The organism is Nostoc sp. 'Lobaria pulmonaria (5183) cyanobiont' (assembly GCF_002949795.1).
In the GTDB taxonomy this organism is placed as follows: Bacteria; Cyanobacteriota; Cyanobacteriia; order Cyanobacteriales; family Nostocaceae; genus Nostoc.
This window is the reverse complement of sequence record NZ_CP026692.1, coordinates 617,501-732,843: the sequence shown is the minus strand read 5'-3', so window position 1 is coordinate 732,843 and position 115,343 is coordinate 617,501. Positions and strand designations below refer to the sequence as shown.

Genomic DNA, 115,343 nt, shown 5'->3' with positions numbered 1-115,343 from the left:
GGCTTTGTTCCTACTCCACCAAGAGCAATGCGTGCAGCGCGAATGATGCCATTTTGAACATCTAATGCAGCCGCAACCGATGTCATTGCAAAGGCATAGGAAGCGCGATCGCGGACTTTTAGATAATGCGATCGCCTAGCAAGGTTTGAAGCAGGTAAATCAACGGCAACGATTAACTCTCCGTGTTGCAAAACTGTCTCTCTTTCTGGTGTATCACCTGGTACGAGATGAAAATCGACGAGCGGAATACTGCGCTCTCCCCTCGGCCCGCGTGTTTGCACAACTGCATCGAGTGCCACCATTGCCACCGCCATATCAGAGGGATGGGTGGCAATACAGCGATCGCTACCGCCAAGAATCGCATGGATGCGGTTATAGCCCTCAATTGCCGCACAACCTGAACCTGGAACGCGCTTATTACAAGGCATCGAAGTGTCGCGAAAGTAATAGCACCGGGTACGTTGCAGCAAATTCCCGCCCACACTTGCCATGTTTCGCAATTGCGGCGATGCTCCAGACAGCAACGCCTCCGACAGCACCGGGTAACGCTCCTGAATCATCGCATTATAAGCAACTTCACTATTGCGTGCCATTGCGCCAATTCGCACGCCGTTACCCTGCATTTCTATCTTGGTTAGGGGTAATGGGTTAATGTCAACTAATTCTCTTGGTGTCTGAACATTCAGCTTCATCAAATCGATTAGGCTAGTACCACCAGCAAGATACGACGCTTCGGCATCTGGAGACACCAATGCCACGGCATTTTCTGCTTGTCCCGCTTTTTTATAATTAAACGGCTGCATCTTTTTTTCCCCCTAAGACATCGCGGACAGCAGCCACGATATTTGGATAAGCACCGCAACGGCAGATATTGCCGCTCATCAGTTCACGAATGTCGGCATCGGACTTAGCGTGTCCCTCGTTCACCAAACCCACTGCCGAACAAATTTGTCCCGGTGTGCAGTAGCCGCACTGAAACGCATCGTGGGCAACAAACGCGGCTTGCATCGGGTGCAGATTGTTTCCTTGCTCCAGCCCTTCAATAGTTGTGATTTTTGCGTCGGTGTGCATAATAGCAAATGTCAAGCAGGAATTAATCCGTTGCCCATCAACCAGCACTGTACAAGCACCACACTGTCCGTGATCGCAACCTTTTTTAGTACCAATTAGTCCTATATATTCCCGAAGTGCATCAAGTAAGGTAACACGCGGTTCAATCTGCAAACTATGTGCTGTTCCGTTCACTTGCAGCCTCACCTTCATAATTTCAGATGTTGAAGTTGCTTGCATTGGAGTAGCTTTTTTGACTTGAGTTTGTGCTACACTTTTCTTTACAAAATTACCGAGCGTAGCCGCTACTGTGCTGACCACCATTAATTGACCCAACTTGCGACGTCTTAGGACAAACCTCATTTGTTGACTCCATTTTATTTTTGTTGAGTGATAATATTGAGTAATTCTTTTGACTTAAATTTCTAATAGAAAACCATACTTCCTTACAAGCATTTTCTTTAAAAAGACATTGTTAATAGAATACAATTTCATCTTGTTATCTCTCTCTCTCAGAAGGTTTATGCCATAAGTATCATCTATAATTATCAAAACAGAATTAAGGCGTCAGTCGTCAGAATAAAGCCATGAATTTGAGTTCGACTAGCAGATGAATAAACAGTGAAACACTACACTAAATATGCTTTATTTAGTCGTCTTAACTTCTTTACAAGAGGCTGCGCCAATGTGATGCAAATGCGAACGAGAGGAACAGTATGTAGACTCGCTACCGTTAAGTAAGTCGGGTGAAAGTAAGTTTCGCGCTGGCTGACATTTTGTGCAATGCTTTCTAAGCTGCAAAGTACAGTATAAAAGGAGAACAAGAATATTGTTCCCCTACGAAGGCTTTTTATTCTATGCCATTGAAAGCGGCTATAAGTTTTTAGCGATCGCCAAATTTAAAATAACTGCAAATCAGTTTTCATCTCGCCCGTGAACTTGAGCCGGTGGACTCGTTGCTTCAACAGCAGTGAATGTTTCTAGAATTTTATAGGTGTGGCTAGCTCCTTTTGGTACTATCCAAGAACTTCCAGGCTCTAATAAAATCATTTGCCCTTCAATATGTAATTCTGCACGGCCATTGATTACATAACCAACAGTTTCATATTCCCGTGCTGTTGGCTCTTTAGGTTCGTTCGGTTGTTCATTTTCCCACAGACGCATGGAAATACTTTTGCCAGATGCAAGATATTTTTGACCAAGTTGGCCTTTAGGGGAATTACTAGAGTCTACTTTACTAACGGTTTTATCAGACATATTTTTGCCTCTTTATAGTTTTAACTTTGGACATTGAGCATTGGCATTAGGAGAGAGGTGACAGGTGATAGAGAATAATCTGTAACCTCTAACTTATTCCCTTCTTCATTCCCACTCATCATTAAGGCTTGAGTACAACTTTGATGCACTTATCTTTCTTGTCCTTAAAAATTTCGTAGCCGTGGGGCGCTTGTTCTAGACGTAAACTGTGCGTGATGATAAATGTTGGATCGATATCACCGTTTTTGATGTGTTCTAGCAAAGGTCTTAAATACTTGTGGACGTGTGTTTGTCCCATTTTCAAGATTAGGCCCTTGTTCATCGCAGCACCCATCGGCACCTTATTTACAAAGCCACCATATACACCTGGAATTGATACGTGACCACCTTTGCGACAAGCCACAATTACTTGCCGTAATGCTCGTCGGACGTGATTTTAAGACGCGATAATTATCGCGTCTTAGTAACTTTTTAAAGCTTTTTCGACAATCTATTTAGTCAAAAACTGAGACTAAAAAGTTGTTAGAAGCTCAGATTCTATTTCTCAGTTATTTTTTAGGATAATTCTGGTAATAACCTTCTTTTTCTCCAGTCACTGGTTCAACTGTTTCTTCAACTTTATTTGTTGCAGACTTAATAAACTCTTTTGTCGCTTCAGGAGGTTTTTCATCCAAGTTTAACTTTTCGCGGATATTATCAACAGCGCTTTTGATTGGATTTTGGGAGTTTTGAGTATTTCCTATTTGGGTATCGTTTCTAATTTCACCTTGCCCATTTGGCACTCCTTGGTAATAAGTGCCCTCTGGAGTCGTAACATCAGCTATTGCTATGTTAGTGTAGCTAAAAGTCTGACCCAGTAAGAACATAAATCCTACGAGGAAAACTACAAGGATTTGGGAAATGCGAATATTTCGCAGCCATGAAATTACTCGATTCATAAAAACCTCAATTCCATTATGTTGGGTGTACAATTCAAAATGCTGAATGACTTTTCACCATTCAGATTGAAGAATAACTTTGATGGAGTTATCCTTTTTTTGTTGAAAAATGTGATCGGCTTCTATACTAGCAGCATCGATGCAAAAATCGGTGCTACAGCCACCAGTCATCTGTTTCAACGCTTCGCCAGGATTAACTTCTTCGTAGTTAATCACTTCTTTTTTGGCAAACTTTTACCCCATTTTCAGGTATTCGGGAAAGCGAGCGCTATCAATCAATCGCTTTTTCGGCACTAATTATGGGCTTGGGCAAAAACTACTTGCGTCCACTTGATTGACCTTCAGTGGTAGCAATTTCACCTGCTTCCATTAGCATCTTGAAGCGGTGCAATTCATCACCAATTTGCTGTTTTGGTTCTTCACCAAAAAGTTTAGCTACAGTAGCTCCCAATGCACCACCTGGTGGGTTATATTCCAAGACAATCTTTACTTCTGTGCCGCGATCGCCTAAAGCTTTTTTAAAGCGCACAAAACCAGAATTATCAACATCTGCACCTTCTACAGATGCCCAAGAAATAAATTCATTTTCTCGGTCTTCAAGAATTTCTGCATCCCATTCCACACTATTATCCAAGGGTGCATTGGCTATCCAATGAGAACGTTTTTCGTTATACACCCTTACAGATTTGAGATGCTTCATGAATGTGGGCAAATTCTCAAAGTTGTGCCAAAAACGATACAATTCTTCTGCCGATTTATTAATTGTTACCGTCTTTTCAATTTTGATGGGTTGGTTTATTCCTATTGCGTCCTGTGCTTGCTGGATTGTGCTTTGTTTAGTTGCACCTTGATAAATCAAACCACCACCAGCCAAAGCTGTTAGCGCTCCCCGCAAAGAACCTTGCTTTAAACCCATCAATACCATAGCACCGCCACCGATCAGAGATGCCCAACGCTCTACTTCACTAGCTTCACCTTGACTAGTAGTAGATTTATCGCCTGATGTCGAAGTCACTTTTTTATCTCTCCATTACATACAATAGATAACTCCAGATAACTCCATAAATTAAATATGCGTTATCCAGAATCCCTGTAGAGACGTAGCACTGTCACGTCTCTACACATTCTTTTTCACTAGATATCTTGTAAAATAACCAAGACGCAAATACTCACAATAAGCTACCCATAGGTTACTTCTGCGTCGTCGGAGTATGCACCTGTGCGATTGGTTACATTTGTATAGCTGCCCCTGTAGTCGGCTTAGGAGGCTGAACCTGAGTGGTTATCCGCGCCCGATACAACTCTACTAATTGCTGTTCGGATTTTGATAAATCCTGGTAAATTCCTTTGAAAATAGCAGTTGCTACTGGGTCGGTGAACATCGCAGACAAATTACCAATGTCGCCAATACCCGTTTGCACATCTCCCAACGCGGAACGTAACTGATATATGTCATCACTTCCTGTCAAGGCAGTTTTTAGCTTGGCATACTGATTGGCAATATTTGACCCTAAAGAGGGTTTCTCACCCAAATGCTGTAGATAGGTTTCCAGTTTTTCGATGTGACGTTGTTTATTAGCAATGATTTTTTGAAAAAGCGATTTAATTTCGCTATCTGATGCTTTTTCAAAGTACTTCTCAAATGCTTCGAGTGAATAACGTTCACCAGTAAGAGCAGTATTTAAACCTTTGCTAATATCACCCTTAGTTGAACCACCCCAAGCATCAGCTAGTTTCCACCATTCAGCAGTTGTGTCTTTTTCATTTGGCAATGCAGCATCTTTGCCACCATAGCCCAAATGGTTCAAAATAGCTGTGGTGAAAATTGCCAAGTCTCCAGGTTCGCGAGATGTAATCAAATTCCCGTCAACTACCAACGGCTCATCTAAATAACTTGCGCCGGCGTTAGTTATATCCTTGGCAATAGCACTAAACCCAGTGGTTTGTTTACCTTTAAGCAAGTCGCCTTCAATCAAAACTTGTGGTCCGTGACAAACGGCAGCGACTAATTTTCCTTGTTGGATAGCCTCTTGTACGAAACGTACTGTGTTGGGGTTGCGTCGCATTTTGTCGGGAGCCATACCACCGGGAATCACTACTGCATCAAATTCAGCTGCGATCGCTTCTGTTGTGGTACCATCAGCTTCTATACTAACTTTGCCGAGTTTACCCTTATATTTTTCATTCATTCGGGAACCAAGGACTACTACCTCCATTCCTGCTTGTTTGAATCCATTATATGGAACTGTAAATTCTGCATCCTCTACTGCTTGCTCAATGAGGATAGCAACTTTCTTCTTACCTGGGTGATTGTTATGTTCAGTCATAAAATGGTGTTACGTTTTTATTTCTCTAGTCTTTAACTAGTTACAACAATATTTATCAATGAAGACAGTTAAATGGGCAGACTTTCTACTGAATAAACAATTTTGAATTACTTATCCTCATTATCTACCTCCGTTACTCAGATAATTTTTGAGTATTCGATTGTTTAGCATTTAGGCAATTATAAATATGAATAATAAGTGAAAATGCTAAACTTAAAACTTGATGATTTACCTATTTTTGTCTAGCAAAAAACAGTTATGAGTTAGAAGTTCGCTAAGGAATAATTTCGGTTGAATAATTTCTATCTCATAACTTCAACTACAAGTTCCTTGACCATGAATTCATAGCTACAATCTTATGGCGCGATCGCTAGTTTAGCGTCGTTCTCAGGGGATAGATTATTTTATCAGCTATACACCTCTAGTTAGACAAATTGGTGACAAAAAAACGTTATTGTAAGAATGCAGAAAAGGGCTAGTATCATGGCAGAAAAAAATCATAATGACAAAAAGAAAAGTAATGATTTGCCACAAGAGATTACCGAATCCTACGGTACTGGGGTGAAAGACTTGCCGGGATACAATATTGGCGGACGCTCTATGCAGGACGAAAGGGACGAGTATACAGAAACTAGTCCGAAACTGACTGGTGGAGATGTCGATGCTTATTGGCAAGATGCAGATGCAGTTGGGGATGAAGCTGTTGGTGGTAGTACTTCCACTCCCGACCAAAATGTAACTGAAGATTTAGAAGCAGCAGTAGGGCTAGAAATGGCTGATTCTGAGTTTCTGCATACCAACGATATTTTAGAGGATCGTGATGGCGATCGCTGGGAGTTAGATCCAAAGTCTTCTGAAGACTATCAAGACCGATGAGAATAATTACCAATGACAAGAAGCAACCAAATTAGCCACTATCTCAACTAGTTCTTCTGGAGCGACCGGTTTAGATATATGAGTGTCAAAACCAGCTTCCAAGGCACGGATACGAGCCTCACTATCAGCAAAGGCTGTTAAAGCAATAGCCGGGACTCGTCCAGAATTATTTGGTTTAAGCGCACGGAATTTGGAGATGAAAGTGTAACCATCCTCCCCAGGCAACCCAATATCACTAATTAAAACATCAGGTTGTAATTCGGACAATACATTACGTGCATCTGCTGGTGATATCACTGCTATAACTGTTGCTCCATCCATTTCCAAGACAGTAGTGATAAAAAAGCGAGTATCATCATCATCCTCAACTACCAAAATATTTAAACCAGTAAGAGTTCCAGAAGTTTGCATAATAAATGACATTTTATTTATCCTTACTTGCTATATTCGTAATTCGTAATTAAGAGAGTACAGAGCAAGCACTGATTACAACTACAAATTACGTTAGCGAGTCCGCAAGCGTCATTATCAATTACGAATTATTATGACTTTTACACCCATTAGAGCTTCTTTTAGAGCAGATTTTAGATTTACAAAAGTAGATTGATATGCTCGGAGTGGTGATGAGATACCGAAGCAGGCTCTTTTAACAAGAAATGATTTAACACATTAATTTCAAACATATAGCTTGATGGTTACTACTGCTTCATCTATTTTCCTACTGGAAGACCACTTCGCACAAATGAAATTCAAGCATCGTTAGAAAGTCTTCATTTATCTCGATTTTCAGTATAATTCAGGAGTCAGGAATCAGAATTTAGAATGAATTCTGTACGACTGGCGCATGGCGTAGCGTAAAGCTTTCTGTACGAGAGGCTTGTCTGCGACACGCTACGCAAATGCCAACAGCATAGCAACTCTTAGAGCGAGTCTGCGATAGCGCAGTGGTAGCGATGCGTACTCTTACAGAGAACAAAGTTATGCTCTATAAGCAGATGATAATTTGGGAAACGGCTTACCAAGAATTGCTTAAACATCAGTGGGAAATTGATTCAGACTCAATCTTGGGCTAAAGCATACAAGCAAATAAATGTTTTGAATTTAGCAGCGACAAAGAAATATTGCTAGAAACGGTGTGTCACTGTAATTTTTAAAAGTGCTGGAATATATCAGTAATTGATTAGCGATCGCTGAACCAAGTTGTCGTAGGCTTCGCTACTCATTCACTCTAAAGTATGGAGGGGATTCAAAAAGGTAAAATTATAAAGAATCGTTACAACATAATCATGTCAGCTATCCAAACAACTGTGGTTCTTGCCATGACGGCCGACGGAAAAATTAGTGCCGTAGATCCGAAAGCGCCTCGTGAACCCAATGTAGTCGATCAAGCACACTTGGAGTATCAAGCTTCCCTTGCTGATTTAATCCTGGTAGGAGCAGGAACGATTCGGGCTGAGGGGGAAACCTTTACAATTCGCGATCCCGAACTGTTAGCAGCGCGTCAGGTTCGGGGTCAGTCTCCTCAGCCGATTACTTGTGTTGTTTCAGGTTCGCTTAACCTATCGCCGGACTTGCCTTTTTTGAGCCAGGAAGTTGAGCGATGGATATTTACCACACGGGCTGGTTTGCAGCGCAGTTCTGATACAACAACTTTGCAAAAACTGGCTGAATTAATTGATTTAGGAGATACAGACCTAAATTGGGATCGGGCCTACACCTTGATGGCAGAGCGGGGTATTCACAAAGTCGTTGCTTTGGGAGGTGGCTCTTTAACAGCTGCTCTAGTTCAGGCAGGGCGAATTGACGATTGGTGGTTGACCATTTGGCCGGTCATTTATGGAGGAAAACACGCCCCTAGCCCAGTGGAGGGAGAGGGTTTTCTTCCCAATGCTGCTCCTCATCTCCAACTCATAGAAACTCGTCAGGTTGGAAGTGATTTGTTTTTACATTACCGCCCAGTCAAGTGAAAATGCGCTGCCAGAATTCAGCACTACGATCCTTGATACAAAAAAGCAGGGGAGCAGGGAGCAGGAGAGCAGGGGTGCTTTCGCCCACAAATCCACTCAATTTGTACCTTTTTCTCTGTCCCTTACCTCCTGCCTGTCATCAACCAGGGGGCCAATCCAACTGCCGTCCTCCTAAAATATGCAAATGTAAATGATCGACTGTTTGACCGCCGTCATCACCAGCATTGATGACAACTCGATAACCATTTTTTAGTCCAGCTTCTTGGGCAACACGTTTAGCAGTTAATAAAAGATGCCCCAACAGAGCATGATCCTCAGATTCAGTGTCAGCTAGTGTAGCAATGGTTTTTTTGGGAATGATCAGGATGTGAACGGGCGCTTGGGGATGGATATCTTTAAATGCCAGGGCTAAATTATCCTCATAAACAATATCAGCGGGAATTTCCCGACTAATGATTTTGCTGAAAATCGTTTCTGTACTTTCACTCATGCCAATCTACCTACTAATCTGCTAGAGATTTTATATTAAGTCCGCCTAATTACTTATCATTGAAAAAATTTGATTGTGCGGGTATATCCCAATTTACTGTTCGGTTAGGTTTTTTCAGGTAAAAACTATGAAAAAACCTGCCAATCTTTTAAAAAGACTAGCAGGTATGGCTTATCATCAATCGGAGCGGCGGGATTCGAACCCACGACCTCCACTACCCCAAAGTGGCGCGCTACCAAGCTGCGCTACGCCCCGGTCAGAATTCCTATCATATAGCAAAACTGTAGGATAATCAAGAGGCTATTTTAAAAAACCTTAAGCATCCCACTAGCTTGCAGTAAATCTGGAACAGTAGAAGCATTCCATTTACCTTCTACACATCGCCCTGTATTCAATATGAAACGCAGACTGTAATCATGAGGATAGCCTTCCACTTCCATCCATAATAAATCGCTTTCGGCTTCACAAGTAATTTTTTCCTCTTCCATCAATTCAGTTGCGAGTTGCTTCATGGTGTCTGCTAGCTGTGCTAGTAGACGACAAAAATCATTTAACTCGGCTTCGGTTAACTCAATTGCCCAATCATCTGTTCCGACTAAACCTTTAAACTCAGGTGTGTCGGGGTTCCAGCCAATACGCCAACCCGATCCGGTTTTGACAACGCGTTCCATAGTTTAGTTTTTTAAACGCAGAGGTGTAACGCAGAGGGGCGCAAAGGAAAATTTATCATTTTAGTAGTTCGGCACCTCCTCGTTGCGGTGGCTGTGGGCTACTTGATGTAGTCGGACTAGGTGCGGTATTGGGGTTAGGGGCTAGGGTATTTTGGGAAGTAGGATTAAATATATTGACTAAGACTTGTACTAGGGCATCTCGTTGGCTGCGGGTGAGACTCTTGATGGCTTTGCGATCGCCTTCGATCGGATTTTCCCGTAGTGCATCATTTCCTGGATAGGTAGTATCATACATAATTTCATTTGCACCCAGGTAATCAGCTAAAGTCAGCTTCCAATCTAAGCGATAAATGGGGGCCCGCCCTTTGGTATAAATGTGATATCTAATTAGGCGATTTGCTAAGGTATTGTTTTCGGCAACTTTCCCATTTTCTTTGCTGATATACTTATTTTCTCGTGGGAAATCTGGCAATTGCTGATAAACTAGCTGCCAAACATCGCTAGGAGTGATTCTCTGGGCATAAACAGGTTGGATACTAAATAAATTTCTATGTATTGATTTATCCGCCCCTGAACCTAAAACAATTACACCCATTACCATTAAGGTAAGCAGTAGTAACGAGTGCTGAGTTCTGAGTTTTGATAAAATTGATTGAAACAAAAATTTTTTCTTTTTCATAGAACAATATTTTGGGCGTTGCTGAGTGAAAATATGAATTTGACTTATTCATCACTCAGCACTCAGCACTAAATCTTATAGTTCACCGATAATTTCTGGTTGAGTCAATTCATCGGACATTTCGATTATTGCCCTTAGCACTGGCTTCATCATCGCATCTTCGTTACTTTCAAAGTCTTCGTAACGCCGACGTTTAGCACGATTTGCCACCTGAACCGTAATGCGGTAACGATTTGAGGCTGCACTAATCAGCTCCTCAGCACGGTGCATAATCTGAGATTGAGTTGTCTCGAACTTAGAACGCTTTAGCATAATCAGTGGTTCTTGGGGTCATTCTCCAGTGTAACAGTACTAAATCAGTCTACTGCTGTCTGTTTAATCGCCAGCAACCTCTCTATTGATAGAGGTTAAGATATTTTAGTCACTTTATAAGTAACTTGTAGTATTAAATAACGCACCCTCATGGCTGACCTTGTGGAAACTGCGATCGCAGCGGGTAATTTCAATACCCTAATAAAGGCTGCTAAAGCTGTAAATTTCATCGAAACTTTGAAAAGCCCTGGTTCTTTCACGCTCTTTGCACCAACTGACGAAGCTTTTGCTAATCTGCCAGAGGGAACTTTAGACTCGCTACTACAAGATATCCCCAAGCTCCAGAAAATTGTGGCGTATCATATCGCTAGTGGGGATGTTAGGTCTGATGATTTGGTACAGATTAACGAGGCACAGACGCTTGAAGGTTCAATTGTCGCCATTGAATCTGCTAACGGTAAATTTAAGGTGAATAACGCCAATGTCCTGAAAACAGATATTTTAACAGACAATGGCGTGATCCATATCATTGATGCGGTGTTGATGCCTGCAATGGTGGCAGGAAAGTAATTTATGGGATGTGGGGCATGGGGCATTGCTTATTCTCTTTATCCCTTTCATCCCCCTTTTCTCCCACTCCCTACTCGCTACCCCCCACTCCCAGAATGCAGCCACTGCGTGCGGGAACAGTCAATGACAACTGTTGAGTTTCTCCTTTACTATTCCACTCAACTTCAGCATTACCATATAAAAGCTTGTTGGGTTGAGTACGCAAAGTAGCGATATCTGCATTCGCTGTTGCCGAACTTGTGCCAGCGTTGATGGTAATTATTAATTCCTCTGTCCCTAAAGTTCGCGCAAAGATATAAAGTTGTCCTTGAGCATGGAGAACCTGGTAATCACCTGTACGCAAGGCTGGGTAAGTGTGGCGGAGGGCAATTAATTGACGATGAGTATTGAAAATTTCTCGCTCCCACTTGGCTTCTAAAGGAAAGCCACGCCGTGAGTCGGGATCTATTGCACCAGGTAAACCAACTTCATCACCATAGTAGATGCTGGGGGCACCGGGAAAGGTAAGTAGTAGTAAAGTTGATAATTCTATGCTGGCTACATCACCGCCTGCAATGGTCATCAATCGGGCTGTATCGTGACTTGCTAACAAATTGAGTTGAGTTAGCTGAATTTCCCAAGGGTAAAGTTGCAGTACTTCCTGAATTTTGGTGGCATACTCAGCAGCAAATAAGGGTGGGTAGGGTTGATAATCGCGGCTTTGGACTTGTTCTAAGACTACGCGATCGCCTGCTGCAAAGGCAATTGTCGGCCCAGCAAATAGATAATTCATCACGCCGTCAAATTGCGTCCCATCTAGCCACTCACGTGAATCTCCCCACACTTCGCCCACAATGTAAGCTTCGGGATTGACTGCCTTAACGCGATCGCGAAATTCCTGCCAAAAACCAGGAGTTTTAATTTCAAATGGTACATCCAATCGCCAACCATCAATGCCGAATTTAATCCAATATTCGGCAATTTCCATAATGTATTCTCGCACTTCTGGATTGTCGTGGTTAAATTCTGGTAAGGCACGATTTCCCACCCAACCCCCGTAGTTAGCAGGGAATTCACCATTGTATGGTGCCAAGGGCCAGCCTTCTATTTTGAACCAATTTACCCAAGGCGAATGGGGGCCATTTTCTAAAACGTCGTGGAAAAAGAAAAAACCACGACTGGAATGGTTAAACACCCCATCCAGAACGACTTTGATATTTCGTTGATGGGCTGCATCGAGTAATTCCTTAAAAGCTTCGTTGCCCCCTAACATCGGGTCAACTTGATAATAATCGTGGGTATGATAACGATGATTGCTAGCGGATTGAAAAATGGGTGTGAAGTAAATCGCGTTAATCCCTAAATTCTGGATGTAGTCTAAATCCTCCATAATGCCCCATAAATCGCCGCCTTTATAGCCTTGGAGGGTTGGCATAGAGTCCCAATCTTCCCAACGGGCTTCCTGCAATAACCGTTTGCGCGGCTGTTTGCTTCTGGCAAAACGATCTGGGAAGATTTGGTAGAAAACAGCGTGCTTCACCCAGTCTGGTGTTTGAATTTGCATGAATAACTTTTTGTATGTTTAGAAGCGATCGTTGCAAATATTAGCTTCTTTATGGCTCTTACTTATGATAGAGAATCTGTCATTTCTCAGTATTCATTAGTGATTTAGCCTTTTTCATGCTGTTTTATACGCAAATGTTATCAGTCTTAACTATTTTGACTACAATTTGTTTTAGTTTTTAACAGGTCAACTAGATAGACTCGTCACTGATTGCATTCTGACTCTTGAATTCTTCTTTAAGAAATTTATCTATTACTTAATTATTCTTAATTTTATTTTCCTCACTTTGTCCGTAATGATTTAGGCAGACAATGGATTAGTTTAATAGCTGCATAAAAATTGCCTGTTATCTCAGATTTCGGGAATTCTTAGATGCAACCGATCAAAGATGTCTCCTGAACCACAGAAAATCACTATGATGAATACTTAATTCAAGAATATGAGTTATGAATTAGCAATTGTCTTAGGAATAACTTACCACTTTCTAAGCTTATTTGATGTTATCTAAGAAAAAATAGATAACTATAGTCGCATCAAATAATCAAGGCAAAAAAACTACATAGACTACATTAATGTGAGAGCGACTTATCCTACTAAAATCACTACTTTGTTGACAGCAAATAAATTGAATTTGAGGTAAAAATGAGGCACGAAAAACTTTCTCCCGGACTACTTTTGGCATTTCAAGACTATCAAAATGAAGGAGATAAAGCTTTAATTACACACAAGCGATCGCTTGGCATCATTGCCCACAAAAGCCCAGTCAAGCCTAGCAAGAGCGTCGTTTTTATCTACTGCGACCCTGATGCAGACTTAAGTTACCTATCACAATATAATATAGAAGTCAATCAAAACTCTGGAAGTGTGCGGACAGCTTTTTTACCGATAGAGAGTTTAGATGTCTTATCTGAAGAAGATGTGATTCACCGAATTAAGCCATCACGCAAACTTCATTTGAGGATGGATACTGCAATGGAAACAGTCAAACTGCCGGAGTTCCAAAACAAAACCGGATTGACTGGCAAAGGAGTAATCATCGGCATTATAGATAGTGGCATTGATCCGAAACACCCCGCTTTTGCTGGACGAATTTTACACATTTGGGATCAAACACTGCCAGGGCCAGGAGTGACGGAGGGCGGCTATGGGGCTGAATTTGCGGGAGCGCAACTGACAATTTCTCAGGATACTGGCGGTCATGGTACTCACGTTGCAGGAATTGCCGCCGGTGCCGATACTAACTATAGCGGTGTCGCACCAGAAGCGGAATTAGTCGTCGTCAGGTCAGATTTACAGGATGCCCACATTGCTGATGGTGTGCGTTACATTTTCCGAGTTGCTAGAGAGTTGGGACGCGCAGCCGTGGTAAATCTCAGCTTGGGTGGACACGCTGATGCCCATGATGGTAGTGATTCCCTATCTAAAGTCATCGACGCGGAAACTGGCCCAGGAAGAATAGTTTGCTGTGCTGCGGGTAACGAAGGAAACGCTAACATTCATGGACAAGCGACAATACCCAGTGGACGCACTCGTGGTATGCGCTTTAATGTTCCTTTGAATCAAATAGGCATAGTTTGGTTAAACGCTTGGTATTCCAAAGACAGTGAGTTGGAAGTGTCTGTGCGAAGTCCTAACGGTTTTGTCACCCCCTTTCAAAAAATAATTACTGATGGTAATGCTGCACAAGATTACCAGTTACCAGATGCACGGGTACAATTAGCGACACCAGGGCCAGATCAATCCAACGGCGACCATAATTTCTTTGTGCAAATCCGGGGTATTGACCCCTCGCCAGTTATGGGAGGTGTTTGGCAGTTGCGAGTCCGCAACGCTTCTTCAACTGACACATGTTTGAATGTATGGACACTAGATGATAGTTCATCAGTATTTTTCACAGGTAAAAGTGTGAAAGATGCGCTCAAAATTGGTTCGCCAGGAGCTGCCAGCAGTGCAATTACAGTTGCCGCCTATACTACTAAAGCCAAATACACAGATATTGATAACCAAGTGCGAGAAATGGGCTTAGAATTACATACTATTTCGGAATTCAGTAGTGAAGGGCCTCTACGCAATAATGCACACAAGCCTGATGTAGCAGCACCAGGAGCAATGATTGTTTCCACCCTTTCCGCCGATGCCAGTTTTGACCGCTCATCGATGATTAATTCCAAGTTTGTGGTAATGGCGGGTACGAGTATGGCGACACCTTTCGTCACTGGGTTAGTGGCACTACTGTTGCAGCGCGATCCTAAACTCGATCCGGCTGCTGTGAAAGACTTGCTACGTAAAAATAGTACAATTCCTAGAAAACCTGCAGGCACATTTGATGACAAATGGGGTTATGGAGTGATTAACGCTTTAAATCTGTAATTAGATTGAGAAAGATAGATTTATTTCTGCACAACGGTAGGGGATAAAAACCTATAACTTTGATAAATTTGGGTAGGCAGTAATTGCCTACCCTTTTTACCAAGGAATTGCTGATGAATTATCAGAAGTTAGATGCCGCTCTTGCTACAGCGCTGAATGATGTTCAAAATTCAGAAGAACCGAATTTGGGGGTTTTCATCCATACTCAACCAATCTTAGATTCTGCCGCAACTGCTGTTTTAGAAAGTTTAGGCGTTAGTGGTGTTACCAGTGACAAAGATATTTTCACAGCAACACTGTCCCTAAATGCTATTTCTCAGTTGTCAGAGCAATCTTGGGTAAAGTATTTGAAGCGATCGCAGCAATTGCGTTTGGTTAATAGGAGAATAAATATAGGGAAGTTGGGTGTTTAATGGGCATTGCCTAACCCTACACTGTGCAGATAATTTTTTGCAGTTACTGTGAATCAGGTTTTTGTTTTTCTGTAAACTTACACTTCACCTCAATTTGCAGATTACTTTCAGCTGAACCTTCGGTAATGTAAGGAATGCCTGCTTTACCACCCAACTTAATGCCAAATGTAAGTTTTACCTCTTCAATCTCAGCAGTATTAAAGTCTTTAAAAGCACTAAGAGCATAGATAGTATAAGAGCGAATCATTTGGCGAGCTTGTTGCATCCGAGCGATCGCATCTGTTCGCACATCCTTGTATTCTATGCCATCGTCGTCCTCTTCAATTTCCTCGGTTATTTCGGTGGCTGTGACGTTAATCTCAATCTGCTCAATCTCCCCGTCTGCTTGGAAAAATAGTTGCTGTACTTCTGACATGAGCTACCTCGATTAAGTTTTGTAACCTATCTGAATAAATTTCAGCTTACTTGCAGAAAAGTAACAGATGGTATTGTTTCTAGTAACACAGCCATTGATTGTGTCTGTCAAGATTATCCCGCATTTACCAACCCAAGGTGTGTTAAATGGCACGATATGCGCTTGTTATTGGCATCGCCGAGTATCTCAGCCCTTCATTACCACGTTTGTCGAAGACTACAAATGATGCTGAAGCGATCGCACAACTCCTAGAGCAATATGGTGATTTCCAGTCTGTGCAAAGACTACCACAGCGCTGGAATAAAGATAAAAACGGCTATGAAATGGGAGCGCAAAAAGTTACTGGCGCTCAACTTGGGCAAGATTTGAGAACTTTTTTACTAGAGCAAGCTACTAATAATGAAGCGTTGATTTATTTTAGCGGACATGGTTTTACCATTTCCGACAATTTGGGACAACAAAAGGGATATTTGGCAAGTTCCGATTGTCAAATTGAATTTAAGGATAACGAAAATGTTGAACAAAAATATGGTATTCCCCTGAATAGCCTTAACGACTTAATTCGAGATTCGCAATTGAGTAGTTTAGTGATGCTACTCGATTGCTGTCATAGCGGCTATTTCTTAGAAAGACAATTAATAGAAAGAACTCTTAACGCTTTCAGTTCGCAAAAGGATTATTACTTAATTACAGCTTGTCGGGGCTTTGAACGTGCTGGAGTAATTAAAACTGAAGAATACAGCATTTTCACAGGTGCAGTTGTTAAGGGATTGGCGGCTGAAAATGCAGGTAATAGTAGGCGAATTAGTGGCGATCGCTTGTTTGATTTTGTCAGCAACGAGCTTAAAGGTTCCGTACAGGAGCCGATTCGCATGGGTTGGGGACGTTCGATTACTTTAGTAACTTATCCCCAATTAGATATTCCCACAGGAGAAAAAATTGCTTTCAATCAGGAAAATCCTTATCGAGGACTTTATGCTTTTGAATCAGAGCAAGCGCAATATTTTTGTGGACGAGATGAAGCGGTTCGCACATTAATTTCACGTTTAGCAGAGAGTCGATTTTTGGCTGTAATTGGCTATTCAGGTAGTGGTAAATCTTCCTTAGTAAAAGCGGGTTTGTTACCGCAACTGAAAGGCGATCGCCTTCCTGGAAGCAGTGAATGGGCGATCGCATCTTTTACACCAGGAGAACATCCATTAGGTAAATTAGTTAACATTTTAGCTCGACAACTACAGCAAAATCAGCCACATCTATTATTTATCGATCAATTTGAAGAAATATTTACCCTGTGTCAAGACGATGAGGAACGCAAAGCTTTTATCCGCTTAATAGCACAGGAAGTAAAAAAGGCTGAGGTAGAAACGCGGATAATTTTGACAATTCGCGGTGATTTCTTAAATCGTTGTGCTGACTATCGAGAAATTATTACTCTCATTAATAATATTCCTCCCACATCATTCATCATCACACCGATGTCTTTTGCTGAGTTAGAAGAAGCGATAGAAAAACCAGCAAAATTACATGGCGTAATATTTGAGCGTGGTTTAGTTTCACAAATTTCCGCCGATGTAGTCAACCGTCCTGGTGTATTACCCATACTGCAATATGCGCTTAAAGAGTTGTGGCGAGTTTGCATTGAAGAACCTGATTCGCCAGAACCGCTTTTAACTCGCAAAGGCTATGAAGAAATTGGTGGAGTTAAAGGAGCTTTAGACAAACGAGCGACAATTTTGTATGAAAGTTTAACAACTATAGATCAAGCCTTTGCGCGTTGCTTGTTTATGGAATTGGTGCAGTTAGGTGAAGCTGGAGAAGTGACGCGGCGGCGTGCTAGCTGGGATAGATTAGAAGTAGTTGCAGATTCTTCACAACAACTGCAAAGGGTTGTAGGATTACTGGCAGGTTCTCAACAAAGGTTAATTATCACCGATCAAAATACTGTAGAAGTTGCTCATGAAGCACTTTTATCTGAGTGGAAATTATTAAATACTTGGATTACTGAAAATCTGGAGAATATTCGTCTGAGTCGTTCTTTAGAGGAAGATTGCCAAGAATGGGTACAAAGATTTAATAAATCGGATGATGCACTGTTGACTGGTGCAAACTTGGCTGTATTGTCTGAGTGGGTGAATAAGACTCAGCCAAGACTTACGCCATTAGAATCAGAATTTTTACATAAGAGTTTGGAAAGACGCGATCGCCAAAATCAGGCAGAATTAGAGCAAGCAAAAAAACTCCAACGAGAAGCAGAAGCCAAAGCCAAAGCTGAATCACAGAGAACTAGATTTGCGATCGCTTCTGCAATACTTGTAGCTGTATGTGGGGGATTAGGATCGTTTGCATGGCAACTTAGCACTAAGAATAGCCTGAAGGATAAGATCGCTTCTGGAGCATTAATTGCATCGCCTGAGCTCCTTTTGCAAACAGGGAATCAGCTTGATGCGATGATAGCAAGTGTACAAGTACTCAAGCAATTTCAAGATTTAGGTATAGACAATGCTGACGCACTTAATCGACTTAAATTAGTGATAGATAAAGTGCAAGAACACAATCGTTTAGAGGGACATACAGATTCTGTTACCAGTGTAAGTGTTAGTCCTACAGAAAACCTTATTGTTTCTGGAAGTAAAGATAAAACTGTGAAACTTTGGAGGTTTGATGGCACTCTGGTTAAAACTATGACACATGATGCTGCTGTCTATAGTGTAAATTTTAGTCCTGATGGTCAGTATATAGTCTCTGGTGGTGATGATAAAAAAGTTAAGCTCTGGAAGAAAGATGGTACTTTCCTTGATTCGGTTACAGAAGATCAAAATATCTATTTTGTCAATTTCAGTCCTGATAATAAAATAATTTCTACTACGGTAGATGGGACTGTAAAATTATGGAAATATAACTCATCCAAAATTATACAAAAGCCTTATAAAACTATACTAGAAAATGGCAAAAACAAAGTTTGGAGCGCAGAATTTAGTAATAATAATATTGGTGAAAATATTGTCACTGCTGCCGATGATGGAAACATTAGAATATTCACCAAAGATGGCACTCTTGTTGCTACTTTACCAGCACATATTGCAACAGCAACTTATGCAGCTTTTGGTCTGAATAACGATACTATCATTTCCTCTAGCTACGATGATACAGTTAAAATGTGGCAAGAAAAAAACAACAAACAATGGTCAGAGATAAAAAGAGTGAAGGCTAACAATCCCTACAAGGTTACATTTAGCCCAAACTATAAAATTATTGCTGCTACTAGTATTGATGGAAATATCCAACTATGGAAAGATGCTCAACTCACTCAACAATATTTTATAGGAAGACACCTAGATAAAATAAATGATTTGAGCTTTAGCAAAGATAGTAAATGGATTGTCACTGCTAGTCGTGACCAAACTCTAAGGATATGGAGCTTAGATTCCCAGCCTCAAGATACATCACAAGCAAACACTGCTAGTTTATTAAAAAAAGGCTGTAGTTGGCTATCGGAATATTTAAATAATAATGATAAGGCACACCAAAAATATGTTAATGTTCGTCAGATTTGTGAAATGCCAAAAACTAGAAAAATTTAATACGAGTAACATCCATAAATTCAGTGTATAATAATCATAATTATAAGGATCTCAAGTATGGAAAACTTAGAAGCTAATTCCGATAATTCCGAATCCACCCAGCCTCTAAATGAGGAGTCTGGAGGAAATGGAACCAATTCCGAACAACCAAGAGGAAAACATGAACCTGGCAACGTTGGAAACCCAGCCCCAGCCAAGGACAACCAAACTGAACCAATTCATGGACCTAATAAACCTATAAAAACTGAGTGACAACCATCCAACAGCAGATTAATAGTCGCCTGATGATCTAAGCTCGACTTTATCCAAAATTAAGAACTCGGTTTTCTTTATCCGGCAAAAACCTTGGCTTTTCGGCAAATACTTTTTCCACGTCACTGATTATCGATGAAGTTAAAAAAGTAAAACTACCCTACCACAGAGGTTTAAGCTTAGGCAATCACGTTGCGAAAAAAATGGATAAAGTCGAGCTAAGAGGATGTTTGAAAAGTTCTATTGTCGGTATCAAAAGTTTTAGAACCCTCTAAATCCCCCGATAAATTGGGGGACTTTGATTCCGGTTCCTCCTTTTTAAGGGAGGTTAGGGGGGATCTGAAAGTGCCTAAAGTCACAGGAAAACACTTTTCAAACAACCTCTAAGCAATTCTCAGTGCAGGACTTTGACGTTCGCATAAATGGCAATTATTTGATTAATTAGATTCTTCTCTTACAATTCTCTTTGGAGGGGATTTTATTGCTTAACTGATTTCAAGCGATCGCCTGAATCCATAACCATAACTAGCAAATGGGTTATTAGCAAATAGACCTCTTGCAAAAGTCAAAAAATTAAAAATGTCATTCTGAACGGAACGCAGTGGACAAAAGAATCTCACAACTCTGTTTAGCTCCGCTCAATATGACAATTTAAGCATTTATGCAAGAGGTCTAATCTCTTTGAAGTTATGTTTTTTTACCATAACCTGAAATTTAGTTATGTTCCTCAGTATGAGTGGAGTTTAGCGATCGCACCCCATTCCTCATACCAATTAATACAAATGTTCTATTAATCTCCTTATCAGCCGCACTATCCATCACCAACCGCATTCTGTAAAATTCATCCCTGAGAATATTTGCTCCCCCCTTACCTGTGGTGGCAGACAGTCCTAAACTGAATATGAGAGTTGAACAGGCAGTCGGGAGAAATTTTGTGAAAAAAGTATTATCAATCATTCTTGGTGGTGGCGCGGGTACTCGGCTTTACCCGCTAACAAAACTACGTGCTAAACCAGCAGTACCAGTAGCGGGGAAGTACCGCTTAATCGATATCCCTGTAAGTAACTGCATAAACTCCGAAATATTCAAAATCTATGTCCTGACACAATTCAACTCAGCTTCCCTGAATCGTCACATCGCCCGTACCTATAACTTTACTGGTTTCAATGAAGGGTTTGTAGAAGTGCTAGCCGCACAACAAACACCAGAAAACCCTAACTGGTTCCAAGGTACAGCAGATGCTGTACGTCAGTACTTGTGGTTAATGGAAGAATGGGATGTAGAAGAATATCTAATTCTCTCAGGCGATCACCTCTACCGCATGGATTATCGCCAGTTTATCCAGCGCCATAGGGAAACGGGAGCTGATATTACTCTCTCAGTCATCCCCATCGATGAGCGTCGCGCCTCAGATTTTGGCTTGATGAAAATTGACGATTCTGGTAGGGTAATCGATTTTAGCGAAAAACCCAAAGGTGAAGCGTTACTCCAAATGCAAGTTGATACAAGCGTACTGGGATTATCAAAAGAACAAGCCCAGCAACAGCCCTACATCGCTTCAATGGGGATTTATGTCTTTAAAAAAGAGGTTTTGTTCAAGTTGTTGAGAGAAGGTATAGAAAGGACTGATTTCGGCAAAGAAATTATTCCTGATGCCTCTAAAGATTACAACGTTCAAGCTTACCTTTTTGATGACTACTGGGAAGATATTGGAACAATCGAAGCATTTTACCATGCCAATTTAGCTCTAACTCAGCAGCCTCTGCCACCTTTTAGTTTCTACGATGAAGAAGCGCCAATTTATACCCGTGCCCGCTACTTACCTCCAAGTAAACTTTTAGATTGCCAGGTAACAGAATCAATTATCGGCGAAGGTTGTATTTTGAAAAATTGCCGCATTCAACATTCAGTGTTGGGAGTGCGATCGCGAATTGAATCTGGTTGTGTCATCGAAGAATCCCTACTTATGGGTGCAGATTATTATCAAGCTTTTGTAGAACGCCAATGTAACGTCGAAAAAGGTGACATCCCTGTAGGTATTGGTACTGACTCGATTATTCGCGGTGCGATCATTGATAAAAATGCCAGTATCGGTCACGATGTCAAAATTATCAATAAAGATAACGTGCAAGAAGCTGACCGCGAAAGTCAAGGTTTCTACATCCGTAGTGGCATCGTTGTCGTGCTAAAAAATGCTGTAATTCCTGATGGAACAATCATTTAGTCATTGGTCATTAGTCATTGGTCATTGGTCATTGGTTAATAGTTACAAGTAACAAAGGACAAAGGACAACGGATCAAAGGACTAATGACTAAACTCATCTTACTGATTGGTCTTCCAGGTAGCGGTAAGTCAACTTTGGCAAAACAATTACTGGCAGAATGCCCTCAAATGGCGCTAATTTCTACAGATGCCATTCGGGGGCAATTGTTCGGTTCCCAAGCCGTTCAAGGGCCGTGGCTACTGATTTGGCGCGAAATTGAGCGGCAATTTCAGCAAGCTATTTCCACAACTAATATAGCTATTTTTGATGCCACCAATGCCCAGCGTCGCCATCGTCGTGAAGTGATTACTTTCGCCCGTAACCAGGGCTTTAACCACATTAGGGGAATTTGGGTAGATACACCAGTTTGGCTGTGTTTGGCACGGAATAAAAAGCGATCGCGCCAAGTTCCTGAAGAAATTATTTTGCGGATGCACCGTCAACTCCGGGATGCTCCCCCAAGCCAGGAAGAAGGACTAGACAGCCTGAGCCGCTTATCAGAAAAATCGGAGTACGGGAATTGCTATCCCTTGGTGAGCGAGAACCACACTTGATTTTCTATATTTTTTGTTAATTTAAAATCAGATTCTTGATTCTTTTTGTTTGGCACTATACCAGGCAAATTAAACATCTCTCATCTTAAAAAAAAACATAACGGGAATTTCTATAGGAGGCTGGTAGATGGCTGCAACCGACTTCAAGGACTATTACGCTATTTTGGGAGTCAGTAAGACTGCCAGTTCAGAGGAAATTAAACAAGCCTTTCGTAAACTAGCCCGCAAATATCACCCTGATGTTAACCCAAACAACAAACAGGCAGAAGCACGCTTCAAAGAAGTTAGCGAAGCCTACGAAGTTATATCAGATCCAGATAAACGTAAAAAGTACGACCAATTCGGTCAATATTGGAAACAAGCTGGTGAAGGTTTCCCATCTGGCGGCGCTGGCCCCGATATGGGTAACTTTGACTTCAGTCAATACGGCAATTTTGATGAGTTCATTAATGAGTTGCTAGGACGCTTTGGTGGTGCTACCCCTCGTGGTGCTGGGCGGCCAAGTCACTCACGAAGTTACTCTTACCGCACTTCTCCAGGTACGTCAACTAATTTTAGCAGCAGCTTTAATGATTTTGGGTTTCAAGATGGAGGTGCGAGTACTAGCCAGGATAGTGAAGCTGCGATCGCTCTAACTTTTGCTGAAGCATTTAATGGTGTGAAAAAGCGCTTCAGTTTAGGTAATGAAACAATAGATGTCAACATCCCATCTGGGGCTAAAACTGGTACTCGCCTACGAGTGCGAGGCAAAGGTCAAATCAACCCCATGACTCAACAACGGGGGGATTTATACTTAAAAGTCGAACTTCAGCCGCACACGTTCTTCCAAATGGAAGGCGATAACTTGGTATGCGAAGTGCCAATCACACCAGATGAAGCTACTTTGGGAGCGTCTATTGATGTACCCACTCCCGATGGTTCAGTTAATGTCAAACTACCAGCAGGAGTCCGTTCTGGTCAATCTCTACGTTTACGTGGCAAAGGTTGGCCTCTCGCCAAAGGTGGACGCGGCGATCAGTTGGTGAAAGTGGCGATCGTTCCAGCAAAAGACCTCAGCCAACAAGAGCGGGAATATTATGAAAAAATCCGGGCTATACGAACTTATAACCCCCGTAGTCATTTGAACCAATTCAGGCTTTAACAAGCAAAAAGAGAATCCCCATAATTAAAATCTCGTCATTACCCACATTTTTGTAACAGTCAAAGTATTATGCTAAACCACATACTGTCTAGAACTTAAGTTCTGTGCTTGAGAGCTACTGTTCACTCAAGTGGACTTGAATCATGTTCGGGTGAGTGTTTAACCGAACCTGAAATGAATTGTTGTTTAGTCCATTTAAGAGAACTTGAACTATTAGCCTTGGAATTCTATTCCGAGGCGGAATAGCAACGAAGCTAAAGATAAAAAAGATGTGGGTAATGACAAATAAAAAGAATTAAGGGATTTTTGTGGCGATCGCTAAAACAAGTAAAATGTAGAGACGTGAAATTAAAGCCTCAACTTCGCTCAGTATTAAAGCCGAGCGAAGTCAAATTCTTAAGATTTGATTAGGGTCTGAATTCTTATTCAAATTTTAAGAGTTCCCAATTCCTAATCTCTAGTTCTCAGCACCAAATTCAATTTATGTCAATTGAATTGTTCTAACAATGTCTCAACACTAGCATTGTGAGCCAAAAAAGAAAATAAATGCCAGTAGCGCAGTTTTCCTTCTTTATCTAATACAAATTGTGCTGGCAAAGGCGCTCCCAATGCTTGTCCTACTTGATATGTACGAAAGACTCGACAACTAGGATCGCTCAATAGTGGCATTTTTAAGCCTAAATCCTTCACAACTATTTGACTCTGCCGTTCATCGGTACTAGTAATCATTAAAACTTCTATACCGCGATTTTTGAATTGCTCGTAGTTTTCATTCAAAGCTTTGATGTGAGGAAAACAAAAAGGGCAATATTGCTTTTCGGTAAAGATGCGAGTAAAGGCGAGTAATACTGGTTGTTTGCCTTTATAATCAGACAATTTTACCAAAGTTCCGTTGGTAATATCTGGCAGCTGAAAGTCTGGTGTTCCCACTCCCAATCTGAGTTGATTGCTAGCTGGAACTGGTAAAAAATTGCGGAAGAATCGCTCATTTAGTAAGCCACTAAAGTCAGTTGAAGTCAGCATATTTTTAACCTTGATTATTTAAATACAATTTTATAAAAAAACCACAGATATATGACGGAGGTTGACATTGTTTAATGCGTATCTCTGTTTATCTGTGGTTTTCATTGATTTCGCTTTCAACTCCAAAAGGCTGGATTAGAGTAGAGTTTTTTCGCTAGCAAAATTTAGACAGCAGAGAAGTAGACTTTAGACTTCACTGGGTCAGGATTCATTGTCTTGTCACCAGGTTGCCAACCAGCTGGGCAAACTTCGTCAGGGTGAGACTGAACATACTGAATTGCTTGTAATGTCCGCAGGGTTTCATCAACGCTACGACCAAAAGCTAGATTGTTAATGGTGGCGTGCTGTATGATACCATCTTTATCGATGATGAACAGACCACGCAAGGCAATGCCTGCTGCTGGGTCAAGAACGTTGTAAGCGGCGCTAATCTCTTTCTTGATGTCGGAGACTAGAGGATAATTCAGGTCGCCAACGCCACCAGACTTACGATCTGTTTGAATCCAAGCGAGGTGCGAGAATTCACTGTCAACGGAAGCCCCAAGGACTTCAGTATTGATTTTATTAAATTCTTCGTAGCGATCGCTAAATGCTGTAATTTCAGTAGGACAAACAAAGGTAAAGTCTAGTGGGTAGAAAAACAGGACGACATACTTACCGCGATAATCGGAAAGTTTGATTGTCTTAAATTCCTGATCTACCACAGCGGTTGCTGTGAAATCGGGAGCTTGTTGACCAACGCGGAGGCTTCCTTCGGTTCCGTAAGTAAGGGACATTAACCTAATTCTCCTTTATCGATTTAGTAGCGTTGGAATTTGGGTCAAGTAAAATTTACCCATCCACGCTCTCGCAGTTTAATTACAATCTGTTACGACTATATCATACTCATAACGATTTTGAGTAGCAAATGCCTGATTTAGATACAAGAGAATGGTTGCTTACCAATGGCTTGGGAAGTTTTGCTAGCGGTACAGTTTCTGATGTCCGCACACGCACATATCATGGTTGGCTATTTGCCGCGACAAACCCACCTTCTGGAAGGACTCTGCTGTTTTCGCACCTAGAAGCTAGCTTGGAAATATTAGGGAGCGTTGTGGCACTGGGGACAAATGTTTGGGGTAACGGTGAGATTGAGCCAACAGGTTACGAACAGCTACGCCGTTTTGATATTAACCCAGTTCCCAAATGGACTTGGGGTCAAAATAACTGGCAATTAACTAGACAATTGGTGATGCCCTATGGTTTGGTGGGGACTGGGGGCTGGGGATTGGGGATTGGGGACGAAGGGACGAAAGGACAAGGGGGCAAGGAGACAAGGGGGGATAAGCAATGGCCCAATGCCCAATTTTGCCATCAAATTTTAATCCAGTATCGCTACGAGGGAAGTGAAACAGCGATTTTACGGTTGCGACTGTTGATAGCAGAACGTGACTTTCACCACCAGCAGACTGCTAGTCAAGAATTAGAGTTTTCACAATTGCCAGGGCAACAGCAAGTCTGTCTACAAGCAATCAATTCTGGGCGCTTCGGCATACCTTGGCACTTGCGCTGGACACAAGGAAATTATCAACCAGATGCAGTTTGGTATTGGGATTATAGATTGTCTGAGGAAACAAAACGGGGGTTAGGCGACAAGGAAGACCTCCACAGTCCTGGTTACTTGATAGTCACACTTCAACCAGGAGATACGGTGACTTTAGAAGCACGAGTAGGTTTTCCCGACTCAGTGCCAGGTGTTCTTACCCTCAAAACCTTCGTAGAAGCTGTGGAGGCAGAGCAAGAAAGGCTCTCACAGATTTTTGGATGGAGAGAGGGAGCAGAGGGGCAGGGGAGCAGGGAAGCAGTGGAGCAGGGGAGAAGTTACAATAACTTTTTCCCCTCTGCCCCTCTGCCCCTTTGCACTTCTGCCTCTTATGCCCAATTCCCAATCTGGCAACAACTACTCAAAGCAAGCGATCAATTTATCGTCTATCGAGCCTCAATTGCAGGCCCCACGGTCATTGCTGGTTATCACTGGTTTAATGATTGGGGACGCGATACATTAATCGCTTTACCGGGGTTGGCACTAGTTCCACAGCGCTTTGATCTAGCAAAAGCAGTATTGCGAACTTTTGGGCATTATTGTCGCCACGGTTTGATTGCGAATGCATTTCCCGATCTCAATGGCGAACCAATTTATAACAGTATTGATGCGGCATTGTGGTGGATTGAAACTTTAGGACTTTATCTAGAAGCTACCCAAGACTGGGATTTTTTGGCAGAGCAATTCCCTGTAGTACAGCAAATCTATAAAGCATTTGTCGGTGGTACACATTTCAATATCCAGGTCGATGCTACCGATGGGCTAGTTAGTTGGGATGCTCGTGGTGTAGCTCTCACCTGGATGGATGTGGTAATTGGAGCACACCCGGTCACACCCCGTTATGGGAAGCCAGTGGAAATCAATGCGCTGTGGTATTCTGCTCTATGTTGGTTGAGTCAGTGGGCAGAGCGCTTGAGCCAAATGGAATACGGCTCACCAGTGCGTCTCACTAAGCAAGCACAGCGTTATGCTAACCAAGCACAACACGTGAAAACCTCACTGCAAAAATTCTGGAATCCTCAGCTAGGTTATCTGTACGATACTATTGAGCCGGACGATCGCCGGAATTTTCAAATTCGTCCGAATGCCGTTTTGGCGCTGTCGCTACACCATTGTGGGTTTTCTGAACAGCAAGGGTGTCAGATATTAGATTTGGCAACTACTAGCTTGCTCACACCTTATGGTCTTCGCAGTCTCGATCCAGGAGATCGCGAATATAAAGGGAAATATGAGGGCAATCAACAGCAACGCGATCGCGCTTATCACCAAGGCACTGTTTGGACTTGGCTAATTGGGCCATATATTCGGGCTTGGCAACGTTTTTATCCACAACAAGCGCTGCCTTTTGATTGGCAACCATTGCTAGATCATTTTTTATTTGACGCTTGTCTTGGTTCTATTTCTGAGATTTTTGATGGCGATTCACCTCACACACCCAGAGGAGCGATCGCTCAAGCTTGGTCAGTTGCCGAAGTAATCCGCCACATTAAATAGTTGTAGGGATATAGATAGTCTTGGATAATTATTCTTGATTAATATATATTCACAAATTAATGTTGCTAGTTGGAACCTACAAAACCCTTACTATACAAGCTTTTTATTAATTTATCTGATTATCCAAAAGTTACTATATATTTTCGATTATTTCACAAATTGAGGCCGCAAAACCAAAATATTTTATTTTCTTCTATGAGAAAATAAAATATGAAAAAAGTTTATCAACGAGATGTAGTATTCTTGATAATAGAAATGTATTTCAGGCTTAATTAGATGCTCTACAGGATGGATGATTGATAGCGCAATTACTACAATTATAAAGCTGATTTTACATTTGCTTCTTATAAAACACATCATATCTTAACGCTAAATAAGCCTAAAGAAGTATAGATATGAATTAAGAAATAAATTAATAAAATAAAGTCCAAAAAATCAAGTTCACGTAGGAATTAATTGTAAATAAAGTGACTCTACCTAATAACAAGACTAACCTTCAAGAAGAAACAGATTTAGGGACTTCCATTGCTCTGGCTACTACTACAGATAAATGGGAAGTATTGTCGTACAGTGCTCCAATCCTACCCATACATGCCGCTTTACTTCGTACTGGTAAGATATTCTTTTTCTGTGGCTCAGGTAACGACCCCAATCGGTTAAATACTCCCTATGACAGTGTGGTCTGGGATGTAAACAAGGGAACCTTTTCCCGTCAAGCGCCTCCATTGGATAGTAACAGTCAACCTATGGATCTTTTTTGCGCTGGTCATTCCTTCCGCCCTGATGGTCAGTTACTAGTTGCAGGTGGAACTTTGCGCTATGACCCATTTTATGGTTCACCCTATGCTCTGATGTTCGATCCCATTGCTGAGAAATGGGTCAAGATACTATCAATGAATAATGGTCGCTGGTATCCTACTGTGTTAACACTAGGCAGTGGTCGAATCTTAGCAGTGTCTGGGCTGGATAAAGATGGCAAGCTCAATAGACAACCAGAAATTTATTCTGCTTTCTTTCCAAATGGTTGGAACGCTTTTCCAACAACTAGTGGCTTCCCGTCATACCCACAGCTGTTTTTACTAAGTAGTGGAAAAGTTTTTTATTCAGGTGCTCAGATGGGTGGCAGTGGAGTCACACCAAGGATATTAACCCTGCCAGAGACATTTACACAATCCATTCCAGAAAAAGTGGTGACAGGGCTGCAAGACTCAGCTTTCGGCGATCAAGGTGCCAGTGTGCTTTTACCACCTGCACAAGATCAAAAGGTGATGATTCTCGGTGGGGGTAGTAATAAGACAGCAACAAAGAGGGTAAATATTGTCGATTTAAAAGCTAGTAATCCAACTTACGTAGCAGCAAAGCCTTTAAACTATGCCCGGATGCATCACAGCGCAGTTTTATTGCCCGATCGCACAGTGTTTGTTTGCAATGGTAGCAAAATGAATGAAGATACAAAACAATCAATGCTGCCAGCAGAAATCTACAATCCAGCTACAAATACTTGGACAGTAGTAGCTAAACAAAATGTTCCCCGCGTATATCACTCAGTAGCCTTGCTACTACCAGATGGTAGGGTCGTCACAGCTGGGGGGAACCCTCAACGGAGGGTCAATGAACTGCGATTAGAAATCTACACTCCTGCATATATGTCGCGATCGCGACCAGTTATTCAGAGCGCTCCTCAAACAGTGACCTACGGGCAGCAATTTACGATTCAGACACCCCAAGCTGCGAACATTAAATGGGTTAGTTTTATTAGACCAATGGCAACTACCCATTCTTGCGATACAGAACAAAGGTTAGTGGATGCACCCATTATTTCTAGAAATGCTACTTCTCTTAAGGTGACGGTAATAAACAATCGAAACATCGCACCTCCAGGTTGGTACATGCTTTTTATTAGTGACAACAATGGAACACCCTCAGTAGCAACCTGGATGCAAATATATTAGCCTTATCTGTTTATGTTCGCACTGCTACCTAATAAAAGTCATTAATTCTAGGAAGGAAAATATGAATTACAAGCTATCGCGTCGAAAGTTTGGACAGTTGGCACTTGGTGGAACTGTATTATCTGGACTTAGTTATCTCACCAAGAAAGCCTTGGCAGAAACACCAACTTTAAATATTGTGGGTATAGGTTCCAGCCCGATGGTTACTACTGACCAAACGGTTATTACAGAGGTAAACACCACTGAATTAGTAGAGAACACTGCCCCAAACAGTGTAAGCACAGATATGAAGCCTGTAGGACTAGTTTTGCAATCCTTAATTACAGGAAAGGCTCAGGTACTTACGGATAAAAGTACACCTCTATTAGAGCCTAATGAGATATTGAGTGGTTTTACCTCTTTAAGCGATGGCACACTTGTTGTAGCCATTACTCCTGTTGCGATTAGTCAAAGAGAGGCGACACCTACTCGCATTACATTTTTAGGTACGCCTGTAAAAACTTTGATAGTTTCAGGACTTAAACCAAATCAACAGCTTGGGAGCTTGTTAGGTACTAATGATGGGCGACTCATTGGTCTAGTAGGTAAGAAGAACGGTACACCACCGATCAGATTGGTAGATATTAACCTTCAAACAGGAGAGATAAGTTCTATTAGTAAGATTAAATTCCTGGACGATGAGCGGGTCAGCAATTTAGCTGAGTGCCCAGATGGAATACTTTATACCTCTATAATTGGTGCGTATGGTGATACAACTCTGGTGCAGCTAGATTCAAATCAAAAAAAGCCCATCAGATTAGGACAATTGAAAGTTAATGGTCAAGCATGGAATAATGGCTTACAAAGCTTAGTTTGCTCTGCAACAGGTCAACTCCTCGCCTTTGGAGCTATGAGATATGAGACACCTAATGCTGTGTATATTGTTGACAAGAACAGTGGAAATATGACTCGGCTACAAAACTTTGATACTACTCAGATTACGCGTGCTCGTGCTTAGAAGGAATTGAACTGATATCTCTAGCAAAAAAACTGCCTAGCCCTCATCTTTGCTTGAGGGCTTTTTATTGGCATTGATTGGTATAGCTTATCCCTAATTACCACTGCTTTATCTGCTTGCATTAGCCTGATAGGAGCCGGATTTTGTTGTCAGGCGAAAGTTACAGAAGGAACGTTTACTCTCGTTGAGGGAATGGCCACGAGTGTGCAATGCATTCGGTTTGCCAAGGAAGCTAACGATAGGCTTGATAAAACTTTGGCTGAAATGAAAGACGGAGATTAAACGAGTGCTGCTAAGTCGCTTTGCTTTGGGCAATTTAAGCCATCCAGTAGACTGGAGCGCAAAAAGAAAGGGCAGATAATGATTCTGCCCTTTAGACATTAAAACTTAATTTTTGATTTTAAAGTTTAGTAGCGCGATCTATTGTATCCACCGCCACCACTGCCGCGACGATCGCCACCACCAAAAGAACCACCTCTATCTTCCTTTGGTTTAGCCTTATTTACTTTGAGGTCGCGTCCCATCCATTCAGCTCCATCAAGAGCATCAATGGCAGCTGTTTCTTCAGCTTCTGTGCCCATCTCTACAAAGGCAAAGCCGCGTGGACGTCCTGTTTCACGGTCAGTAGGTAACTGAACCCGTTTTACAGTACCGTGTTCGGCAAACACAGAATTGAGGTCATCTTGTGTGACCTCGTAGGATAGATTACCTACATAAATCGACATGCATTATCTCCAAAATCATAGGTGTGTAGAGATTTAGATTTCGGAGGCAAGCTTGTTAAGACCAAAAGGGAAAAGCCTGTCAATACTAAAAACAAACAATGTAACCGAATTTTATTCTCACTTAATTACCTTAGCACATCATTCAGTTCTTACCCACTGTGAAAAAGGAAGTACTAAGATTCAGACAGGCTACGCGCAAGATTGGGGATTAGGTATTTGGTATTGGGAAGAATTTAATCCCTAGTCCCAGTTTCAGTCTTCAGTCTTCAGTCCCCTCATAATATTGATTAGCAGAAATTCCCCAAATAATTGCAAAATAAATGCAGTTCGTCATTGTTACTAATTGGAAATGCCGACTACACTTGCTGACGCACAAAATTTACTTTCTGACCTGATCGCCCGCTACTCTAAGCGTGTAGATTATCTGATGATTCGCCTTGAAGAAGCAGAAGGGACTGATATCTTGTTGCGTGGCGACAAGGTAGAAACCCTTAGTGAAGGTCTCTCCATTGGTGGACATATTCGCGCTTGTTATAAAGGCGGATGGGGGTTGAGCTGCTTTAACCAGCTGGCAACAATCAAAGATCGCATAGAAGAAGCGATCGCTGCTGCGCGGATGGTTGGTGATGAAGAAACTTTACTTGCACCTATTGACCCGGTGCAAGCAGTATGCATTCTACCCCTAAAAGGTACTGACCCCCGAAACATCCCACTCTCGCAAAAAAAACAATTGTGCGATCGCTATGCCCAATTGCTTAAAAGCGTCGATAGCCGAATTACCACTACCTCGGTGCGTTACGGTGACAGCGCCCAAAAAGTAATCATTGCTACTTCCGAAGGTACTTCGATCGAGCAATCTTGGGTGGATATGGAAATGCGCTTTGCCGCCACCGCCAGAAATGGCGAAACCGTACAAACTGGACGGGAAACTACTGGCTCTCGCAAAGCTTACGAAGATTTAACTAGTTTGGATGAACAGGTAAAAGGTGCAGCTCAAAGAGCGATCGCCGCTTTATCTCTACCACCGGTCAAAGGCAATACTTACACTGTAGTCATTGACCCAATTCTCACGGGTTTATTCGTCCATGAAGCCTTCGGACATCTTTCTGAGGCTGATATGGCTTACGAAAACCCCGATTTGCTGGAAGTTATGACCATCGGACGGCGGTTTGGCCCAGAAGAACTGCAAATTTTTGATGGTGCGGCTCCAGAGGGACATCGCGGTAGCTATTTTTATGACGATGAGGGCACACCTGCCACTACTACTCAACTAATTAAAGATGGAGTTTTAGTGGGACGTTTACATTCTCGTGAAACTGCTGGCAAATTGGAGGAAGCGCCTACGGGTAACGCCCGCTGTCTCAACTATCACTTTACTCCCATTGTGCGGATGACAAATACCTGGATTGAACGGGGTAAAACACCAGTCGCAGACTTATTCACCGATATTAAAGAAGGAGTTTATGCCCGTAATTGGTTGGGTGGGATGACGAATGGGGAAATGTTCACCTTTAGTGCTGGGGAAGCGTGGATGATTAGGAACGGCAAAATTGCTGAACCTGTCCGGGATGTGACGCTTTCAGGAAATGTATTCCAAACCTTAGCGGATATTGAGGCACTTGGTGATGATTTTTATTGGGATGAATCCGGCGGTTGTGGTAAAGGAGGGCAAAATGGCTTGTCAGTGGGTTGTGGTGGCCCTAGCCTCCGAATTCAAGATGTAGTGGTTGGTGGGGAAACATGAATTATCTGCTTCAGTCGTAAGAATCATAATCTGTAAAAGAATAGGAATTGGTTTTGCCATAACCTCTGCCAGACGAACACCAGAATTAAGTATAGCGATCGCTTTGCACTAATGCTTAACGTGAGTCTCCAATCGAGGCTCACGTTAATGCTTAAATTTTTAAGGTCAGCAACATCCCTCCCAAGTATGAAATTAACTCACAACTCTAGGTAGTAGCGCCAGAAATTAAGAATAGTTAGTCTAGACAAAGTTGATTCAATATCCACTCTAGTTTGATTCACTACACTAATCCTCCGTGGCGTGTGCCGGGGATTTACTAATTGTCTGGATAGTCCCAAATTATTCGTAATTGATAATGACGCTTGCGGACTCGCTACTGTTGCGCTAACGTAATTCTTAATTAAAGACTGTTTCAGACTCTTATTTAGACGCAAACTGAAACAAAGCCACGTATAGATAAAAGGTAATTACACTCAAAAATTACGAATTACGAATTACGAATTACGAATTAGTTCAAGTTCCTTAGCACAGTGACAGATATGAAAGCAGATCAACTCCTGAAAAACTATGCCGCAGGTGTCAGAGACTTTACTGGTGTCAACTTGAGCGAGGCCAACTTAAGAGAAGCCAATCTCAGTGGCATAATTTTAGATCGAGCAATTTTAGATGGAGCTAATCTGAGTCACGCTAATTTAACCGACGCCAGTTTGATTGAAGCAGACTTAAATGGAGCAGATTTGAGCAATGCGGAGCTCAGTAATAGCAACTTAAGCAAAGCTATTTTGGATGGAGCTATCTTGGATGGAGCTATCTTGGATGGAGCTAATTTGAGTCACGCTGATTTGACGGTTGCTAAATTGATTGAAACTAAATTGAGTGAGGCGGATTTGCAGGAAGCAAACTTGATAGCAGCAAATCTAGATGGAGCGGATTTAAGTGGTGCAGATTTAACTGTAGCGGACTTATCCCAGGCAAATCTCGCTCAAGCAGATTTGAATCAGACAAATTTGAGCGGAGCAAATTTGGATGGAGCGAATATAGAAGGAACTATTCTGGATGAGAATGTTTAATCTCGTTTCTTACAGAGCATGGGTTCTGGATTGCTGACTCAATATATTAACCCAAACAGTACCTCGGAACACCGAGAGCAAAACTCGAAACTTTAGCTTCATACAGCAGATTGCAACAGGCGTGAGGTACAGATAATTGTAGGGACATAACATGTTGTGCCCCTACCGCGTACTTCATTTACCTGAAATATACTGTATTACTTTTTGTTTGATTACTTAATTAAACCCGGAGAACCCCACACGCCAGATGCTCGACTTGGGGAGACACCAAGGGCGATGGGGTCTACCCTTCTCCCAAAGGGCTACACGTGTTTACACAAGTCAAATTACCCCCCTTAATCCCCCCGTTTATTGGGGAAAACAGGAATCTAGTTCCCTCCCCAATACATACGGGGAGGGTTAGGGTGGGGTAAAACTGAGGCGAAAACCAGGTGAGTAAACTATTTCAGACTTGTGTATACACGGTAGCTCTCAAAGGGAGAGGCTAGGATCAAGGGAGAAGACCACGGTTCCTTAATCTCCTCTTTGCAGGCGTTACAGCTTACACACAAGTCTTTTGGAGTTGCAATGGCATTGTTTTGACTAACAATGCAATTGTTTTGACTAACAATGCGATTGTTTTGACTGACAATGCGATTGCTTTGACTAACAATGCGATTGTTTTGACTAACAATGCGATTGTTTCGACTGACAATGCGATTGTTGCGACTGACAATGCGATTGTTTTGACTGACAATGCGATTGAGATGAGAACTTGGAATATTGCACAAGAGTCTATAACTTATGTGTACACACGATCTGCTTGTCAGAAAAAGTCAGGTGGATATATTTTCTATACACAAGGATATTACTGTGAAAAAGTTTGCTACAAGTAGTGTTATTTACGATTGTCATAATTAAAACAATTGACTCTCAACTATCAATGGTGAACTTTACCCTCGTTGTCACACTCTATGTCAACCCTATGACAGGGAATGATACCAACAATACTGGTTCACGGTTGAGTCCGTTTAAAAGCCTCAGCCGTGCCTTAAAAGTAACCAAAATCCCGACGATAATTCATCTGGAGTCGGGGACTTACAACGCCGCTAGTGGTGAGGTGTTTCCACTAATCGTCCCTGAAGGGGCGACAGTAGTGGGTAACGAAGCTAACAAAGGTGCAGGAATTGTAATTTCCGGGAGTGGCGAGTATCAAAGTCCCAGTTTTGGTATACAAAATATTACGCTGCTCTTGGTAGATAATGTCAGTCTTTTAGGTGTAACTATCACCAATCCCTCAGCCAAAGGTACTGGTATCTGGATTGAATCGGCTGCACCTATTTTAAGTAATAATACTCTGAGCAACTGTGGGCGGGAAGGTGTGTTTACCACTGGTACTGCCAAACCCGCAATTTTAGATAACATATTTGTGCAAAATACTGCTAGCGGGTTAGTGATAGCAGGTCATAGCCAAGGAGAAGTACTGCGGAATGTATTTCAAAAAAACCCTTTAGGCATAGCAATTAGTGACTTTGCCGCTCCGACGATCGCCAATAATAAATTATCAGAAAATCGCACAGCGATCGCACTTTCTCGCAACGCCCAACCTGTACTACGTCAAAATTTCATTGCTAAAAATACCCAAGGTGGTTTATTAGTCAATGGCAATGCAGTCCCCGATTTAGGTAATACCGAAGATCCAGGTGATAATATTTTTCGCGATCATAGTGAATTTGATTTATATAATGCCACTACACAAAAGCTAGTTTCCGTAGGTAATCAATTAAATCCGGCTCTAGTCAAGGGTTTGGTAGAATTACTCCTAACCAATCGAGTAACGGTTAACACCAGTCCCTCTGATATCTCGACAGAATCCCCACCTCAAAAACTCCCCTTGTCTCCCCCTTTCCCCCTCCCCGCCTCTCCCGAACTAAACGGACATTGGGCAGAACCATTTATTCAGGCATTAGTGAGCATGGATTTAACTCATGCTTTTGCCGATGGTAGCTACCAACCAGATAAACCCATGACTCGCGCCCAGTATGCAGCTTTGGTGGCGATCGCTTTTAACCCATTTCCCAAAATCCCGGCTCCTGATTTTACGGATGTACCCAAGGATTTTTGGGCTTATAGCGCTATCCAAATCGCGGCTAGCGGTGGCTTTGTTGGTGGATTTAGCGATCGCACTTTTCGCCCCGATCAAAGTGTGCAGCGGCTACAGGTGATTGTCTCCTTAGTAAACGGACTGGGACTACCAGCTGTTGATCGCGATGTTTTAGAAGTATATAGCGATCGTCATACCATTCCCAACTACGCCCAAACAGCCGTTGCTACTGCTACACAATGGGGAATAGTTGTCAACTATCCAGATCCGAAAGTTCTTGCACCTTTGCATTCGGCAACAGGCGCCGAAGTTGCAGCGATGGTTTATCAGGCGTTAGTTGCCATTGGGCGAACATCTGCGATTAAATCAGTCTATGTGGGGTTGCATTCTAGAAGTTGATAAGTAGAATAAGGAACACTTGCCTATCGGCTTGGCAACTATTGGAAAAAAAAACCATGTAGTTAAAAGCACGCTAGGCTAATATGCGATGGGTGACAAATCTTAGAACTATTGCCTAAAGCTAATAGCCCGATGTTAACAACACTTCCAGACACCTCTGCCAACTTGGCGATCACCTTATTAATTAACTATAGTTTCGATCTCGGTGGGTATAGTGCCAATGAGCTAGTTGAACGTTGGCAAACGCAATACCCCCTTAATTGGCTACACCTGGCAGTGATTGAGGCACTATATCAAGGTCGTTATAAAGCGGTTTCCGTGCAGCAAATTTTAGTATTTTGGCAGCGCCGGGATCAGGCTACATATCATTTCAACATGGAATTTGAACGGATGATTTGTAGCAAATTTCCTCAAAGCTTAACCTCATCGGCTGCACCAGTTCTACCGCCAGCCAAGAGAGAACCCACTGTAGAGCAAGTGACGAGTCCTCAATTACCACCAGCTAAGATTCGCAACAGCTATCAACACAGCAATACTGCGACTCTCCAACTGAAAAGTTATGAATCAAAGACATCTTTGAGTGAACAAGAGGGAAAGCAGGAAGATAGAGACAATAAAACCGTCTTAAAGTCTCCGCTTTCTGGGAAATTTGCCTCTTCGGCAACCCTTGAGCAATTATCTGCTATCAGCCAGAGGCAAACTTCACAAGAAAGTCCAGCGCCTTCCCCATCACCAAACCATCATCAACGACAGCCAAAACTGCTCCCACCTGCTCCTATTCATGCCCCAATTGGGCAATTTACTCCCGAAAAAAGCGATCGCTCTGATTCTTTTACATCTAAACTCAAAGCCATGTCTGGGGAGCAAGGGAGCAAGGGAGCAGGGAGCAGAGAGCAGGGAGCAGGGAGCAGGGGGAGAATAACTAATGACAAATGACAAATGACAAATGCCTTTTAGATTTTTATTCTGTAACTAGCAGCTTAAAGCGCTCATCATCGGCAATATCATCAAAATCTAGGTCAGTTGCTGCGTCTTCTTTATACCTGGGATTAAGTTCAATCGCTTGTTGTAGAGTTAACAGAGATCGGTCAACTTGTCTTTGCAGTGCGTAACAGGCTGCTTTGTTGTAATAGGCACTGGCGTAATCTGGCTTAATTTCTAAGGCTTTGTTAAAACTAGCCATCGCTTCATCATCGCGTCCTAATCTTACCAAAGTATAACCGCGTTTATCCCAGATTTTTGGGGAATTGGGTTGGAATTCTAGCGCTTTATCAAAGGACATGATTGCCTCTTCATATTGTTCTAATGCTACTAAGGAAAGACCGCGATTCAACCAGGCAACGGCATCGTCATGTTTGATTTGTGTAGCTTTATCAAATGAGTCAAAGGCTTGCTGATGCTGTTGTAAATTTCCAAAAGCAACGCCGCGATCGCACCAAGCTTGATGATAATCTGGCTGAATCGCAATCGCTTTATCATAGGATGCGATCGCATCTTGGTAGCGTTTCAACCTTCCCAGAGTTAGACCCCGTTTTAACCAACTCACAGGTTCATCAGGTTGGATTTTAACTGCTTGGTTGTAAGCTGCGTTCGCATCTTCATAGCGCCTTTGAGAAAACAAATCGTCTCCTTGCTTTACATACTCATCAGCAGTGAATTCTGGTTGTTGTGGCTGTTGCTGTATTTCTTGCTCAACTTCAAAATTTACCACTTCTAGAATAGATTCCGGCGTAATTTCAGTTAGTTCTTGAAGAATGAGATCCTTTCTTTCTTGGGCATCCAATTGTAATTCAGAGAGTTGAGAGACAAACTCAGTTTCTAATCTTTCTAACTTCTCTAAAATGAGAATCTTTTGTTGTTGAGCATTCCATTGTAATTCTGAGAATTGCGAAGTAAATTCATCACCATATCTTTCTAAATTCTCAATGATTAGCTCTTTGGATTTTTGAGCATCGACTTGTAATTCAGATAATTGAAATTTAAATTCTGATTGTAATGCCGCTAAACTCGCAATAATTTTATTTTTTTGTTCTTGAGCATCTACCTGTAATTCAGATAATTGAGATTTAAGTTCTCGCTCAAATATACCTAAACTGTCAACTGCGATCTCTTTTTGCTTTTGAGCATCAATTTGGAATTCAGATAACTTTTCTATAAACTCTGACTGTAATTTTGTTAAACTTTCAAAAGTTACATCTTTTTGTTGTTGAGCATCAGACTGCCATCCAGAAAGTTGAGATGCGAACTCAGACCTTGATATTTCTAAATCAGCAACAGCTAGTTCTTGCTGTTGTTGTACACCTAACTTTAACTTAGACAGTTCTTCTGCGATCGCAGATGCTAATTTTCCTAAATTCTCTAGTGCTATATCTTTTTGTTGTTGAGCATCAAACTCTAACTTAGATAACCCCGAAGCAAATTTTGACTCTAAATTTTCTATATTTTCTTGAGATTTTTTTAGTTCTGCTTCTAATCTACTTAATACCTGTGCTTTAGCTAAATCTAGATCGGATATCAGAATAGATACATTTTCTTGTTCATTTTTAATTTTTTGTTGTAAAGCAGTCGTTTCCTGTTCTAATTCATAATTGATTTTTTTCGCATCTTGAATAACATTTTCAGCTTCTTGTTTAACGGTGGTTAGCTGATTTTGTAATTTTTCCATTCCCTGGACTTGTTGCATTGCCCTATCAACAATTTCCCGGATTATCACTCGTCGCAACAGCCATAACAAAGCAATGACTGCGACTGGAAAGAGACTTAATATAACTAGCCAAACATCGAGTAATATGGTTGTGCGGCTAAAAGTGCTTTTAAAATCAGATTGGACTTGCTGTTGAATTCGTTTTTCTGCTCGTAGTCGTGCTAATTCTTCCCGTTCTGAATTCGATAACACCGGAGTCGGAGTTAGTGCTGGGTTGGGTGATGGTGCAGATTGTCCACTGGCAATTCCAACGGATAACAGTAAGGGTAAAAATACAATAGTGCTTTTTACAATTAAAGCGAAAACAGCTTGATTTTTGCTCTGCATAACAACCATCTGAGTCTGTTGGTCAGTTTTTGAAGCGGCGTGCCTCTTTCCAATCTATAACAGAATTAAGTAGTTAAATGGTGTAGAGGCAGTGTAAAATTCTGAGCAATCTTTAACTGATCAGTTTCTTTGTCCTTAGTGTACGTACAACTTTAGTCGTAGAGTGTAGTCAAGTTTGTGACAATTTTTGGTGAGGTACTACTATAATATTACTACGTTGTGATTACTGCTAAAGATGGTGAAAGTCAAGCAGTAAAAATAATAATTTATCAACCAGTGGAAGACAAAATGCGAAAGCATCGACGCTTTCTTAAACTATCCAGCGAAGAAGGTTCGGACTTTGTTTTTACAGATAACAGGGCGGTGAAACTGGAAGTTATACCTGTATGGGAAGTGTCAGGTGTGGTTACTTCGCATTAACATTAGATTATCTACAGTAAGTAGATTACTTGTCCTAAAATTAACTTAACAAAGGCGGTAGAAAATGGGTCGCTTAAATCCTTACACACTGCAATTGCAGATTACCCGAATGTTTGAGCAAGGGCAATCATTTTTTGCCACAACCAAGGTACAGGAATGGTTGAAAGAACATAAACACAATACAGAAGATTATGACATTATTTTCCATAAAAAACCTGCACCTCCTGGTTCCAAAGAAGTGATGGTAGTGGAAATTGAATTACGCCGCAAAGATGGACAACCTGTCGATCCGTGGTTGCAGGAACAAGCAAATCTCCATGCCTGATTTTCGCAACTATAGCAGTCCTAAATCAGATGTGAAAACTTCTTTTTCTTTTTTTGGCATTTCGCAGAAAAAGTGGTTTGTTCATTTTCACAACTTAGATAGGATTGCTATGTGTGAGGCTACGCCTACGCCCAAAGTCAAAACATAACCTATTGTAAATATTGAAATAAGTTTATACAAATTTTATATATACCTGACAATTTTAGAGATGTAACAAAGATCATCTTTTGTTGGTTATTTCTTAATCTATATACATTGGTTAAAAGTTTATTTAAGTGAAATTACAGAATTATTCATTTTTTAGCTTCGGAGCATTTTCTAATGAAATTAGCTAAAAATATTAGCATAGCTGCTTTTGCTGTTGCGATCGCGGTTGCTGCTGTTATTAAACCGACGCAAGCTGCCTTAGTTAATTATGATTTCACCGTAAATGCAACATCTGGCGATCGCCCCAGCTGATAATTACATAACCTTCATATTCTGGTGGCACTACCAGATCATCAACTACGTTGTACCTATTTAACTTCGTATTTGCAGATGCATTGATTACCTGTCCCTGACCGATTCCCGTTGGCAAGAAACTTTTCTGCTGTTTATAAACGGGTAAGGAATGGGGTAAGCGCACTGGTGTAAAGCTTAGTGGCCTGTTCTTTGCTCCGGCAATACTAGAAACACCATCTATAATTGTGTCTCCCAACACAGCCGCACCAGCACTGCCAGCAAAAAATACTAAAATTTGTCTGCGACTTAATTTAGACATCAAACTCTCCTCTCTTGTGACATCAAGAATTTCGTAAAGGCAAATCTTGATTACTGGCAGAAAAAGCCATCAATTATTTACGTGAAATGACATACATTTTGAATGGTCAGTAACCTGTTCTTAAACAAAAGGTTGTTTGCTATTTTGGTCAGCTAACTAGACAAAAAAATTTCAGTTTGTCATCTAATCTAATGACCAAAAATTAACATCAGGTTATATCTTGATTAATGGGAATTTATTTTGTACTAAATCTCAAAATAAGAAGTTACAAATCCAGTCAGGAACAGTGTCAGCGCCCCATCTGTCCTATCCTGGAGATGGATAAATCAATAGTGTTGTGGGTGAGACTGTGTTTTTCAGCGTTGTGATACCGACTTATAATCGCCAACCGATTTTAGAAAAGTGCCTCCGTGCTTTGGAGGTGCAGGAGTTGAGTCAGCCAAGTTCGGTTACTGATTACGAGATTGTCTTGGTAGATGATGGTTCTACTGATGGCACATTGGAGTGGTTAGCAGCATACAAAGAAGAGTTTCCCCATGTGCGCTGGTTTGGGCAAGATCATGCTGGGCCAGCTGCGGCTCGAAATTTGGGAGTAGAGAAGGCCCAGGGAGACACAATTATCTTTATTGATAGCGATTTAGTAGTGCTGAACAATTTCCTGCAAGCTCATACTGATGCACTAGTGGAGGGGAAAGAGAAATTGGGGAGCGATCGCTTTTTTACTTACGGTGCAGTTATTAATACTTGTAATTTCAACAACCCAACGGCTGAACCCTACAAAATTACAGATTTTTCAGCAGCTTTTTTTGCAACGGGAAATGTAGCAATTCCCAAACATTGGTTAGATAAAGCCGGACTTTTTGATACTAGTTTTCAACTCTATGGCTGGGAAGATTTAGAATTAGGTGTACGGCTAAAAAAACTAGGTTTGACATTAATTAAATGTCCAGAAGCCGTAGGATATCACTGGCATCCAGCATTTAACTTAGAGCAAATTCCCAGATTGATTGACCAAGAAATTCAACGCGGACGTATGGGAGTTTTGTTTTATCAAAAGCATCCTACATGGGAAGTGCGAATGATGATTCAAATGACTTGGCTGCATCGGTTACTTTGGGGGATTTTGTCAATCAATGGCACACTGAATGAACGGACAATGGCTCCGTTATTGCAATGGCTAATTAATTTAGGTAAACCGCAATTGGCTTTAGAAATTGCTCGAATTTTTCTCAACTGGTACAACGTGAAGGGTGTTTATGAAGCTTATGCCGAAATGCAGCAAGTATTGTGATTGAAACACCTTTGGGAAGTAGCACTGTGTAATAAACCTGTTAAAACTTTATTGGTCATATCGCGCATCTCAACTCAATACCTGATTCTCTGATAGTGAACGAACTGGCAGGATTGACTACCGTATAAACCAATACGCTTGGGTTAAGGCTAAAACTCTTTATCAAAGTCAACTTTTTTAACGTAGACACAAAGCGGTGAAGCAGCGCGGTCTTGGGGGTTTCCCCCATGAGCGTGAACCCGTTCGCGTAGCGTCTCCGTCAGGAGAAGGGCTTGCCGCAGGCTACCGCAGAGACGCAGAGAAGTCAGTGCGTTGGGCGGGTTCCCCGACTTGTTCGCGCAGCGTCTCCCCTTGGGAGAAGCAACTGGCGCGAAACAGAGAGAAGAGAAAATTTTGTGTTGGTCTTCGGTTTTTGTTTAAGGGACTGTTATGTTCCCGGACGAGAGCGAATACGATCGGGTATATGATGGCGATCGCCTAATATTTCTAACAAGGGGCCATTAACGTCAAATTTAACCATACTTACTGACGCGACCAAAATATTCACCCGATAGCGATAGCGTCCCAAATCAATTCCTAGTAAACTACAAAGCAAAATCCGAATCGTGGCTTTATGGGAAACTACTAAAACATTACCTTGGGGATGTTTTTCTTGAATTTCAGCAATTACAGGCATAGAACGGTTAGCAATATCTACCGCAGTTTCTCCACCAATGGGTGCATTCCAGGCGGGTTCTGTCAACCATTTTACATAGTTTTGGGCGTAATTCTCTTGGACAAACGATTTACTCAAAGTTTCCCAAGAGCCGTAACTACCTTCTCTAAGTCCGTCACGCAACTGCATATTCATACCGATAGCATCACAAAATGGCTTGGCAGTTGCAATTGCGCGCTTCATCGGGCTAACATAAACAGCCTCCCACAACAAGCTTTGATAAACATCGGCAAAACTCTCTGCCATCTGTATCCCTTCAGAGGTCAACTGGGCATCAGTTTTACCGCAGAAATTACCACTTTGACTAAAAGTAGTTTCTCCATGTCGCAGTAAATATAAATTAAGTGTCATAGCTTGTATCGCGATTGGGATCAAGGAGTTAGTGCAAAAATAAACTACCATCAATCTCGCAATCTTTTATGTGACACCAAGACAAAGTAATCAACCAAAAAAGTCAATCAACCACAAACTTTTGATTTCATTGACAAAAGTAGCGGTAAGAGCTAATACTCTAGTTTGAGCCGGGATACGGATACCGTTGGCGAATTCCCCAAACAGCAAAACTGAACCGATTGAGAGCTTTCTGAGCAATTTTATCCCCAGATGCAAGATTCCCCAACTTCAGTTGATTCCGATGCTTTACTAACGACCAAAATTTTTCCGTTACTAAAATTAAGCCTCTTCCTCTAAAGTTGCTACGAAACCCTTTGCCTGTGATGAGAATTGGCTTGTTAGTTACTGACGATGTTGGGTTTGGCAAAATCTATAAAAAGGCGATCGCGGCCCTAACCCACGTAGGCAAAGCCCGCCGCAGGCATCGCCTTTTCCTCTAAGAGATCGCATTACCTAACTGTTTCAATGTCCTTTCCTTGGCAACCTCGGCTGCTGCCCGTGCAGATTCAGCAAGGATTGTGTCAGTGTTTGGGGTCAACTTGAGTGCCCCGCCCTGCCCCCAGCAATCAAATTGAAGATTCATTGCTTGATGTAGGTTTCTAACTCAAATATGTTATGTCAAAATTGCCCCACCCATTAAGCGCTCATACCGATACTTCAACTCTTCTTTCATTAAATACCAACGCTCTAAAGTAACATCCATCTCTATTATTTTCTCCGCTGCTTGCCGCGCTAAAAGTAAAACTTCCTCATCGTCAACCAAACTCGCCAAGGTAAAATCTGGCACTCCAGATTGACGAGTTCCCAGTACTTGCCCTGGGCCACGAAAACGCATATCCATCTCGGAGATGAAAAAGCCATCCTGAGATTGTTCCAACACCTTCAATCGTTGTTGAGCATCAGGGCTTCTAGAACTGCTCATCAACAGACAGTAGGACTGAGCCGTACCCCGACCAACACGCCCCCGCAGTTGGTGCAGTTGCGATAAGCCAAATCGCTCTGCATTTTCAATGAGCATTACTGTAGCATTAGGTACGTCTACACCTACTTCAACAACAGTAGTAGAAACCAAAATTTGCGTTTGGTTATCACGGAATTTGGTTATTGCTTCATCCTTTTCGGCTGAACTCATGCGACCGTGCAGCAACCCAACTTGAAAATCGGGAAAAACACTTTCTTGTAACTTTTGATGCTCCTCCACAGCCGATCGCAAATCTAATTTTTCTGATTCTTCCACCAAGGGCAAAACCACATAAACTTGTCTACCTTGGACAATTTCTCGCCGGATCAGGTCGTAAGCATGGTTGCGTTGCTGACCTGACAATACTGTTGTCTGAATCTTTTGCCGTCCCGGTGGTAACTCATCAATTTGGCTCACATCCAAATCCCCGTGTATCGTCAGTGCTAAGGTTCGGGGAATTGGGGTAGCTGTCATAGTTAACACATGAGGTTGATTGCCTTTTTGCTGCAAACGTGCCCGTTGTTCTACCCCAAAGCGATGCTGTTCATCTATGACTACTAACCCTAGTTGTTGGAAGTTTACAGGGTCTTGAATCAACGCATGGGTTCCTACTAACAGAGGTAATTCACCAGTTCCTAACTGAGAATGTATTTGTCTTCGTTTCGCCGCTTTAGTCGAACCTGTAAGTAATTCCACTGGTAAATGGAGCAGATTAAACCAGCTAACTAACTTGCGATAATGTTGTTCTGCCAAAACTTCTGTGGGAGCCATCAGCGCCGCTTGGTAGCCAGATTGAATTGCTGCGAGGATAGCTAGCACGGCGACGACTGTTTTACCAGAACCGACATCACCTTGCACCAAACGATTCATTGGCACAGTTTTTTGTAAATCGTTGAGAATGTCGTTGAGAACTCGTTGCTGTGCGCCAGTGAGTTGAAAAGGCAGTATTTCGTGAAATTTCTCTACAAGTTGACCGCGTGGGACAAGGATGGCGCTGGTTTGAATCGCTCTTGCTTGCTGTTGACGTTGCAGTAACCCAAGTTGTAGGTAGAAAAATTCATCAAAGACTAGGCGACGACGGGCAACTTGCAAGACGGCGCTATCGCTGGGAAAATGGATATTAGCGATCGCATCTTTTAATTCCATCAAACCATACTTCTGCCGCAAACCACTTGGCAAAGGATCTTTCAGGTTAGCCGCAGCAGGTAAAGCAGCAATTACCGCCTGTCGCACTGTATTCGCCACCACGCCTTCAGTTAGTCCATAAATTGGCACTATCCGCCCAATATTTAGCGACTCAATCGTATCTCCTGGATTTGCTAAAACCTCTAGTTCTGGATTATCCAGTGTCAAGCCGTATTTACTTTCTTTCACCAACCCACAGGCTGCTAGAATGCTACCTACTGCATAACGGCGTTTTAAACTTTCTTGCCAAGCGCGACTGCTAAAGCGCGTACCTGCGTAAAAACGGCCAATTTTGATTTGACCGCTGTTGTCTTTTACTACCAATTCTAAAATTGATAATTTCTGATTTTTAGGGCTAGTAAAGCAGTTGCAACGCTTCACTGTAGCCACTATTGTCACTGTCTCACCCGCCTGTAACTCGCGGATATTCACCTGACGCGCATAATCAATATGGTCACGAGGATAGTAGAAAAGCAAGTCACGGACGGTATGTAAACCAAGCCGTGCCAAATTATCAGCTTTTTTAAAACCTATTTCTGGTAAATCACTGAGTTTTTGCTCAATTTTTGGTGCAAGTCTCCGACTCACCTCAGTAACAATTGGAGATTTTGGATTTTTAATTTTGGATTTATAAATTCTCCCTTGCTCCTCTGCTCCCCTGCTCCCCTGCTCCCCCTGCTCCTCTTGCTGTAGTTGGGAAAGATATCTACGAGTTTCTGCTACTAAATGCTGCCTTTCTTCCAGTGCTAGATGTGGATAACTAGCAAATTGCACCGCTAGTCCTTGCCAACGGCGGCGTTCAATTTGGGGTAAGCCTGTTGGGAATTTGCCCAAAGTTAGGCTCAGAAATTCACTGAAACGGTATTCTCTGCCCATTAAGTCTGTAAAGCCACGTTCAGCTTCTATTGCCAAGGCTTTGTGCAATCGTATCCAATCTGGTTTTTCATTAGTCATTGGTCAATAGTCATTAGTCATTTGTCATTAGTCATTTGTCATTGGTCATTGGTCATTTGACTCTGGACAAAAGACAAATGACTAATCGTCAAACCAACTAGCACGCCATGCAGCTTCCGCTTCAGCGATCGCCTTTTCTTTATATCTCTTTTTATACTCTCGTCCTAGTTTGTTTAGCTGAACTAAAATACTGCGGATTCGCTTGCGCTCAGAGGAAAGTGTCACATCAGCAAATTCAATTTCTCCTAGCCGCAGGTTAATAGCCATGATTTGAGTCAGTCCAGAATCTTCTGACTGTTGCTCATTTTCAATTTCAATTACTAAGTTTAATAAATTGGGTGGCCCCGGCATTACCTCAGCAGATGCTTCTGATGCTGCCGCCGCCGCTGCTAAAATCGGTTCTGGTAATTTTTTCGGTAATACTCCAGCTTTTTGCAACAAAAGATTAGCATCATGCGAAAGTTTTTTCAGTATATCTTGCGCAGCCTCTTCTAATTTCTGTTGCCATTTTGCCAGTTCTATAGGATCGGAGGTGTTGGCAGTGAGATAGTGAGAATTAGAAGTGTCCAGAAATAGTGAAGATGAAGAGGATGTTACTTCCTCATCCACCTCATCCACCTCATCCATCTGATCTCCCTCATCCACCTCATCTTCCCCTGATTCTTCACTTTTAAGATAAATGAGCAATTGTTCAGCTGCCAGTTGACCCAACTTACGAATAGCTTGTTGCAATTGTTGGCGCTGATTCAATGACAAATGCAAAAAGTTTTCGGGATATCCTTGGGTACAGAGGTGGTAACTCGCGAGAATCAACTGTTTGCGTACAGCTAGCCCCAAGGTGTTTAGATAACTAGCATAAGCGCTTTTTAGTTCGATTGCGATCGCCCGGATCGCTTCTTGGAGTGCTGCAATATCCTGCTCAATTCGCTCGATTGCTCTTGCCATATTTTTTCGCTCTTGCCCATCTGAACCATTACATAGTACAAATGTACAAACTTATTTTAGGATAACTTTTTAGAGAATTTTAGATTTTAAATTAAATGCGAAATTTTCTGTCTTTACTAAATAAAATACAGGCCAAGCAAATAACCTGACCTGTTTTGTAAAGAGTCATTTGTCCTTGGTACAGACTAATGACTAATGACTAATCTTACTTGGTGCCCATTTGTGCAGCGACTTCATCAGCAAAGCTCATTTCTTGTTTTTCAATGCCTTCGCCCAGTATATAACGGACAAAGCGACTCACTTGAATCTCTTCGCCTAATTGTGCTTTCGCTTGCTTTATCAAGTCTTCCACGGAAATACTCTGATCGCGAATGTAAGGCTGATCGAGCAAAGTCAATTCTTTCAAGCGTTTTTCAATCCGTCCTTGAACAATTTTTTCTTTGATGTTTTCAGGCTTGTTCGCCAAATCATCCTTGCCCATTTCAATGTCTTTTTCCTTTTGGGCAACTTCGGCGGGGATTTGGTCTACACTCACATACTCGACATTAGGACAAGCCGCAACTTGCATTGCAGTGTTCCGTGCCAAGGTTTGGAACTCGGAATTAGCAGCTGCTGACTCAGTTTTGGAACCTAGTTCTACTAATACACCAACTCGACCGCCAGTGTGAATGTAGCTGTCTACTACACCTTGTGTGCCTTCTGCTATTGCAAAATTAACAAAGCGGCGCACTTGGATGTTTTCACCAAGGGTGGCAATGGTTTGCTTGATAAATTCTTCTACAGTCGCACTTTCATTATCAATATAGGGTTGAGCCAACAAAGACTCAACACTATTAGCTGTCGCTGCTTGCTTTGCTAGATTCTTAACTAAAGCTTTAAAAGCCTCGTTACGAGCAACAAAGTCGGTTTGGCAGTTGACTTCTATGAGTACACCCACTCGGCCTTTGGGCTGAATGTAAGTGTCTACTAGCCCTTCTGCCGCAATGCGATCGCTTTTTGCCCCCGCCTTAGAGATGCCCTTTTTCCGTAGCCAGTCTGCGGCTTCTTCTACGTTGCCTTCAGTCTCTATCAGCGCCTTTTTGCAGTCCATCATGCCGGCACCAGTTTTTTGGCGTAGCTCTTGGACGAGTTTTGCAGATATTTCCGCCATTTTGCCTCAATTCCTAACTTGACCTCGAGTTGTAATCACTCACCTAATTTAGTACTGAGTACTGAGTTTTGTTAGCGTTAGCGGGGCGTTTAGCCCGTGCTGAGTTTTGAGTGTTCAGTTATCAATTTTATTCTTCATTGACAAATCACAACTTACAACTTCAAAAATCAAGACTCAGCACTATTCAATTTGCTGAGTCTTTCTATCTTACTCAGCACTCAGCACTCTTGACTCAGCACTATTCTTCTGTTTCCTCGTCAGGAATTACGGCATCAGTATATTCGGTTTCTTCGTAGTCTTCGTCATACTCACTACCGTCGTAATCTTCGTAATCATCTTCAACATCCAGCTGACCGTGACGACCTTCATAAATGGCATCTGCCAATTTTCCGACTATCAGTTTAATCGATCTGATAGCATCGTCGTTTGCTGGAATGGGGATATCTACTACATCGGGGTCACAGTTTGTATCCAACATGGACACAATGGGAATATTCAGCTTTTGGCATTCTTGAACTGCGTTATATTCCCGGCGTTGGTCTACGATTACCACGATGTCGGGCACTTTTCGCATTGTTTTAATGCCACCCAAGTATTTCTGGAGCTTCGTCATTTCCCGACGTAGCATTGATGCTTCTTTTTTCGGTAATAAATCTAGTGCGCCAGTTTCTTCACGGCGTTCTAAATCTTTCAGACGGTCAACCCGTGTTTTGATGGTTGCCCAATTGGTCAACATTCCGCCCAACCAGCGTTGGTTAATGTAGTGGGAACCACAACGGCTAGCTTCTTGAGCAATAATTCCAGCTGCTTGGCGCTTAGTGCCGACAAAAAGAAATTTTTTCCCTTGTTCTGCGTGCGATCGCATATAGTTGTAAGCATTATCCATCAACTGGGCAGTTTGCACCAAGTCGATAATATGCACGCCATTGCGGGAAGTATAAATGTAAGGAGACATTTTTGGGTTCCAACGCCGGGTCTGATGCCCAAAGTGAACCCCTGACTCCATCATTTGAGCCAATGAAACTACTGGCATATATTTTTCAACTCCGATTCGGGTTAAACCTCCATCCAAGTGCATTTCCCAATCGGGAAACACCCGAATTCTTAGATGTGCGAGATTAGTTAACTATACTAGGTTAGCATATTCTGAAGAGTTGTAGTTGCTTGACCGAGTCAGGTCAAGAAAATAGTGCTGCCTACTCAACAATCGAGCAGCACTATGCTTGTAGTAATAAAAATCTTGCTGTTTTAAAGGTCTACTCGCGGTCTTCTCGATCTTGGGGTTTGGGTTTTTGTCGCCGTTGTTCGATCTGATCGTCGATAGTTTCTCGCATTTTGCGATCGGCAGCGTCCATCGCAGAATACTTAAAGCGGTTGATTATGCCACTGAACAAGTGCGTAGCTACAGTAACTTCTGGAATTACACCTTGCGGGTTACTCAATAGTATCGGGGTCTAGATTGAGCGATCGCAACCTTGCCTTTAATTTTTCTATCTGCAATTCTGCCTGTTCTGCTCGTTGGCGTTCTTGTTCTGCTCGTTGGCGTTCTTGTTCTGCTCGTTGGCGTTCTTGTTCTGCTCGTTGGCGTTCTTGTTCTACTAGTTCTTCTGCTTGCTGTCTTGCTAAAATTTCCTGCCTTAAAGCCTCTACCAGTTCATCAGGTATCAGTAATTTTTCCCCTGTATCCTCAAGGTAAAATCCAATTAGCCTTCCCTCAACTACCAAGCGTAGTTGTAACGGTTCACTGCGTCCATCTTGTATCGGTTCGTAGATTTCTCCCCGCAGCCGATAGCCACGTAACTGTTGTTCCACCCACTCGCCTTTAGGGTCAAATAGCCAGTATTCCTTGACACCTAGCTGTTCATAAAGGGTCTTTTTGAAGATTTCGTCTTGTCCCTTAGTCCCAAAGGATGTCATTTCAAAAATAACTGTGGGTACTTGACCCTCTTCCCAAACTTTATAGTTGTCCCGACCGCCAGGTGCAACATCAAAAATCACCATTACATCTGGGGCTACCCGCAATTTGGGAAAGCCCTGTGCATAGTAAAGAAATTGATTTCCCAATACTGTTGCCTGACGATTTGCCAGATACTGTTTCAGGACTTCTAAGGTAGTTAGTAAAGCATAAAGGTGGTCGTAGGTTTCTGCCACTGGTTGACCATCAGCACTGGGGTAGAAGATTTCTGATTCGACACTAACAGGTAGAGTAGCTGTCATGGTTGTAAACTCAGTGCTACGAGATTATTGTAGAACAACTCTACTTCTCTCTAACTTGGGATGTACAAGCTTTTTAAAATATAACTAGATAATTCACAAAAACCTTCCCCTTCGGCAGCAGTAGTAATGTAAGCAGGCTGATATTTCAATTGATTCACATATTCCAGGACGTTGGCCACGCCTACAGAAACAGGAAAATAACGCCGATCAAATAAACTTTCATCATTGGGGCTATTACCCACAGTGACAATTTGTTCTGATGAGTACTGGGGCAAATATTCGCGTAATACCTGCAACAATCCCACAGCTTTATCTTGTCCTTGCGGTTTAATGTGACACTGCACGTTGCTATAGGTAAATCCCCAACCCATTTGTTGACAGAGATTGTCTATGGTTTGTAGTTCATCTTGACTCAAACCAGCTACATCAAAAGTCCAGTCGGTGACGCGAAAGCGATTATCAGCAGATTCTTGGATTTGGGGAAATTTAATTTGTAAATTCTCAAAAGTTGTAGCCAAGTGCTGGCGATGGTGAACTAAATCGGGAATGGGTGTTAAAACTACTGGTTTCTGATTTCCAGGTGGAAAGTATAAACCACCATTTTCTGCCATAGCACCTGCCACTGGCATCAAACTACTCAATCCACTTACCCACCCAGCAGAACGTCCGGTGACAATTAGCACCTTAATATCAGCTGCGGCTAAATCCTCTAAAGCTTGTAGCAGTGCTGGAGTAAATTTTCCTTGTCTAGTCAGAGTGCCATCCATATCTGTGGCTATCAGACGAATCTTGCTAAAGCTTGTAGATGAAACCTCAGATAGGGGAGAGAGGCTCAAATGTCTGGACATATACGATTTGTAAAACGCTGTAAAAAATATTAATCATACAGCAAGATGACCTTGAAGATTTGGGCATCCTAAACATCAGGAGTCAAGTTTTTCAGTTTCCAACCATGTCCACTTCAATGTTTCTTGCCCAATCCTCTGGGAAAAAGACTACTAAAAAGGCATCCCAGGAAGTGCCAGCAAGTAATCCTGAAATACCATCTTTATTGTTGGTAACTTCTGGAGGACTGGCTTTAGTGGTGATTGCTTTGATTGTGTATATTAAACTCCAGAAGGATAAGCTGGAGAAAAAACTTAAGTTTGAACAATTCCGCGCGCGAGAACTAGAGAAAAAGTTTAAGCTGGCGCTGGAAACAATTCGCAAAATGGAAACTAATCCCGATTTGGTGAATTCACGGGACTTTAACCTGGATTATCTGCGAATGCGGATGTCAGAGGAGGTGTTTCATTTTGCAATTCTTAATCAAATAAAGATTCAGATCAAAGAAAAAATTTCTCAAGCCCTGCGTCCAAATCAAGCACAACTTGGATCGGTCGGAATTGCTAATAGCGCTGGACGGCAAGTGGATGAAATTTTTGATGTCGAATATGAGACTGGTAGTCCAGGGAATTCTGCTAAACGGGTGCTGTTTCGGATTCAAATCAAGTTAATGAAATTACCGACACAAGCAACTTCTGCAACTATTAGTCAAATTATTGATTGTATAGAAACTTACTTAAGCCCCATAGAAGACGAAGATAGTTGGCAGCCAATAATTCAAGGTCGGATTGCTACTATGCATTGGGATCAAAAGGCTAAACCTACGCCTCTACTGGTGCTAGAACAATCAAATGAAGGCGTGAATGTGACTTTTCGTACTAGTCGCCAACCAAATACTCCAACTCCGCCAAAGTCATCTGGAATTAAAAAATCAGGCTCGGCTAGATAATAAATTATGGCTGTCATTGGTCATTGGTCATTAGTCATTAGTCACTTGTACTGAGCGTAGTCGTTGGCGCAGCCTATCGTAGAGAAGTAATGGTCATTAATTTTGGATCGATGGTAAAAAACAAAGGACAAATGACAAAGGACAAAGGACAAAAGACAAATGACTAATGACTAAAATCATCACTGAATAACTGTATTAGAAGAATTACGGGTTAGAAGACCATCTTCCATTTCTACGATGCGATCGGCTATGTCTAAAATGCGGTTGTCGTGTGTCACTAATAAGATAGTAGTTCCCTGATTTTTGGCTAGACTCTGCATTATTTCCACAACATCGCGTCCTGATTGTTTGTCTAATGCTGCTGTTGGTTCGTCTGCTAGTACCAAGGGGGGACGATTCACCAAGGCGCGGGCGATCGCAATTCTTTGTTTTTGTCCACCAGAAAGATTGTCTGGGTAATAATCAACTCGTTCTTCTAGACCAACAGACTTTAGCATAGCTTTTGATTTAGCCATTGCTTCTGTTTGAGAAATATTATTGTTTAATTCCACTGCCATTTGCACATTTTGCTTGGCTGTCAAGAACCCTAGCAAATTGTGAGCTTGGAAAATATAACCAATGTTGCGTCGCATCTGCACTAATTTGTTTTGACTGACGCCAATAAGTTCTTCACCTAAAAATTTTAAACTTCCTTGTTGTACAGACCGCAAACCACCAATTAAGCTAAGTAATGTTGTTTTCCCTGAACCGGATGGCCCGGTCATAATCACAATCTCACCTGAAAAAATTTCTAGGTTAATATCAAATAATATCTGTTTTCTCAGTGAGCCTTTGCCATAGAAATGATTGAGATTTTTAATGGCGATTACAGGTTCTTTTTCTATCATACTTTTGTTAGTTATAAATTAGTAGTTCCAAAATTTAACTGTAGTGACTGTCAGAAAAATAATTCGCTTATTTATCATAAATCAAACTTATTATTAGTATCTTTTAATTAATACAATATTAATTAAAAGATATCTGCTGGATCGGCAGAGCGTAATTTTCTAACTGCGATCGCCCCAGAAATAATGCACATTATCATAGTCAAAATCAATACCATTGTCGCTCGGTCAAAACTCATGAAAACTGGTAAAAGTGTTGCATTTCTGGCGCTATTATACATAAATAAGGCAAAAACTATTCCAGGAAAATAGCCTAAAACTGCTAATAGCAAAGCTTCTTGAAGAATGACTGTCAATAAATAGTTTTGTGTATAGCCTATTGCCTTGAGAGTAGCGTACTCAGCTAAGTGGTCTGCAACTTCTGTATAAAGAATTTGATAAACAATCACAGTCCCCACAATGAAACCCATGACAGTCCCTAATGTGAAAATAAAGCCAATAGCTGTACTATTTGCCCAATAACTCCGCTCAAAATCAATAAATTCTTGTTTAGTTAAAACATTTACTTCATTAGGTAAATACTTGCGTAATTCTTGAGCAACAACATTAGCATCGGCTCCTGGTTTTAATCTAATTAGCCCAATATCAATTAATCCTTTTTGACGATTGCTGAATATTCGTAGAAAGTTGATATCACTCGTGATTAAATTACCATCTGCGCCAAATGATGCGCCTAATGTAAATAGCCCTTCTACTTTAACTCGCCGCCTTCGTACTTCTGCTGTTACAGTCTTTCCTTGGTCATAATTAGCAGCGATCGGGCCATACTCTACCCTAGAAGAACGGTCAAATAGAACTACATCAGGTAGTTTAAGTTTATCTAAATTTTCTTGAACTCCAGGTAAGTTAACTAGGTTAGTTTCTGGGTTCATTCCAAATATCAGGATACTCCGAGGCCGACCAGTTACAGGATTTTTCCAGATTGTAAAGTCCAAATATATCGGATGTACTGATTGAACTGCGGGTAATTCTAAAGCTTTATATAATCGTCGTTGAGAAAAGCTTCTCATCGCCAATATAGCGTTAGATTGACTATTAATTAAAACAATATCGCCTTGCAAGCTGTTATGGAATCGAACGTTACTATAATACAGAGCATCCCGAAAGCCGAGTTGCATAAACATTAAAATATCAGCAAAAGCAATTCCTGCTAAAGCCACAGCTAGGCGAGTTTTTTCCCTTGTCAATTGTAGCCATGACAGAGGTATTTTTTGATTCATTTTATAGGCATCCTAGCAAGTTTAGCGATTTGAGATTTTAACCCATTATGGTGACACCTGTGCCAGATGAATAGAATGTTTAAAATTACTTAAACAGACTATACAAGAATATTTAAAATCCAAAATATCAAATTATAAATTGGGATTACTGCTCACCGACAACTTAATTAGTTATTAATATCCACAAGAACTTTGGCATAAGTTAAACCAGAAACTTTCTGGCTATCTTCTGGAGACAGAGCAATTTTAACTTCTACAACTCTGGCATCCACATCTGCTGCTGGATCTGTATTCAGCACATCTTTTTTACCAATTTTTCTGCCAATTTCAGTGACAGTTCCCTTTAATTCGCCGCTAAATGCGCCGTTATCACTGGTGATAGTAGCATTTTGACCAAGACGCACTTTACCAATGCTGTCTTCAGCGACTTCAGCGATCGCAAACATTTGGTTGGTTTGGGCAATTTCGGCAATGCCATTTGCGCCGATCGCTTCGCCCGATTTGGTGTAAACCTTTAAAATCTCTCCAGCGATTGGTGCTTGAACGTAACTTAACCTTAGTTCTGCTTCGGCTTTTCTGACATTTGCGATCGCATTACTAACTTGGGCTTGCGCTACTTGCACATTGGTAGGGCTAACATCTAAAATTCTGCTCAGTTTGGCCTTTTCTTCATCGATTTGTCTTTGCAAAGTTGCTAAAGTTTTGTCACGGTTAACTTTGGCTTCGATGAGCTGCTGTTGCAAAGTTGCTAAATTTTGTATTTGGTTTGCTCTAGCTTCAGCAAGTTGTTGTCGCAGCGTTGCCAATGTTTGCTTTAGGGTCGCTTGGCTTTCAGCCACCTGTTGATTAGAAGTTATTGCACTCAAGCGTCTACTATCCCGCTCTTGCTGAGAAATTGCACCTTCTTTGTATAAAAAATCATAGCGTCCAGCATCGACTTGGGCATTGCGCTGTTGGGCTTGAATACGTGTAAGGGTTGCTCTCAGAGCTTCTTTTTGCCCACTGAGTTCAGCTTCTAGGCGATTTACTGTTGCTTGTTGGACAAGTTTATCACCACTTAACTGAGCTGCAACTCGTGCGATCGTTGCTTGTTGACCATTCCTCTCTCCAAGTAACTGCGCTTGTAGGCGAGCAATAACTGCTCTTTGAGCTTGAATATCTCTTGGAGATCCAGCCCTGACTTGGGCTAAATTCGCACGGGCTTCTTGAACTTTCGCCTTTGCCTCTTGTAGTCCGGCTACTTGGGTATCGCGGTTGTCCAAAATTGCCACAATTTGACCTTGCTTTACCCGTTCACCCTCTCTCACCAGAAGTTGCTGAATTCGTGACGATGGTGCTAATCCTGATGATGGGGCGGATAATTTAACAACTTCGCCTCGCGGTTCCAAACGCCCTACAGCACTAATGCTATTAGTAGATGGCATTACTGGTACGGATGTAGTCAGTTTTCTTAACTGCTCGATTTTGGCCGTACCTAGTATCCCGGCGGCGATTACTACTGGCACGGCTACAGCAATACCCCACCAAATCTTAGGTTGTTCGTGATTAAGTGTCTGTTCACTTGGCTTTGGCTTTTCAGTCACCCTTGACATAGTATGTTGCCCATTTACCTGAATTGTGCTGATGGAAGTAAAAATAAAAGGGTTTTTAATCAACAGCCAGCTGTTAGGACAAACAACAGTGGTTTCAAGCTGGGTATGGCTTAAAAATCCATTGTGTGATGAACGTTCAACACTATGGCTTTACAAAATGGTGTTTTCTATAGCGATTGCTCGTACCCTACGGATACTCCTTCGGAGAACTCGTAGAGTAGCCGCTGCGCGTTTATGTATGCAATACACTTTGACCTTTCTCCAAACCTCTCTCCTTTGAGAAGAGAGGCTTTGAGACTTACTCCCCAACGCTTGTAGGGAAGAGGGGGTTAGGTCTGTATTGAAACCCAGAAGCGCTATAGCCGATGGCTATTCAATAACTTTAAGTATTATTGAGACATGAGTGCAATGGGAGTTAGCAGAATTCACAAGCAGTATGAATCTAGATATAAAGACGCGATATATCACGTCTTTACACAAAATCCTAAATTGGTATGATGCGGTACTTTACTGCTACATTCACTACGGCTATAGTTAGTCACAAAATTGAAAAGAAACATCAAAAATAGACTGTTGCCTTTGTTGGACACAATCTTGCTACAAAAGTTAGTCTTCCTTAAGTCAATCAACGATTAACTAACTAAAAAATGTCTGTTAACTTGAACATTCCTAACATCAGAGTTTCCTTAACTTTCTGGTCAATGAGTTAGCTGTCTCTAGTTGCTTGCACCTGCCAAGACAACAAACCATTTTGTGATATTTGCTTCAAAGACCTTACTACTCTCCCTGTTGCTGTTTTGGGACTCCATTAAACTCTCGTTGAATGAATTCTACATTTATCCGTTACGCGAAAACGTAACAGAGCCTACAGATGGGGAGATGGAGGAATGATTAAGTTGGAAGGTCGAATAAAACTGTGGTCATGTAATTTTCTGCCCAAGCTGGGCCAAAGGCTTTTTCTAGTACGCGGCGGGTTTTATCGTTTTGCTGCTGTTTGGTACAGTAGTTGTGTTGTCCGGCGAGATTTTGGGTAACTTGTTCAACTGAAACAGGATGTGAGGCGATCGCTTGGATGCAATGAATGTCTAAAAATTCTCGCACCCGCGACAGAAACATTGTTTCTTCTTCTGGAGAACTAGGGCGGACAAAGATACAAAAATCCGAAAAAATATTTCCCCATTCTGGTAATTCACGGGGTTGAGAAAAGTTAAGTACTGTTAGCTGTGTCAGTGCAGAAGTATAAGATTCTGGTAAGGTGCGTTCTACTTGAATTGGAGAAAGGTCGGCGATCGCAGCACTAATTTGACCTCTACCCCCAACTAAATCACAACCAAACATCGGCAGGTTGTATTCTGGACGAGGAAACATGACGCAGTGCAAAATATCCAGCATATTGCCGATTTTTGCCAGTTCCAAGTGCATTTTCCGAAACTGGGGAGTTTGATAGCAGCGGTTTTCAATCGTCAGTTTTTCGCCTTCTAGTCTACCTTCCACATACCCCAACTCATTAGGCAAATGGTAGGGGGATAAATCCAGGTGCTGATGCCAAGCTGCCTCAATACAATCAGCTAGCTGACGAATTAGGGGATGTTGTTGCTCGCGCAGCGAGGGCATAGAAGTAAATGACATATTCTAGTTGGGAATGCGATCTAGTGGCCAGTCTACAACTTGTCGTGTCATACCTGTTGTGGTCTGCAATATAAGCAAACACTTACACCCAGCCAACGTAAATTTATAAGACAGATGCTTTTCACAAGGATTCTTTATTTTGTAGTCTAGGTTACATAAATTATTTTAGATTAGCCCATCTGTGAAGGCTAATAGAAAGCTATGAAACTAGATTCTCATAGACCAGATTTTGCTGTGCAAGCAAGAAGGCAGAATCTGGAAGGTTTACAGCAGTTAAGAGCTTCTACTTGGGTGAACCTTTTGCTACTTCCCAACCTCTTTAGTTTTGACGAAGCACTTTTATTATGTCCGGTTTCAGCAGATGAGTGGCTAGGCTGGATTCCAGATCATGGAGAGACAATACTCAATATCGGGCAATTTAGTTATTAGTTATTGGGCATTGGTTATTCACTTTGGACAAATGACAAATGACAAATGACTATTGCCAGAAATCAGTGACATCGTATCCCAATTCCTCTAGCATCTGCCGCAGCAGGGGTAAACTGAGTCCAATTACATTGCTGTGACAGCCTGCAATTTTTTCCACGAAGAAACTTCCAAAACCTTCAATGGCAAAGGCACCAGCACACTTGAGGGGTTCACCTGTGGCAACATAAGCTTTAATTGCCTTCTCGCTCATTTGAGCAAAGTAAACTCTTGTAACTTGTGACTCGACTAAAGTACGGTTTTGGTTATGGTCAATTAAGGCATGACCTGTATACAAGTCACCAAAGTTACCTTGCATTATCTGCCAACGAGCGATCGCTTCAGAGAAGTCTGCTGGTTTACCGTAAATTTCACCATTGATGGACAAAACTGAATCACAACCCATAATCAAAGCTGATTCAAACTGTGGGGCTACAGTTTCCGCTTTATACTGGGCAAGAGTTTTGACCAATTCTGCTGGTTCACTTAGTTCAATTTGCGACTCATCAAAGTCACTAGGTCGAACTATCGGTTCAATACCAACAGTTTGCAGCAAGCGGCGTCGGGCTGGGGAAGCTGAGGCAAGTACAAAAGGTGGAATTTTCATGAGATTTTAGAAAAATTTGTTAATTGAGCATTGGGCATTGGTAATTAAGTTTCTTTCCTATCCCCCATTTCCCATTCCCGATTTCCTACTCCCCAATTAATAAACAGAAAAAGAATTGACAACCTCATCAATCATTCGTTTGACTTTCTGCCAGCGTTTTTCAGGAATTGAGGCGTTGAAGGTAAAAAGTTTACCACGACTTACAGCAACGCTAGCGATGTTGTGTCGTTGCTGTTGATTGGGGAGTTTAACCTCATACTCTAAAAGGTAGTATGTTTTACCGTCTACTTCTCGCTGTGCAGCATTGACTAATTCAGCCGAACGACCAGAGTCAGGAGGCGCGAGAGCCGCTTTTCCTAATTTGTATCCTACTTCTGTTGGAGTTCCCAACTCTGACAAAGTTTTGCTTTCGGGAACTGGGCTAATCACAACCGAAACATTTTCAGACACCTCAATCAAATCGTGGAAAACCACATCTGGTCCATCAGCAACTTTAACTGGCAGCCAGCCGTTGGGATATAAAAACTGATAGCCATCACTACTGTCTACAAAGCTTTTGAGTCCAGCCGCAGCCGCAACATCAGAATTACTCAGACTGAAGCTCAACACCAATAGCAAAATTAATACAATTCGTTTCCACATTTCTACAGATTCCTTTGGGCTGGAGATAACACAAGGCTTGCATCATTTCTCGTCTTTATTCTCCCACCAACCGGGACGCTTCGGATAATGCATTAGATGGTGAGGGTTAAATGCCCAAATGTCGGCAAATACTTACTGAACTACTTGGGTTCACCTCTAATCGTAATTTTGTATGGTCTTAGTAATCTGCTAGTGCTAGTGGCCTTAACGCTCTTCTATTACTCTCTTAAAAAACGTAAAGGCACACAGATAATAACTTTGCGCCCCTCTGCGTTTCAAAACAAATTACAGCAGAATTCAAGTATTTGAACCACATCTGTTGTAGAGGCGCAAGGCCTTGCGCCCCTACCGCGTGGTCTATTTACCTGAAAATAGCTGTAAGTAAATAGGAGAGGCAGATAATTCTACCTCTCCTATATATGGATAGACAAATTGCTTTAACTATCCCATAATTAATTGCAACTTACTAGGTTTAGTATCTGTTGGCTTTGTTGGGTTTGTGAACAAGAAAGCTGAGAATTTGGCACTGCTTGATGTTGTCAAAACCCACAACACGGATATAGCTGGTACTGAATTGAGAACGGCATCCTTGAACTTCGCTCAATACTTCTTGAGTGGATCTAGCACCGAACAAAGGCAACTTCCACATTGTCCAATATAATTCTGTTGGCTCAGAAGTTTCGTTAAACTCGATCGCTGGAATGTAACCTTGATTCAAAATGTACTGGATCTGCTTGGCAATTTGAGCGTCAGACAGAGGGGGCAGATAAGAAAGGGTTTCGTAACGACGCTCTTTTGGTAAAGTTTGCATAGCTTTTGATAATGGGTTGCGATTTTTACTAGTAGATTGACCGAACTAATTGGATAAGTTATCCAAATTTTGATCTGAAGTTGCTTGCTGTTCTGGTTGCAGACTGGGGTTAGATGTGTCTATTCGTGTGATGCGTTCTAAATGCTGGCGACGCTGTTCCATGTTGGCTTGCTGAATGCCAGTGCGTACCATTTCCGGTAAAAATTCTGCAATTTCTTCCGCAATATGTTCCCTAACAGTCATGATTCGCAAAGCCAAATCTGGTTTTTCTCGCAAGAGTTGCTCAATGAATGACTCACCATTTTGAATTTTGCCAGACGAAAAGTTATGCAGCCAAAGTTCTAATGGCGGATTAGTTTCGCCTAGCTGTGCCAATACTGTCCTTAGAGCCTGATAAGTCAGATAACTTTGGAGAGTTTTGGCTGTGTCCTTCGCAATTTGCTTAAGATTCATGCTTGACCCCAGCCCTGAAGAGTTATGAGTTATGAGTTATGAGTTATGAATTCATGCAAATCCTAACTCTTAACTCTTAACTCTTAACCGTTAACTCAGATCAGACGGTATCCATTGCTTCAAACTCGAACTTGATTTCTTTCCACAGTTCGCAAGCAACAGCCAGTTCAGGAGACCACTTGGCAGCTTCGCGGATGATATCGTTACCTTCACGAGCCAAGTTACGGCCTTCGTTACGAGCTTGAACAACGGCTTCCAAGGCGACGCGGTTAGCGGTTGCACCAGGAGCGTTACCCCAAGGGTGTCCTAGAGTACCACCACCGAATTGTAGTACGGAGTCATCACCAAAGATTTCTACCAGCGCGGGCATGTGCCATACGTGGATACCACCAGAAGCAACTGCCATTACACCAGGTAGAGAAGCCCAGTCTTGGGTAAAGTAGATACCACGAGACTTGTCTTGCTCAATGTAGTTTTCACGCAACAGGTCAACGAAGCCCATTGTAATACCACGTTCACCTTCCAACTTACCAACAACTGTACCGGTGTGGATGTGATCGCCACCAGACAAACGTAGGGCTTTAGCCAATACACGGAAGTGGATACCGTGGTTCTTTTGACGGTCAATTACAGCGTGCATAGCACGGTGAATGTGCAGCAATATACCATTGTCGCGGCACCAACGAGACAATGTGGTGTTGGCGGTAAAACCTGCGGTGAGGTAGTCATGCATGATGATGGGCATTTTGAGTTCTTTAGCGTACTCAGCCCGTTGCAACATTTGTTCGCAGGTGGGGGCGGTGACGTTGAGGTAGTGACCTTTAATTTCACCGGTTTCTGCTTGGGCTTTGTTGATAGCTTCAGCTACGAACAAAAAGCGATCGCGCCATCTTTGGAATGGTGCGGAGTTGATGTTTTCGTCGTCTTTGGTGAAGTCCAAACCACCGCGCAAGCACTCGTATACAGCGCGTCCGTAGTTCTTAGCAGAAAGACCCAATTTGGGCTTAATGGTACAACCGAGTAAAGGACGACCGTATTTGTTTAACTTGTCGCGCTCAACTTGGATACCGTGAGGAGGCCCTTGGAAGGTCTTAATGTAAGCTACTGGGAAACGGATATCTTCTAGACGCAGTGCCCGCAGAGCTTTGAAACCAAATACGTTACCGACAATTGAGGTCAATACGTTGGTTACAGAGCCTTCTTCAAACAAGTCCAAAGGATAGGCAACGTAACAGATGTACTGGTTGTCTTCGCCGGGAACTGGTTCGATGTCGTAGCAACGACCTTTGTAGCGATCGAGGTCGGTGAGCAAATCTGTCCACACAGTTGTCCAAGTACCTGTGGAAGATTCAGCCGCTACAGCCGCACCTGCTTCTTCGGGAGGAACACCAGGCTGGGGTGTCATACGGAACGCAGCTAAAAGATCGGTATCTTTTGGAGTGTAATCTGGTGTGTAATAAGTTAGTCTGTAATCTTGAACCCCGGCTTTATACCCAGATTTGCTCTGAGTCTTCGTTTGAGCGTAAGACATAATTTTATCCTTCCCTGAAATCACTCTTTTTAATTATCAAATCACGTTTCGTGCAACTTCACCCTGACCCTGCTCTTGCCCCCGTTGAGCGAGGGGAAGAACCAAAAAATTTTTTGTTAAGAGTTGCCTTTGGCAAAGGTTAGCAGTTTTTTTGCTGCGGACACTTTGGTAGCAGTGGTAGCCCTCCTCACCAGTGTTTTCCCCTTCTAGGGGTACACGACCTAGCGCTTCTACTGTTCCCTCTTGCTAAAAATCAAAATTCTTTTTTACCTCTTCTTCGCACCCAACTAAACCTTCTCAATTTCACCAAAACTTCCGCCTTTTGTGGCTTGATTTAGATAATTCCCCCATAAATCAGGGTATTCAGGGGATTGGGCTGGCTGGCACACATTCCCGCCTTTACAATCCTTATATCTTTCCCTTTGATGGAAAAGATACCAGAAAAGAATTTACTTGACAGAGATTTAGCAGAGTGGTGAGCAAAAGATAAAAGAATTGCACACCACGTAATTTGTAACTTGTTTCACAATATATCAAGAATTCGATAAGTTATTCTTTGAAAGTTTTTAACTTATCTATTTAATTTTGTTATTACATAAAGATTTAAACTTTTTGTTACAAAAGCTTTACAAAATGCCATCGATAACTGTAAGGAAGATTTTAGGGACTGAGGACTAGACAGATAAAGAAGATGAGACAGATGGGGAAATCTCAATACCCAGTCCCCAGCGATGCACTGAGCTTGCCGAAGTGTCGAAGTGTCCCCAATGCTCAGTCCCTCAATCCCCAGTGTTTAAAAAATCCCAGCTAGGGGAACACTGAAATTAACCCAAAGCCAGTTTAGGTAAATGCTATGGGTACTGTCTCCAAAGGAAATATCACCGTGGTATTGTTTTGCAAGCGTACTAGTTTATTGACTACTTCTATCTTGCTGGGGTTGATAGCTTTGCCAAGTACAGGATGGGCACAAAAAACCCCTGATATTAATTCATCTGATTTAACCCCCGCTTACCCAACTTCCCCACCGCCACCGCGAGTAGAACCCTTACCCGATGTGCGGCGAGTGCAAGAAAATTCCCCACAAACTGATTATCGGGTTGGTAATTTACTGGGAGATGTTACGGGTAATCTTTGGGTAGGTTCTTGGCGAGGACTATCGCGGATCGATCCTAAAACCGGCAAGATTATTTCTCGTGTGAGCTTACCGAATGTTGCCATTGGTGCTTTAGCCCAAGACAAAGTAGGACGTTTGTGGGTAGGAAGTTATGAAGGACTAGTTAGAGTTGACCCCCGCACTAGCGAAATTACTGCACAAAATTTATTTTTGCCTTCTAAACGCGTGTTGTCACTGTTACTTGACAAACGGGGTTATTTGTGGACTGGAACCGATAGCGGTTTAGCTCTGATTAGTCCCGACCAAGGCTTGATTATGACAACATTAAAAAATCTGCCTGGTGTCAGCGCTAACGCCCTAACTTTAGATGCTGAAGGTCAATTATGGGTTGGTACTCTTGATGGATTGGTGCGGGTAAATACTGCTAGTGCTGCGATTATGAAGCGAATAGCCGATTTACCAGGGACAAATGTACAAGCTTTAGCTATTAGTCCAGAAGGGTTAATTTGGGCGGGAATGCCGAATAATTTGCTAGTTATTAACCCAAAGACTGGTGCAGTATTGCGGTCTGTCACTCGCTTGCGCGGGCGTGACGTGACTGCGGTACGTTTTGCGAAAGATGGTAGTGTCTGGGTCGGGACTAATAATGGTTTGTTACGATTAAATCCAAATACAGGAGCTGTATTAGATGGAGAAGTTGCTGGACTTCCTTCTAGTCGGGTTATTACCCTTGCACCTGACATCGGTAATAAATTATGGATTGGCACTAGTGAAGGTCTAGCTTGGTTAATGCCCAAAACGGACAGTGCAAAACCCCATATCGCTTTCAGTCGCGCTGTTAAATGATTAGTTAAAAGTTATGAGTTAGGAGTTATAAGTTAAACAATTTTTTAAATTAAAAACTCCTCACTCCTCACTCTTAACTCCTAACTCCCTACTCCCCACCTAGAAAAATGGCAATCACTACCCAGCAATTAATTCAATGGAAACAACAGGGACGTTCAATTGTCGCGTTGACCGCCTGGGATTATGCGATCGCTCAACTCCTCGATGCAGCTGGTGTAGACTTAATCCTCGTGGGTGATTCTATGGCAGTAGTTCTAGGGTATGAAACAACACTGCCAATAACTTTGGATGAGATCATATATCACGCTAAAGCTGTGCGCCGTGGGGTTAAACGGGCATTAGTAGTTGTAGATTTACCTTTTTTGACGTATCAAGAAAGTCTCCAACAAGCGATGCACTCAGCTGGGCGGGTACTGAAGGAAACAGGCGCTCAAGCGGTAAAATTGGAAGGTGGCTATCCAGCGATCGCCCAAACTGTAGCTCGTTTAGTAGAAGCCGGAATTCCGGTCATGGGTCATGTGGGTTTGACACCACAATCAATACATCAACTAGGTTTGCGACAACAAGGAAAGACCCAAGAAGCCAGTGAGAGGATTTTACTTGAAGCGATCGCTCTCGAACAAGCGGGTGTATTTTCTCTAGTGTTAGAGCATATCCCCGCAGATTTGGCAATGCAGATTTCACAAAAATTGACTATTCCCACAATTGGTATCGGTGCGGGAATTCACTGCGATGGACAAGTTTTAGTTACTTCAGATGTCCTTGGACTGGCTGAAAAGCATCCACCATTCGCCAAAGTTTACACGAATTTGCGCGAGACGATTACCAAAGCCGTGCAAGATTATGCTGTGGAAGTGCGCGAACGAAAGTTTCCTTAGAAAAGTTAAAGAAATAGGACTTACGCAATAACTCTCTCAAACTCTTATTTCTCTGCGTCCTTTGCGTCCTTGGCGGTTCGTTTTTTCATTATTTTGCGTAAGTCCTAAGAAATAAGGTGCTAATCAAGAACACAAAAAACCCCGACTTAATAGCCGAGGTAGATGGGAGAAGTCCAAATGTCGATGGGATATTGCAATACCAAAGTCTGTTTTTCTTAGTTAATACCCAACGCAACCAAAACTATATACGTAATAGACAAGGTGCAATTTTAGCTATGCAGCTTTCTTTGGGGCTTTACTAAGCTATGTAAATAAATATAACAATAATCTTACAAATGGTCAACTAGACTTGACAAACAAAGGCTGATATATTTTATAAGGACTACTTATCAAGGCAGTACGATCGGCAAATAAAACGGGTAACTGGGTAAGATATAGCGGTTCACATTTAGATGCGGTACAAGATTATATCGTGGGGTGTAGGGGCACGGCAGTGCCGTGCCCCTACGGGTGTACCTCACACAAACGAGAAGCGCTATAGTGCAATGAAAACGAGAACCGATATTTTGGGAAGTAGAAAAACTAAGCGATTAGCTGCAAAATTTAGGGTAGGTGAAATTAAGCCAGAGATTTGAGAAGCTAGCTACTAGATCGCGAAAGTCTTTACAATTCCCTTGTTGACTCAAAAAGTATTTCTCGACTTATGACCAATCAAGCTCCTATCCCGGTTATTGTCAACGGTGCTGCTGGCAAAATGGGCCGTGAAGTGATTAAGGCGGTGGCGCAAGCGCCTGACTTAAACCTAGTGGGTGCAATCGACCACAGTTTGGAACATCAAGATAAAGATGCAGGGGAGTTGGCGGGTTTAAGCGAACCTCTGGAAGTGCCGATTACCAATCAATTAGAACCGATGTTGGGGTATGTGGCTGGTGACAGAAAGTCTCCTCCAGGGGTGATTGTAGACTTTACCCATCCTGACTCAGTTTATGACAATATTCGCAGTGCGATCGCTTACGGTATTCGTCCTGTAGTCGGCACTACTGGGTTAAGTCCAGAACAAATTCAAGACTTGGCAGACTTTGCCGACAAAGCTAGCACTGGTTGTCTAATTATTCCTAATTTTTCCATTGGGATGGTACTGTTGCAACAAGCTGCGATCGCAGCCTCAAAATATTTTGACCATGTGGAAATTATTGAACTGCATCACAACCAAAAAGCTGATGCTCCCAGCGGTACTGCGATTCAAACGGCGCAGTTATTAGGAGAATTGGGTAAAACTTTTAACCCTGCTCTTGTAGAAGAAACGGAGAAATTAGCAGGAGCGAGAGGCAGTATCGCAGATGAAGGGATTAGAATTCATAGCGTGCGCTTGCCGGGATTGATTGCCCATCAGGAAGTGATTTTTGGCGCAGCAGGACAGATTTATACTTTACGACATGATACGAGCGATCGCGCTTGTTATATGCCAGGAGTGCTACTAGCGATTCGCAAAGTCTTAACGCTAAAGTCGTTAGTATATGGATTAGAAAAGATACTTTAAACCTTAAACACACTATTGGCCATTCATTACTTAGGACTCATGTTAGTACCACTGACTCGCCAGAAATTTGAACAAGTTGTCCCCTTAATTGCCACTGGTTTGCAGTACAAGTACTACTGGGGGAAGTTCTCAAATTTTTTGCAACGCCTGTTAATTTCTGTAGTTGCGATAGTTGTTATTTTGCTTGTAACAGTTATTTTTAAGCTTGAGTTTGCTTCAATAGTATTTGTGCTAGGGGTAATTGGCGCTTTTTTTTGGTTGTGGTATCCAGTGTTTCAAGCAAGTATGCGGAATTTACAATGCCGCCGTTACAAGTACGGCGGCTTTTTCCGTGGTCGAGTCCTAGATTGGTGGATTACAGACCAATTGATGGGTAAAACTGAAACAGTCAACAACAAAGGCGAATTGGTAATTGTAGAAAATCGAGAAAAACAGATAAATTTAGAGGTCGGTGATGATACAGGATTTAGCATTGAGTTTGTAGCACCATTGCGTCCTGCCCACAAAGTTATTACTCGCGGTCAAATTGCAGAAATGGTAGTGATGTCAAATCGCCCAGATTTGAGCAGTATTGATGAATTCAGCGATATATACTTTCCCAATCGTGACCTGTGGGTTAGCGATTATCCTTATCTGCGGCGGGATTTCTTTAATGAAATCGGTCGCCGCTTGCGTGAAGACCAACAACAAAAGCCGCGTCGGCGGCGTCGTAGAGTAGAGGATTGAAGAATTAATCAGTAGACGACCTACACCTTGCATCTACGGTGCAAGTCATTTAATAATTAGGAGCCGAATATCGCAAATATCTCCGCAGTTTGCTCTCAACCGCAAAACTTCTCGATGGTCGTCCAAGAGGTTCGAGCATTTAGATTCCGAATAAATCTCTCCTGCCTTCTTACTAACGAGAGCATCCCACTTTGATGAGTTTCCCTTGCAAACGATAAGTCACTGCCCCACAGGCAAAACCTGCCGACTTCGGTTCTACGTAAGATTGTGTTGGCAGATTTTGTTTCTCTAACCGCGATTTCCAATCGCCAGATATTTTTTCTAAAGTGGGATACTTGCTTAAAAATTGTGAGCCTGCAACAATATCGTGAGGGCCCTTAACATTTATTTTAGAACTATTGATGTAGATATTATAATCATAAATAACGTTTTGATTTTTAGTCTTATTATTAATATTTTTTCCAGGAAAAGCATAAAGAATGTTCCTGAGAATTTTGACATCAGATGACGTATGAGCAAATATTTGCCCACCATTAAGTTCTGGACTCTGATTATTTAAAACAGCTGTGTTATTTACAATATCAACATGCTCGCTTAAAAATGCATGAATACCCGATCCCCCATTATTAAATGCAAGATTATTTTTAACTAAAGTATATCCTTTATATGCACCCAGTCTTTGGTTTTCATCATTTTTTGTACTATCGATAATAATGCCATTACCATCTGTAATCTTTCCGACTGCAATCCAAGGGATGTACATACGATTGTTGTAAGTTTTATTGTTAGTAACAAGCATTTTGTATCCCCGCTTGTTGTCAGAATTCCAACTGCTCAATATCGAAATGCCACTGCAACCATAAACACTGTACCAGGCATTATCGAACACTTCATTATTATCTATTGTCACATAGTCCGATTCAATCGCTGAAATGCCTGCTCCTCCACACCCATGTACCTTGTTATTGACAATACGTATATGGTGACTACGACCATCTTTTCGTCCATCTACATTAATGCAGTTTCCATTCGTTAGCGGGTTTTGTTTATTAGTTTTCTGACTCATCGCATAATCAAGGGTTATGTTGGCATTGTTTCCTATCACCTCCAACCCATTTATCTCAATATATGACGCTCCCTTGTGAATGAAAATTCCCTGCCATCCATTGTGTTGAATTTTCGGCTGATGTCCAGGATATGCTTTAAACTTAATCCATGCATTTGCTGTTCCAGAGCGAGTAATAGATACTACGTCCCCACCTGGTTTTGCATTCCTGTAAACTCCGTTCATAATCAATACTGTATCGCCAGGGTTAGTCAGATTTGCTGCCTTTTGAATTGTTCTAAAGCCGGATGAACTAGAGAGTCCGCTATTTTTGTCATTTCCAGTACCACTAACATAGTATGTTTTCGCAGTTGCCCTACTGCTGATTAGCTGATGGCTAGATAGGATAATTTGTTTGTTAGTGAATATCTGAGGGATGTTTTCAACAAAATATGTTTTTATCCTTTCTCGCTCAACCAAAAGACCTAATACCACGGGAATTGCAAGATATGCGCTTAACCTGAAACCTCGAATTACCACAACAAAAGGCTCCTTTATAGGCACTACTTAACAAAAATATAATATCAGGATATGTCAGTCCTTTTAAATACTATTTGGCATCAAGGGTATGATAGAGCCGACTTTTCTAGCTCCCCCGATTTCTATCTTGTCCATAGGCTTGCCAAGCTAAGTCTACCAATCCATCAACGATCGCAGCTGCTACAACTGCATTACCTTTGCGACTGTCAATTGTAATGTGAGGCACTAGAGAGTCTTGTAAACGCTTCTTAGCTTCATCAATATTTACAAATCTCACTGGAGTTGCGATTATTAAAGCAGGTCTAATTTCCTCAGCTTCAATTAAATCTACGAGTGCAGTCAGTGCCGTTTGCGCTTGACCCACGACAAAAATGCCCTCTGGATAACGCTTTGCTAACGTTTCTATTCCCCATGCTGCGCGAGTTTTTTCTTTTTGAGGGCGTGTTAGAGCTTCCATGCTGCAATACACTGGATTAGCAAAGGTGTTTTGAATGTCGTAGGCAATACCTACTTGTACCATCGAGACATCTACCACAATCGTGGTACGTGCGGCTAGCGCTGCTGCTCCAGCTTGCAAGGCACGCTCAGAAAAGCGAATCAAAGACTTATACTCAAAGTCAGCCGTGGCGTAGATAACCCGACGCACAATCTCATACTCTGCGGGTGAAAAGACATGATCGCCAATTTCACTATCAATGATTGCTAAACTTTGAGCATCAGTTACGTGCCATTCCATTTTTGTTGAGCTTCTCAAATATTAGCTTTCAGCTTATCAGCTTCAGAGAGTTAACAGTTAGGAGTTAAAAGTTATAAGTTAATTAAACTACTCACTCCTAACTACTCACTCATAACTCATTACTAGAAGAAGACCGACTGAAAATAGGAGATAGGTAGGCAACTAAGACGCCAATGAGAAACCCAGAGATATTGCGAACTAAAGGCAACCAGTCGCTTGTGCGTGTCACAACTGGCCCAATGCCGAAGGCAATAAACAAGATTCCCCACAAAGGTGAGAAAATTAAAGCCCATTGCCAAGCAAAAACTTGTCCTTTCTCGCGGGGTTGAGCTGCAAATCCACAAATCACCCCACCAATAACTGAGGTAATCAAGGTGAGAATCCACTGCTCTCGTGGTAGTCCGGGGACAACATTGCAACCCCCTTTGAGCAAACAGCCTTTAACCGATTCTAAGGCTTGCAGAATGGCTTGGTCTTCGCCTTCTTCTCGGACAAAGTACAAATTACCGAAACGGGTTTGCAGTTCTATCCAAAAAGTTCGGGGTAAAAGTTTATAAACAGCATCACCGACACTAAAACTGAGGATGTTACCACCACGAGAATCAGCAACGAGCAGAATGCTTTTGTCATCCAAACCCCAATATTTTATAACTGCCCGACCTGGGGTGCGGTCATACTGGGTTAAGACTCGCAATTTCCAGCCTGTATCGGCTTCAAACTGTTCTAAATCTTTGACAAGCTTTTCTTCTTGCTGCACAGGCAGAGATTTAGCTAAATCTACAACTGGGGTAAAGGTGTCAGGGAGTAACTCAGGATTGTCATAAGCCAGTGCTGGGGGAGAATGCATCACCCAAATTGACCCAGCTAGGAAAAATATTGCAATAGATACTAGAATTCGTCGCCAAAAACAAGATTGCATGGACGTTTTTATACAAATATCAACTGTAAAAGCGAACAAGTCGTTTTAAAAGAGTACTAGAAAAATGATAGTTCTTTACACTTGTTTACTTTACTCTAATCTAGGGGATGAAAGCAAAAGGTTTTTGGGGAGTAGGGAGTAGGAGAGTGAGGTAGATGAAGAAAAATAACCAATACCCTTCAGGAGTGCTGAGTGCTGTACATGGATAGCGGGGCTTTTAACCTGTGCTGAGTACTGAGTGGGGAATCTCACTTATTTACTCAGAACAGGCTAAACGCCCCGCTACCGCTAACGGAACTGTTTTGCCCTATGCCCTAATTCAATCTTCTTCATCGAAATTGGTTTCCCAGCTAGCAGCGTCATTGTAACCGTCATGAGGGCGGTACACTTCTGCTTTGATTCGGCGATTTTCTTGCCTGAGCACTTCTCGTTCTCGCAACGTTAGTGGTGGTTTTTCATTACTTGGCAAGCGATCGCTCATCCGCCTTGCGGGTTTTTGGCGCGTGAAGTTTCTCCAAGCAGCTTTCGCGCCAATAAAGATACTGCGTGTACCTACTTGCAGATTTTGAGCCTGAATTCTTGCAGTATCAAGACTTTGGTCAACTTGTTTGGCGACTTTACTAGCACTTTTTACACCTTCACTGACATCACCGGTTAAGTCAGTGATTTCTAAGCCAGTCACGCGGATAGCTTCTAGAGTGGGTGGTAACTCGCGTGAGAGGGTATCAAATAGCTTTTCTGCACTGCGAGCCGCGCGTGCTAACTCCTGCAAAGCCGGTATCGCCGCCACTAAAACCGCAGTCAAGCTTGTGGCGACTAAAAGTAAAGAGAGTCCCAACCAAAACAGGGGTTCAATCACGGTTGTATCATTTATGAACGTTCTAATTGCTGGGAAAGCGAATCTGAGTCTTCAACAGATGTTTGTCGCTTCAAGACTTGGCTTTCTCGCTGGCTGGCATCTACACCTGCTGCGATCGCTTCCCGTAATCTATCTAAAGTGTCATCCCAGTTTCGTAATGCGCTAGCAGAGAGACGATCTGCCTGAATTTGCATACTCATTGATAAATCTTCTGCCAATTCTGGGATAGCATTGGCAGATTTTTTCAAAATTTTACGCGTTTCGCGCCCTGTGCGTGGAGCCACGAGTAAACCGGTTAAAGCACCGATGGTAGCTCCCAGCATCAAACCGCCAAAAAATACTCCAGAACGGTTATTAGACATCTTGTTGTTTCTCTCCTTACACCCATTTTAGGTGGGTTTTCTCCCCTTGCAAGACTCAACCGATTTTATTCAGTTAATCTATGGTGACAAAATATCACCCAGAAATGTTGCTTTATATTAATTAATATCAAAACTATTAATTACTTGTAATTCAAAACTACCTGTATCTCTCAAAGTTTTGATACCTCCGGTAAGCCTTCTGGCAGGCGTTTCTTTGTGTTATGTCTTGCGTAGTTCCGTACCGGGTAGGACTTACGCAAAAAACCTCTCTAACTTTTATTCCTCTGTGTTCTCTGCGTTCTCTGTGGTTTGATTTTCCGTGACCTGTGCGTAAGTCCCGCCGGGTATGGCTAGCTTGCTTAAGATTAGGTTATGGAAAGGGGAAGCAATACACCCTATGGGATCTTACTACGGACTTCTCTCTATGTACCCCCGTCAGCCATAATCATAAATGTTCATCTGAACCTGAGATAACTCATTTTGCAACTGTTCTTTTCCCAGATATTAACTCTAGCTTCAGAAAATAACGCTGCCAGATTTGCCGTCCTAGCAAAAGTAGACTGATAATTTGCCGCACTTGTTGAATTTGCATTTGTAGCGCTTGATTTCTCTGCCGTAAGTTATAAATATTCTGTTGGCTGAGATAAATATTTTCGGGTGCTTTATTCAGGGCTGCATTGGTACAACTTTCATAGGCGGTTAACCTATCTGCTATGTATGCTAGCTGCTGCTTAAGTTGCCACACGCGCCAAGCCACATAGAGTAGTATCAGTGAAATAAGGGTGTTAATTATGACAACTAAAATTACCATTGTTTATCTTGACCAATATTAGCTTTGAGGAATTGTTCTATATACTTGATTTGGCTCTTATTTAATGATGAAGAAACTAGAGGATAAAATTTATGGTACAAAGTACATCCTGAATTTTGGCAATAAAAAGTAATTAGATGATGCTCTAAGCGCTATTGAAAGGTTTTACTCGGTGAAAATTAGTGTAACAAAGGCTGATGCCGAAAAAATCGCCAATTTGCCAATTTTGTAACAATGATATATCCACACCTCGCAAAAGCACAGCTACAATTGCCTTAGATTCACGACTCGGTTTGCGAAATCAACCCGTATGCTCGATAAGCCCCATCATTACTACCTTCCACTCCTTAACCTGATAATCCTAGTTAATTTGCGACTTTTGTGGGATGTAAGCACAATGGTATAGACCCTTCAACAGATGGTAAGAGAACTACACTACACTCCTTGGAGACTCCCCAGCATTGCCATTATTATTGTGCTCCTAGCTCTACCAGTTTTCCAGCCCGTCGTGTGCAGTTAACTAATATTTTGCCTATAAAAGAGAACGAACCGCATTCGCGTTGGCGTCTCCCCTTGGGAGAAGGACGCAAAGAGCGCAAAAGGAGAAGGAAACAAGAGAAATTGAAATTTGATTCACCTATCAGAATTAATGGGACAGACGACTAGTGGTTCACTAACCAAAAATTGCGGGGTGTGGACTGGGAAAACAGACAAGTGATAAAGGAGAAAGTCTATTAATTCCTCTTCCCTTAACCTTTACTCTTTTCTTTACCGAAGGCTTCCCCGTCTGCCCTTAACCTCTTTCCTGCTGAAGACTTTTTTCTGGAATTTTACTCATACTTTACCAATAATGATTATCTTTTTTTATACATCCAGTAGGAGTTGAGGATGTCAAAAAAACCACCATTGAATAATTTCTTCCCAGCTATTTTTGCTGCCTTGACGATTGGATTTGTTGGGTGTGGAAATCAAGCTGTAAGAACTACATTCACTCAGACTAACACCCAGGTAAATGAGAATCTTCCCCAAGTTGTAGCGACTACAAGCGTATTGTGTGACTTAACCAGGCAGGTTGCCGGAAATACAGTTAACCTCACCTGCTTAATTTCCCCTACTGCTGACCCCCAATTTTATAAACCCAAACCGGAAGATCGTAAAGCTATTGAGCAAGCTAATCTTATTCTTTATAATGGTTACAATTTTGAACCAAATCTGATCAAGTTAATTAAAGGGACTAAAAACCCTACACCAAAAATAGCCGTCGCTCAACTGGCAGTGCCTAAGCCACAAAAATTTCAGGCAGATGGTAAGAATGTAACCGATCCTCATGTTTGGCACAATACCAAAAATACTATCAGAATGGTGGAGGTAATTAATAATAATTTGAGAAAATTACAATCTAGTGATGCAGAAGCTTATACCAGTAATACTAAAAAAATTACAAATGAACTCACTCAACTAGATAGGTGGATTAAGTCAAGAATTGCCAGTATTCCTACCAAAGAACGCAAGTTAGTTACAACTTCTGATGCACTGAGTTATTACGCCAAAGCATACCGTATTTCATTGGCAGGAGGATTGCAAAGTATTAGTACTAACGAAAAGCTGACAGCCGAACGAGTCAAAAATTTGGCTACAAACATTAAACGGGCTAAAGTGTCAACAATTTTTGCTGAAGTAGAAATTAATCCTAATCTGATGCAATCTGTAGCCACAGAAGCTGATGTGAACATTTCTGACAGAAAGCTATATGCTGAGGGACTTGGTGAACCAGGAAGCGACGCGGATACTTATCAGAAAATGATGATTGCCAATACACGCACAATTGTAGAAGGACTAGGTGGGACGTATTTGATGTTTGAAACTAAAGCTGCTAGGTAGCTAGAACATCAATTCAGTAATCCTAGAAACTGGATTTTTTGAGATTTCATAAAACTTGGTTTATTAGTCTATCTTTGCAAGACAGAATTGGAGTTTTAAATGTTACGCAAGATGGGTAAAAGAGATTAGACCTCTTGCACGAATGCAAAACTAGCCCTCATCCCCCAACCCCTTCTCCCAATATTGGGAGAAGGGGAGACAATTTTAAAGTCCCTCTCCCAAGCTTGGGAGAGGGATTTAGGGTGAGGGCTTTTGATTCATGCAAGAAGTCTATTGTGTTATTCAGATTTATCAAGTGTCCACCATACCAATGCTTTCTTTTGCATCTCTTTGATGAACCCATCTTTCCCATCCATATATCCGATGATATCGTTAGGATATTGTTTCGCTAACTTACGTTTTAATTCACTATATTTCTGCGCATCTTCGGGATGTGCAATCATGTAATCCCGAAATGCTAAGTGTCGATCTACTTCCGGTGATCTGGCTGTAAAGGTGTGGACATGATGTGTTCTTGTACCTGTTTCATTCTCTTTACGGAAGAAACGACGACTTGGTATGCCAAACTCGCCCATTACTTCATAACCTAATGCTTCCATACCCAAACTATGATCATCGACTTTGGCGATGTTTTCAACTTCAACCAACAAATCAATAATGGGTTTGGCGTAGATATATGGAATTGCTGTGCTGCCAATATGGTGAATAGCAACTACATTTTCACCTAGTGTAAGTGCAACATACTTTGATTCATCGTCGAATTTGCCGCGCCATATTGGATTATGTGGTACCACTTCTACTTTCATCAGGATTTAGAAACAACATTCTTAAATTTGAATTCAAAATTTAAAATCCAAAATCCAAAATCCAAAATCGACTCACCATCCCCAAGTACCAGGAGCGCCTTTAAATGGCCCAATAATATCACTGGTTATCCAACCACCGTAAAAGTTACCTGGTTGTGGTTGCACCTCTTCGCCATTAACGTAGCATTTATCCATTAAATGAGCATAAAAAGCTACATAGTCCTTGATAGATTCAAAGGCTGGTGTGGGTTTGGGGTAGAACCAGGCAGCATTATGGACTTCTTTATCACCAACTCGAATTGTGTAGTAACCAGCACTTCCCTTCCACTCACAAAAACTAGATTGCGGAGTCATCTGTAGATATTCCATTTTGATATCCGCTGGGGGAATGTAGTAAGAAGGAGGATGACTGGTTTCTAAAACACGTTTGGCGCTGTGAGTATCTACAATTACTACTCCGTTAAAGATTATTTGGATATGTTTGGTTGTGTCCTCCAAAAGAGGAGGACGGGGGTAATCCCAAACTGATTCTTGTCCGGGAGCGGGTTCGATGCGTTGAAAATTAACCATTATCAAGAGTGTTGCGTGCTGAGAGAGAAAAAAGTACTCAGTAGTGATGTACTTAGTGAAGCAGCAACTCTCCTTGTGGAATCACTACGGTCTTTTAACTCAACCCTCTTCATCGTACCTCTTTAAGAGCATCAACTTGCTTGGTAAACAACTCAGTGAATAAACTAAGCACAGTCCGTTCTTCACGCACTTTTATATTGGCACTGATGGACATACCTGATTGCAAGTTAACTTTTTTACCCTTAATCACTAGGGATTGCTTATCTAATGAGACTTTTGCCGGAAATCTGTAAAACTGATGGGTTTGGTCTGGCGGTAATGCGTCTGAACCTATCCCAGTCACTTCTCCCTTGATATCGCCAAACTCGCTGTAAGGAAAGGAGTCAATTCTGACATCTACCTTCATACCTTTTCGCACAAACCCAATATCTTTGTTAGTGATGAAAACTTCAGCGATATAGTTTTCATTGGGGACAATTTGCAACAGTTTTGTAGTTGGAGTTGCGACAAATCCAGGATTTTTGGCTTGCAAATCGAAAACTGTTCCCGCTACAGGTGCGCGGAGTTCTTGATATTTAACGTTTAACTGTGATTGAGATATTTTACTATTGACATCTGCCAAACGCTGCTCATTATCTAGCACAACTTTCATGAATTGGCTATCGATTGTGGCAATCTGCTGCTTGTTCTGAGCTATTTTATCCAAAATGTTTTTATCAGAAACAGCCACCGTATTGCTTAACTCTTGTTGTCCTTTTTCTATATCAAACTGGAGGCGTTTTAGTTCCTCGCCTAGTTGCCCTACTTCCGCTGTGCGGTTTTGAACTTCTTGTTTCTGGTTGAGATACTGAAGTTGAGAAATACCACCTTCTTCTGCTAATACCTTCAGTTTATTTAAAATCCCCTGTTGAATAGCTAAACTTGCTTTACTATCTTCTAGTTTAATTTGATTTTGAGTAAATTGTTTTTTGGTTTTTTCTACTTCTAATCGTGCTGATGATGAGCGAGAGTCTAATTCTTGTTTAGCCACTCGTAGAAGTTGTTGCTCATCAATTCCTACTCCAGAATCTTGACCAGAATTTTTTAATTGAGTACGGAATAATTCATTTTCTGCTACTAATGCGGCCCGACTTTTCAGCAGAAAAGTAGTTTCTTGTGGCAAATTACCGCGCAAATATAACAGTTCAGATCCATTGGCCGTGCTTGCATTCATCAATCGGCGATAAATCTGGTTTTCTTTCATTAATGCAAGGCGAATTTTATTCAAAGAATTTAATTCGGCAACAGAGGCTATGGAATCAAAAGTTAGCAGTAATGTTCCTGGCTTGACTTCTTGTCCATCTTTTACATTAACTGTTTTCACCACTCCACTAACAGGAGCCTGAACTTCTTTTACTGTTCCTTGGGGTTTTAATTGCCCTGTTGCTGGCACTACTTGCTCAATTTTTGCAAAATAAGCCCAAGCAATTCCAAAGCAGGCTAGCCCCACTAATGTAATCATGATTGTACGCGACCAAATTGGAGATTGGCGCAAGACAATAGATTGCTCAAATTCCTGAGTATTTGAGTTAGTGAAAGACTCTTGAATAGCTTTCTGTTGTTTTGTCAGTACCTGTGAATCGTGCTTCACTCCATTTTTGTGATTGCCGTTTTTATGATTGCCGTTGAGATGATTCCCATTAAGTTGAGTCATAACGATTTTGGATTTTGGATTTTGACTTTTTTGTAAGGTGGGCAATGTTTCCCGATGCCAAAAACCTTTGCCCTCAAGAATGACTAATTACAAGTTTACATCTTGTTGCTGATACAGGTAATAATAATGACCCTTAGTAGCCATTAATTCTTGATGGCTACCTTGTTCTATAACCCTGCTATTATCCATTACAACAATCATGTCTGCATTACTTACAGTGTTTAGTCGGTGGGTAATAAAAAATACTGTATCACCCTTGAATGCTTTGGCTAAGTTGAGACATATTTGCCGTTCTGTGGGATAATCTAATGCACTAGTTGCTTCATCTAAAACTAATAATTTTGGTCGTTGTAAAACAGAACGAGCGATCGCAATTCTTTGTCGTTGTCCACCTGAAAGTGCAGAACCCCGTTCTCCTACCCGCGTATTGTAACCGTTGGGTAAGTTCATGATAAACTCGTGGGCGCACGCAACCTGAGCCGCTTCGATAATTTCTTCGGTTGTGGCATCGGGATTGGTTAGGGCAATATTTTCCTGAACGCTGCCGTCAAACAATAATGTCTCTTGAGGAACTACCCCAATTTGTCGTCGTAGCGAATAAAGTTCGACTTTGGCGATATCATAACCATCAATCAAAATTCTGCCGGACTCAGTTTCGTAAAGTCTCAGCAGTAATTTCATCATCGTACTTTTACCAGATCCACTTTGTCCGACGATGCCGATAAATTTACCTGGCGCAAATTCGAGGCTGACATTAGAAAGTTGCAGAGGGCCACTTGTGCCAAAGCGGAAGGAAACATTTTCATATTTCACTGCACCCTTAATCGTAGGTAAGGGTATATTGTAGCGGTCTGTTTCTCCTTCTTGTGGGGTGTCGACAATATCGCTTAAACGCTCTAGAGACAAGGCAGTTTCTTGGAAGCTTTGCCAAAGTTGAGCTAAACGTAATATTGGGCTGGTGACGTAACCCGATATAATCCTAAAAGCAATTAATTCACCTAAAGTTAATTGTTGTTGCAGTACTAAATAAGCTCCTACCCACAAAACTAGTAAGCTGCTGAGTTTGTTGAGAAAGTTACTGGTAGAGTTAGCGAGGGTAGAAGTCACAACTGTTTTAAAACCAGCGGCGACAAATCGGGCGTAACGCTCTTGCCAAGAAAAGCGCGATCGCAATTCGATATTTTGCGCTTTTACTGTTTGAATGCCTGACATCACCTCCACTAAATAAGATTGAGTTTCGGCGTTGCGTTCGGCTTTGGCACGTAACTGTCTGCTAATAGTGGGAGAAGCAATTAAGGTGATCACGACAAACACAGGAATTGTGCTTAAGCCGACTAAGGTGAGTTGCCAACTATAAATCAGCATCACACCGATATAAACCACCGAGAATAGAGCATCCAACCCCACTGTCAAGGCAGTACCCGTGAGGAATTGGCGAATATTTTCTAATTCGTTGATGCGAGTGGAAAGTTCACCCACCGGTCGGCGTTCAAAATAGCGTAGCGGTAAACGTAGTAAGTGGTCAATGATTTGCGACCCTAAACCCATATCGATCCGGTTAGTGGTATCAACAAATAAGTAGGTTCGTAAGGTAGTTAGTACTGCTTCAAATAGCCCAACTACTAATAGCAAAACCCCTAAAATATGTAGTGTACCAATACTATTTTGAGTGATAACTTTGTCGATAATTAACTGAACGACTAGGGGATTTGCCAACGCTGCCAACTGCACGAAAAAGGAAGCAATAAAGACCTCTATCAGAACTCGACGGTGCTTTGACAAATAGGGTATAAACCACCGCAAACTAAAACGCTCTTGCGGCGTTTGATTGGTAGCAGTCAGCAGTAATACCCTAACTTGGGGCGGAAAGTTGGTTGGATCGACATCTAATTGTTCAACCAGTTGAGCGGGTTTGCAACGCACAATTCCTTTGGATGGTACACCCACAACTACAGTATTGGCATTTACTTCGTATAAAACGGCAAAATTATCGCCATAACGAATCAGCGCCGGTGTCGGAATGCGCGTCACTGAGGCGACTGGTAACTCTATCAACTGTGCCTTCAGTCCAATTAATTCTGCCAAGTAAGCAGTAACTTGAAACGATATAGTCCCCTGACGTTTGATTTGCTCAGTTAAGATGCGGCGAACCACCTCTCGACGAAACGGCATTTCTAGGTGCTTCGCGATCATTTGGAAGCAGGCGAAGGCTGTATTTAGTTCTCCTTTACCGCCAAAAAATGGGTATTTTTGTGTTGACGAATTCTTGGAAGTTTGGGGGGGTGTCTGTGGAACTACTTCGTCTGATGCGTAGGGAATAATATCTAGGTCGTCAGCGCTATCTCTATCTACTCTGGTTTCACTTACCGCAAGTTCTATCTGATGACGACTATCTTCTAGGATCAAATCTGACGGATGTATACCAAGCAAGCGTGCGGGATTTTGACCGATGACCTGGATCTTGTCTCTATCATCCTCTGATTCTAGGCGATCGCCAGGTGAGAAATTCGTGATACCACCGCCACTCACAAACCAAACGCTTTTGCTATCCAGTTGGTTGAATGGAGTTTTTCCTAAAGGGAGATAATGTATTTTCGCTTGGGGTAAGGCTTTTTCTGCCAGTTCTCTGAGATTTAAGGTAGCGATCGCTTGTTTTTGCCAATAGGAACTGAGAATATCGAAAACTTCTACCAAATAACTGCGGTTCTTGCGAGCTTCGGCAAAAGCTGGGTATAAAGCCAGAAAGCTAAAATATGCTGATGCACTCAAGGTTAAACATACTACTTCGGTAGAAGCGATCGCTGTTTCACAGGCGACATCGCGCAACAAACCAATTTCACCAATAATTTCCCCCGGTTGCAGTAATTTTAGGGTGATTGGCATTTGCGTCTGGGGGTCGTATCCCAACAGCCGCACTTGTCCTTCATAAATGATGGTGATGCGTTCCGGGAGACTTTCTTTACCGATGATTTTCTGACCTATGCGATAGCGCCAGGCTTGCAGTTGTTCTGATAGATTAGCGATCGCCCCATCTGGCAACTGCTCAAACCCCTCTAGGGCGGTGATAAATTCGGGAAAAGTGTTCTTAATATAAGTCATATAAAACAAGTAAAAGTGAAGAATTAAGTCGAAAATATTAGGGGCTATATCTTTTACTAACAGTGCCAGTGTTTGGTTTTATGCCAGCAGTGACAATACTTTTCTGGAATTCAGGTGTTTAAATTTGTAAAAGCACAAAGGAAAGGTTCGTCTAATTGCAGACCTGTATTTATATCACACGGTTACGATTGTTATGCGTTTTTCAAAACCAAGCATAGTCTAAATAGATTGAGTACAAGTTATCACTTGGTTAACGCCACATGATTTATACAAAATTAAAATCAATATTTAGCATTGCAAGTATGCAAGATGGATACTGATCGTCAAACCAAGACACATAAACGCGGTTGTTAAATTTAGCGTTGCATATTTTAATTTATGATAATCAACATGAAAATATCATAGATGCTTTTCTAAGTAAATACCCTAATGAAAAATTATGTAATAAAAAAAAACTTTAAATTTCTGAATTATTTTTTACAAATTCTCGAATATAGAGATTGACAATATCATTAATGACGAAAGACAGCAGCTTTCCTTGTTAAACATCATCTATACTTAATTATGAAAGAATTCTCCATCACTTTTTGGCTAGCTTAATTTAATAAAAATTAACTGGAAAAGTAAAGATTTTTTGTCACCTTAGAGGAATCAACTATTAAATTTATGAAGGAAAGACAAGAACTGCCCTCAGTAAATTTACTAATTTAATTAATAGCGAGTCCATTTAATCCTCATGCATAAAACAACCTCATCCCGCAACCGGGATGAAGTTGTTTAATTTTACTAAGTAATTACTCGCCTTTGATACTAGGCAAGATTGGCACTCAAATTGACCTGCACAATCATATCGTTGTAATCTTTGTCACCACCATTTGCTAAATCTTCAAAACCAAAGGTGTTATTTCCCAACAGCCGAATGTGATCTACCTTATCTGAATTAGCACCCAAGAATGTGAAGTAAACATTTTTATTGGCATTGCCATTCAGAATCGCATCAGGTGTGCCATCCGCAATAATAAATGGTGCAAACAAAGAATTCGGATCGAAAGTACCAGTGTAATTTGCAGTGCCTTGGTTGCCCACCGCCAAGTCAATGCCTGCAACACGCCCACGCACAGCAGCTTCGGCGTAGCCAGCCTGGCCAACGAGAATATCTGCTGTGCCATCACCGTTGGTGTCAATACCACCATTTTCATCAGCTACCTGATAGAAGCCGACAAAGTTATTGTAAGATGCCTCTCTGTTGACTACAAACTCAGCTGTTATCGGTTGTGTCACACTCCGTAAATCAATCAGTTCGCCTTGATATTTGCCTTGCAGACCAGTACCTAAAGATACTTCTTGATTGGTTGGCTGAATATTCACAACCAAATTCTGGAAATTAAGAGAAAACCCTTCATCTTCTATGTTGCTATTTGTACCTGAGGAAAAAAGCACACTTGATAAGGGGGTTTTTCCAGACTGTACATCCTGAGTAGTACTGTTGGATACCAGATAAAATTTGAGTTTGGTATCAGAGTCAAATTCTAATATATTTTTCAGGTCGGCGGGATTAAAACCATTAGGCAGATTGGCAAGGGCGGAGAAAACCACCTTTGAACGCAAAAGAGCCGCTTGCGTATAGCCTTCTGCACCAGGGGCTATGCCGTTAATCGTACCTTCTTCATCGTCAACAGTAAATACACTTAGTTCATTCACCTCTGAAGAGGTGTTGTTTTTAATATTGACTGAGAGTTTTGCTTTATCACCTTTAATGTTCAGCTTAGTCTGGACACTAAAGATATCGCCTGTAACTGTTACTAGAGCTGTATCGTCAGCAACCGCAAGCTGAAACACATCACTGGCTTGCTCTCCAGCAACATCCTTAGCTGTGACTTTGATATTCAAACTACCTACGTCCTCATTCTCAGGAGTACCACTGAAGGTAAAGGTAGTCGGATTGAAGTTCAACCAAGTGGGTAGTAAGTCATCATTTTCCAGAGTTGCAGTGTAGGTGAGGATGTCTCCAACATCCGGGTCGGTAAAGGTGTCAGATGGGACAGTGAAGTTAAAGAGTGTGTCTTCAGTAACTTGTTGGTCTGCAATTTCTTTTACCAAGACTGGAGGATCATTGACATTATTAACTGTGAGTTTAAACACATCACTGGCTTGCTCTCCAGCAACATCTTTAGCGGTAACTTTGATATTTAGACTACCTACGTCCTTATTCTCAGGAGTGCCACTGAAAGTCCTGGTAGCAGCATTGAACTTCAACCCATTCGGCAGAGGATCATCGTTTTCTAGGGTTGCAGTGTAGGTGAGAATGTCTCCAACATCCGCATCAGTGAAAGTGTTATCTGGGACAGTGAAGTTGAAGAGTATGTTCTGGGTGGCTTCTTGATCTGCAATTTCTTTTACCAAGACTGGAGGATCGTTGACATTATTAATCGTGATTTTAAACACATCACTGGCTGTTTCTCCACCAATGTCTTTAGCAGTAACTTTGATGTTTATACTACCTACGTCCCCATTGTCAGGAGTGCCACTGAAGGTACGGGTAGTAGGATTGAACTTCAAACCATTTGGCAGAGGATTATCGTTTTCCAGGGTTGCAGTGTAGGTGAGGGTGTCACCAACATCCGCATCAGTGAAGGTGTCATCTGGGACAGTGAAGTTGAAGAATATCTTTTCGGTGGCTTCTTGATCCGGAATTGCCTTCGCTACTACTGGATCGGCTAGTACTGAAGCATAGGCTGCCATTACTTCTGGCTGAAACGCCAGAGTAGGAATAATTGCCCTCGTAGAAACCTCCAGTTCCCAGTCACCACCTAATGCAGTACTCCCCGTTAAGTCATCAGACGCCGCTACTACTGCACCTGTCAATTCACTCAGACGCTGTACAAATGCTTTACCTTGCTCTGTTTGCCCGACTTCGCAACCATACAACAGCAGTTGTGCATCTGCACTCAAAACATTTGCCCAGTCCATGAGTTGCCAAGCATAATGGTTGAGGGTTTCGTAGCTGAGTTGACTGTTCCCCAAATAAACTTGCCCTGGTGCGCCATGAGAAACAATGTGTAGGCTGTTGATTTGACGATGAGTTGCCAGCACTTGGCTAATTTGTTCAATGCCATTCTGGTGAGGATCTAAGACTACAACAGAGGTGTTTGGCAATACACCTGCTACCAGACTTTGGTATTTCTCAACCTGTGGGTCTATGAAAACTAGGTGAGTAGCAGGTATTTGCTCATACAAGTCTTGAATTGGCTCTTTTGCGATCGCGATCGGGATGGTGTCTGACATAATTACTCTTATTAATTAATAGTTTTTTCGTTGCAGCCGTTACGGGCTATACCCTGGAAATCACGTAGAAGAAGCCGGATTTTTTTGGCATAGCAAAGGAGTCAATTATTAAACTGATATAGGAATCATATTTGATTTCTGAACAAGATTTTAGATAAAATCCTGATAAAACGGGCTTTTCAGTCTCAGGATGTTTTCAAAAATCAAATCGGAGTCCTATATAAATATAAAAATCTAATAGTTAACTTCAGTAAATTTACTGCCTAAACCTTCGGATCGATATTACCATACCATCAATAATAATAAATGGCGCAAACAGAGAATCAGCTTTGAAAGTCGCGGTGTAATTTGCTGTCCCTTGGTTATTCACCGTCAAAAAATGCCTGTAACACGCTGATGCAGAGGTTTATCACTGATGCAAAGGCCTTATTGGCGATCGCATTTACACATCTATACAAGCCGCCAGTTGAAGTTATTACTCGCGCATAAAACAACCCCATCCCGCAAGCGAGATGAGGTTAGAAAGCTATCACTAAAACAGAATTTAGAAATAGCTTTGCTCGTCTACTTAAATTCTGAGAGTCACAAGCAAAACAGGCTTTATATCTGGCTTAGAGACTTAAGTTTTGTACCTCACTGAGTGAAATATTCCTATAAGTCTAGAAAGATTTAGGTTTCTGCAATAATTTCATCTATGCAAGCCTTCATTTTTTCGGATACAGTTCGTACATGGGGTTCTTTAAAAATGGAATTATGAATCCCAGAAACATCATAAATATCCACTCCTCCTAATGCCAATTTACCCCAACCCATTTTGGGATCAGCCTCCTGTTGTCCAACTACAAGATTATCTTCTGTTCGGAATACGGTTGCTCGACCTGAGTAAACTTGTAAAACATATTTTCTGAGCGCTTCTCTAGTGGCCTGTTCCACCATGAATTTCCGGTTGGAGTAAGGTAAGGGGCGTCCGAGAATCAGGTGAAAGTGAAAGACAATTCGCCAGAGGATCTCTTTGGTCTGATACTTAAGCAGCTCTGTATTTCCTTTTACCTGCTTAATAACATAGTTAGATGTAGTTGCGAAAAGACTCTTCCAATTACGAGAGGTTGGTTTTTGCAATGGCACAGATTCAATATTTCTTGAGCCGTAGGTATCAAATAAAACTAGCAAAGCTACTTTCTTACCTTGCCTGACCAATTGCCGAGCCATCTCGTAAACAATTATACCCCCGGAAGAGTATCCGCCAATCAAATAAGGCTCATGGGGCTGAATAGTCTGGATTTGTTGAATATAGTGCGCTGCCATGTCTTCAATCCGGGTATATGGAAGCTGTTTTCCATCTAACCCTTGTGGTTGTAGTCCATAAAATGGTTGATCTGATCCTAAATGCACTGCCAATTCACGGAAACGTAAAACTTCTCCACCAAAACCATGTACACAGAAGAAAGGAGGCTTAGAACCGTTGGGTTGAATAGATACTAAAGATGACCAAGGAATTGATGTTTCAGACTTGACATCAGCTATTGGTGTTGCTGCAATCCCAGGTTTTGAGCATATTTCTCGCTCAATAACATTAGCTAACTGCTCAATAGTTGGTGCTTGCAAAAGGATAGATAGAGCTAAATTTTTGTCTGCGATCTTTTCAATTTGAGAAAACAGACGTACTGCCAGCAGTGAATGTCCACCTAAATCAAAAAAGTTGTCTGTTATTCCAATCGGATGAACTCCTAAAACATTTTCCCAGATTTCTGTTAATTGAAGTTGTAGTGGATTTTCTGCTGTAGCAAATGTTGTTTCTATTTTAGAATTAGTTAAATTGGGCACAGGTAAAGCTTTGCGTTCAACTTTGCCATTAGCATTAAGTGGCAGAGAGTCTAGTATGACAAAGACCGCAGGCAACATATAATCGGGCAATTTTTGCTTGAGAAAGCTTTGCATTTCATCGCTAACAATAGTTTCACCTAACTGAGGAACAAGATAAGCAACTATCAATTTATTGCCAGGAACATCTTCTCTGACAACAGCGACATTTTTCTGTACTCCTGGGTGTTGACCGAGCATCGCCTCAATTTCTCCCAACTCAATGCGGAAGCCGCGAATCTTTACTTGATGGTCTAAACGTCCGATAAACTCAATATTGCCATCTGGTAAATAACGAGCTAAATCGCCAGTTTTATATAGACGATCCGATTCAAATTGTGAATTTTTAAAAGGGTTATAAATAAACTTTTCGGTGGTTAATTCTGGTCGTTTGAGATAACCCCTAGCCAAACCATCACCGCCAATATATAACTCACCTGGTATACCAATCGGGACAGGCTGCAAATTGCTATCCAGTATGTAAGTTTGTGTATTGGAAATAGGTCGGCCAATGGGAATAGAACCATTAATTTTAATATTGCTGTCTAAAGAATAGTAACAAGTAAAAGTTGTATTTTCCGTTGGCCCATAGCCATTAATCAGGTGACAATCTCCGCCTGCTTGCAAAAGTTTTTGGATGTGAGGGACAGATAAAACATCTCCACCAGCTAAAAGTTGTCGAACTTGTTTTAAGTCTTCAACATACTCATCTACCATTAAGTTGAAAAGACCAGCAGTTAACCACAGTATCGTTACACGATAATATTTCAGAGCTTCTGTTAGTTCTGATAGCGATAGTGCGTGAGGTGGCATGAGCACTAACTTTGCGCCGTTGAGCAAACATCCCCAAATTTCAAAAGTGGAAGCATCAAAGGATATGGGCGCTAACTGTAAAAACACATTTTCTGCACCCAAACTAATGTAATTGGTGTCTTTAACTAAGCGCACGACACCCCGATGTATGACGGTAACACCTTTGGGGATGCCTGTAGAACCAGATGTGTAGATTACATAAGCCAAGTTTTCAGGGGTAGTTTGGCTAACTGTATTCTCCTGACTATGTTGAGCAATCGCTTCAGCATCACTATCCAAATAAACCACCTTTGCTCCCCACACAGGTAATTTTTCGAGCAGATGTTGTTGAGTGAGCAAGATTTCCACTTGAGCATCTTTTAACATCAAGCTAAGGCGCTCTTGGGGGTACATGGGATCTAAAGGAACATAAGCTCCACCTGCCTTGAGAATACCCAGTAACCCGATTACCATTTGGAGCGATCGCTCTGCACACAATCCCACCATTACTTCTGGCCCTACACCCAGGCTTTGCAAGTGGTGTGCTAGCTGATTGGCTTGTTTATTTAACTGTTGGTATGTTAGTTCTTGTCCTGCAAATACGAGTGCTACAGCATTGGGTGTACTTTCGACTTGTGACTCAAACAGTTGATGAATGCAAGCCTGCCGGGGATAGTCAGTTTGAGTATTGTTCCACTCTACAAGTAACTGCTGCCGTTCGGCTGGCGTTAATAACGGTAACTCTGAGATGCGTTGCTCTGGGTTAGCAAGAATACCTGCAAGCATTGTTTGGAAATGTCCAAGCATCCGCGCGATCGTGGCTTCATCGAATAAGTCAGTATTGTATTCAAAAGAGGCTCTCAATCCTTTGCCTGTATCACGTATCATCAGAGTTAAATCAAATTTTGCCGTACTGGTGTGAGTGTATCCAAAGATGGAGGCAATTTTCAAACCTGCTACTTCTCGTGCCCCCTTTGTCCAAGGAGGATTCATGGCGAACATTACTTGAAATAGTGGTGAATGACTGCGATCGCGTTCTGGATTAAGTTCTTCCACCAGTTTTTCAAAAGGTAAATCTTGGTGATCGTAAGCACCTAAAGCTACCTGACGCACTTGATCGAGTATTTCCCGAAAACTGGGATTGCCGGAAAGGTCAGTCCGCATGACCAAAGTATTGACAAATAAACCCATCAATCCTTCGGTTTCTATCTGGTTGCGACCGGCAATTGGGGAGCCAACAAGAATATCCTCTTGTCCTGTATAGCGATGGAGCAATACCTTGAAGGCTGCTAATAAAGTCATGAACAGTGTTACCCCTGACTGCTGACTCAAAGCCTTGAGGGCATCAGTTAACGTCTGCGGTAGCATCTGGCGACAGATATCGCCTGAATAAGTTTGGACAGGTGGTCGTGGGCGATCGCTGGGTAGCTCTAGTATGGGTAGGTTGCCACTTAGCTGCTGCTTCCAATAATCAAGCTGAGATTTTAGGACTGCATCTTGTAACCACTGACGCTGCCAGTGAACGTAGTCAGTATACTGGATAGGTAATTCCAGTAGTGGGGAGGGTTTGCCAGCAGCAAAGGCTTCATAAAGTGTTGTGAGTTCCTGAAAGAAAACCTCTGAAGACCAACCATCTGCAATAATATGATGCAGGTTCAGGAGCAGCATATTCTCCTGTTCAGTTAGGCGTAGCAGTTTAAAGCGAAATGGCCCTTGCAAAAGATCGAAAGGTTGTTGAGCTTCCTGAGCAGCCAGTCTTTTTTCTTCAATTTCTCGCTGTTCTAGAGGCAACTGACTCAAATCGACAAGCGGCAGATTCAGGGTTATATCTGGAGATATGACTTGACTGGGTTGCCCATCTATAGATGTAAAGGTAACTCGTAGGATTTCGTGACGGCGGACAATTTCAACTAGACATTGCTCCAGTAGTACCACATTCAGTGAACCTGTGAGGCGATAGGCTAGAGGTATATTGTAGACATTACCAGGATGAAATTGCTCTAAAATCCATAAGCGTTGTTGAGCAAAAGAAAGAGGGAGTTTGCCATCTCTGATGTTAGGTAATATATGAGGAAGATTGTTACTACCAACATTAGCCTGGAGGAGAAATTCTAAGATTTCGGCTTTCCGTTCTCGCATCTGCTCCAGTAAATCTGGTGTCAGGCTCTCCTTAGCAGCGCGATAGCGCAGGCTACCGTCTTCGATCCATAATTTCACATCTAGATGACGTAGTTCTGATAAAAACTCATGAATGGTTTTCATAGTTGTCCCTCTTCGTAGTCGCCGCTCATTTCAGTCGGAGAAGCTTGATAATTTTGCGCTGCCCATTGCAGTGTTTCAACTCGTTCAGCTAAGTCAGCTACAGTTGATACTTCAAATAAGTTGAGTAAAGGTATTTCTACTTGAAAGGTTTGACGCAACCGGGAAGTGACTTGAATTGCCAGTACTGAATGTCCCCCTAGCTCAAAGAAGTTGTCATGAATGCCGATATTTTTTAAGTTGAGGACTTGTGCCCAAATGCCAGCAATCTGCTGTTCAACCAAGGTGCAAGGTGCAACATAACCTTCCGTCAGTTCTGGACGAGCAAAATCGGGTATTGGTAGAGCCTTTCGATCTACTTTGCCATTAGGAGTAAGGGGCATCGCATCCAGTGTCACAAAGGTAGTGGGTACCATATAGTTTGGTAACTTTTCCTTCAAGAACTGGCGTAATTGTGGGATTAGCTGATTATTTCCTGTCTGCTTCTGTATGGGGCTATTGGCATAAGCATCACTTAAAGTCTGGTTTTGTAAAGATTCTGATTCAGACAGTAAGTCCGACCTTTGATTCCAGGCTTGAGTGTGTTGAGTACTGCTAGCAGACTTTGCTGAAGACTCAACTTCCGATGGTGGTTTTGGAACTAGATAACCGACTAAAATTTTCTCATCGGGGATATCTTCTCGCACAACAACGACAGCTTCTTTCACAATAGGATGTTGAGCCATCACCATTTCAATCTCACCCAATTCAATCCGAAAACCGCGAATTTTAAATTGATTGTCAATTCGTTGCAGATATTCAAGGTTGCCATCGGTGCGATAACGAACTAAATCACCTGTTCTATAGAGTCGAGTATGAGGTACTTGGCTGAATGGGTTGGAGATAAACCTTTCTGTAGTTAGCTCAGGTCTATTCAAATAACCCAACGCTACACCTGCACCGCCGATATAAAGTTCACCAGGAACTCCTACAGCCACAGGCTGCTGATAAGCATCTAATAGATAAATTTCAGTATTGGCAATGGGCTGACCAATCAGAGGCATTCCGTCTGCTTTAATTTGATAGCAGGTAGACCAGATTGTTGTTTCAGTTGGCCCGTACATATTCCAAACACTGTGGGCACGATTCACCAGTTCCTTAGCTAAAGTAGGTGGTAATGCTTCCCCACCGCACAGAATCTTGAGTTGTTTGGAACCTTGCCAGCCAGCTGCCAGCAGCAATCGCCAGGTTGCAGGAGTGGCCTGCATGACTGTTGTTCCTGAATGGTTGAGAGTTTTGAGCAGTTTCTCACCATCCGTAGCCACCTCACGGCTGACTATCAGAGTAGTTGCCCCCACGATTAACGGCAAGAAGATTTCCAGAACGGCAATATCAAAGGAGAGAGTGGTGACAGATAGCAGAATATCTTGCTGCGTCAAACCTGGTTGCTCACGCATACTTCCTAGGAGGTTGACAACATTTTGGTGAGAAACTTTTACTCCCTTAGGTGTTCCTGTGGAGCCGGAAGTGTAAATGACGTAGGCTAGATTCTCAGTATTTGCTAGGTAAGCAGGTTTGTGAGTTGGATAATGGGTAATTTTTTCTTTATCTGTGTCCAAACAAACTACTTCTACCTGATTTGGTAACAAATCAAGTAGGTTGGCTTGGGTAAGTAACACGGATACTTGAGCATCATCAAGCATGAAGATCAAGCGTTCTTTGGGATAAGTGGGGTCTAAGGGGACATAAGCACCACCTCCCTTGAGTACAGCTAGTAGAGCGATCGCTATTTCTGTTGACCGTTCCAAAAAGATGCCAACTAGCACTCCAGGCTTGACTCCCAACGTTTGGAGATAATGAGCTAGCTGATTGGCACGCTCCTCAAGTTCCAGATAAGTCAGTTGTTGATTTTGAAACACAACAGCGATCGCATCTGGTGTTCGCTCCACTTGAGTTTCAAACAGCTGGTGAATGGATTTATCTTGAGGATAAGCTGTTTGAGTATTGTTCCATGCTGCTAATAACTGTTGCTCAGTTGTTGGCAAGATTGGCAATTTGGCAATAATTTGATTGGGGTTAGCAACTATACCTGCTAAGAGAGCCTCAAACTCTGCCATTCGGCGACGGATAGTATCAGCATCAAATAAATTGGTGTTGTACTGACATTCCAGAATAAGCTGACCACGTAATTCTGTAGCATTGATAAATAGTTCAAAATTCTCAAATTCGCGAGGATTGAAGAAACACTCTACCTCCAGCCCTGCAAATGGCAAACTGTTTCCGTCCAAGCCCTGCTCGATATTAAAGGTGATTGGTACTAAGGGAATACGACTAGAATCCCGTGGAAACACTAGTTTTTTGATTAGACTGCCAAAAGTAAATTGTTGGTGGTCATAAGCATCTAATACAGCCGAGCGCCGCGTTTGCAAGTAGTCAATAAAGGATTTTTCTCCATTGATGCGGCTACGCAGTGGTAATAAATTAACACAGTGTCCTACGAGATTATATTGACCTAAAGCAGCTTGTCCGGCGGCGAAAACACCTACAACCAAGTCGTTCTGTCCTGTCAGGCGGTGGAGCCACACCTCTAATCCTGACAAGATGGTAGTCATAAAGCTACAACCAAGTTTTGTTCCTAGTTGTTTGAGGTTGACAACTAGTTCGGGATTTAAATGCCAATCTTCACGGGCAGCATTAAAGGTTCTGAATAATGGACGTGGGCGATCGCTGGGGAAATCCAGCACAGGCAGAGAATCAGAGAATTGATCTAACCAATATTTTTCTGTGGCGATCGCTTCTGAACTTTGGGTTTCTTCTTCTTGCAACGTCGCATATTCACTGAAGCGATCTGGTTCTTCCAATTCAGGAACAATACCCTGTTGCAAGCCAGAATAGAGTTTACCCACATCTGGTAACAACACCGTCCATGACCAACCATCGCAAATAATGTGATGGGCAGTCAAAATTGCTAGATGTTCTTGCAGATGCAATTTGACAATTTTTGCCCGAAATAGAGGGCCGTGTTCTAAATCAAAGGGTTGTTTTACCTCTTGTTGCAAAATACTAGCTATTTTTGTTTCTTGCTCCTGTGACTCCAGTCTAGAAAGATCGATGATCGGGATTTCTATTCTCAGGGAAGCAACAATGCAGAGTGTATTGCCATCTGTGCTAAAGGTTGTCCGTAACGCTTCATGACGTTGGACTAACTCTTGCATAGCAGACTGGAGAGCTTTTACATCCAGATTTCCTTTTAGTCGCAGAGATTGGGATTGATTATAAGCACAATTGGCACCGTCTCCCATTTGTACAGAAGCCCAAATTTCTTTTTGAGATTCGGTTGCAGGGGCAGTCAATAATAACTCTCCATCTGAAAATGGATCGAAATCAACAGATGTTAATACAGATTGTGAATTAAAAGGTAATAAACTCATAAAAACACTTGATGTTATAGTTTTTTTTAATGGCTGAGAATTGGAGGTATTTAAACTGAATGCGACTAACGATAAAACAAATTACCTAGTTTTATTGTTGATTTTTCTAACTGTTCAGCTTTTTTTATTATTAAACATAACAATTTATTTTCTCTTGATATTTAGATAAGATTAGCAGTATTAATCTTTTGCGTAAAATTTGATTGTAAATTAACCAGATTAGTCGGTTAAAAACCTAATTTTTGGAGACAATTTACATATCAATTTGTTACTAAATATTTACTACCCACGCTTCAGTAAAAACTGGCAACTTGTAGATATTTGCCAGGTCGCTCAGTATCAGGAATATACCAAGCGGGGTTCCCTTGTGGATCTCGTCCTAATTTGGCATCAGGTTGCGGAGGACGATTGCGTAGGCTGTTATTGGTAACTTCTGCTGGTTCTGTGTCTACCGATGCTGATTCTTTGCTGGTTTGGGTTGGGGGAACAGATACAGCATTTTTTGGCTTGATACTATTATTTTGGGATGTCACCGCAGGTACAACTGGAATTGTTGATTGGCTGTTATTAGCTAATAGTGCTAATTGCTGGCTCATAATTTGTAGCTGCTGATTAATTACATTTTCTAGGAAACTAGATGCAGCTGGTTGGGGACAAATTTGAGGTGCAGATCCATTTGTATGAACTTCATGGACTACCAAAGTGGGTGATGTGGTTACAGGTGCTATGGGGTCTGTAACGGTTTCTGTTAATCCTAGTGCGGATAAAGCTTCGGGAGACAAAGCTTGATTGATTAAATCAGCTAGCGTTCCTAAATTCGGGCAAATTTCTAGTAACTGCCTAAGTGTTACCTTGACTTGAAATTTTTTCTTCAAAGCTAACCCGACTCGCATCAGAGATAAGGAATCTAATCCCATTTCTAAAAACGTTGTCGAGTCGTCAACACTAGCGATTTCCAATCCTGAAGTTTCTTCGATAGTTTCTTTGAGCAGGGGAATGAGTTTTTGCAGAGGAGATGTTGTCAGAGTTTTGGCCTTTTCTAATAACTGGGGATTTGAAAGTTTGGGAGTTAATGCACGATTGGGATGAGGTGGAGGATCGATCCAGAAGCGTTGGCGTTCAAAGGGATAGGTAGGTAGAGGAATTCGTTGTCGCGTTTCTCTTTGATAGAAGTTGCTCCAGTCAATAGATACTCCTGCTAGCCACAGTTGTCCTACTGCCTTGAGTAATGCCGTCCATTCGGCTTCATTCTCAGCGTTATCACTTAGAGAAGGAATCGCAATCTGTTGTTTAATATCTTTTGCTTGTTGCCGGGCTAAGGTCGTAGTTGTGATTCGCGGCCCCACCTCTAACAGCACTCGTTTTGGCTGCTGCCATAGGGTTTGTACGCCCTCAGCAAATCGCACAGTCTGGCGTAGATGTGTAGCCCAATACATCGGATCGGTTGCTTGCTGGGCTGTAATCCAATCGGCGGTAACTGTGGAAACAAAGGGAATTTGGGGAGGTGATAATTTAACTTTCCCAACTACCTCAGCAAAGGGGTGAATGATGCTATCCATCATGGGAGAGTGGAAAGCGTGGGAAGTGTGTAAATGGCGACAGATAACTTCTTCGCTTTCAAGTTGTTTTTGCAGAACTGCGATCGCCTCTGTGGGGCCAGAAACTACACACAAGGAAGGGCTATTAATTGCGGCGATCGCTAGTTCTGCACTCAATCGCGGCTCTAACTCTTTGGCTGGTAGGCGCACTGAAAGCATAGCCCCTGCTGGTAACTCCCACATTAAGCGACCGCGAGTTGCAACCAACATCAGTGCATCTTCTAAGGTAAGTACACCCGCAATACAGGCGGCGACAAATTCACCAATACTGTGGCCAATCATGGCTTGGGGTTTGACTCCCCAACTTTGCCACAGCTGCGCTAATGCGTATTCAATAACGAATAATGCTGGTTGGGTAAAGCAGGTTTGCCGCATAGAGATAGCCGCAGTTTCGCGATCGCTCGGTACAGGATAGATTATTTCTCGTAAATCCCTGCCCAGTAAAGGTTTAAGGATTTCAGCACATTCATCTACTACCTCCTGAAACACAGTTTCGTGGTTGTAAAGATTCAGTCCCATGTTCACATATTGCGATCCTTGTCCGGGGAACATGAAGACAACGGCTGGATTGCGGACTTCTGTATGACGGGTATTTACTTGATTTGGATCTAAAGATTGCAGGGCTGCGATCGCATCTGTGATATCGTGACAAACTACACTGCTTCGGTAGTTGAAGGCTTTGCGCCCTCGCTGTAAAGTATAAGCTACATCAGCTAAGTTAATTTCGGCATTGTACTGTAAATATTGCCGTAAATTCGCTGTTGCAGCCTCTAAAGCTTTACTAGTTTTTGCCGAGAGTAACAATAGCTGCTGTGGACGCGAAGATCCTGAACTTTGGATTTGTGGCGCTTCTTCTAGCACTATATGAGCATTAGTACCGCCGACACCAAAAGAACTCACACCAGCTCGCCGTAAAGTTTCACCCTCCGACCATTGGGCTAGTTTGGTATTTACATAGAAGGGGCTGTTGGTAAAGTCAATTTTGGGGTTGGGAGCCTCAAAATTTAAACTAGGTGGAATCTTTTTATAATGCAGAGCCAGAGCGGTTTTGATTAATCCTGCTACCCCAGCAGCCGCAACTAAATGTCCGACATTGCTTTTAAGAGAGCCGATTGCACAAAATTGTTTAGCATCTGTATGTACGCGAAATGCTTGCGTCAGCGCTTCAATTTCAATCGGGTCGCCTAAAGGTGTAGCTGTACCATGAGCTTCAATATAAGAGATGGTTTCTGGGTGAAAGTTGGCATAAGCTTGCGCCATTGCAATCGCCTCTGCTTGTCCGTCTACACTGGGAGCCGTAAAACTTACCTTATTAGCACCGTCATTATTGATACCACAACCCCGAATTACTGCATAGATGCGATCGCGATCATTGAGTGCATCTTCTAAACGCTTGAGGACAACTACTCCTGCGCCATTGTTGAACATTGTGCCTTGAGCGCCGGCATCAAAGGGACGACAATGCCCATCACCAGACAACATACTGTCTTCTTGAGCCACATAACCACTGTTTTGAGGTGTAGTCATAGATACACCACCTGCCATAGCCAGATCACACTGATAGCTGGTTAAGGCTTGGCAAGCCTGAATGACTGCTACCAAAGAAGTGGAACAGGCTGTATTGACACTGATAGCCGGGCCTTTGAGGTTGAGCTTGTAAGCAGCACGGGTCGTCAAAAAGTCTTTTTCATTTGCTAACATCGTCTGGAACTCACCGATGCGATCGACAATTTCCATACGTCCAGAAATGTGGTTAGCAAAATAAGTATTTTGACCGCAACCAGCGTACAAACCAATCAAACCCTCAAAAGACTCTGATTCATAACCAGCATTTTCTAGGGCTTCATAAACCAACTCTAGAAAGACTCTAGCCTGTGGGTCCATAACTACAGCTTCCAGGGGATTAATGCCAAAGAATGCAGCATCAAAGGTTTCTCCCCCAGAAATGATTCCTTTAGCTTTTACGTAGCTAGGATCTTTGTAAAGGTTCGGATCAATACTGGGATCTAGTTCCTCATCTTCAAAAAAAGTCGTTGACTCTAATCCCTCACACAGATTGTGCCACAACTCATCGACATTTCCAGCGCCAGGAAATCTTCCTACCATGCCAATAATGGCAACACCATCAATAGGATCTTGGTTCTCGGATGCTTGCATATTTACCATTGCTTAAACACCTTGTTGATGATTACGGCGACGAGTACGAGCGGCTTGTTGGCGTTGGGCGCGATTTTGCAGCTTGTCAGAAGACGGCTGGCTATTCTGGTTTGAATGCAAATAGTTTGCTAATGAGCTAATCGTTGAATACTGAAATAGCTTCACGGTAGGTAGCTCAATACCAAGTTCCTGTTGTACTCGTACAGCAACTTGCAGAATTGAGATTGAAGTTCCTCCCAAATCAAAGAAATTATCATCAATCCCAACGCGATCTATTTTGAGCAGTTCGGATAAAATACCTGCAAGCAGTCGCTCTAAATCGCTTTGGGGAGCAATGTACGCTTGTTCAAGTTGCGGACGTTCTCTACTTGGTGCTGGCAATTTCTGTCTATTTACTTTGCCATTTACAGTCAAAGGCATTGATTCTAATAACACAAAAGCTGATGGCACCATGTAATCAGGTAGTCGCTGCTCTAAGAAGCTACGCAATTGATTGGATATGTAACTACTGTTCTGATCAGGAACAAGATAAGCAACTAACTGCTTTTCGCCTGTTTCTTCTTGCCGAGCTAGAACGACAATTTCGCGAACTTCAGGATGTTGAGCAATTTCTCTTTCAATTTCTCCTAGTTCAATTCGGAAGCCACGAATCTTCACCTGATGGTCAATGCGACCGAGATATTCTAAGTCTCCATTGGGTAAATATCTTGCTAAATCACCCGTTTTATAAAGCTGCGCCTTCGGATCGTTACTCAAGGGGTTAGCAATAAAAGCTTTCGCAGTCAAATCGGGCCGATTAAGATAGCCACGAGCTAAACCTGCACCTCCTACATAGATTTCACCAGGGACACCAACGCTAACTAACTGTCTATGCTCATCTAGTAAATACAATTGCAAGTCAGGAATTGGACAACCAATCACACTACCTGCTCCTGGTCTCAAATCATCTTCTGTGATTGGACGATAGGTAACATGAACGGTAGTTTCTGTAATACCGTACATATTCACCAACCTTGGAGACTCATACCCATAACGAGTAAACCAAGGCTTTAAACTTTGAATTTCTAATGCTTCCCCACCAAAGATTACCCAACGCAGAGCTAAGTTTCCAGAATCAGCAATTGTCTGCTCTGTGTGGATTAATTGTTGGAAAGCTGAAGGAGTTTGATTGAGAACTGTAACTTTTTCTTTGCAAAGTAATTTATAGAAGGCTTCGGGAGAACGGCTAACTAAATATGGCACTATAACTAACCGTCCGCCGTAAATTAATGCACCCCAAATTTCCCACACAGAAAAGTCAAAGGCAAAGGAGTGAAACAGCGTCCATACATCATCTTGGTTAAAGTGATACCAATGTTCGGTAGCTTTAAATAAGCGCACAACATTGAAGTGATTAATTAATACACCTTTGGGCTTACCTGTAGAACCAGAAGTATAAATTATGTAAGCCAGATTTTCAGATGTTACTGAACTCGTGGGGTTTTCTGAACTGTATTGAGATAGGATTTCTCTGTCAGAATCAAGGCATAAAATTTGAGTATAGTTTTGAGGAAGATTATTTAATAAGTGCTTTTGCGTTAACAATACTGAAACTTGAGCATCTTCTAAGATAAAAGCTAGGCGCTCAACTGGATAATTTGGGTCAAGTGGTGCATAGGCTCCACCCGCCTTGAGAATACCCAACAATCCCACTATCATTTCTAAGGAGCGTTCTACACAGATGCCAACGAGGATATCAGGCCCTACACCTAAATTTTGTAAGTATTGTGCTAGTTGATTGGCTTTGATATTCAACTCACGGTAGGTTAACTGTTGGTCTTCAAACACGACCGCTACAGTCTCAGGTGTAAGCTCTACTTGTGCTTCAAACAACTGATGAATACACGCTTGCTGAGTATAATTATACTCAATTAGTAGGTCTTTTTCGGATTCTTTCAAGATAGGTAATGTTAAAGTATCAGGTTCTAAGTTATTTTCTGATAATGAATTTTGGCACTCATCTACCAATAATTTATTTTTATTTTGAGCCAATGAATTAGTTATTGATTTCATATTTAATTTCCGCAAAAAATATATTATTTTACAAAATGTGCGGTTTTTAAATGTTGCTGCATTTCTTATTCAAGCGATTTATGGGTTAACGATGCAGTTAATGTAACTACTAAAATATATAAAACCAGAAGGATTACTGACTGAGAAATATTAAAGTTTATTCAAAAATTTACATTAAAGACACTTTTGTATATTAACGATATAGATTTTTCGGTAAACCAGTGAACTATATAAATTGAGTACGATATTGTTCTGAGATAAATGAGTAACGAATAATTGGGTGTAAGTGAGATAATATTGTTATTTTTATTATTTATAAAATTAAAGTTGATAATATCAGAATATCCTGATAATCATCATACATAAGAATTAACACCTATAAGAATAAACTTACAGTAAAGTGAAGATTTAGATATTTCCGATAATTACTATTTAAAATTCTCAGCATAAACATAACTTAAAATAAAACCGCTCAAAATAAAAAACAAGTCAACACATAAATATCCATTAATTAAAAAAATTACTATACGAAGTTATACTCTTAGCTAAATTAGGTATGAGATAATCAACATAATGATGTATGAAAATTAATATAGCTGTAAGACCACGCAAGGATACTAAAGCTTTTATATACTTGATTCTTAGTATTATTATTTACAAAGTATAGTTTCGTCGTTAACTTTGAAATTATATTAAAAGACGAATTTCGCAACAAATTATGCCGCAATTTTACAATGTTTGTACGAAAGGGCACTGGTTCTAATATTTAGTTCTCCTATTTTGACCTATTTCCTCAAAATCGTAGTTATTTTCAATGCATCTTCATTGAAAATTAAAACTTTAGAGATGTTTGCAATGGGAATATTAACTGTACGTAGGCTTATTTTGAGAGAAGAAGAATAATTAATACCTTGAAGAACAAAGAATACAGCGATTTTAGCAACTAATAAGTAATGTAACCCTTTCGAGGTAGGTTGGACTCCAGCGAAACGACAAGAGGGTGGGCATTTTAATGCTCACCCCACACGAACTATTTGCTGTAGTCTACGTAATTGAAAACTGCTGTTTCAACTGATAGTTATTTTTGCCAAGCTGCACTAAGCGAACAGACTAAGCCACAACACTAGCAGAGAAAACGAAGTCATTTGCACTCAGACTAGTTGAGGTAATTTGTAGTAATGAAGCCAACTCTGTATTTCCGGTTTTTATGATAGTGTCAGCACCCTGTTGCAATAGGGTTAGAGCACTAAACTGAGTCACGCCAATACCGCCCAGCCCGATTTTATCAATACCGATCGCAAAATCAGTCACAATGTTCTTGCTAGTTGGCAGACTGGCGTTAGCAATCCAGAACTGGTCAGCACCAGCACCACCATTCAGCCTATTACTACCCTGTTGACCAGCAAATAGCACGTCATCACTATCGCCACCGAAGAGCGAATCATTCACACTAGAGAAGAGTTTGTCATCTCCAGAGCCACCGTAGAGACGGTTATTGCTACCGTTACTGGTAAGGGTATCGTTACCTGAACCACCAAATGATAATTGACGCGAACCTTCAATTACTGTCAAATTATCAGCACCCGCGCCTCCAAATAAATTATTACTACCATTGGCTTCAACTACAGTAACTTTGTCATCAGCATTACCACCATCGGCACTAGTGTTGCTAGCAGGGCCATTTGCACCAATCAAGACTTGATCGTTACCATCCCCTGTGGACACTGAGGAGTTACTACCGACTACCACCGTGTCATCACCGCTTCCAGTCTGGATTGTATTACCTTTAGTACCGTCTACAAAGTCAGCTCCGTCACCTGTAAATAAGGTTTGATTTGGTTTAAGGGTGACATCATCACTATTGGTAGAGCCAAATTGAAGGTCTAGTGTTGTTAGTCCAACAGTGCGACTATCAAACCCTGCCGCTGTAAAGTACTGAGTATTGCCTACACTCTGAGAATCCAGAATTGTTGCTTGACCATTAGTAGTTTCTTCCGAAGTCAAGACTTCTTTTGTGGAGGCAACTGTATCCGGGCCTCCCACCAGTGCTTCTGTAATGGCACGACCTTTCAAATCGCCATTACTGGGAATTTTTAACCCTAAAATACGAGCAAGTGTAGGTGTTACATCAGCATTACTGACCGGTGCATAGTCCACATAACCTTGTTTAAAATCAGGGCCAATAGCCTCCATATTATTGAAGGTATCACCTCGGCCAAAGCTGCCATGCATCCCCTGCCCTTGCTGCAAAGTTGTATCAGCAATTTCTACTTGAGCTTGAGGGTTGTTTGGGTTATTTGGGTCGGTGCTAAAGGTTTTGAAGTTGATAACTATAGATGGAACTGGTGTTTGAGCATCACCTTTTAGCCCGATCGCACTCAGAGGTAAAGCACCTGGGATATTTCCATAAGCATCGTCTACAAAAATACCACTGATGTAGTCTTTTTGCGAAAGCAAATTTACTACCTGTTTAGCTAAATCAGCATTGCCATTAGGCAGATAAATCAGGTCAGAACCACCATTGGCAGCTACAACTATCTTTGTAGCTGGGTCAAGTTGGCCATTCGTTACCTGACCTGTACCTCCAATTACACCATTTCCAGAAATAGGACGTTGACCTTGTGTAGGATCAACAGTGGCATACTGGATGTGGTTCAGGTCTGGGGGAAGAGTCGTAGGGTTAGGATCGTATAAGGGTAAACCTAGATCGTGAGCCAAATCAATGGCAACAAAGCCTGCGGGTAAAAATCCCGGATTTACACCTGCATAAGTTTGGGTGGCAGCATAACTTGTAGTTTTTGTACCTTGGCTATCAATAGCTTGTTTGCTGATGGTAGAAAAACCGTGGTCGGAAGTAATAAAGACATCAGTAGTCTTGTCTAAGCCTGTACTTTTGAGATAGTCAAGAAGTTGCTTTAAATTATCATCAGCATTTTTGACCCCAGCTTTGGAAGTAGGACCGTTAATACCTAATGTCAAGGTGTTTAAGCTATCACCTTGATTATGTTGAGTACCATCGGGATCTCTTGACCAGTAAACTAATGCGAATGGTTTACCGTCTTCCTGAAACTTGGGTAAAATTACCTTGGTTGTGGCATCTGCAAAGTATTGTTGTTGAGCCACATTGGCATTCAGGGTTCCTGGAGTTGTGTTGTTACCAGCAGGTTGGACTCGCGGTGTCGGTTTGACATCTAAACCAGCAGCTTGTAACTGAGCAACAATATCTGGATCGAGTGGAACAGTAGAAGGTGAACCAGCGGCTGTAGTAGGTGGTGTTGCACCATTTGTAGTGTCATCAATAATAATTGTATCGGGAGTAGGAATAGTACCTGTAGTACCACCTTCTCGGTTAACTTGTGTGACATCTTGGATGGCAACAGGCCCTAATTTACCAACTGCTGCGGTGTTGAAACCCTGCGATCGCGCATAAGCTAGAAGTGACTCTTCATCTAAAAAGTTGTTACCGGGAAACTTTTCATCGATATCCCCCAAAACCGGATCATTTTCGATGAATGGCGTGACACTACCATTGGCATTAGGGCTAGGAAAACCAGTGTAGATAGTGTTACTAAAGTCACCTGTATCACCAAGGTAATGTCCCGTGGCGATCGCAGCAGCATTCGGGGTGGTAAATGTGGGAAACAGCGAATGACTATTGGCGAAACTAACTCCTTGCTGACGGATGCTATATAAAGTTGGGGTATCAATGGGGTTTACAGAACCGTTACGCAATCCATCTGCAACAAAAATAATCACATTTCTACCGTTGCCGTTTGTATCAGCCATACCGACTACTCCTTAAATATTGTGAGCTACGAGCGATGCCTACAATTGGCTACGCCTACGCAGCAATTGTGTGTCTATATGAGCGATTAATTACACTCAACCCAAGCAAAAAATTATTGGCTACAGAAACCTAAGTAGTATTTGGCGACCAAATGCTTAGTGTCCACACAAACTAGTGCAGACAATTAAATGAACTTAACTTTGGTTACTGTTTCAAAAGATAGTTTTTCAATGTTTAAGGAAAGTTATAAACAAGTTAAGATTTCGGACAAAAAGTAAAATAGTTTTTAAGACAAAATTACTAATAGATATAAAAAGCGAGGGAATATGATTCCCCCGCATTAGCAAAATCGCTACAGCTTAACTAATGAATGTTGAATCTAAGCTGTAATCATCTTTTGGCTAAACGACACTAGCAGAAAAAACGAAATCATTTGCTGTAAGGCTAGTTGCTGTAATTCCCAGCAACGAAGCCAACTCTGTATTTCCAGTTTTCACGATAGTATCACTACCCTGTTGCAACAGCGTTAAAGCACTAAATTGAGCGATACCAACGCCGCCAAGCCCGATTTTATCAATGCCGATCGCAAAATCGGTCACAATATTCTTGCTAGTTGGCATGGCGTTAGCAAGCCAGAATTGATCGACACCAGTACCACCACTGAGGCGATCGCTACCCCCTTGTCCAGCAAATAGCACATCATCACCATCGCCACCAAATAGGGAGTCATTGACACTGGAGAAGAGTTTGTCATCGCCAGAACCACCGTAGAGACGGTTATTGCTACCTTGACTCTTAAGAGTGTCGTTACCTGAGCCACCGAAGGATAATTGACGCGAACCTTCAACAACTGTCAAAGTATCATTACCTGCTGCCCCAAGTAAATTATTAGTACCATTGGCTTCTAATACGGTAATTTCATCATCACCAGCACCACCATCAGCATTAGTGTTGTTAGTAGGGCCATTTGCGCCAATTAAGACTCGATCGTTATCGTCTCCTGTAGACACCGAGGAGTCACTACCGACTAGCACGGTGTCTTCACCGTTTCCAGTTTGGATTGTGTTACCTTTATTACCCTCTACAAAATCTGCTCCGTCACCTGTGAATAAGGTTTGATTGGGCTGAACGGTAATATCATTGCTAGTAGTGGAGCCAAAATTAATTTCTTCAGCTTGAGGTTGACCTAAGCTTGGAGCAAGGTTAAGGGGCTTCTCTAACTTCAGTTCTAGAATCTCATTGTTGTCTATAACTGGATTTTGAGGATCGTTTCCAGGACGACCGATAGAGAAGGGATAGTTGTTGTCATTAGCTACCAAAATGGTATTTTTGTCAACAACCAGAATATTTTCAATGGTTTGGAATGGGAAATCGAAGTTAGTTTTGCCATCTCCATTGAGGTCTTTGGGGTCTTGAATGTTTAACAAGTCTGCAACTTCTTCTTTAGCGACATAGCCATTAGAATCTGTTTTAGACAAGTCTATTTTGTAGATCCTCTTAAATTTAGCCGCAACCCCTTGATTGTTATCCCGTTCAATGACTAGGTACTCATTATCATTAATGACTGCTAAATCCCCGATGGAATTTGACGGATTATCCAATCTGTAGTAACGTAACTGCTCGCTGTATTTGTGGCTGGCTAAATCAAATTCGTTAATCCGCAAAGCACCAGGAGTATCACCTTGGACTGTCCCTTCTAGGAGGAAATAAAGCTTGGTTTTGCTGGCGTTAATTGCTCCGCCTTCAAAACCTTTGGAACCAGCCAAGTTAGCAAAAGCATCTCCTGAAAGTACATCTGGGTTTTGTGGCGATCGCACTACATTATATTGAGCATCGTCTGTGAGTTGATCCCGTACTTTATCCCCGATATCTGGGAAATCTGTAAATAGCGCATCTACACCTAATTGATAGAACTGCTGAATTTCTAGTGCTAGCTTGCCTTTGTAATCTGCTGCTAAATACTGATCTTCCGCCCGGAAGGTGTAAGGATGAACTTGCAAACCAGCGTTGTGAGCATCTTGAATTAGGGTTGAGGCAGGTAACGTTGTTTTATCAGCATCATTGACTGCTCCATCCCCATTCACATCATCAGCTTTGCCATCACCATTAGCATCAGTACCTTTGACGCTAACAATCATCCGCTTCCAAGGGCCAATGCCATCAGCATAAGTGGCAACTTCAGCTAAACCTTCTGGAATTCGTAAGTCGCCATAAGTGCGAGTGTCACCACTGACTTTCAAATCATAAGGCTGACTTTCGATAATCTTGCCGTTGATGTCAATGTCGCTGGCATCTAGAAGTTGGATAAGTGGAATATCTACCCCTGCCGCAGGCATAATGCGATCGTGCAGTTGTTTGAGGTTACTCACTTCAAAGGACTGGATGAAGATGCGACTGGGGTCAGTGAAGTTATTTGCCTTCAGCGCATCAATTAGTAACTGACTGATGTTTCTGTTAATTTTGTTCGTGGTGCCTACATAAGTAGCTTCATCGGCCAAATAGGTCGGATGCTTAGTTTCAGGGTAGATACCAATCTTTTTACCTGTCTCGGCTTCTACTTGCTTAACTAAATTGATGATTTCCGTGAACGTAGGAATTTCAAATTTATCGTCAAAGGAGTGATCGCGGAAAGGTAGACGCTCTTCTGCGCGTAAAGTCTTGATTTCAGCTAAAGTGAAGTCTTCAGCAAACCAACCTGTAATTGTGTTTCCATCTAAACTTACCGTTTTTTTGCGATCGGCAAACTCTGGATGTTTGTAAACATCTGTGGTTGTGTTGTTGAAATTCACAGTGCCATCAGCATTCAAAACTGCTAAAGCTGGCTCATGGCGGGCAATTAGCACACCATCTTTTGTCACAACCAAATCAGGCTCAATGAAGTCAGCGCCTCGCGCAATTGCTTGTTTATAAGACTCTAAGGTATGCTCTGGACGATAGCCCGCTGCACCTCTATGACCAATTACTTTAGGTGCTTCTCCATCTAAAGTTTTGAATCGGTCAGGTGTAGCAATAGGAGCTTCCAACAATTTACCAGTGGCATCAAAATGCAGTAGGTATGGGCCAAACTCGTCTCCCACCCAGATTGTGCTGTCTTTGTCAAAGACAAATGACTCCACATCAAAGTCAGCACCAGTTAGTAATCTTCCAGTAGTTCCTTCATTAACAATTCCAAAAGGAACTTTGTGGTTAGGGTCAGACAGTTGAATGTAGTCTAAAACTTTAACGCTGCCGTCTCCATTTTCTGTTCCCTTAAAATTTGGGTCTAGACGATTGATTCGCAATAGAAAATCTGCACTATTATCTTTGCTACCGTAACCGTTATCTGACAGGAAGTAGAAAGAGTTGTTGTTAGCAAATTGAACACCACTAAAGCCTTGTATTGGCTGTCCTGGGAAAGGCCCGGTTCTACCATTGGCTGAAACATCTTCGCCAGAAGCAGGCCCATCACTAAAAGTATCAGCAGGTAATGAGGCAAAGCCTACTAACTCAACTTTTGGCACTATTGAGGCAAACATCGTTTGGTAGATGTGGGTTTGATCGTTTAAACCCGCAATTCCTGGAATATCAGAACCGTAGGCGTTATAACCTTTACCTACCAAGCTATTTAGCACTTCAGAACCAGCACCTTGGTAGTAAACAGGTACCGGACGGTTGGTGTGACTTCCCCAACCATACTTGACAGTGGGATCAGATCCCCAGTAATGTCCAACTTCTCCTGAAGTATCCAAATTGGTTAATGCTTCAGCACCCTGATTTTTTACTAAAGTCGGAAAGTCACCATTAAGAGTCAGATAGTGATCGTGGTCAGCAGTAACGATAAGTTGGTTTTCTTCCCAACCACCATTTTTTTTGATCCAGTCAATCGTAGATCCAACTGCCTTATCGAAGTCCAAGGTGGTACCGATCAAGTTGTCCATGTTGTTATCATGGGCAGACCAATCGATATCGCCACCTTCAACCATTAACCAGAAACCATCGGGGTCTTTATCTAATACATCTAATGCAGCACTTGTCAAGTCATTGAGGGTTGGGTTTTCGTTAACCTCTTTGGCAATGAAAGATGCATCCGTCTCTCCGGGAAGCAGTGGACGTGTGGTGTCCACTTTGGCGCTATCACCTTGGTTAGTGAAAACGCTGAACATATCTAAACCAGTAGTGCTGTAGTCGCCGTTGGCAGAACTTACAGGTAAGTTACCATTTTGACCACGCGCACCGTATAGACCGAAGAGGCGATCGCCTTTTTCTGGATTGATTGTCGCCGCAGTTTCAGCTAGTTTCTGTGCGGCATTTTCACCCCGCTCCAAAAAGGTGTAATCGTAGATGTTATTAGTTGGTTTAGTGCTAAGTTCTGTGTAGGTAGATTGACGAATGAATTCATTGCTCGTATTCGGCTCAACCCCTGCTGGTAGTAAGTCTCCAGGATCTGAAAGTGGGTGTCCACCACCAAGTAATACCGTCGGTTGATAGACACGGAGTTGCTGTTGCAGGATGTTGTCTAATGCTGGATAGTCAGCATCATACTTGCTGCGACGGTTAACGTTGGCAGCAGCAGCAGCAGGTGTCGCGTGGTCAATGGGAACTGAAGTTACCAAACCAGTTGATTTACCAACTTCGTTTGCAGTTTTGAGAATTGTTTCTAGAGGATTCTCAAAAATATCAACGCCAACAGCATTGTTGTAGCTCTTGACCCCAGTGTACAGAGTTGTAGCGGTGTTTGCAGAGTCAGGATAGCTGTACTTAATATATTCAGGATCGTTACCAGGAGTCCAAGGATTAACACCACCTTTGGTAGGGTCATAACCTACTAAATTTCCAACAGCACCATCACTGACTTTTGCACCACCTGTTGGGGTATTACCTGGGTTAAAAGTTGGATCAAAGGTGAAACCAGGGCGAACTGGGCTTGCTCCTGTGATCGGATTAGTCCCGTCAAGAGCGGAATTACCATTACCAAAAACTCTATTACTATCAGCGATCGTTGTCCCATAGGTAGTTGCCAAACCGTAGCCTTGGAGTGTTTGAAAGTTGAGTCCTTGACCCTTACCTTGTGTATAAAAATCGTTTAGATTAGCACCTGTCTTACCATTTTGAATCTCTTTATAGATGGATGCAGCACGAGCCATTTCCCAGCCCATACCATCCCCAATCATAATGATGACGTTCTTAGCCATGAAAGAGAATCTCCCTGTGTTTAATTGTTGAGATGGTCTTCGCTCCAGTGGAATCAAAAAAGTAATATGGTGAGTAAAAACTAATAGTTTTAGGCTTCAAAGATGTAATTGACTTGTAAGCTTGTTGAGTCTGAACTATTAAATGTCAACCACCACTACACGTGATATCTCACTAGAGCGTTTTGGTATCAAAATTAACGATTAAAATTGCATATTAATTAACATACATAGCCAAAGTTGTGAAAAAATTGTGGGCTGGTTAAGAAATCTTGTATTGTAATCTTGCACCTAATGGGCGATTAGCAATTTTATACGTATTTTTAATGAGGCAAAGGTTATTTTATATATACTTGCATGAGGCATTTCTTGTCAGTTTCGTCAGATAATAATTTCTTTATAACCCTTATCTTTAATTGCTTTTACAATAATAATGGAGTACAGCTTTATTAACTTTAGTTGTGTAATAAAGCTGTAATAAGGCGAACAAATTAAGCGGCAATACTGGCAGAGAAAACGAAGTCATTCGCTGTGAGAATATTTGATGTAATTCCCAGTAATGAAGCTAACTCAGTATTACCGATTTTCACTAAGGTGTCACTACCCTGTTGCAACAGTGTTAAAGCACTAAATTGAGCGATCCCAACACCGCCAAGCCCGATTTTATCAATGCCGATCGCAAAATCAGTCACAATGTTCTTGCTAGTTGGTAGACTGGCGTTAGCAATCCAGAATTGATCGGCACCAGTACCACCACTGAGGCGAGCGCCACCCTGTTGACTAGCAAATAACACATCATCACCATCGCCACCAAACAGGGAGTCATTGACATTAGAGAAGAGTTTGTCATCGCCAGAACCACCATAGAGACGGTTATTGCTACCGTTACTCGTGAGGGTATCGTTACCTGAGCCACCGAATAATGATTGACGAGTACCTTCAATTACTGTGAGATTATCATCACCTGCTGCTCCAAATAAATTATTGCTACCACTGGCTTCCACCACGGTAATAACATCATCACCATTGCCACCATCAGCACTGGTATTTTGAACTGAGCCATTTTGACCAATAAATATGCGATCGTTACCGTCATTTCCGAAAACTGAAGAGTCGTTTCCTGCAAGCACTGTATCATCACCGTTTCCAGCCAGGATTTTGTTATCTTGAGCGCCTTCTACAAAGTCTGCTCCGTCACCTGCATTAAAGAATTGTCCTGGTTCAAGATTGATAGTATCGCTGTTGCTAGAACCAAAACCGTTCGGGAAAGTAGGCTGCACAGTCGTCAGATTATTGGGTAGTTCGAGAATGCCAAGTTTCTCAGCAGCCGTATTACCCGTAATGTTGAAGTCCTTGTCGTTAATCAAGGCTAGGGTGTTGGGTGCTACCAATGCTAGACCTTCTAATTTTTCCACCTCGGTGTAACCCAACTGAGCAGCATTAGCAATTAAACTCTTGCTGACAGGGTTAATATTGGCAGTAGCCAACTCCGCAGAGGTCAGTTGTTCAATAGTTTTACCAACTGGCAAGGTAAAGTTAGCAGGGTTGTTGATGTTGGTCGCCCCAGCTAAATCAATTTGGTAAATTAATTTATTGCCAGCAGATGTAGCATTGTCGTCTCGCTCAACTACTGCAAATTTGCCGTTACCCAAGGAGACTGCATCGCCAATCTTATCGGTTCCTGGTAGACCTTCTAGGCGATATAAATACTCTCTTGTTACCTGCTTGCTGACAATATCAAACTCTAGAATTCGCAGGTTGAGAGAAGCTTTGGAAGTCGCATCATTGGCGACATCTGGATTATCGATCGCACTCTGAATAAAGGCATATAATTTATTCCCTTGCAGTGCTACAGCTTCAAATCCTCGGTTATTGCGGCGTTGGGCATAAACTGCTGGCAATACCTCAGTACCAAAAGTTGCCGCTGGTTGATCTGGGTTGGGTGCAGTGGCAGTTCCTTGAGGGATAAAGCGGTCAATTAGCTTACCATTGGCATCAAAGTGGTAAATGGAGGGACGATACTCATCTACCATCCAGTAATCACCATTTTCTGCAACTACAATTCCTTCTAAGTCAGCGCCCAAAGGATCATTAGCTAAAACCTTGTTGTCTAAGTCAACAGCAATTTCATCTGTGTAGGCTAAACCGTTTCCTACAGCTTGCAAGTTAGGTAGTCCCGTTAATGGCGTTGTTCCATCTTGGCAAAATAGCTTTGTTCTGTTGGTAATACTGATTTCACCTGTGGTGCGGTTGAGTTCAAAGCTAACTATTTCTGGCTGGAAATCGGGTAATAAAAATGGTCTTTTGACACCATCAGGTTCTCCATTGGGGCCACGGTCTGTGTTGGTGACAAATTTCAGGTTGCCATTTGCTGCAAACCCTTGGAAATACAACCCAGAAAAACCACCCAAGAAAATATCTTGATTTTTAGAGGTTGTGCCTAGTTTGGGTAGATTTTCAAACTCATAGATAGTCAGCTTGGGTTGGGCGGCAGGATTGCGAGGATCGTAACTAGTAGTATCGATATTTAAAGAATTGGGGAAAGAATTGGCTATATTTTCCCAAGGCACCAGCTTAAAGTTAGAACTGACGTTTTCGCCATCGATGGTCTTGGCAGGTTCATTGGAGCCGTCTTGGGTAACAAATAAACCAAATGGGAAGTTAGGCCCCAGTGGCACGTTAATGACATCAGCACCATCTGACTCTTGCACGCTGTCAATTGACCCATTGTTACCAATAGCAAAGTTACCTACATATTCGTTGTTACCTTCACGAGTGTAGGCTACAAAGGTACTATCGCCTTGGCTGGATGCTAGCAGGTAGCCTGTGCCGTTTTTGCCGTAGTAGATGGTTAACCCTTCGGCATCATCGGTGAGGTGAGAACCACCCTCAAAACGAACGCTATCGATCAGCTTGCCTGTTGTACCACCGTCCGGTTCTGCCTGGAATTTCCAGATGCCCACATCTTCTTGGGCTATGTAGAGAAAGCCTGTTTCTTGGTCAACCACCATACCCTCTGTTTGGGGAGAACGCTCTGCTGTGGTGGGCGAGGGGATGGTGAACTCCCGCACCAGTTCCGCTCCAATTTTGCCATTACCTTTGTCAATTAGCTTGAACTGAGCTATGTCTCCAGTTTGGCGACGACTGGTAAAGACATAGTAATCATTAGTTTCGGGGCTACGGTATAGGGTAAGTCCGTAAGAACTGCGAGTTGATGCAGAATACGGAGGTTCAAAAGGTGATGCTTGGAAGATAGTACCAATATTGCTATCAGTGATATCTTCCAAGTATTGACTGGAGGTGGTGGGGTTGGGGTTAATTTTGAAGATTGCTAATTTATCATTTTGGCGATCGCTAGCTACGGCAATATCAATAGATTGATTGCCTAATTTAAAACCGTATTGCAGGTCAATGTTGTTGTAGCGAATACCACCGGGATTAACTGTTTGCAATAAATTACCAGACAGGTCATAAACCCGCAGTCCAGCATTTTTGACTGAGGTTAGGACTAGACTATCAGCTGCATTTGTGGCATTGACATAGATGGCAGGGTCATCAGCATCAGCATTTTGATCTACAGCAGGTAGTGCTGGATCTTCATCATCGAACAAAGCAGGACGAGTTTCTAGTGTGGGTGCAGCAGTGGGAACTAAGTCTGCACCCAAGGTGAGGATTTGGGTATATTGAGTGCTGCTAAAGTTGTTGTCACTTACTAACACAATGGACTGACGACCATCTGCTAGTTTGGGGCCAAAGGCAATACCTTCAATGTTATCCACTCCTGTAATCGGGTGGTTTACATCAGTAGGCAGATTCAGGTCAGTTAAATTCAACAGTAAGCGCTTTTGAGCGGGTTTAATAGCTGCTAGTTGTTCAGCACTCAAATTATTGAGAGAATCGTAGAAACTAATGTCAGTTGCACCTTGCAAAGAAACTTCGTAGATTTTGATGGTATTGCCTACACCTTGTGCAAAAGAGCGTTCCAACGCTAGGAAAGTGCCACGATTATCTATTGCTAGTAAATCTGCCAAACCATTGTCAGCGGAGCCTGTGCTAGGGTCGGGCGATTTGGGTATTGCATCAGTAATGTAAAGGTATTCTTTTTCTGGCTGTCCAGTAACCAGATTGTATTGCAGAATCCGAGAAGGGCTGCCACTAGTAAGTGAAGCTTTTAATCCATCTTGGGACAGTGCGTTTTCAGTGGCGGTGAATAAAGTTTTCTGGTCGGGTGTAATGGTCAGGCTTTCAAATGCCAAGTTGTTGTATACGCCTGATGTCTGCGTATCACCTGCATCTACAACACCGTCGTTATTGGTATCTTCAACTACTGGCAAGAATTTTCTAGGGATAGGTAGCGATCGCACTTCTTGCCCTGTAGTCAGCGAAAACTCTTTAATAAAGGGATTAGTAACGCGACCAGCAGTAGGATTAACTTCGCCTTCTGAAGAGATGAAGACCGTCCCATTGTTGGTTAAAGCAATACCTTCTGTGTCGAGACTGTTGGTTGCAAAAAAGTTGCCTTTGGTATCTTTTAGGGGAGTGACATTAGTAAAAGTCACTCCAGAATCGGCAGTGAAAGTATAAAAACGGGCAGGGGCAATTTGAGAGCGATCGTCTGAGATAGCATAGTAGCGGTTATTCGCAGCATCATAGGTAACACCAGATAATCCACCCACCGGAGTCTGTACCCCATTCACAGTTCCCGCCGCGCCAGCAGGAATAAAGCCAGTAACGAAGGTAGTTTGTTTTAGAAATCCTATACTGGGAATGGTTTTACCTGGTTCAGTTGGTCTAGCTTGTACATCTGCAAATACCAGGCGATGGTCAGAACTGGGGAAAGGAAAAGTACCTACCAAGGGAAACGTCGAATCGGTATTTAGAGGCCAAAATACTCCTGAGTCGGCAATTGTTAGGTCAGTTGAGGGTAGCACATAGTCAGTCCGCAGGTTTCCGGGAGTCGTATCGGCAAAATCTGCCGTGTCAAAGCTAGGATTACCTTTTTCGCTAGCGTTTGCACCAGCTTGTAAGTTTGCTTGTTGGAGACCACCCAGACTGGTAGGGATGACATTAGTATTGATATTAGAATTTTGCAACAGTTGGCGAATAGCGTTGTCAAAACTATCACCATCCAACGGATCTGCATTTTGGTCGCCCATAATCACAAAGCTTGACCCAGCATTAATACCGCCTGTTTTACCTGCATTATCATAGATGTAATTGCCTTTACCAGGTGTTATGTAATCTGCCCAAAAGCGGATCTCATTGTGGTTACGCTTACCGTTGCGGTCTTCCGCGCCATCAAAACTTGGGGGTGTGGGGTGGCTGGCGAGGATGTGAATTGTCTCGCCGTTTACCTGGATGGGTACATCCCAGTGACTTTTAGAAGAAAGGCGTAGAACTGCCAATTCCTCTTCAGAATACCAATCATTTGGCTGTGGGGTTGTTGGATCGTCGGGAAGTAAGGCATTAGGCATATCCTTCCACAGAAAATTTTGGAAGGTGCGAATGTTGGCAGTGTCGATGGGATATTTGGACAGCAGCAATATCCCGTATTGACCAGGGAAATTCCCGAATCCGAAAGCATCATCGCCATATCCTGCTGCACCTGGGGTTGTAACTGCTGTGCCGTCGTTGTTCAAGTCAAACCCAGAGGCAATACCTGTATTGGAAGGAGCGATATAAAAGTAGGGGTAGTCAACGGGAGTTGTACCATTCTGGCTAACGGCTAGGTAATTTTGCCTGAATAGTTCAACTGCCTCCGAGGAGTAGTCAAACTCGTTAATTAGCAATACATCTGGGTTATTGCGCTGGATAATCTCAGCAACCGCCTTTGCCTGAGCATTGTTTGGGGTAGATAAATCACTGACTAACTGACCTTCAGCATTACGGTTTAAAGAAGCGTTGAACTGGGAAAAGCGAATTGTATTAGTAGTTACCATGTTTAATTGTGAGATAGATTCCAGACGTGAATGAGACTGCTTTGAAAATTGGGAGTGGGGAATAAGGAACCGCAGACGCGCAGAGTACACAAATAAATCGGAGTTTGAGAGCTATTTTGCGTAAGTCCTATTAAATCTGCCAGCCAAGCCGTAGTAATTAGCTCCCTTACCGTGACCGTTATTCACATCCCAGTTGATAATGTCTTCTTTTAAAAAGTCGTAGCGACCGACATAGCTAAGTGTCGTGGCTGCTCCCGTACCATTAATATCTGTAGCAAAAACCCGATCGCGGTTAGGGCGATTCTTCCCATCATCGCTATTGCTTTGCGATCCTAACCAGAAAATGCGATTGCCTACCTTAGTAGAAGCTTCAAGATCCACTTCTCGTAACACGCCAGAACCGTCAGTCTGATTCAGTCCTAGAGAACTTGTGAAGTCAAAGCCAGTTACAGGCAGTCCCGACTTGCTGTCATCATAGAGGTGCAAAACTTGATTTTCGTCATCAGCTTCTAAGAAAAATGTCCCACCAACGGGAATAGCTGTAGAAGCATCACTCGTACCCGTTAAAAATTGAGTTGTGGCAGTAGACCAGCCATCTTCATCGGCATTGAAAGAGATAAAAGCAATATCGCCTTGTGTCAAAGCCATTAATAACGTCTCCTTCAATTTCTTTTGTATTGTTTAAGAACCCCTAGAAAAGCCGATATTTAGGAAGAATTTGTAAACATAATCAAGTCACATTGACAATCGCAATATCACTATCAAAAAAAATATTTTTTAGTAAAACAAGCTACATAGTTTACTAGTATTAATCCATATTCAGCAACCTCAAGTTATCTCAGGAACGTTAAGAAACCGCTAGCAAAAGGTTAAAAGAACAAATATTTGGTAGTGCCCTCAGAATATACAGTTGCATGTTAGACCCCGACTTATTGTAATAAGTCGGGGGACAGCAACTTCACGCTCATAAAAAAAGGTGGACAAGATGCCCGCCCCACAATAAGTAGTTGGATATTTTTTATTTGAAAGTTATTTTGTATTAAAAGCTACTCTTGTTTACCGAAACTTACCAGGATTTAGACGAGCACCGTTAGGTTGAGACTGACGACGAATTGCTACTCCACTCCGCAAATTGTTTCCAGTACCGCCATCTTGGCGATCGAGGAAAGGTTTCAAATTAATCGCACTTCTAGATGAACTAACCCGATTATTGCCACCGCCTAAAAGTGTACGTCCTAAATTATATAATTCGTTGCCTCCACTACTGCGATCGCCATAAGTGTTAACGGCTATAGTCTGCTGTCCACTGTCAGCAGTAGTCAAGTTTTGAAAAATGCTATTGCGGATAACATAGGGATCTTTCCCATTGGGGACTGTTAGCACAATTCTACAGGTTGGGTTAGTTTCAGTTGTAACGCAGACAATATTTTCGTTATTTTCTACGGCTGTCTGGAGTTCTTGTAAGCCATCTGGGCGATAAAGTTCTAAACGGCTAGCAATTGCTGCACAACGCCTTTGTGCATCCCAACCACCGCCCAAAGCCGCAGGTGCCGCCCAAGGAAAGAATTGTCCTGGTTGACTTTGGGGCTGATACATGACAGTATACTGTCCATTGTAAGTCTGACAAGTAAACCGAGTTGTACCGTCAGTTGAGGGTGGTACGCCTGTCGATGTGTCTATTGGGACTGGTGCTGATGTGCCGCCTGATGGTACTGTTGGTACTACTACACCATCGCCATTAGAATCATATTGTGCCATCGCTGCCGAATTGCCCAGACACAAAGATAAGCCAAGACTGCCCAAAGATATCAACCGCAGCATTTGTGATGACATAAATCATCCTCCAGGAGAAATAAG

Annotated in this window: 87 protein-coding genes, 1 tRNA gene and 2 pseudogenes (1 of these 90 cut by a window edge); 29 read left to right on the top strand and 61 right to left on the bottom strand. The window is 42.1% G+C overall.

All coding sequences use genetic code 11. The annotated features are described in order from the left end of the window. The 8 genes and pseudogenes from NLP_RS03065 to NLP_RS03035 form a co-directional block, all read right to left on the bottom strand. Nucleotides 1-803, bottom strand: the 5' portion of a protein-coding gene (locus NLP_RS03065; RefSeq protein WP_104905095.1) for an FAD binding domain-containing protein. 181 nt of this gene lie to the left of the window's left edge; the window shows 803 of its 984 coding nt (coding positions 1-803); it begins with the start codon at nucleotides 801-803; its stop codon lies off the left edge, out of view. After that, nucleotides 790-1,413 (bottom strand): (2Fe-2S)-binding protein, encoded by a 624-nt coding sequence (locus tag NLP_RS03060; RefSeq protein ID WP_104905094.1) that lies wholly within the window; start codon nucleotides 1,411-1,413, stop codon nucleotides 790-792. Before NLP_RS03060 ends, NLP_RS03065 begins: the two co-directional genes overlap by 14 nt. 552 nt (nucleotides 1,414-1,965) lie before the next feature. Next, on the bottom strand, nucleotides 1,966-2,307 hold the full coding sequence (locus tag NLP_RS03055; RefSeq protein ID WP_104905093.1) for a cupin domain-containing protein: 342 nt from the start codon (nucleotides 2,305-2,307) through the stop codon (nucleotides 1,966-1,968). Nucleotides 2,308-2,428: 121 nt separating this feature from the next. After that, a pseudogene (locus NLP_RS03050) lies at nucleotides 2,429-2,728 on the bottom strand (glutathione-dependent formaldehyde dehydrogenase); the annotation flags it as partial. A gap of 127 nt (nucleotides 2,729-2,855) precedes the next feature. Continuing rightward, complete coding sequence (locus NLP_RS03045; protein WP_104905092.1) at nucleotides 2,856-3,245, bottom strand: hypothetical protein; 390 nt, start codon at nucleotides 3,243-3,245, stop codon at nucleotides 2,856-2,858. 54 nt (nucleotides 3,246-3,299) lie between these two features. Continuing rightward, on the bottom strand, nucleotides 3,300-3,461 hold the full coding sequence (locus NLP_RS32720; RefSeq protein ID WP_158680263.1) for a hypothetical protein: 162 nt from the start codon (nucleotides 3,459-3,461) through the stop codon (nucleotides 3,300-3,302). Nucleotides 3,462-3,561: 100 nt separating this feature from the next. Next, nucleotides 3,562-4,260 carry an SRPBCC family protein gene (locus tag NLP_RS03040; protein ID WP_104905091.1) on the bottom strand — a complete coding sequence of 233 codons (699 nt, stop codon included), beginning with the start codon at nucleotides 4,258-4,260 and terminating at the stop codon, nucleotides 3,562-3,564. A gap of 214 nt (nucleotides 4,261-4,474) precedes the next feature. After that, nucleotides 4,475-5,572, bottom strand: coding sequence for a DJ-1/PfpI/YhbO family deglycase/protease (locus NLP_RS03035; RefSeq protein WP_104905090.1), 1,098 nt, complete (start codon nucleotides 5,570-5,572; stop codon nucleotides 4,475-4,477). A 483-nt stretch (nucleotides 5,573-6,055) separates the two neighbouring features. On the opposite strand from NLP_RS03035, the gene NLP_RS03030 reads away from it, so the two are divergent. After that, nucleotides 6,056-6,448 carry a DUF6335 family protein gene (locus tag NLP_RS03030; RefSeq protein WP_104905089.1) on the top strand — a complete coding sequence of 131 codons (393 nt, stop codon included), beginning with the start codon at nucleotides 6,056-6,058 and terminating at the stop codon, nucleotides 6,446-6,448. Nucleotides 6,449-6,454: 6 nt separating this feature from the next. Here the strand turns inward: NLP_RS03030 and NLP_RS03025 are convergent, their stop codons facing one another. Then, the gene (locus NLP_RS03025) at nucleotides 6,455-6,859 is read right to left on the bottom strand and encodes a response regulator (protein WP_104905088.1); all 405 of its coding nucleotides are present in this window, start codon (nucleotides 6,857-6,859) and stop codon (nucleotides 6,455-6,457) included. An 875-nt stretch (nucleotides 6,860-7,734) separates the two neighbouring features. Between NLP_RS03025 and NLP_RS03015 the strand changes: the two genes are divergently transcribed. Further along, entirely contained in the window at nucleotides 7,735-8,415 is a 681-nt protein-coding gene (locus tag NLP_RS03015) for a RibD family protein (protein WP_104905087.1), read from the top strand. A 139-nt stretch (nucleotides 8,416-8,554) separates the two neighbouring features. Here the strand turns inward: NLP_RS03015 and NLP_RS03010 are convergent, their stop codons facing one another. The 5 genes from NLP_RS03010 to NLP_RS02990 all read right to left on the bottom strand — a co-directional run bounded on the left by NLP_RS03010 (nucleotide 8,555) and on the right by NLP_RS02990 (nucleotide 10,567). Then, nucleotides 8,555-8,905, bottom strand: a complete 351-nt coding sequence (locus NLP_RS03010; RefSeq protein WP_104905086.1) for a histidine triad nucleotide-binding protein — start codon at nucleotides 8,903-8,905, stop codon at nucleotides 8,555-8,557. A 181-nt stretch (nucleotides 8,906-9,086) separates the two neighbouring features. Next, nucleotides 9,087-9,160: transfer RNA gene (locus NLP_RS03005), tRNA-Pro, on the bottom strand. A gap of 50 nt (nucleotides 9,161-9,210) precedes the next feature. Then, entirely contained in the window at nucleotides 9,211-9,576 is a 366-nt protein-coding gene (locus NLP_RS03000) for a DUF1818 family protein (RefSeq protein WP_104905085.1), read from the bottom strand. A gap of 55 nt (nucleotides 9,577-9,631) precedes the next feature. After that, on the bottom strand, nucleotides 9,632-10,255 hold the full coding sequence (locus tag NLP_RS02995; protein WP_199784746.1) for a hypothetical protein: 624 nt from the start codon (nucleotides 10,253-10,255) through the stop codon (nucleotides 9,632-9,634). A 75-nt stretch (nucleotides 10,256-10,330) separates the two neighbouring features. Further along, nucleotides 10,331-10,567, bottom strand: a complete 237-nt coding sequence (locus NLP_RS02990) for a DNA-directed RNA polymerase subunit omega (RefSeq protein ID WP_104905084.1) — start codon at nucleotides 10,565-10,567, stop codon at nucleotides 10,331-10,333. 150 nt (nucleotides 10,568-10,717) lie between these two features. Between NLP_RS02990 and NLP_RS02985 the strand changes: the two genes are divergently transcribed. Further along, nucleotides 10,718-11,137 carry a fasciclin domain-containing protein gene (locus NLP_RS02985; protein ID WP_104905083.1) on the top strand — a complete coding sequence of 140 codons (420 nt, stop codon included), beginning with the start codon at nucleotides 10,718-10,720 and terminating at the stop codon, nucleotides 11,135-11,137. Between the two features lie 70 nt (nucleotides 11,138-11,207). Here the strand turns inward: NLP_RS02985 and NLP_RS02980 are convergent, their stop codons facing one another. Then, complete coding sequence (locus tag NLP_RS02980; RefSeq protein ID WP_104905082.1) at nucleotides 11,208-12,680, bottom strand: glycoside hydrolase family 13 protein; 1,473 nt, start codon at nucleotides 12,678-12,680, stop codon at nucleotides 11,208-11,210. Between the two features lie 642 nt (nucleotides 12,681-13,322). Here NLP_RS02980 and NLP_RS02975 point away from each other — a divergent pair. Together NLP_RS02975 and NLP_RS02970 are read left to right on the top strand one after the other, a co-directional pair. Beyond that, nucleotides 13,323-15,050 carry a S8 family peptidase gene (locus tag NLP_RS02975; RefSeq protein WP_104905081.1) on the top strand — a complete coding sequence of 576 codons (1,728 nt, stop codon included), beginning with the start codon at nucleotides 13,323-13,325 and terminating at the stop codon, nucleotides 15,048-15,050. 113 nt (nucleotides 15,051-15,163) lie between these two features. Then, a complete protein-coding gene (locus NLP_RS02970; RefSeq protein ID WP_104905080.1) occupies nucleotides 15,164-15,463 on the top strand; it encodes a hypothetical protein in 300 nt (99 codons plus the stop codon). Between the two features lie 43 nt (nucleotides 15,464-15,506). On the opposite strand, the gene NLP_RS02965 is transcribed toward NLP_RS02970, so the two are convergent. Continuing rightward, complete coding sequence (locus NLP_RS02965) at nucleotides 15,507-15,878, bottom strand: CU044_2847 family protein (protein ID WP_104905079.1); 372 nt, start codon at nucleotides 15,876-15,878, stop codon at nucleotides 15,507-15,509. Nucleotides 15,879-16,024: 146 nt separating this feature from the next. On the opposite strand from NLP_RS02965, the gene NLP_RS02960 reads away from it, so the two are divergent. Both NLP_RS02960 and NLP_RS02955 read left to right on the top strand, forming a co-directional pair. Then, nucleotides 16,025-19,459, top strand: coding sequence for an nSTAND1 domain-containing NTPase (locus tag NLP_RS02960; RefSeq protein ID WP_104905078.1), 3,435 nt, complete (start codon nucleotides 16,025-16,027; stop codon nucleotides 19,457-19,459). A gap of 57 nt (nucleotides 19,460-19,516) precedes the next feature. Further along, nucleotides 19,517-19,711 carry a hypothetical protein gene (locus NLP_RS02955; RefSeq protein ID WP_104905077.1) on the top strand — a complete coding sequence of 65 codons (195 nt, stop codon included), beginning with the start codon at nucleotides 19,517-19,519 and terminating at the stop codon, nucleotides 19,709-19,711. A 714-nt stretch (nucleotides 19,712-20,425) separates the two neighbouring features. Here NLP_RS02955 and NLP_RS02950 read toward each other — a convergent pair. Next, nucleotides 20,426-20,668: a hypothetical protein gene (locus tag NLP_RS02950; RefSeq protein ID WP_104905076.1), complete on the bottom strand. Its 243-nt coding sequence runs from the start codon at nucleotides 20,666-20,668 to the stop codon at nucleotides 20,426-20,428. Between NLP_RS02950 and NLP_RS02945 the strand changes: the two genes are divergently transcribed. From NLP_RS02945 to NLP_RS02935, 3 genes are all read left to right on the top strand, one after another. After that, the gene (locus NLP_RS02945) at nucleotides 20,646-21,935 is read left to right on the top strand and encodes a glucose-1-phosphate adenylyltransferase (protein ID WP_104905075.1); all 1,290 of its coding nucleotides are present in this window, start codon (nucleotides 20,646-20,648) and stop codon (nucleotides 21,933-21,935) included. The genes NLP_RS02950 and NLP_RS02945 overlap by 23 nt on opposite strands. 84 nt (nucleotides 21,936-22,019) lie before the next feature. Continuing rightward, on the top strand, nucleotides 22,020-22,529 hold the full coding sequence (locus NLP_RS02940) for an AAA family ATPase (RefSeq protein WP_104905074.1): 510 nt from the start codon (nucleotides 22,020-22,022) through the stop codon (nucleotides 22,527-22,529). Nucleotides 22,530-22,656: 127 nt separating this feature from the next. Continuing rightward, nucleotides 22,657-23,670, top strand: coding sequence for a DnaJ C-terminal domain-containing protein (locus NLP_RS02935; protein ID WP_104905073.1), 1,014 nt, complete (start codon nucleotides 22,657-22,659; stop codon nucleotides 23,668-23,670). A gap of 486 nt (nucleotides 23,671-24,156) precedes the next feature. On the opposite strand, the gene NLP_RS02930 is transcribed toward NLP_RS02935, so the two are convergent. Together NLP_RS02930 and NLP_RS02925 are read right to left on the bottom strand one after the other, a co-directional pair. Further along, on the bottom strand, nucleotides 24,157-24,693 hold the full coding sequence (locus tag NLP_RS02930; RefSeq protein ID WP_104905072.1) for a peroxiredoxin family protein: 537 nt from the start codon (nucleotides 24,691-24,693) through the stop codon (nucleotides 24,157-24,159). Nucleotides 24,694-24,857: 164 nt separating this feature from the next. After that, nucleotides 24,858-25,469 (bottom strand): peroxiredoxin, encoded by a 612-nt coding sequence (locus NLP_RS02925; protein ID WP_104905071.1) that lies wholly within the window; start codon nucleotides 25,467-25,469, stop codon nucleotides 24,858-24,860. A gap of 131 nt (nucleotides 25,470-25,600) precedes the next feature. Between NLP_RS02925 and NLP_RS02920 the strand changes: the two genes are divergently transcribed. The 4 genes from NLP_RS02920 (at nucleotide 25,601) to NLP_RS35960 (ending at nucleotide 31,000) form a co-directional block, all read left to right on the top strand. Next, on the top strand, nucleotides 25,601-27,769 hold the full coding sequence (locus NLP_RS02920; protein WP_104905070.1) for an amylo-alpha-1,6-glucosidase: 2,169 nt from the start codon (nucleotides 25,601-25,603) through the stop codon (nucleotides 27,767-27,769). A 467-nt stretch (nucleotides 27,770-28,236) separates the two neighbouring features. Further along, entirely contained in the window at nucleotides 28,237-29,721 is a 1,485-nt protein-coding gene (locus NLP_RS02915) for a galactose oxidase-like domain-containing protein (protein WP_104905069.1), read from the top strand. 61 nt (nucleotides 29,722-29,782) lie between these two features. Then, a complete protein-coding gene (locus tag NLP_RS02910; RefSeq protein ID WP_104905068.1) occupies nucleotides 29,783-30,718 on the top strand; it encodes a hypothetical protein in 936 nt (311 codons plus the stop codon). Between the two features lie 66 nt (nucleotides 30,719-30,784). Continuing rightward, on the top strand, nucleotides 30,785-31,000 hold the full coding sequence (locus tag NLP_RS35960) for a TRADD-N-associated membrane domain-containing protein (protein ID WP_442946657.1): 216 nt from the start codon (nucleotides 30,785-30,787) through the stop codon (nucleotides 30,998-31,000). 125 nt (nucleotides 31,001-31,125) lie between these two features. On the opposite strand, the gene NLP_RS02905 is transcribed toward NLP_RS35960, so the two are convergent. Further along, complete coding sequence (locus tag NLP_RS02905) at nucleotides 31,126-31,443, bottom strand: RNA recognition motif domain-containing protein (protein WP_104905067.1); 318 nt, start codon at nucleotides 31,441-31,443, stop codon at nucleotides 31,126-31,128. A gap of 349 nt (nucleotides 31,444-31,792) precedes the next feature. On the opposite strand from NLP_RS02905, the gene NLP_RS02900 reads away from it, so the two are divergent. After that, on the top strand, nucleotides 31,793-33,187 hold the full coding sequence (locus NLP_RS02900) for a TldD/PmbA family protein (protein ID WP_104905066.1): 1,395 nt from the start codon (nucleotides 31,793-31,795) through the stop codon (nucleotides 33,185-33,187). A gap of 539 nt (nucleotides 33,188-33,726) precedes the next feature. Then, the gene (locus NLP_RS02895) at nucleotides 33,727-34,257 is read left to right on the top strand and encodes a pentapeptide repeat-containing protein (protein WP_104905065.1); all 531 of its coding nucleotides are present in this window, start codon (nucleotides 33,727-33,729) and stop codon (nucleotides 34,255-34,257) included. Between the two features lie 440 nt (nucleotides 34,258-34,697). Here the strand turns inward: NLP_RS02895 and NLP_RS35955 are convergent, their stop codons facing one another. Continuing rightward, nucleotides 34,698-34,952 carry a hypothetical protein gene (locus NLP_RS35955; RefSeq protein ID WP_442946656.1) on the bottom strand — a complete coding sequence of 85 codons (255 nt, stop codon included), beginning with the start codon at nucleotides 34,950-34,952 and terminating at the stop codon, nucleotides 34,698-34,700. Between NLP_RS35955 and NLP_RS02890 the strand changes: the two genes are divergently transcribed. The 3 genes from NLP_RS02890 to NLP_RS02880 all read left to right on the top strand — a co-directional run bounded on the left by NLP_RS02890 (nucleotide 34,836) and on the right by NLP_RS02880 (nucleotide 37,675). Further along, nucleotides 34,836-35,132 (top strand): hypothetical protein, encoded by a 297-nt coding sequence (locus tag NLP_RS02890; protein WP_104905064.1) that lies wholly within the window; start codon nucleotides 34,836-34,838, stop codon nucleotides 35,130-35,132. The two genes, NLP_RS35955 and NLP_RS02890, sit on opposite strands and share 117 nt — an antisense overlap. A gap of 47 nt (nucleotides 35,133-35,179) precedes the next feature. Beyond that, nucleotides 35,180-36,739: a DUF1565 domain-containing protein gene (locus tag NLP_RS02885; RefSeq protein WP_104909754.1), complete on the top strand. Its 1,560-nt coding sequence runs from the start codon at nucleotides 35,180-35,182 to the stop codon at nucleotides 36,737-36,739. A 132-nt stretch (nucleotides 36,740-36,871) separates the two neighbouring features. Next, complete coding sequence (locus tag NLP_RS02880; protein ID WP_234017184.1) at nucleotides 36,872-37,675, top strand: hypothetical protein; 804 nt, start codon at nucleotides 36,872-36,874, stop codon at nucleotides 37,673-37,675. 25 nt (nucleotides 37,676-37,700) lie between these two features. Here NLP_RS02880 and NLP_RS02875 read toward each other — a convergent pair whose 3' ends face one another. After that, nucleotides 37,701-39,770: a tetratricopeptide repeat protein gene (locus NLP_RS02875; protein WP_104905063.1), complete on the bottom strand. Its 2,070-nt coding sequence runs from the start codon at nucleotides 39,768-39,770 to the stop codon at nucleotides 37,701-37,703. Nucleotides 39,771-40,254: 484 nt separating this feature from the next. Between NLP_RS02875 and NLP_RS02865 the strand changes: the two genes are divergently transcribed. Both NLP_RS02865 and NLP_RS02860 read left to right on the top strand, forming a co-directional pair. Continuing rightward, nucleotides 40,255-40,515, top strand: coding sequence for a hypothetical protein (locus NLP_RS02865; protein WP_104905061.1), 261 nt, complete (start codon nucleotides 40,255-40,257; stop codon nucleotides 40,513-40,515). A 321-nt stretch (nucleotides 40,516-40,836) separates the two neighbouring features. Next, nucleotides 40,837-40,974, top strand: coding sequence for a hypothetical protein (locus NLP_RS02860; RefSeq protein ID WP_199784745.1), 138 nt, complete (start codon nucleotides 40,837-40,839; stop codon nucleotides 40,972-40,974). On the opposite strand, the pseudogene NLP_RS02855 reads toward NLP_RS02860, so the two are convergent. Then, a pseudogene (locus NLP_RS02855) lies at nucleotides 40,958-41,275 on the bottom strand (hypothetical protein); the annotation flags it as partial. The gene NLP_RS02860 and the pseudogene NLP_RS02855 sit on opposite strands and share 17 nt — an antisense overlap. A gap of 349 nt (nucleotides 41,276-41,624) precedes the next feature. Here NLP_RS02855 and NLP_RS02850 point away from each other — a divergent pair. Continuing rightward, nucleotides 41,625-42,566, top strand: a complete 942-nt coding sequence (locus NLP_RS02850) for a glycosyltransferase family 2 protein (RefSeq protein ID WP_234017183.1) — start codon at nucleotides 41,625-41,627, stop codon at nucleotides 42,564-42,566. Between the two features lie 427 nt (nucleotides 42,567-42,993). Here NLP_RS02850 and NLP_RS02845 read toward each other — a convergent pair whose 3' ends face one another. The 9 genes from NLP_RS02845 to NLP_RS02810 form a co-directional block, all read right to left on the bottom strand. Beyond that, complete coding sequence (locus tag NLP_RS02845) at nucleotides 42,994-43,632, bottom strand: histidine phosphatase family protein (RefSeq protein WP_104909753.1); 639 nt, start codon at nucleotides 43,630-43,632, stop codon at nucleotides 42,994-42,996. 90 nt (nucleotides 43,633-43,722) lie between these two features. Next, nucleotides 43,723-43,872, bottom strand: coding sequence for a hypothetical protein (locus NLP_RS34575; RefSeq protein WP_234017182.1), 150 nt, complete (start codon nucleotides 43,870-43,872; stop codon nucleotides 43,723-43,725). Nucleotides 43,873-44,287: 415 nt separating this feature from the next. Further along, the gene (gene recG, locus NLP_RS02840) at nucleotides 44,288-46,774 is read right to left on the bottom strand and encodes an ATP-dependent DNA helicase RecG (RefSeq protein WP_104905059.1); all 2,487 of its coding nucleotides are present in this window, start codon (nucleotides 46,772-46,774) and stop codon (nucleotides 44,288-44,290) included. 81 nt (nucleotides 46,775-46,855) lie between these two features. Then, nucleotides 46,856-47,719, bottom strand: a complete 864-nt coding sequence (locus NLP_RS02835) for a hypothetical protein (RefSeq protein WP_104905058.1) — start codon at nucleotides 47,717-47,719, stop codon at nucleotides 46,856-46,858. Between the two features lie 205 nt (nucleotides 47,720-47,924). Further along, nucleotides 47,925-48,869 carry a translation elongation factor Ts gene (tsf, locus tag NLP_RS02830; RefSeq protein ID WP_104905057.1) on the bottom strand — a complete coding sequence of 315 codons (945 nt, stop codon included), beginning with the start codon at nucleotides 48,867-48,869 and terminating at the stop codon, nucleotides 47,925-47,927. A 238-nt stretch (nucleotides 48,870-49,107) separates the two neighbouring features. After that, entirely contained in the window at nucleotides 49,108-49,902 is a 795-nt protein-coding gene (rpsB, locus tag NLP_RS02825) for a 30S ribosomal protein S2 (protein ID WP_104909752.1), read from the bottom strand. 223 nt (nucleotides 49,903-50,125) lie between these two features. Next, entirely contained in the window at nucleotides 50,126-50,311 is a 186-nt protein-coding gene (locus NLP_RS02820; RefSeq protein WP_104905056.1) for a hypothetical protein, read from the bottom strand. After that, complete coding sequence (locus tag NLP_RS02815) at nucleotides 50,304-51,086, bottom strand: Uma2 family endonuclease (RefSeq protein WP_104905055.1); 783 nt, start codon at nucleotides 51,084-51,086, stop codon at nucleotides 50,304-50,306. The genes NLP_RS02820 and NLP_RS02815 overlap by 8 nt, the downstream gene beginning before the upstream one ends. Nucleotides 51,087-51,136: 50 nt before the next feature. Continuing rightward, the gene (locus NLP_RS02810) at nucleotides 51,137-51,934 is read right to left on the bottom strand and encodes an HAD family hydrolase (RefSeq protein ID WP_104905054.1); all 798 of its coding nucleotides are present in this window, start codon (nucleotides 51,932-51,934) and stop codon (nucleotides 51,137-51,139) included. Nucleotides 51,935-52,038: 104 nt separating this feature from the next. Here NLP_RS02810 and NLP_RS02805 point away from each other — a divergent pair, with 104 nt between their 5' ends. Continuing rightward, nucleotides 52,039-52,860, top strand: coding sequence for a hypothetical protein (locus NLP_RS02805; protein WP_104905053.1), 822 nt, complete (start codon nucleotides 52,039-52,041; stop codon nucleotides 52,858-52,860). A gap of 179 nt (nucleotides 52,861-53,039) precedes the next feature. Here the strand turns inward: NLP_RS02805 and NLP_RS02800 are convergent, their stop codons facing one another. From NLP_RS02800 to NLP_RS02785, 4 genes are all read right to left on the bottom strand, one after another. Further along, the gene (locus NLP_RS02800; RefSeq protein ID WP_199784744.1) at nucleotides 53,040-53,747 is read right to left on the bottom strand and encodes a DevA family ABC transporter ATP-binding protein; all 708 of its coding nucleotides are present in this window, start codon (nucleotides 53,745-53,747) and stop codon (nucleotides 53,040-53,042) included. 122 nt (nucleotides 53,748-53,869) lie between these two features. Then, nucleotides 53,870-55,024 carry an ABC transporter permease DevC gene (gene devC, locus NLP_RS02795; RefSeq protein WP_104905052.1) on the bottom strand — a complete coding sequence of 385 codons (1,155 nt, stop codon included), beginning with the start codon at nucleotides 55,022-55,024 and terminating at the stop codon, nucleotides 53,870-53,872. A 167-nt stretch (nucleotides 55,025-55,191) separates the two neighbouring features. After that, entirely contained in the window at nucleotides 55,192-56,616 is a 1,425-nt protein-coding gene (locus NLP_RS02790) for an HlyD family efflux transporter periplasmic adaptor subunit (protein ID WP_104905051.1), read from the bottom strand. 891 nt (nucleotides 56,617-57,507) lie between these two features. Next, entirely contained in the window at nucleotides 57,508-58,245 is a 738-nt protein-coding gene (locus tag NLP_RS02785) for a phycocyanobilin:ferredoxin oxidoreductase (RefSeq protein ID WP_104905050.1), read from the bottom strand. Between the two features lie 201 nt (nucleotides 58,246-58,446). On the opposite strand from NLP_RS02785, the gene NLP_RS02780 reads away from it, so the two are divergent. Continuing rightward, a complete protein-coding gene (locus NLP_RS02780; RefSeq protein WP_104905049.1) occupies nucleotides 58,447-58,674 on the top strand; it encodes a hypothetical protein in 228 nt (75 codons plus the stop codon). A gap of 49 nt (nucleotides 58,675-58,723) precedes the next feature. Here the strand turns inward: NLP_RS02780 and NLP_RS02775 are convergent, their stop codons facing one another. The 5 genes from NLP_RS02775 to NLP_RS02755 form a co-directional block, all read right to left on the bottom strand. Beyond that, the gene (locus tag NLP_RS02775; RefSeq protein ID WP_104905048.1) at nucleotides 58,724-59,317 is read right to left on the bottom strand and encodes a Maf family protein; all 594 of its coding nucleotides are present in this window, start codon (nucleotides 59,315-59,317) and stop codon (nucleotides 58,724-58,726) included. A 96-nt stretch (nucleotides 59,318-59,413) separates the two neighbouring features. Beyond that, nucleotides 59,414-59,959: a photosystem II reaction center PsbP gene (psbP, locus tag NLP_RS02770; protein ID WP_104905047.1), complete on the bottom strand. Its 546-nt coding sequence runs from the start codon at nucleotides 59,957-59,959 to the stop codon at nucleotides 59,414-59,416. 472 nt (nucleotides 59,960-60,431) lie between these two features. Then, nucleotides 60,432-60,770 (bottom strand): ribulose bisphosphate carboxylase small subunit, encoded by a 339-nt coding sequence (locus NLP_RS02765; RefSeq protein ID WP_104905046.1) that lies wholly within the window; start codon nucleotides 60,768-60,770, stop codon nucleotides 60,432-60,434. Between the two features lie 45 nt (nucleotides 60,771-60,815). Beyond that, nucleotides 60,816-61,223 carry a RuBisCO chaperone RbcX gene (gene rcbX, locus NLP_RS02760; protein ID WP_104905045.1) on the bottom strand — a complete coding sequence of 136 codons (408 nt, stop codon included), beginning with the start codon at nucleotides 61,221-61,223 and terminating at the stop codon, nucleotides 60,816-60,818. A 100-nt stretch (nucleotides 61,224-61,323) separates the two neighbouring features. Then, nucleotides 61,324-62,754 (bottom strand): form I ribulose bisphosphate carboxylase large subunit, encoded by a 1,431-nt coding sequence (locus NLP_RS02755; protein WP_094327882.1) that lies wholly within the window; start codon nucleotides 62,752-62,754, stop codon nucleotides 61,324-61,326. Between the two features lie 853 nt (nucleotides 62,755-63,607). Here NLP_RS02755 and NLP_RS02750 point away from each other — a divergent pair. The 4 genes from NLP_RS02750 to NLP_RS02735 all read left to right on the top strand — a co-directional run bounded on the left by NLP_RS02750 (nucleotide 63,608) and on the right by NLP_RS02735 (nucleotide 67,858). Next, nucleotides 63,608-64,714 (top strand): ligand-binding sensor domain-containing protein, encoded by a 1,107-nt coding sequence (locus NLP_RS02750; RefSeq protein ID WP_104905044.1) that lies wholly within the window; start codon nucleotides 63,608-63,610, stop codon nucleotides 64,712-64,714. Between the two features lie 107 nt (nucleotides 64,715-64,821). Then, the gene (gene panB, locus NLP_RS02745) at nucleotides 64,822-65,592 is read left to right on the top strand and encodes a 3-methyl-2-oxobutanoate hydroxymethyltransferase (protein ID WP_104905043.1); all 771 of its coding nucleotides are present in this window, start codon (nucleotides 64,822-64,824) and stop codon (nucleotides 65,590-65,592) included. A 703-nt stretch (nucleotides 65,593-66,295) separates the two neighbouring features. Beyond that, nucleotides 66,296-67,132: a 4-hydroxy-tetrahydrodipicolinate reductase gene (gene dapB, locus NLP_RS02740; protein ID WP_104905042.1), complete on the top strand. Its 837-nt coding sequence runs from the start codon at nucleotides 66,296-66,298 to the stop codon at nucleotides 67,130-67,132. A 39-nt stretch (nucleotides 67,133-67,171) separates the two neighbouring features. Beyond that, the gene (locus NLP_RS02735) at nucleotides 67,172-67,858 is read left to right on the top strand and encodes a phosphate ABC transporter permease (protein ID WP_104905041.1); all 687 of its coding nucleotides are present in this window, start codon (nucleotides 67,172-67,174) and stop codon (nucleotides 67,856-67,858) included. A 172-nt stretch (nucleotides 67,859-68,030) separates the two neighbouring features. Here NLP_RS02735 and NLP_RS02730 read toward each other — a convergent pair whose 3' ends face one another. The 6 genes from NLP_RS02730 to NLP_RS02705 all read right to left on the bottom strand — a co-directional run bounded on the left by NLP_RS02730 (nucleotide 68,031) and on the right by NLP_RS02705 (nucleotide 73,130). After that, a complete protein-coding gene (locus NLP_RS02730; RefSeq protein ID WP_234017181.1) occupies nucleotides 68,031-69,383 on the bottom strand; it encodes a right-handed parallel beta-helix repeat-containing protein in 1,353 nt (450 codons plus the stop codon). 166 nt (nucleotides 69,384-69,549) lie between these two features. Continuing rightward, nucleotides 69,550-70,179 (bottom strand): precorrin-8X methylmutase, encoded by a 630-nt coding sequence (locus NLP_RS02725; RefSeq protein WP_104905040.1) that lies wholly within the window; start codon nucleotides 70,177-70,179, stop codon nucleotides 69,550-69,552. A gap of 109 nt (nucleotides 70,180-70,288) precedes the next feature. Next, nucleotides 70,289-71,098, bottom strand: coding sequence for a TPM domain-containing protein (locus NLP_RS02720; protein ID WP_104905039.1), 810 nt, complete (start codon nucleotides 71,096-71,098; stop codon nucleotides 70,289-70,291). A gap of 319 nt (nucleotides 71,099-71,417) precedes the next feature. After that, a complete protein-coding gene (locus tag NLP_RS02715) occupies nucleotides 71,418-71,957 on the bottom strand; it encodes a hypothetical protein (RefSeq protein WP_104905038.1) in 540 nt (179 codons plus the stop codon). 11 nt (nucleotides 71,958-71,968) lie between these two features. After that, complete coding sequence (locus NLP_RS02710; RefSeq protein ID WP_104905037.1) at nucleotides 71,969-72,319, bottom strand: YtxH domain-containing protein; 351 nt, start codon at nucleotides 72,317-72,319, stop codon at nucleotides 71,969-71,971. Nucleotides 72,320-72,794: 475 nt separating this feature from the next. Beyond that, nucleotides 72,795-73,130 carry a hypothetical protein gene (locus tag NLP_RS02705; RefSeq protein WP_104905036.1) on the bottom strand — a complete coding sequence of 112 codons (336 nt, stop codon included), beginning with the start codon at nucleotides 73,128-73,130 and terminating at the stop codon, nucleotides 72,795-72,797. An 888-nt stretch (nucleotides 73,131-74,018) separates the two neighbouring features. Here NLP_RS02705 and NLP_RS02700 point away from each other — a divergent pair. After that, a complete protein-coding gene (locus tag NLP_RS02700) occupies nucleotides 74,019-75,011 on the top strand; it encodes a metal ABC transporter solute-binding protein, Zn/Mn family (protein WP_104905035.1) in 993 nt (330 codons plus the stop codon). Between the two features lie 278 nt (nucleotides 75,012-75,289). On the opposite strand, the gene NLP_RS02695 is transcribed toward NLP_RS02700, so the two are convergent. From NLP_RS02695 to NLP_RS02625, 14 genes are all read right to left on the bottom strand, one after another. Continuing rightward, nucleotides 75,290-75,817: a GrpB family protein gene (locus NLP_RS02695; protein ID WP_104905034.1), complete on the bottom strand. Its 528-nt coding sequence runs from the start codon at nucleotides 75,815-75,817 to the stop codon at nucleotides 75,290-75,292. A 72-nt stretch (nucleotides 75,818-75,889) separates the two neighbouring features. Then, nucleotides 75,890-76,387 carry a DUF427 domain-containing protein gene (locus NLP_RS02690; RefSeq protein WP_104905033.1) on the bottom strand — a complete coding sequence of 166 codons (498 nt, stop codon included), beginning with the start codon at nucleotides 76,385-76,387 and terminating at the stop codon, nucleotides 75,890-75,892. 109 nt (nucleotides 76,388-76,496) lie between these two features. Beyond that, complete coding sequence (locus NLP_RS02685) at nucleotides 76,497-78,080, bottom strand: HlyD family efflux transporter periplasmic adaptor subunit (protein ID WP_104905032.1); 1,584 nt, start codon at nucleotides 78,078-78,080, stop codon at nucleotides 76,497-76,499. 87 nt (nucleotides 78,081-78,167) lie between these two features. Then, entirely contained in the window at nucleotides 78,168-81,179 is a 3,012-nt protein-coding gene (locus NLP_RS02680) for a peptidase domain-containing ABC transporter (protein ID WP_104905031.1), read from the bottom strand. A gap of 810 nt (nucleotides 81,180-81,989) precedes the next feature. Next, nucleotides 81,990-84,464: a putative Ig domain-containing protein gene (locus tag NLP_RS34570; RefSeq protein WP_234017180.1), complete on the bottom strand. Its 2,475-nt coding sequence runs from the start codon at nucleotides 84,462-84,464 to the stop codon at nucleotides 81,990-81,992. Between the two features lie 669 nt (nucleotides 84,465-85,133). Beyond that, the gene (locus tag NLP_RS02665) at nucleotides 85,134-89,378 is read right to left on the bottom strand and encodes a non-ribosomal peptide synthetase (protein ID WP_104905030.1); all 4,245 of its coding nucleotides are present in this window, start codon (nucleotides 89,376-89,378) and stop codon (nucleotides 85,134-85,136) included. Further along, nucleotides 89,375-92,785, bottom strand: a complete 3,411-nt coding sequence (locus NLP_RS02660; RefSeq protein ID WP_104905029.1) for a non-ribosomal peptide synthetase — start codon at nucleotides 92,783-92,785, stop codon at nucleotides 89,375-89,377. Before NLP_RS02660 ends, NLP_RS02665 begins: the two co-directional genes overlap by 4 nt. A gap of 293 nt (nucleotides 92,786-93,078) precedes the next feature. Next, nucleotides 93,079-96,549, bottom strand: coding sequence for a type I polyketide synthase (locus NLP_RS02655; RefSeq protein ID WP_234017179.1), 3,471 nt, complete (start codon nucleotides 96,547-96,549; stop codon nucleotides 93,079-93,081). 3 nt (nucleotides 96,550-96,552) lie between these two features. Further along, nucleotides 96,553-98,592, bottom strand: a complete 2,040-nt coding sequence (locus NLP_RS02650) for a non-ribosomal peptide synthetase (RefSeq protein WP_104905028.1) — start codon at nucleotides 98,590-98,592, stop codon at nucleotides 96,553-96,555. A 1,110-nt stretch (nucleotides 98,593-99,702) separates the two neighbouring features. Further along, nucleotides 99,703-102,378 carry an alkaline phosphatase family protein gene (locus tag NLP_RS02645; RefSeq protein ID WP_104905027.1) on the bottom strand — a complete coding sequence of 892 codons (2,676 nt, stop codon included), beginning with the start codon at nucleotides 102,376-102,378 and terminating at the stop codon, nucleotides 99,703-99,705. Between the two features lie 402 nt (nucleotides 102,379-102,780). Beyond that, a complete protein-coding gene (locus NLP_RS34565) occupies nucleotides 102,781-107,550 on the bottom strand; it encodes an esterase-like activity of phytase family protein (protein ID WP_104905026.1) in 4,770 nt (1,589 codons plus the stop codon). A 488-nt stretch (nucleotides 107,551-108,038) separates the two neighbouring features. After that, nucleotides 108,039-113,486 (bottom strand): phytase, encoded by a 5,448-nt coding sequence (locus NLP_RS02635; protein WP_104905025.1) that lies wholly within the window; start codon nucleotides 113,484-113,486, stop codon nucleotides 108,039-108,041. Nucleotides 113,487-113,597: 111 nt separating this feature from the next. Next, nucleotides 113,598-114,134, bottom strand: coding sequence for a hypothetical protein (locus NLP_RS02630; RefSeq protein WP_199784743.1), 537 nt, complete (start codon nucleotides 114,132-114,134; stop codon nucleotides 113,598-113,600). A gap of 408 nt (nucleotides 114,135-114,542) precedes the next feature. Then, nucleotides 114,543-115,319: a COP23 domain-containing protein gene (locus NLP_RS02625; RefSeq protein WP_104905024.1), complete on the bottom strand. Its 777-nt coding sequence runs from the start codon at nucleotides 115,317-115,319 to the stop codon at nucleotides 114,543-114,545. Nucleotides 115,320-115,343 lie beyond the last annotated feature (24 nt).

What these genes read in the sequence shown, in the direction of transcription:
- rcbX (WP_104905045.1), bottom strand. Translation starts at nt 61,223, where the DNA reads ATGAATCTTAAGCAAATTGCGAAGGACACAGCCAAAACTCTCCAAAGT.
- NLP_RS02735 (WP_104905041.1), top strand. Translation starts at nt 67,172, where the DNA reads ATGTTAGTACCACTGACTCGCCAGAAATTTGAACAAGTTGTCCCCTTA.
- rpsB (WP_104909752.1), bottom strand. Translation starts at nt 49,902, where the DNA reads ATGCCAGTAGTTTCATTGGCTCAAATGATGGAGTCAGGGGTTCACTTT.
- NLP_RS02885 (WP_104909754.1), top strand. Translation starts at nt 35,180, where the DNA reads ATGGTGAACTTTACCCTCGTTGTCACACTCTATGTCAACCCTATGACA.
- NLP_RS02865 (WP_104905061.1), top strand. Translation starts at nt 40,255, where the DNA reads ATGGGTCGCTTAAATCCTTACACACTGCAATTGCAGATTACCCGAATG.
- NLP_RS02645 (WP_104905027.1), bottom strand. Translation starts at nt 102,378, where the DNA reads ATGGCTGATACAAACGGCAACGGTAGAAATGTGATTATTTTTGTTGCA.
- NLP_RS02925 (WP_104905071.1), bottom strand. Translation starts at nt 25,469, where the DNA reads ATGTCCCTTACTTACGGAACCGAAGGAAGCCTCCGCGTTGGTCAACAA.
- NLP_RS02835 (WP_104905058.1), bottom strand. Translation starts at nt 47,719, where the DNA reads ATGGCAAGAGCAATCGAGCGAATTGAGCAGGATATTGCAGCACTCCAA.
- NLP_RS02900 (WP_104905066.1), top strand. Translation starts at nt 31,793, where the DNA reads ATGCCGACTACACTTGCTGACGCACAAAATTTACTTTCTGACCTGATC.
- NLP_RS02655 (WP_234017179.1), bottom strand. Translation starts at nt 96,549, where the DNA reads ATGGTAAATATGCAAGCATCCGAGAACCAAGATCCTATTGATGGTGTT.
- NLP_RS02680 (WP_104905031.1), bottom strand. Translation starts at nt 81,179, where the DNA reads ATGACTTATATTAAGAACACTTTTCCCGAATTTATCACCGCCCTAGAG.
- NLP_RS02695 (WP_104905034.1), bottom strand. Translation starts at nt 75,817, where the DNA reads ATGAAAGTAGAAGTGGTACCACATAATCCAATATGGCGCGGCAAATTC.
- NLP_RS34565 (WP_104905026.1), bottom strand. Translation starts at nt 107,550, where the DNA reads ATGGCTAAGAACGTCATCATTATGATTGGGGATGGTATGGGCTGGGAA.
- NLP_RS02990 (WP_104905084.1), bottom strand. Translation starts at nt 10,567, where the DNA reads ATGCTAAAGCGTTCTAAGTTCGAGACAACTCAATCTCAGATTATGCAC.
- NLP_RS02815 (WP_104905055.1), bottom strand. Translation starts at nt 51,086, where the DNA reads ATGACAGCTACTCTACCTGTTAGTGTCGAATCAGAAATCTTCTACCCC.
- NLP_RS02965 (WP_104905079.1), bottom strand. Translation starts at nt 15,878, where the DNA reads ATGTCAGAAGTACAGCAACTATTTTTCCAAGCAGACGGGGAGATTGAG.
- devC (WP_104905052.1), bottom strand. Translation starts at nt 55,024, where the DNA reads ATGAATCAAAAAATACCTCTGTCATGGCTACAATTGACAAGGGAAAAA.
- NLP_RS02765 (WP_104905046.1), bottom strand. Translation starts at nt 60,770, where the DNA reads ATGCAAACTTTACCAAAAGAGCGTCGTTACGAAACCCTTTCTTATCTG.
- NLP_RS02690 (WP_104905033.1), bottom strand. Translation starts at nt 76,387, where the DNA reads ATGGTTAATTTTCAACGCATCGAACCCGCTCCCGGACAAGAATCAGTT.
- NLP_RS02940 (WP_104905074.1), top strand. Translation starts at nt 22,020, where the DNA reads ATGACTAAACTCATCTTACTGATTGGTCTTCCAGGTAGCGGTAAGTCA.
- NLP_RS02950 (WP_104905076.1), bottom strand. Translation starts at nt 20,668, where the DNA reads ATGATTGATAATACTTTTTTCACAAAATTTCTCCCGACTGCCTGTTCA.
- panB (WP_104905043.1), top strand. Translation starts at nt 64,822, where the DNA reads ATGGCAATCACTACCCAGCAATTAATTCAATGGAAACAACAGGGACGT.
- NLP_RS02685 (WP_104905032.1), bottom strand. Translation starts at nt 78,080, where the DNA reads ATGACTCAACTTAATGGGAATCATCTCAACGGCAATCATAAAAACGGC.
- NLP_RS02980 (WP_104905082.1), bottom strand. Translation starts at nt 12,680, where the DNA reads ATGCAAATTCAAACACCAGACTGGGTGAAGCACGCTGTTTTCTACCAA.
- NLP_RS02785 (WP_104905050.1), bottom strand. Translation starts at nt 58,245, where the DNA reads ATGTCATTTACTTCTATGCCCTCGCTGCGCGAGCAACAACATCCCCTA.
- NLP_RS03010 (WP_104905086.1), bottom strand. Translation starts at nt 8,905, where the DNA reads ATGAGTGAAAGTACAGAAACGATTTTCAGCAAAATCATTAGTCGGGAA.
- NLP_RS02710 (WP_104905037.1), bottom strand. Translation starts at nt 72,319, where the DNA reads ATGTCTAATAACCGTTCTGGAGTATTTTTTGGCGGTTTGATGCTGGGA.
- NLP_RS02860 (WP_199784745.1), top strand. Translation starts at nt 40,837, where the DNA reads ATGAAATTAGCTAAAAATATTAGCATAGCTGCTTTTGCTGTTGCGATC.
- NLP_RS02780 (WP_104905049.1), top strand. Translation starts at nt 58,447, where the DNA reads ATGAAACTAGATTCTCATAGACCAGATTTTGCTGTGCAAGCAAGAAGG.
- NLP_RS02905 (WP_104905067.1), bottom strand. Translation starts at nt 31,443, where the DNA reads ATGTCGATTTATGTAGGTAATCTATCCTACGAGGTCACACAAGATGAC.
- recG (WP_104905059.1), bottom strand. Translation starts at nt 46,774, where the DNA reads ATGACTAATGAAAAACCAGATTGGATACGATTGCACAAAGCCTTGGCA.
- NLP_RS03025 (WP_104905088.1), bottom strand. Translation starts at nt 6,859, where the DNA reads ATGCAAACTTCTGGAACTCTTACTGGTTTAAATATTTTGGTAGTTGAG.
- NLP_RS02810 (WP_104905054.1), bottom strand. Translation starts at nt 51,934, where the DNA reads ATGTCCAGACATTTGAGCCTCTCTCCCCTATCTGAGGTTTCATCTACA.
- NLP_RS02970 (WP_104905080.1), top strand. Translation starts at nt 15,164, where the DNA reads ATGAATTATCAGAAGTTAGATGCCGCTCTTGCTACAGCGCTGAATGAT.
- NLP_RS02755 (WP_094327882.1), bottom strand. Translation starts at nt 62,754, where the DNA reads ATGTCTTACGCTCAAACGAAGACTCAGAGCAAATCTGGGTATAAAGCC.
- NLP_RS02920 (WP_104905070.1), top strand. Translation starts at nt 25,601, where the DNA reads ATGCCTGATTTAGATACAAGAGAATGGTTGCTTACCAATGGCTTGGGA.
- NLP_RS02895 (WP_104905065.1), top strand. Translation starts at nt 33,727, where the DNA reads ATGAAAGCAGATCAACTCCTGAAAAACTATGCCGCAGGTGTCAGAGAC.
- NLP_RS02800 (WP_199784744.1), bottom strand. Translation starts at nt 53,747, where the DNA reads ATGATAGAAAAAGAACCTGTAATCGCCATTAAAAATCTCAATCATTTC.
- NLP_RS02985 (WP_104905083.1), top strand. Translation starts at nt 10,718, where the DNA reads ATGGCTGACCTTGTGGAAACTGCGATCGCAGCGGGTAATTTCAATACC.
- NLP_RS02650 (WP_104905028.1), bottom strand. Translation starts at nt 98,592, where the DNA reads ATGAAATCAATAACTAATTCATTGGCTCAAAATAAAAATAAATTATTG.
- NLP_RS02845 (WP_104909753.1), bottom strand. Translation starts at nt 43,632, where the DNA reads ATGACACTTAATTTATATTTACTGCGACATGGAGAAACTACTTTTAGT.
- NLP_RS02630 (WP_199784743.1), bottom strand. Translation starts at nt 114,134, where the DNA reads ATGGCTTTGACACAAGGCGATATTGCTTTTATCTCTTTCAATGCCGAT.
- NLP_RS02720 (WP_104905039.1), bottom strand. Translation starts at nt 71,098, where the DNA reads ATGCAATCTTGTTTTTGGCGACGAATTCTAGTATCTATTGCAATATTT.
- NLP_RS03035 (WP_104905090.1), bottom strand. Translation starts at nt 5,572, where the DNA reads ATGACTGAACATAACAATCACCCAGGTAAGAAGAAAGTTGCTATCCTC.
- NLP_RS34570 (WP_234017180.1), bottom strand. Translation starts at nt 84,464, where the DNA reads ATGTCAGACACCATCCCGATCGCGATCGCAAAAGAGCCAATTCAAGAC.
- psbP (WP_104905047.1), bottom strand. Translation starts at nt 59,959, where the DNA reads ATGTGGAAACGAATTGTATTAATTTTGCTATTGGTGTTGAGCTTCAGT.
- NLP_RS02935 (WP_104905073.1), top strand. Translation starts at nt 22,657, where the DNA reads ATGGCTGCAACCGACTTCAAGGACTATTACGCTATTTTGGGAGTCAGT.
- NLP_RS02930 (WP_104905072.1), bottom strand. Translation starts at nt 24,693, where the DNA reads ATGCTGACTTCAACTGACTTTAGTGGCTTACTAAATGAGCGATTCTTC.
- NLP_RS02805 (WP_104905053.1), top strand. Translation starts at nt 52,039, where the DNA reads ATGTCCACTTCAATGTTTCTTGCCCAATCCTCTGGGAAAAAGACTACT.
- NLP_RS02660 (WP_104905029.1), bottom strand. Translation starts at nt 92,785, where the DNA reads ATGAGTTTATTACCTTTTAATTCACAATCTGTATTAACATCTGTTGAT.
- NLP_RS03000 (WP_104905085.1), bottom strand. Translation starts at nt 9,576, where the DNA reads ATGGAACGCGTTGTCAAAACCGGATCGGGTTGGCGTATTGGCTGGAAC.
- NLP_RS02705 (WP_104905036.1), bottom strand. Translation starts at nt 73,130, where the DNA reads ATGGTAATTTTAGTTGTCATAATTAACACCCTTATTTCACTGATACTA.
- tsf (WP_104905057.1), bottom strand. Translation starts at nt 48,869, where the DNA reads ATGGCGGAAATATCTGCAAAACTCGTCCAAGAGCTACGCCAAAAAACT.
- NLP_RS02790 (WP_104905051.1), bottom strand. Translation starts at nt 56,616, where the DNA reads ATGTCAAGGGTGACTGAAAAGCCAAAGCCAAGTGAACAGACACTTAAT.
- NLP_RS02635 (WP_104905025.1), bottom strand. Translation starts at nt 113,486, where the DNA reads ATGGTAACTACTAATACAATTCGCTTTTCCCAGTTCAACGCTTCTTTA.
- NLP_RS03045 (WP_104905092.1), bottom strand. Translation starts at nt 3,245, where the DNA reads ATGAATCGAGTAATTTCATGGCTGCGAAATATTCGCATTTCCCAAATC.
- NLP_RS03060 (WP_104905094.1), bottom strand. Translation starts at nt 1,413, where the DNA reads ATGAGGTTTGTCCTAAGACGTCGCAAGTTGGGTCAATTAATGGTGGTC.
- NLP_RS02750 (WP_104905044.1), top strand. Translation starts at nt 63,608, where the DNA reads ATGGGTACTGTCTCCAAAGGAAATATCACCGTGGTATTGTTTTGCAAG.
- NLP_RS02725 (WP_104905040.1), bottom strand. Translation starts at nt 70,179, where the DNA reads ATGGAATGGCACGTAACTGATGCTCAAAGTTTAGCAATCATTGATAGT.
- NLP_RS02960 (WP_104905078.1), top strand. Translation starts at nt 16,025, where the DNA reads ATGGCACGATATGCGCTTGTTATTGGCATCGCCGAGTATCTCAGCCCT.
- NLP_RS02880 (WP_234017184.1), top strand. Translation starts at nt 36,872, where the DNA reads ATGTTAACAACACTTCCAGACACCTCTGCCAACTTGGCGATCACCTTA.
- NLP_RS02875 (WP_104905063.1), bottom strand. Translation starts at nt 39,770, where the DNA reads ATGCAGAGCAAAAATCAAGCTGTTTTCGCTTTAATTGTAAAAAGCACT.
- NLP_RS02775 (WP_104905048.1), bottom strand. Translation starts at nt 59,317, where the DNA reads ATGAAAATTCCACCTTTTGTACTTGCCTCAGCTTCCCCAGCCCGACGC.
- NLP_RS02995 (WP_199784746.1), bottom strand. Translation starts at nt 10,255, where the DNA reads ATGAAAAAGAAAAAATTTTTGTTTCAATCAATTTTATCAAAACTCAGA.
- NLP_RS02700 (WP_104905035.1), top strand. Translation starts at nt 74,019, where the DNA reads ATGTCAAAAAAACCACCATTGAATAATTTCTTCCCAGCTATTTTTGCT.
- NLP_RS02625 (WP_104905024.1), bottom strand. Translation starts at nt 115,319, where the DNA reads ATGTCATCACAAATGCTGCGGTTGATATCTTTGGGCAGTCTTGGCTTA.
- NLP_RS02910 (WP_104905068.1), top strand. Translation starts at nt 29,783, where the DNA reads ATGAATTACAAGCTATCGCGTCGAAAGTTTGGACAGTTGGCACTTGGT.
- NLP_RS02975 (WP_104905081.1), top strand. Translation starts at nt 13,323, where the DNA reads ATGAGGCACGAAAAACTTTCTCCCGGACTACTTTTGGCATTTCAAGAC.
- dapB (WP_104905042.1), top strand. Translation starts at nt 66,296, where the DNA reads ATGACCAATCAAGCTCCTATCCCGGTTATTGTCAACGGTGCTGCTGGC.
- NLP_RS02665 (WP_104905030.1), bottom strand. Translation starts at nt 89,378, where the DNA reads ATGAAAACCATTCATGAGTTTTTATCAGAACTACGTCATCTAGATGTG.
- NLP_RS03030 (WP_104905089.1), top strand. Translation starts at nt 6,056, where the DNA reads ATGGCAGAAAAAAATCATAATGACAAAAAGAAAAGTAATGATTTGCCA.
- NLP_RS02955 (WP_104905077.1), top strand. Translation starts at nt 19,517, where the DNA reads ATGGAAAACTTAGAAGCTAATTCCGATAATTCCGAATCCACCCAGCCT.
- NLP_RS03055 (WP_104905093.1), bottom strand. Translation starts at nt 2,307, where the DNA reads ATGTCTGATAAAACCGTTAGTAAAGTAGACTCTAGTAATTCCCCTAAA.
- NLP_RS03015 (WP_104905087.1), top strand. Translation starts at nt 7,735, where the DNA reads ATGTCAGCTATCCAAACAACTGTGGTTCTTGCCATGACGGCCGACGGA.